At 42.3% G+C, this 115,343-nt stretch carries 83 protein-coding genes, 2 tRNA genes and 3 rRNA genes (1 of these 88 running past the window's edge); 37 read left to right on the forward strand and 51 right to left on the reverse strand.

Translation table 11 applies throughout. The annotated features are described in order from the left end of the window. The 5 genes from H8796_RS23435 to H8796_RS23455 form a co-directional block, all read right to left on the reverse strand. Positions 1-391, reverse strand: partial view of a GH32 C-terminal domain-containing protein gene (locus H8796_RS23435; protein WP_004311738.1) — the start only. It extends 1,436 nt beyond the left edge of the window; only the first 391 of its 1,827 coding nucleotides appear in the window; it begins with the start codon at positions 389-391; its stop codon lies off the left edge, out of view. Between the two features lie 125 nt (positions 392-516). Continuing rightward, the gene (locus H8796_RS23440) at positions 517-2,466 is read right to left on the reverse strand and encodes a DUF4960 domain-containing protein (protein ID WP_117935895.1); all 1,950 of its coding nucleotides are present in this window, start codon (positions 2,464-2,466) and stop codon (positions 517-519) included. A gap of 37 nt (positions 2,467-2,503) precedes the next feature. Further along, a complete protein-coding gene (locus H8796_RS23445; protein WP_117936013.1) occupies positions 2,504-3,634 on the reverse strand; it encodes a glycosyl hydrolase family 28-related protein in 1,131 nt (376 codons plus the stop codon). A 22-nt stretch (positions 3,635-3,656) separates the two neighbouring features. Further along, positions 3,657-5,414 carry a RagB/SusD family nutrient uptake outer membrane protein gene (locus H8796_RS23450; RefSeq protein ID WP_117935897.1) on the reverse strand — a complete coding sequence of 586 codons (1,758 nt, stop codon included), beginning with the start codon at positions 5,412-5,414 and terminating at the stop codon, positions 3,657-3,659. 24 nt (positions 5,415-5,438) lie between these two features. Further along, entirely contained in the window at positions 5,439-8,522 is a 3,084-nt protein-coding gene (locus H8796_RS23455; RefSeq protein ID WP_117935899.1) for a TonB-dependent receptor, read from the reverse strand. 277 nt (positions 8,523-8,799) lie between these two features. On the opposite strand from H8796_RS23455, the gene H8796_RS23460 reads away from it, so the two are divergent. Together H8796_RS23460 and H8796_RS23465 are read left to right on the forward strand one after the other, a co-directional pair. Beyond that, positions 8,800-9,651, forward strand: coding sequence for a Bro-N domain-containing protein (locus H8796_RS23460; protein WP_117935900.1), 852 nt, complete (start codon positions 8,800-8,802; stop codon positions 9,649-9,651). A 7-nt stretch (positions 9,652-9,658) separates the two neighbouring features. Then, positions 9,659-10,531: an aldose 1-epimerase family protein gene (locus H8796_RS23465; RefSeq protein WP_117936015.1), complete on the forward strand. Its 873-nt coding sequence runs from the start codon at positions 9,659-9,661 to the stop codon at positions 10,529-10,531. A gap of 72 nt (positions 10,532-10,603) precedes the next feature. Here the strand turns inward: H8796_RS23465 and H8796_RS23470 are convergent, their stop codons facing one another. Further along, positions 10,604-12,484: a DUF4980 domain-containing protein gene (locus H8796_RS23470; RefSeq protein ID WP_117935902.1), complete on the reverse strand. Its 1,881-nt coding sequence runs from the start codon at positions 12,482-12,484 to the stop codon at positions 10,604-10,606. Positions 12,485-12,716: 232 nt separating this feature from the next. On the opposite strand from H8796_RS23470, the gene H8796_RS23475 reads away from it, so the two are divergent. After that, the gene (locus H8796_RS23475; protein ID WP_117935904.1) at positions 12,717-13,739 is read left to right on the forward strand and encodes a YafY family protein; all 1,023 of its coding nucleotides are present in this window, start codon (positions 12,717-12,719) and stop codon (positions 13,737-13,739) included. Here H8796_RS23475 and H8796_RS23480 read toward each other — a convergent pair. Together H8796_RS23480 and H8796_RS23485 are read right to left on the reverse strand one after the other, a co-directional pair. Then, complete coding sequence (locus H8796_RS23480; RefSeq protein WP_117935906.1) at positions 13,731-14,576, reverse strand: patatin family protein; 846 nt, start codon at positions 14,574-14,576, stop codon at positions 13,731-13,733. The two genes, H8796_RS23475 and H8796_RS23480, sit on opposite strands and share 9 nt — an antisense overlap. Further along, positions 14,557-16,779, reverse strand: coding sequence for a cation:proton antiporter (locus tag H8796_RS23485; RefSeq protein WP_117935908.1), 2,223 nt, complete (start codon positions 16,777-16,779; stop codon positions 14,557-14,559). Before H8796_RS23485 ends, H8796_RS23480 begins: the two co-directional genes overlap by 20 nt. A gap of 184 nt (positions 16,780-16,963) precedes the next feature. On the opposite strand from H8796_RS23485, the gene H8796_RS23490 reads away from it, so the two are divergent. Further along, on the forward strand, positions 16,964-17,488 hold the full coding sequence (locus H8796_RS23490) for a hypothetical protein (protein WP_117935910.1): 525 nt from the start codon (positions 16,964-16,966) through the stop codon (positions 17,486-17,488). Between the two features lie 105 nt (positions 17,489-17,593). Here H8796_RS23490 and H8796_RS23495 read toward each other — a convergent pair whose 3' ends face one another. Next, complete coding sequence (locus H8796_RS23495; RefSeq protein WP_117935912.1) at positions 17,594-17,923, reverse strand: DUF4907 domain-containing protein; 330 nt, start codon at positions 17,921-17,923, stop codon at positions 17,594-17,596. Beyond that, positions 17,904-18,962: a kelch repeat-containing protein gene (locus H8796_RS23500; RefSeq protein WP_255502087.1), complete on the reverse strand. Its 1,059-nt coding sequence runs from the start codon at positions 18,960-18,962 to the stop codon at positions 17,904-17,906. Before H8796_RS23500 ends, H8796_RS23495 begins: the two co-directional genes overlap by 20 nt. 192 nt (positions 18,963-19,154) lie before the next feature. On the opposite strand from H8796_RS23500, the gene H8796_RS23505 reads away from it, so the two are divergent. The 3 genes from H8796_RS23505 to H8796_RS23515 all read left to right on the forward strand — a co-directional run bounded on the left by H8796_RS23505 (position 19,155) and on the right by H8796_RS23515 (position 23,001). Then, positions 19,155-20,480 carry a DUF4270 family protein gene (locus H8796_RS23505; protein WP_117935914.1) on the forward strand — a complete coding sequence of 442 codons (1,326 nt, stop codon included), beginning with the start codon at positions 19,155-19,157 and terminating at the stop codon, positions 20,478-20,480. Further along, complete coding sequence (locus tag H8796_RS23510; RefSeq protein WP_117935916.1) at positions 20,477-21,682, forward strand: hypothetical protein; 1,206 nt, start codon at positions 20,477-20,479, stop codon at positions 21,680-21,682. The genes H8796_RS23505 and H8796_RS23510 overlap by 4 nt, the downstream gene beginning before the upstream one ends. A gap of 134 nt (positions 21,683-21,816) precedes the next feature. After that, positions 21,817-23,001 (forward strand): aminopeptidase C, encoded by a 1,185-nt coding sequence (locus tag H8796_RS23515; protein ID WP_004301007.1) that lies wholly within the window; start codon positions 21,817-21,819, stop codon positions 22,999-23,001. Positions 23,002-23,005: 4 nt separating this feature from the next. Here H8796_RS23515 and H8796_RS23520 read toward each other — a convergent pair whose 3' ends face one another. From H8796_RS23520 to H8796_RS23530, 3 genes are all read right to left on the reverse strand, one after another. After that, a complete protein-coding gene (locus H8796_RS23520; protein ID WP_004301008.1) occupies positions 23,006-23,734 on the reverse strand; it encodes a LytTR family DNA-binding domain-containing protein in 729 nt (242 codons plus the stop codon). Continuing rightward, positions 23,731-24,945, reverse strand: coding sequence for a sensor histidine kinase (locus H8796_RS23525; protein ID WP_117935918.1), 1,215 nt, complete (start codon positions 24,943-24,945; stop codon positions 23,731-23,733). The genes H8796_RS23520 and H8796_RS23525 overlap by 4 nt, the downstream gene beginning before the upstream one ends. 695 nt (positions 24,946-25,640) lie before the next feature. After that, the gene (locus H8796_RS23530) at positions 25,641-26,492 is read right to left on the reverse strand and encodes an AraC family transcriptional regulator (RefSeq protein WP_117935922.1); all 852 of its coding nucleotides are present in this window, start codon (positions 26,490-26,492) and stop codon (positions 25,641-25,643) included. Between the two features lie 237 nt (positions 26,493-26,729). Here H8796_RS23530 and H8796_RS23535 point away from each other — a divergent pair, with 237 nt between their 5' ends. From H8796_RS23535 to H8796_RS23620, 18 genes are all read left to right on the forward strand, one after another. Further along, positions 26,730-28,094 (forward strand): DUF4925 domain-containing protein, encoded by a 1,365-nt coding sequence (locus tag H8796_RS23535; protein ID WP_117935924.1) that lies wholly within the window; start codon positions 26,730-26,732, stop codon positions 28,092-28,094. Between the two features lie 33 nt (positions 28,095-28,127). Beyond that, positions 28,128-29,504, forward strand: a complete 1,377-nt coding sequence (locus H8796_RS23540) for a DUF4925 domain-containing protein (protein ID WP_233530343.1) — start codon at positions 28,128-28,130, stop codon at positions 29,502-29,504. Positions 29,505-29,543: 39 nt separating this feature from the next. Beyond that, positions 29,544-32,390: a TonB-dependent receptor gene (locus tag H8796_RS23545; protein ID WP_117935928.1), complete on the forward strand. Its 2,847-nt coding sequence runs from the start codon at positions 29,544-29,546 to the stop codon at positions 32,388-32,390. Between the two features lie 296 nt (positions 32,391-32,686). Further along, positions 32,687-33,889, forward strand: a complete 1,203-nt coding sequence (locus H8796_RS23550; protein ID WP_117935930.1) for a DUF4925 domain-containing protein — start codon at positions 32,687-32,689, stop codon at positions 33,887-33,889. A gap of 30 nt (positions 33,890-33,919) precedes the next feature. Continuing rightward, the gene (locus H8796_RS23555; protein WP_117935932.1) at positions 33,920-35,179 is read left to right on the forward strand and encodes a DUF4925 domain-containing protein; all 1,260 of its coding nucleotides are present in this window, start codon (positions 33,920-33,922) and stop codon (positions 35,177-35,179) included. After that, positions 35,176-38,019 carry a TonB-dependent receptor gene (locus tag H8796_RS23560; RefSeq protein ID WP_117935934.1) on the forward strand — a complete coding sequence of 948 codons (2,844 nt, stop codon included), beginning with the start codon at positions 35,176-35,178 and terminating at the stop codon, positions 38,017-38,019. The genes H8796_RS23555 and H8796_RS23560 overlap by 4 nt, the downstream gene beginning before the upstream one ends. Before the next feature lie 136 nt (positions 38,020-38,155). Further along, a complete protein-coding gene (locus tag H8796_RS23565; RefSeq protein WP_117935936.1) occupies positions 38,156-38,836 on the forward strand; it encodes a hypothetical protein in 681 nt (226 codons plus the stop codon). 39 nt (positions 38,837-38,875) lie between these two features. Next, positions 38,876-40,750, forward strand: a complete 1,875-nt coding sequence (locus H8796_RS23570; RefSeq protein ID WP_117935938.1) for an alpha-L-fucosidase — start codon at positions 38,876-38,878, stop codon at positions 40,748-40,750. A gap of 102 nt (positions 40,751-40,852) precedes the next feature. Continuing rightward, positions 40,853-41,167: a nucleotidyltransferase domain-containing protein gene (locus tag H8796_RS23575; protein ID WP_117936018.1), complete on the forward strand. Its 315-nt coding sequence runs from the start codon at positions 40,853-40,855 to the stop codon at positions 41,165-41,167. Beyond that, positions 41,164-41,568 (forward strand): HEPN domain-containing protein, encoded by a 405-nt coding sequence (locus H8796_RS23580; RefSeq protein WP_117935940.1) that lies wholly within the window; start codon positions 41,164-41,166, stop codon positions 41,566-41,568. Before H8796_RS23575 ends, H8796_RS23580 begins: the two co-directional genes overlap by 4 nt. Before the next feature lie 98 nt (positions 41,569-41,666). Further along, complete coding sequence (locus tag H8796_RS23585) at positions 41,667-42,191, forward strand: GNAT family N-acetyltransferase (RefSeq protein ID WP_117935942.1); 525 nt, start codon at positions 41,667-41,669, stop codon at positions 42,189-42,191. 262 nt (positions 42,192-42,453) lie between these two features. Beyond that, a complete protein-coding gene (locus H8796_RS23590; RefSeq protein ID WP_004301028.1) occupies positions 42,454-43,326 on the forward strand; it encodes an electron transfer flavoprotein subunit beta/FixA family protein in 873 nt (290 codons plus the stop codon). 2 nt (positions 43,327-43,328) lie between these two features. Beyond that, positions 43,329-44,348 carry an electron transfer flavoprotein subunit alpha/FixB family protein gene (locus H8796_RS23595; RefSeq protein ID WP_004301029.1) on the forward strand — a complete coding sequence of 340 codons (1,020 nt, stop codon included), beginning with the start codon at positions 43,329-43,331 and terminating at the stop codon, positions 44,346-44,348. A gap of 6 nt (positions 44,349-44,354) precedes the next feature. Then, on the forward strand, positions 44,355-46,061 hold the full coding sequence (locus H8796_RS23600) for an acyl-CoA dehydrogenase family protein (RefSeq protein ID WP_117935944.1): 1,707 nt from the start codon (positions 44,355-44,357) through the stop codon (positions 46,059-46,061). Between the two features lie 153 nt (positions 46,062-46,214). Beyond that, positions 46,215-47,969 carry a rhomboid family intramembrane serine protease gene (locus H8796_RS23605; protein WP_117935946.1) on the forward strand — a complete coding sequence of 585 codons (1,755 nt, stop codon included), beginning with the start codon at positions 46,215-46,217 and terminating at the stop codon, positions 47,967-47,969. 7 nt (positions 47,970-47,976) lie between these two features. Then, positions 47,977-48,396 (forward strand): hypothetical protein, encoded by a 420-nt coding sequence (locus H8796_RS23610; protein ID WP_117935948.1) that lies wholly within the window; start codon positions 47,977-47,979, stop codon positions 48,394-48,396. 38 nt (positions 48,397-48,434) lie between these two features. Further along, on the forward strand, positions 48,435-53,495 hold the full coding sequence (locus tag H8796_RS23615; protein WP_117935950.1) for a DUF4132 domain-containing protein: 5,061 nt from the start codon (positions 48,435-48,437) through the stop codon (positions 53,493-53,495). A 7-nt stretch (positions 53,496-53,502) separates the two neighbouring features. Then, the gene (locus H8796_RS23620; RefSeq protein WP_004327073.1) at positions 53,503-53,976 is read left to right on the forward strand and encodes a GAF domain-containing protein; all 474 of its coding nucleotides are present in this window, start codon (positions 53,503-53,505) and stop codon (positions 53,974-53,976) included. Between the two features lie 109 nt (positions 53,977-54,085). Here the strand turns inward: H8796_RS23620 and H8796_RS23625 are convergent, their stop codons facing one another. From H8796_RS23625 to H8796_RS23650, 6 genes are all read right to left on the reverse strand, one after another. Further along, positions 54,086-54,400, reverse strand: a complete 315-nt coding sequence (locus H8796_RS23625; protein ID WP_004307142.1) for a chaperone modulator CbpM — start codon at positions 54,398-54,400, stop codon at positions 54,086-54,088. A 14-nt stretch (positions 54,401-54,414) separates the two neighbouring features. Next, on the reverse strand, positions 54,415-55,380 hold the full coding sequence (locus H8796_RS23630) for a DnaJ C-terminal domain-containing protein (RefSeq protein ID WP_117935952.1): 966 nt from the start codon (positions 55,378-55,380) through the stop codon (positions 54,415-54,417). A gap of 94 nt (positions 55,381-55,474) precedes the next feature. Continuing rightward, a complete protein-coding gene (locus tag H8796_RS23635) occupies positions 55,475-57,178 on the reverse strand; it encodes a phosphoethanolamine transferase (RefSeq protein WP_117935954.1) in 1,704 nt (567 codons plus the stop codon). After that, positions 57,165-58,364 carry a BamA/TamA family outer membrane protein gene (locus H8796_RS23640; RefSeq protein WP_187343887.1) on the reverse strand — a complete coding sequence of 400 codons (1,200 nt, stop codon included), beginning with the start codon at positions 58,362-58,364 and terminating at the stop codon, positions 57,165-57,167. Before H8796_RS23640 ends, H8796_RS23635 begins: the two co-directional genes overlap by 14 nt. An 89-nt stretch (positions 58,365-58,453) precedes the next feature. Then, positions 58,454-59,467, reverse strand: a complete 1,014-nt coding sequence (locus tag H8796_RS23645) for a low specificity L-threonine aldolase (protein WP_117935956.1) — start codon at positions 59,465-59,467, stop codon at positions 58,454-58,456. 171 nt (positions 59,468-59,638) lie between these two features. After that, the gene (locus H8796_RS23650; RefSeq protein WP_004301053.1) at positions 59,639-59,857 is read right to left on the reverse strand and encodes a winged helix-turn-helix domain-containing protein; all 219 of its coding nucleotides are present in this window, start codon (positions 59,855-59,857) and stop codon (positions 59,639-59,641) included. A gap of 236 nt (positions 59,858-60,093) precedes the next feature. Here H8796_RS23650 and H8796_RS23655 point away from each other — a divergent pair, with 236 nt between their 5' ends. The 4 genes from H8796_RS23655 to H8796_RS23670 all read left to right on the forward strand — a co-directional run bounded on the left by H8796_RS23655 (position 60,094) and on the right by H8796_RS23670 (position 64,345). Continuing rightward, positions 60,094-61,833, forward strand: coding sequence for a thiamine pyrophosphate-dependent enzyme (locus tag H8796_RS23655; RefSeq protein ID WP_032843878.1), 1,740 nt, complete (start codon positions 60,094-60,096; stop codon positions 61,831-61,833). A 155-nt stretch (positions 61,834-61,988) separates the two neighbouring features. Continuing rightward, entirely contained in the window at positions 61,989-62,906 is a 918-nt protein-coding gene (locus H8796_RS23660) for a DUF2157 domain-containing protein (RefSeq protein WP_117935958.1), read from the forward strand. Next, the gene (locus H8796_RS23665; RefSeq protein ID WP_117935960.1) at positions 62,890-63,861 is read left to right on the forward strand and encodes a DUF4401 domain-containing protein; all 972 of its coding nucleotides are present in this window, start codon (positions 62,890-62,892) and stop codon (positions 63,859-63,861) included. The genes H8796_RS23660 and H8796_RS23665 overlap by 17 nt, the downstream gene beginning before the upstream one ends. Next, positions 63,848-64,345 (forward strand): GDYXXLXY domain-containing protein, encoded by a 498-nt coding sequence (locus H8796_RS23670; protein WP_117935962.1) that lies wholly within the window; start codon positions 63,848-63,850, stop codon positions 64,343-64,345. The genes H8796_RS23665 and H8796_RS23670 overlap by 14 nt, the downstream gene beginning before the upstream one ends. Positions 64,346-64,624: 279 nt before the next feature. Here the strand turns inward: H8796_RS23670 and H8796_RS23675 are convergent, their stop codons facing one another. The 8 genes from H8796_RS23675 to H8796_RS23710 all read right to left on the reverse strand — a co-directional run bounded on the left by H8796_RS23675 (position 64,625) and on the right by H8796_RS23710 (position 77,314). Then, on the reverse strand, positions 64,625-67,522 hold the full coding sequence (locus H8796_RS23675; RefSeq protein ID WP_147340105.1) for a hypothetical protein: 2,898 nt from the start codon (positions 67,520-67,522) through the stop codon (positions 64,625-64,627). Between the two features lie 376 nt (positions 67,523-67,898). After that, positions 67,899-68,837, reverse strand: a complete 939-nt coding sequence (locus tag H8796_RS23680) for a site-specific integrase (protein WP_117935966.1) — start codon at positions 68,835-68,837, stop codon at positions 67,899-67,901. 446 nt (positions 68,838-69,283) lie between these two features. Next, complete coding sequence (locus tag H8796_RS23685) at positions 69,284-71,932, reverse strand: PL29 family lyase N-terminal domain-containing protein (RefSeq protein WP_117935968.1); 2,649 nt, start codon at positions 71,930-71,932, stop codon at positions 69,284-69,286. 373 nt (positions 71,933-72,305) lie between these two features. Next, the gene (locus H8796_RS23690; protein ID WP_117935970.1) at positions 72,306-73,244 is read right to left on the reverse strand and encodes a site-specific integrase; all 939 of its coding nucleotides are present in this window, start codon (positions 73,242-73,244) and stop codon (positions 72,306-72,308) included. Positions 73,245-73,435: 191 nt separating this feature from the next. Then, the gene (locus H8796_RS23695; protein WP_117935972.1) at positions 73,436-73,954 is read right to left on the reverse strand and encodes a hypothetical protein; all 519 of its coding nucleotides are present in this window, start codon (positions 73,952-73,954) and stop codon (positions 73,436-73,438) included. Next, complete coding sequence (locus H8796_RS23700; protein ID WP_147340104.1) at positions 73,938-75,221, reverse strand: AAA family ATPase; 1,284 nt, start codon at positions 75,219-75,221, stop codon at positions 73,938-73,940. Before H8796_RS23700 ends, H8796_RS23695 begins: the two co-directional genes overlap by 17 nt. 142 nt (positions 75,222-75,363) lie before the next feature. Continuing rightward, positions 75,364-77,001 (reverse strand): chaperonin GroEL, encoded by a 1,638-nt coding sequence (gene groL, locus H8796_RS23705; protein ID WP_117935976.1) that lies wholly within the window; start codon positions 76,999-77,001, stop codon positions 75,364-75,366. Positions 77,002-77,041: 40 nt separating this feature from the next. Next, positions 77,042-77,314 carry a co-chaperone GroES gene (locus H8796_RS23710; protein ID WP_004314007.1) on the reverse strand — a complete coding sequence of 91 codons (273 nt, stop codon included), beginning with the start codon at positions 77,312-77,314 and terminating at the stop codon, positions 77,042-77,044. A 244-nt stretch (positions 77,315-77,558) separates the two neighbouring features. On the opposite strand from H8796_RS23710, the gene H8796_RS23715 reads away from it, so the two are divergent. Further along, positions 77,559-78,605: a L,D-transpeptidase gene (locus H8796_RS23715; protein WP_117935978.1), complete on the forward strand. Its 1,047-nt coding sequence runs from the start codon at positions 77,559-77,561 to the stop codon at positions 78,603-78,605. Positions 78,606-79,017: 412 nt separating this feature from the next. Here the strand turns inward: H8796_RS23715 and H8796_RS23720 are convergent, their stop codons facing one another. From H8796_RS23720 to H8796_RS23730, 3 genes are all read right to left on the reverse strand, one after another. Further along, positions 79,018-79,725, reverse strand: coding sequence for a DUF5039 family protein (locus H8796_RS23720; RefSeq protein WP_117935980.1), 708 nt, complete (start codon positions 79,723-79,725; stop codon positions 79,018-79,020). Between the two features lie 59 nt (positions 79,726-79,784). Then, positions 79,785-80,333, reverse strand: a complete 549-nt coding sequence (locus H8796_RS23725; protein WP_022199825.1) for an NUDIX hydrolase — start codon at positions 80,331-80,333, stop codon at positions 79,785-79,787. Between the two features lie 70 nt (positions 80,334-80,403). Next, a complete protein-coding gene (locus H8796_RS23730; RefSeq protein ID WP_175486882.1) occupies positions 80,404-80,577 on the reverse strand; it encodes a hypothetical protein in 174 nt (57 codons plus the stop codon). A gap of 145 nt (positions 80,578-80,722) precedes the next feature. On the opposite strand from H8796_RS23730, the gene H8796_RS23735 reads away from it, so the two are divergent. The 4 genes from H8796_RS23735 (at position 80,723) to hydF (ending at position 85,988) form a co-directional block, all read left to right on the forward strand. Beyond that, positions 80,723-82,192, forward strand: a complete 1,470-nt coding sequence (locus H8796_RS23735) for a 4Fe-4S dicluster domain-containing protein (RefSeq protein WP_117935982.1) — start codon at positions 80,723-80,725, stop codon at positions 82,190-82,192. Next, positions 82,173-83,249, forward strand: coding sequence for a [FeFe] hydrogenase H-cluster radical SAM maturase HydE (gene hydE, locus H8796_RS23740; protein ID WP_117935984.1), 1,077 nt, complete (start codon positions 82,173-82,175; stop codon positions 83,247-83,249). The genes H8796_RS23735 and hydE overlap by 20 nt, the downstream gene beginning before the upstream one ends. 50 nt (positions 83,250-83,299) lie before the next feature. Then, the gene (gene hydG / locus H8796_RS23745; RefSeq protein ID WP_187343888.1) at positions 83,300-84,721 is read left to right on the forward strand and encodes a [FeFe] hydrogenase H-cluster radical SAM maturase HydG; all 1,422 of its coding nucleotides are present in this window, start codon (positions 83,300-83,302) and stop codon (positions 84,719-84,721) included. 76 nt (positions 84,722-84,797) lie between these two features. Continuing rightward, positions 84,798-85,988: a [FeFe] hydrogenase H-cluster maturation GTPase HydF gene (gene hydF / locus H8796_RS23750; RefSeq protein ID WP_117935986.1), complete on the forward strand. Its 1,191-nt coding sequence runs from the start codon at positions 84,798-84,800 to the stop codon at positions 85,986-85,988. Between the two features lie 119 nt (positions 85,989-86,107). Here the strand turns inward: hydF and hisS are convergent, their stop codons facing one another. From hisS to H8796_RS23790, 8 genes are all read right to left on the reverse strand, one after another. After that, positions 86,108-87,472, reverse strand: a complete 1,365-nt coding sequence (gene hisS, locus H8796_RS23755; protein ID WP_117935988.1) for a histidine--tRNA ligase — start codon at positions 87,470-87,472, stop codon at positions 86,108-86,110. A 165-nt stretch (positions 87,473-87,637) separates the two neighbouring features. Beyond that, complete coding sequence (locus tag H8796_RS23760) at positions 87,638-88,318, reverse strand: zinc metallopeptidase (RefSeq protein ID WP_004301089.1); 681 nt, start codon at positions 88,316-88,318, stop codon at positions 87,638-87,640. Between the two features lie 120 nt (positions 88,319-88,438). Next, positions 88,439-89,737, reverse strand: a complete 1,299-nt coding sequence (locus H8796_RS23765) for an alpha-L-fucosidase (protein WP_117935990.1) — start codon at positions 89,735-89,737, stop codon at positions 88,439-88,441. 109 nt (positions 89,738-89,846) lie between these two features. Beyond that, positions 89,847-91,118, reverse strand: coding sequence for an adenylosuccinate synthase (locus tag H8796_RS23770; RefSeq protein WP_117935992.1), 1,272 nt, complete (start codon positions 91,116-91,118; stop codon positions 89,847-89,849). Then, complete coding sequence (locus tag H8796_RS23775) at positions 91,115-91,603, reverse strand: Fur family transcriptional regulator (RefSeq protein WP_004327109.1); 489 nt, start codon at positions 91,601-91,603, stop codon at positions 91,115-91,117. The genes H8796_RS23770 and H8796_RS23775 overlap by 4 nt, the downstream gene beginning before the upstream one ends. Positions 91,604-91,685: 82 nt before the next feature. After that, positions 91,686-92,348 (reverse strand): DNA alkylation repair protein, encoded by a 663-nt coding sequence (locus H8796_RS23780; protein WP_004307185.1) that lies wholly within the window; start codon positions 92,346-92,348, stop codon positions 91,686-91,688. A 6-nt stretch (positions 92,349-92,354) separates the two neighbouring features. Continuing rightward, positions 92,355-94,403, reverse strand: coding sequence for a dihydrofolate reductase (locus H8796_RS23785; RefSeq protein ID WP_187343889.1), 2,049 nt, complete (start codon positions 94,401-94,403; stop codon positions 92,355-92,357). Between the two features lie 93 nt (positions 94,404-94,496). Next, positions 94,497-94,961: an AraC family transcriptional regulator gene (locus H8796_RS23790; protein ID WP_004301101.1), complete on the reverse strand. Its 465-nt coding sequence runs from the start codon at positions 94,959-94,961 to the stop codon at positions 94,497-94,499. 269 nt (positions 94,962-95,230) lie between these two features. On the opposite strand from H8796_RS23790, the gene recQ reads away from it, so the two are divergent. After that, the gene (gene recQ / locus H8796_RS23795) at positions 95,231-97,039 is read left to right on the forward strand and encodes a DNA helicase RecQ (protein WP_117935996.1); all 1,809 of its coding nucleotides are present in this window, start codon (positions 95,231-95,233) and stop codon (positions 97,037-97,039) included. A 7-nt stretch (positions 97,040-97,046) separates the two neighbouring features. On the opposite strand, the gene H8796_RS23800 is transcribed toward recQ, so the two are convergent. Both H8796_RS23800 and cysK read right to left on the reverse strand, forming a co-directional pair. Next, entirely contained in the window at positions 97,047-97,865 is an 819-nt protein-coding gene (locus H8796_RS23800; protein WP_004301105.1) for a lipopolysaccharide assembly protein LapB, read from the reverse strand. A 28-nt stretch (positions 97,866-97,893) separates the two neighbouring features. Beyond that, positions 97,894-98,844: a cysteine synthase A gene (gene cysK / locus H8796_RS23805; RefSeq protein ID WP_117935998.1), complete on the reverse strand. Its 951-nt coding sequence runs from the start codon at positions 98,842-98,844 to the stop codon at positions 97,894-97,896. 131 nt (positions 98,845-98,975) lie between these two features. Between cysK and H8796_RS23810 the strand changes: the two genes are divergently transcribed. Continuing rightward, a complete protein-coding gene (locus tag H8796_RS23810; RefSeq protein ID WP_187343890.1) occupies positions 98,976-100,811 on the forward strand; it encodes an LTA synthase family protein in 1,836 nt (611 codons plus the stop codon). 96 nt (positions 100,812-100,907) lie between these two features. Then, positions 100,908-101,597: a phosphatase PAP2 family protein gene (locus H8796_RS23815; RefSeq protein WP_117936000.1), complete on the forward strand. Its 690-nt coding sequence runs from the start codon at positions 100,908-100,910 to the stop codon at positions 101,595-101,597. Between the two features lie 85 nt (positions 101,598-101,682). Here the strand turns inward: H8796_RS23815 and leuB are convergent, their stop codons facing one another. From leuB to H8796_RS23870, 11 genes are all read right to left on the reverse strand, one after another. Then, positions 101,683-102,744, reverse strand: a complete 1,062-nt coding sequence (gene leuB, locus H8796_RS23820; RefSeq protein ID WP_008774841.1) for a 3-isopropylmalate dehydrogenase — start codon at positions 102,742-102,744, stop codon at positions 101,683-101,685. A gap of 60 nt (positions 102,745-102,804) precedes the next feature. Further along, positions 102,805-104,352 (reverse strand): alpha-isopropylmalate synthase regulatory domain-containing protein, encoded by a 1,548-nt coding sequence (locus tag H8796_RS23825; RefSeq protein ID WP_004301119.1) that lies wholly within the window; start codon positions 104,350-104,352, stop codon positions 102,805-102,807. Continuing rightward, on the reverse strand, positions 104,334-104,930 hold the full coding sequence (gene leuD, locus H8796_RS23830) for a 3-isopropylmalate dehydratase small subunit (RefSeq protein ID WP_004307192.1): 597 nt from the start codon (positions 104,928-104,930) through the stop codon (positions 104,334-104,336). Before leuD ends, H8796_RS23825 begins: the two co-directional genes overlap by 19 nt. A 41-nt stretch (positions 104,931-104,971) precedes the next feature. Continuing rightward, entirely contained in the window at positions 104,972-106,366 is a 1,395-nt protein-coding gene (leuC, locus tag H8796_RS23835; protein WP_117936002.1) for a 3-isopropylmalate dehydratase large subunit, read from the reverse strand. Positions 106,367-106,447: 81 nt separating this feature from the next. Continuing rightward, on the reverse strand, positions 106,448-107,944 hold the full coding sequence (locus H8796_RS23840; RefSeq protein WP_004301125.1) for a 2-isopropylmalate synthase: 1,497 nt from the start codon (positions 107,942-107,944) through the stop codon (positions 106,448-106,450). A gap of 403 nt (positions 107,945-108,347) precedes the next feature. Beyond that, positions 108,348-108,581: a hypothetical protein gene (locus H8796_RS23845; protein WP_004307193.1), complete on the reverse strand. Its 234-nt coding sequence runs from the start codon at positions 108,579-108,581 to the stop codon at positions 108,348-108,350. A 123-nt stretch (positions 108,582-108,704) separates the two neighbouring features. Beyond that, positions 108,705-108,815, reverse strand: a 5S ribosomal RNA gene (gene rrf, locus H8796_RS23850). A gap of 77 nt (positions 108,816-108,892) precedes the next feature. After that, positions 108,893-111,772 (reverse strand): 23S ribosomal RNA (locus tag H8796_RS23855). Positions 111,773-111,924: 152 nt separating this feature from the next. Then, a tRNA-Ala gene (locus H8796_RS23860) sits at positions 111,925-112,001 on the reverse strand. A gap of 58 nt (positions 112,002-112,059) precedes the next feature. Next, positions 112,060-112,136 (reverse strand) — tRNA-Ile (locus H8796_RS23865). Positions 112,137-112,322: 186 nt separating this feature from the next. Further along, a 16S ribosomal RNA gene (locus H8796_RS23870) occupies positions 112,323-113,847 on the reverse strand. The 16S, 23S and 5S rRNA genes sit together here with 2 tRNA genes alongside, the layout of an rRNA operon. Between the last annotated feature and the right edge of the window lie 1,496 nt (positions 113,848-115,343).

Below are 115,343 nucleotides of genomic sequence, written 5' to 3' on the forward strand. Positions count from 1 at the left end.
ATTTCATTTCTTTGCAGCAAACAGCGGAAAGTTTACCCCGTATCGGATCATTCGAACCTAATTTAAATTTCAATAATATGTTTTTACCTGCATAGTCCGAAAGATCCAATGGAACAAAATAGTCCACTCTGTTCACTGCCAGGCGAACATCCGCAACGTTCACCTCTTTATTATTAACGATCATGCTGACACGTACATCAGGCATAACCTCCTCTACGGGTAAAAGCAAATAGCGTTGATTTGTATTTATATGTACCAGGCAATGTCCTTCACCCAAATCTTTTATTAATAAAGAAGAAGTATCGGCTGAAGCATCCGAAAATGAGAAAATCATCATAACCAGAATTGTCAAAAAGGTCTGTACTTGTTTAAACGAGAATAATACATTCATGTCAGATGGTATTAGAGTTAATTATTAATATTCATTGTCTTCTATTTGTTACCATGCAAAGATAGGCGTAACGGATAGTTACACCTATCACTTTTGTTTCAGAAGATAGAAAAAATGTTACCTATCTATTTCTTAGCGCTTAGATAATGCAATATATTCTTCGTCATGAGCACAATATTATCTTGATAAACGTTAAGATTACTATTCTGATTCCATTCATAAGCAGCGAGCCCAAGGGCTATACATGTACCTTGATATTCCGCTGTCGAAGCAAATTCCACCATTCCGGCACAACAATAATCCGTCACGTGTCCCCACGTTGCTAAAACGGTAGCATTGTTTTCTTCTTCAAATGCCTTTACTATATTCCCTGCATTGGGATAAAGACCGGGGAAACCATAAGAATTCAAGTCCCACATACAATTATGGTCTTCACGTCGTCCGGGACCGATCAGCGGGAACGTTTCATGAGAGAATTGGTCGGAAGTAACCATACCGGCAAACACTGGATGACTCCGATGATCATACTCCATTCCGATGTTGGCATTAATCGTCCAAACGTCCGCGCCATCTCCTCCTTCACCATCTGCAAATATCCCTGGAGCCCGTTCGGTACGCCCCAATGGTACAACCAACTGAGTCGCATGATTACTCAAGAACAGATTCCCTCCATTCTTATAATACGTAGTCAAGGCAGCGATCGCATCAGTAGACAAAGGTAACTTATCCCATCCGGCTCCAATGCCTACACGGTCTATATGCACCCAAATAACATCGTAAACAGAAAGATCTTCACTAGTCAACATGGCAGGAGTGACAACTTTACCATTCACAAACTGTTTCTTGAACCATGCATAAGAGGCTTTTTCATCATCATCTTCTATCTCTTCGGGACTATTATACGTTATCACATAAGCTGCATTTGTCAAATCAAGCCCGGACGGTTTCACCTTAATATTTTCTTCCGTTACTCCGCAATCTATCACTTCGGATAATTCGCTGATATAAAATACTTGATTGCTGTTTTTATCTTCTATCGTACAATCTGCAAAACGATTATTTTCTCCTTCCGCAGCATTCACTGTAGTGGGATTTTCTATAACTTCACTCCAAGATACATTTATGGTGTTCGACGTGAAATGATTGTATTCACCTTTCACATGAATTACCCCATAGTCGGCTTCTTTGCCATTGAGTTGATTATCGCTCTGGTTTACCGTGAACAAGTTATCACTTAACAAGTTGTTTTGCCCGCTTAATTCAAAGAAAGTCATTTTGTTTCCGGTAAATTCATTATCCGAAATATTCACTCGGCTACAGCCAGTAAAGTTGGCACACCAATCGTCATTCGCCGTTAGTTTGTTGTGAGAGAAAATCAGATTGCTTTCTCCCGAAATACGTGCAGCCACACCGCCTTGCGATGAACCGAAAGCAGAATTGGTCACCATATTTTGTATGCCACCATTCATTTCAATGCCATTCACAACATCGGTTGCATCTATCCGGGCTAATGTAATGGCATCACATCCTTGGAGTTTAACGCCCTGATACATATTTTCCATCTTAATATTGAAGAAATGCAGGCGGTCATTGTCATGCTCTACATAGATTCCGGTTCCTTGGTGGTCGGCTTTCCCCACAAGGGTAAGTCCGCTTACCTCCACCCCGCTAATACGATTTTTACGTCCGCCTATATCGGCAACAGGAGCCACATGTAATGCATATTCGGCATTTCCAAGTATCAAACGACTGCCTTTAGCGTCAGCAACAGGAACAACCGTTTCATCATTCACACCTTTCAGTGTTACAAAATTGCGTGTAAGCTGAATGGGGCTATCCAGGCGAAAAGTTCCTTCGGGAATAAGTATCGTTCCTCCCTCGGGTGGGAGATCGGCTATAATAGCATTTATAAGATCTGCACAATCGGTAGATCCGTCAGTCGGAAGCCCGAATTGCGTTATATCTATTATCTTCTGACCTTTACATTCATCGCAAAGCGCATAAGTATCGTCATTACTGCAAGATGTGCCCAACATCAGGAACAATCCGCTTATCAAGAATTTATTTATTTTCATGGTGTTACTATATTAATAATGGTATAGGATGAGGAAATTATTCTATTATGCTCACCTTATCAGATGATACACAATTAGAGACTTCAGTTTCTGCGTTCACCAAGAATACCCGATAGCTCTCCAAATTATCTATAAAGCAGTTCTTGAACACGTTGCCTGTTCCTTGAGTGGCATTTACAGCTACAGCATCAGCATAAGCCCATTCACATGATAAACTGTTGGACGCAAACGTATTGTTGTCACCTTTTACATTGATTATACCAAAATCATCGCCATGGTCGAGCATTTGATTCTGAACTGCTCCTGTAAGCCAAAAGATGTTCTTATTTACCCGATTGTCATCGCCACTCAACACAAGAATACCATTATAGTAGCTTTTGAAATTATTACCTTCAATAACACTATTATTGCAATCATCAAGCACTAAATTTTCACGTCCATCAGGGTAGACCTGATTATTAAGGAATGACAGTTTGTTCACTCCCTGCGCTTTACAGGTTATGCCAGTGGGCTGTGCACCTAATTGACAATTCTTTATAATCATATTCTCACCACCAATCAGTTCGATACTATTAGGAAGTTCACATACCCAGCAGTTGACTATCTGCATATTTTTTGCCTGTTCTATCTTGATGCCGGTATGCAGATTTATGCCAATAATATTAGAAAGTATTCCATTATCGCTCGTGCCTGTAAAATGTATACCGATGTTCTTGGCTTCCGTCCCACCCGACACCATCAGATTCATAATCTTTAACCCCTTCACGTCTGTTTCTACTTTTATAGCTGCTTCGGCATTGCGGGCCACTAGTTTGCTTCCACCACCAGGTCCCAGCAGATCGTTGATTCCATTCACGTCAATATTGCTGCGCATACCGGGATTTAATCCCTTAATCGTCACATTGTGCTTATTAATTACAATGGGAGCATCAAGTACAAAATCACCTTCGGGAATAACCACCACTCCCCCTTCGGAAGGTAAGGAGGCAATTGCACTATTAATGGCTTTCGAACAATCTGTCTTTCCATCACCAATAGCTCCGAATGTGGTAACATCACCTTCGATTTCAGTATGAGTGCCATAACATAACAGGTTATCATCACCGTCGCAAGCTGTGAACAAGCACAGACAGAAAGTGCTAATTAAATATCTCTTTAGTTTCATCATATCTATATTTAAGGAATTCATATTAGTTAAACTTACCATATCCAGGGTTCTGCACATAATTACCTTCAGAGAAATTATATTGCGCATTGGGGATAGGCAAATATTCATCTCTGCCACGGACGAATCGAGCACCACGATAATAAACGCGTTTGTTTTGCTCCACACCAATGTAACTGTTCATAGTTTCCGCAGCAACACCCCAACGTACCAGGTCGAAGAAACGGTCTCCTTCCATAGCAAACTCCATGCGACGTTCCCAACGTAGTGCTTTGCGGGCTAATTCTTGATTCCAGCCTTCAGAAGGGTATTCACCAATCAGGTAATTAGCTGCATTCAGTTCTGAATCCTTAAAGTCTTTTACATAAGGACTATTCTTGGCACGCAGACGAATACGGTTAATGATTTTGCGGGCTTCCTCCAGTCCGGCAGCTTCACCTATTTCTATCAGCGCTTCAGCCTTCCACAACAACACGTCGGCATAACGGATAATCTGCCAATTGAGATGGGAAGCCCCCCAAGGCCAACCTTGGAACATCTCGTCACTCTCCGGAGAAATATAGAAGCGTTTGGTACAGTTGAAACCATATTCGCCACTGTTACGCACCCAATTTGCTTTACAAGGCTCGGCAGTATACGTTTTCCAAGTAATACCCGGACGACCGGTTACGAAATCCAAACGAGGATCTACAGTTGCGTCAACATTAGTGAGTTCACTTCCTTCATATATTCCATAGTCATCGGTGTTGAAGGTATCAAACAAAGGCAATCCATAGGTATCTGTCTTATAAGCATTGATTAAGTTTTGGCTGGGTAAGAAAAATCCGTCACCACCATAAGGACCTTTAGGGGCATTGAGCAGATTACTCCAGTTTATGTTTCCGGCACCATCGGTTTCATCATCCATCGAATATTGTACGGCAAACACAGACTCTACCCCATTCTCATATTCCAATTGATCGAGTTTCTGAAAATCATTCAAAAGATCATACGTCTTTCCTTGTGCACCCACCTTGTCGCAAAGAGTCACCACTTCAGCCAGCAACTGCTTGTCAATAGCAACCACTTGGTTATTGTCATCTTGTTGATAGGCCTGATAGAGTATGGCTTTAGCGGCATAGGCATAGGCTATGTTCTTTGTGATACGACCTACTTGAGATTGAGTATCAGGCAAATCGTCGGCAGCATCAAGAAATTCCTGTGCTATTTTGCCCAAAAGTTCTTCACGGGTATACTGGTTGTTGGGGATGTACTTATAGTCATCATTTTCCACATTTTCATCAAAATAAGGCACTTGCTTGAAAAGGCGAACCAGTTCGAAGAAGAAGTGTGCACGAATCACCTTCATTTCGGCTTTACGACTTTTAAGTATCGACAAAGAGTTCTCGTCAAGCGTGTTCATTACTCTTAATGCGCTGTTACAGCGTTGTAAACAGCAATAGAGTTGAAACCATTTTTCGTCGGCATTACTCCATGTAGCATCTATTTTAAAGGTTTCAAGCAGCGTGCAAAAGTCACCATCATTTACACCGCCACCGCCTTTGTAAGCATTGTCCGAACGTACTTCGCCATACGTCCAATTCGTCATTGGTACCCAATGCATCTCACGATTGGGACCTTTCAATCCGGCGTAAGCCGAAGTAACCAAAAGTTCTACACCGTCGGCCGATGACAACAAATCGTCATTGAGTGTACCCTGTGGTTTAATATCAAGAAAACGGCTCTCATTGCAACTTGCCAATAGTGCCATAACACCTGCTGCAAAGATATATTTCAATTTCATAATGTTCTGTATTTAGGATAAAAATTAAAAACCAAGTGATAGACCGAATGTATAAGTGCGAGGCTGAGGATATGGATAGCCCAGTCCTTCAGGGTCGGCACCCGTATAATTAGTCAGTGTGAAAACATTCTGTGCTTGCAGATACACACGCAAATTGGAAAGACGTGCTTTCTTAATCCACTTATCCGGGAAAGTGTAGCCCAGCGTTAAAGTTTTCAGTTTCACGTATGAACCATCTTCGATAAAGAAAGTAGAGCTGCGTGTTTCTACATTATTATCCACCACAGTCAGTGCAGGGATATCACAATTATAAACTCCGGTTTGCTCATAATCATTCCAAGCATGCATTGCATCCATCAGACGTACAGAGTGATTACCTGTCCAGCCTTGGAATAGGTCGGTATAAAACTTAGAGTTATTCCATGCATCGCGAATCATACCATTGAAGAATGCAGAAAGATCAAATCCTTTGTAAGATGCACCGATATTTAAACCACCGATAAATTTAGGTTGATCGCTACCTTGCCAATCCATATCGGCAGTATTGATGACGTTGTCACCGTTAAGGTCTTTGTAGCGAATACGTCCCACACCGGGAGCTCCAATCTGTACATCATATTTGCTTAGATATTCATATACCTCTTGCTTTGTTTTGAATACACCATCGGCTTTATATGACATCCATGAGCCATAAGGTTGTCCCACAATGGTTTTGTCCACACCGTTACCACCTCCCCAAGTATATTTGATAACATCCGGCAGTTCGGTAATTTCATTCTTATAATAAGAGATGTTGAACGAAATATCATACTTGAAATCCTTTATTTCATCTCGCCAAGTAAAGGTTGCTTCCACCCCGCTGTTATCCATACTGGCAGCATTATACCATTTATATCCACCTTCGCCAATCACACCTATATAAGGTTTTTGAATTAACATACCAGTGGTCTTCTTCTGAAAATAGTCCAAAGTCAAGCCCAAACGGTTATCGAAGAAAGCGGCATCAATACCAAAGTTCAGTTGCTTGGTCTCTTCCCACTTCAAGTCGTTGTTACCCGAACGATCTTTCTGTACACCGGGCACGACTGTTGCACCATCACCATTGAAGTTGTATGAACCATTGGACATGTTAGTGTAATAAAGGTTGTAAGTAGCATTGTTGTCAATCTGGTCATTACCATTAATTCCCCATGATGCACGTAATTTAAGGTCCGAAAGCCAGTTTTGCGTACGTTCCATAAATTTTTCGCGTGACATTCTCCAACCAGCTGATACAGAAGGGAAGATGGCTGAATTGTTCCCTTTACCAAAACGTGAAGAAGCATCACGACGCACTGTTCCTGATATGAGGTACTTATCATCGAACGCATAGTTCACCTTACCAAAGTAAGAAACCATAGCATAAGTAGAAGCATTGTTACCCACGCTTTTTCCTTCGGTCACGGTGTCCAGATAGCGATAGTCAAGGTCTTCTATCACCAATCCGCGACCATACCCCTGCAAATGCTCACCATTTTCTTTCTTAGCTTCGGTTCCTATCACAGCACTGATATTATTCTTCCCGAAATCTATGCTATAATTAGCCGTGTTCGACCATACCCATTGTACACTATTATCCTGTCGTACGGTCAGTTCATTTACATCTACCTTCCGATCGGCTTCGCTCCATTTTGGGACAAAGGTTGAGTTGAAACCGGTAGTATAATTCAAGCCAAATTGGCTCTTCAATACCAGATTTTTAATAGGCTCTACTTCCAAATAAACATTACCAAAGATACGCCAGCTTTTGTGACGATTATTGGCTTCGTTGTCCGTCAAGCGAATGGGATTCGGTTTATCTCCCAATATATCCACATAACCACCGGCGTACCCTCCGTTTTCATCGTACACAGGAATGGCCGGATGCTGCGCAATAACCAATTCTTCTATACCGGCAGGATTAAGATGTTCCAACCAATGGTTCACTGAGATGCTTTCCCCCACACGTACTTTACCATCCACAAAGCGGAAATTAGAAGCTAAACGCGAATTAAAGCGTTCGTAGTCTGTATTACGGCAAAGACCATCTTGATTCATATAGTTTAAGGTAAGAGCCACATTACCATCCTTAAATCCTTTAGAGAGGGAAAGGTTATAATTCTGCATCAAAGCCGTACCAAATATCTCCTTTGCCCAATCAGTATTGCCCGACTTTATCTTCACTCCATTCTGGTCGAAATAATATTCTTGCAGTTGGGCTTTTTCTCCATTTCCATAGACAACACTGTTTGGATAGGTTCCAAAAGTATTTTTATAGGCCTGCCAATAAACATCACCCCATTGATAAGCGTCAAGCATATCAATACCACCGGCAAAAGTCTGGGCAGTGAGCGACATATCAAAACTTACCTTTACATCGCCTTCCTTGGCACGTTTTGTGGTGATGATAATGACCCCGTTAGCAGCCTGAGCACCATAGATCGCGGCAGACGCTGCATCTTTCAACACCTGAATGGATTCGACATCATTGGAAGAGATGATAGAAGCTACATTGTCATGTGTCTGAACACCATCTATCACATAAAGAGGGGAAGAATTGTTAATGGTAGTAATACCACGTAATTTAGTATCCGTGTTTCCACCGCCGGGTTTACCATCAGTTGTCACGTTCATACCGGCTACACGCCCCTGCAAACCTGACATCACATTACCGGTAGGTATATCCGCTACCTCTTTCATCTTCACTACGGCTACCGAACCTGTCAGACTGGCTTTCTTTTCAGCCATATAACCTGTCACAACCACCTCATCAATCATCTTAGTATCTTCTTCCATCACTATCTTCAAGGAAGGTTTAGCGGCAATAATCACTTCCTTATATCCTATATAAGAAATAGCCAATGATGCATTTGCCGGTACACTAAGAGTAAAGTTTCCATCTAAATCGGTAATAGTTCCAGTTGATTTAGAATCATTTTGCACTACGGAAGCACCAATAATCGGTTGCCCATCAGTCTTTGAAGTAACGTTTCCCTTCACCGTTATGTTTTGTCCCCAAAGGACTGACATGAAAGTAAACAGGAAACAAACGCTGCAAAGAAGTTTTTTGTTCTTCATAATACTAAGCATTAGTTTGATGTTATTAAATTAAAAGTACGAATTTTATCTTTATCGATAATGCAAATTACGGTTGATTTACGTCAATCGACTAAAAAAAATGTTTCAAAGGCTGTAACATTTGTTGCATAGAACGCTATTTTATAAGGTTTTATACAGATTTCTTTTTAGTGCGACAATTATAGGACTTATATTCTGTTATAAGTATAGAAAATGCTACCTTTGTGTAGTAATATAAGCCCTACAAAAAGGACTTTTTTTCGATAAAAGATAACTAAAAACAAAATTCATGACTAAGCAACAAGCTTTAAAACTCTTCGAAGAAAAAAGGGTACGTACAGTATGGGATGATGAACAAGAGAAATGGTATTTTTCAATAGTAGATGTAGTAGCAATACTAACGGATAGTCCTAATCCCCGTAAATATTGGAGCGTACTAAAAACACGACTCAAAAAAGAAGGAAGTGAGTTGACTACAAATTGTAGTCAACTGAAAATGCAGGCTACTGATGGGAAAAAGTACCTTACCGACGTTGCCGATACCGAACAACTCCTCCGCCTTATTCAATCTATACCTTCTCCCAAGGCAGAACCTTTCAAACTATGGATGGCCAGAGTTGCCAGCGAACGTCTCAACCAAATACAAGACCCCGAATTATCCATCGATCAGGCTTTAATGGATTACAAACGGATGGGGTATTCTGACAACTGGATTAATCAACGTCTGAAATCAATAGAAATCCGCAAGGATTTAACTGATGAATGGAAAAAACACGGATTACAGGAGGGCGCTCAATTCGCTACACTCACGGATATTATTTACCAGACGTGGTCGGATATGACAGCAAAGGAGTATAAGCAGTTCAAAGGATTGAAAAAGGAAAATCTGCGGGACAATATGACTAACAAAGAGTTAATACTGAATATGCTTGCTGAACTTTCGACTAAAGAAATCTCCGAAGCCAATAATCCGGAAACGTTCAAAGAACATATAGATGTTGCCCATCAAGGTGGAGAAATAGCCTGCAATGCACGACTGGAACTTGAAACTAAAACGGGAAAGAAAGTAATCTCTCCCTTAAACGCAAAAAGTGGCATTCTCTTAAAAGACGAATCTAATGATAATCCAACAAATAAGTAAATACGATATGAAAACAATCTCCAACGAACAACTTACCATTCAAGTATCTCCGCACGGAGCTGAACTTTGCAGTATCTTCGCCAATGGAAAAGAATATCTGTGGCAAGCGGATCCTGCTTTTTGGAAACGTCACTCTCCTGTCCTATTCCCTATTGTCGGAAGCGTATGGGAAAATGAATATCGCAATGAAGGGATTCCTTATACACTTACCCAACATGGATTTGCCCGCGATATGGAATTTACGCTTGTTTCCGAAAAAGAAAATGAAGTATATTACCGTCTTATCAGTAGTGAAGAGACTTTGCAGAACTATCCGTTTCCATTCTGTCTGGAAATAGGTTATCGCATCCAAGGAAAGCAGATTGAGGTGATATGGAAAGTAAAGAATACCGGTGACAAAGAAATGCATTTTCAGATTGGGGCACATCCTGCTTTCTACTGGCCGGAGTTTGATGCGAACAGTTTAGAAAGAGGATTCTTCGAATTCGACAGGAAAGACGGTTTGAAGTATATTCTTATTTCTGAAAAGGGATGCGCTGATCCTTCTGTTGAGTATTCCTTAGAGTTGACAGACGGATTGTTACCATTGGATACTCATACGTTTGATAAAGATGCTTTGATCTTGGAAAATGAACAGGTTCGCAAAGTTACCATCTATAATAAGGAGAAACGGGCTTATTTAAGTTTACACTTTAATGCTCCGGTAGTCGGCCTTTGGTCGCCACCTGCAAAGAATGCTCCTTTTGTCTGCATCGAGCCTTGGTATGGACGCTGCGACCGCGCACATTATACTGGTGAATATAAAGATAAAGACTGGATGCAACACTTGCAACCAAGTGAGATATTCCAAGGAGGATACACGATTGAAATTAATGAGTAATCAACAAAAGTAGCTGCCAGATTTCACATCTGACAGCTACCAACACCTAATTCTAATCTACAAAAACCTAACTTATAAACCTAACCGATACACATTGAATGAATTGACATTAAACGTACCTCCCTTGCTATAAAAACACATACGGTTGTATGGTTCCGACGGAAAAATGAGATTAGTCATTGCTATCTTTCCTCCGTTCAGGAATATTTCTACAGAACATTTATCAACAAAAACATCCAAAGCATATTTATTTTCTTTCTTTATCGGTGCCCAGGTAGCTAATGCGAAATCATCAATATAATTGATAGAAGTCGTCTTTCTGCGGTCATGTGCTTCTATTTCATGAGGTACGCTGTTCTTTCCGAAATCTACGATACCGCTTTTCGTCCGATCCATTACCAGTTTCTTTTCCGGAAGATTGAAATAAATGTCCACCTTTTCACCTTTATCATTAAAGAGACTGAATCCCATAATCTCCGCTTCACCGGTAGTAATCTCCAATGCTAATTCATAAGCTCCGTCATTATCAGCCAATAAAGAATCAATATGATAATCATTGGTTATGGTGAAAGAAGGAATCTCCTTGTTTTCTTTCCGCAAAGTTTTCGTCTCCGCCACCGGAGCTGCCGAAAGATAGAGTTCGCCATCCTGTGTATAAAGCCCCAACTCACGCGGCAACGCATTGGCACTACGGAACTGTTTTGTCGGAACGATATTGCAATATTGCCAATTACTCATCCAAGGTACAGCAATCACACGATCACCGGTATTCGCGAAACAAACGGTGGCATAATGATCTTTGCCCCAATCCAACCATTTCGTGACATTTGGCTGATTGTCACAAATAAATTTCATTCCATCAAAGTCTCCTACAAAATATTGAGTTGCACTACCACCGAAATAGCACCCCGGATTTACATTCACTATCAACGCCCATTTCTTGCGGTTCGCATCTCCATTTACCGGAAGTTCCACCATGTCCGGACATTCAAACTGACAAGGTTGCATTCCATAGCCCTCACCGAAACTGCTCATATAATTCCAGTCTTTCAAATTCTTAGAATCATAGAAACGCATTTCTTTATCAGCAGAAACAATCATCACCCATTTATTCTCCGGTTCATATCGGAAAACTTTCGGGTCACGGAAATCTTTTAATCCATCCGAAGGACGCAGGACAGGATTATTTTCATATTTCGTAAAGGTGCGACCGTTGTCATTACTGTAGGCCAGACATTGAATCTGCCCATTCTTATCACTGGCAGAAGTGTAAAAAGCCAGGATAGAACCTTCTCCATAACCGGCTGTATTCTCTTGGTCGACAATAGAACTTCCGGAAAAGATATGTCCCAATGTATCGCGGGCAATGGCAGGAGCCAGATGCTCCCAATGCATCAGGTCTTTACTGATAGAATGTCCCCAATGCATATTTCCCCATTTGGAGCCATAAGGATTATATTGATAATATAAATGATATTCTCCATCTTTATACACCAATCCGTTAGCATCATTCATCCAGCCATAGAGGGGAGTATGGTGATAAACAGGACGAAACTTTTCCGTATTGGTTGTATCAAACGTATCGGATAACTTAATTTCTTTCCAGCAAAGTGCATCCTTTGATTTATTACGAATATGTACGGTAGCCGTTTTGACATCGGCAGGCAGAGCGAACGGAACAAAATAATCTACTTTATCCTGTGCCAGACGAATATCCATATCAGTATCGGCAGCATCTCCTGTGTTCAGGCAGACCTGACTTTCTTCGCTTTCTTCTTCTATCGGAAGTAGCAGATAATGGGTGGGATTTGTTATATGAATCACAGTCAGGCTATCACCTTTCTGTTCAAGGGCGAATGTACTTTTTGTTGTGTGGCAATAAGTTAGTCCATAAGAAACTGCCAGCGCAAATACTGCGCCTTTACATAGTTTTATCCAGGGGGTTGTTTTCATGGTAACAAAGTATTCCTAGTTTATACAAGCATTTAATTAAAAAGACACTGGCAAAGATAAGGGCTATCTTCGCCAGCGTCTATAAACTTTGTTTCAAAGGGTATCAAATTTGATACAAATCTCAAAAATATTCTTTCTATCAGGCAAGAAGAGTCGAATAAAGACAGATAACCTCTTTGTTTTCCTGAATTAATTTTTCTACTTTTGAAGCAAATCTTTATTCTTCTACTTTATGCCAGCAAATAGAAATGCCTTAATCCGCTATAAAACGATTGATAACTGTCTGCGTAATCCGTATCGACGCTGGACGTTGGAAGACTTGGTAGACGCCTGCTCGGATGCTCTTTATGAATATGAAGGTATTGATAAAGGGATAAGCAAACGGACGGTACAAATGGATATACAGATGATGCGTAGCGAAAAGTTAGGCTATAATGCTCCAATTGTGGTGTACGAGAATAAATACTATAAATATGAAGATCCCGAATACAGTATCACGCAAACCCCACTGAACGAACAAGACCTGAAAATGATGTCGGAAGCAGTGGAAGTGCTGCGACAATTTAAAGGTTTCTCCTATTTCACGGAAATGAGCGAGATAATCAACCGTTTGGAGGATCATGTTGCTTCTGCCCGGATGAAAACCACTCCTGTCATTGACTTTGAAAAGAATGAATCACTGAAAGGACTGGATTATCTGGATACCATCTATCATGCGATCGTCAACGAGCACCCGATACAACTCAAATATCGTTCGTTCAAAGCACGTTCGGCAAACAGCTTTATTTTCTATCCTTATCTATTAAAAGAATATCGCAACCGGTGGTTCGTTTATGGAGTCAGAGGAAACGGACGAATATTGCAAAATTTAGCTTTGGACAGAATACAATCATTAGAAGTTCTGCCACAAGAACACTATATCAAAAATACATTCTTCGATCCGAATACGTTCTTTGACGACCTGGTAGGTGTCACCAAAAACTCCGGAAGCGTAGCAGAGAAAGTTGGTTTCAAAGTAGCGGCAGCCGAAGCACCTTACATCATAACTAAGCCTATACATCGCAGTCAACAACTGGTGGAAAGACTACCCGACGGAAGCGTCATACTGGAAATTGAAGTTGTAATCAACCACGAGTTAGAACGGGTATTCTTCGGATATGTCGACGGAATAGAAATTCTTTATCCCAAGACATTGGTCGAATTAATGAGTCGAAAATTGGAAAAGGCTGCCAAGCAATATACAAAGTCAAAGTGAAAATAAAGCTTTCGCACATTCGTACCCTTCCTTATAAAACTCTGTCAGCTTTTGCACATCTTTCTCTATACGGTCTACAGCTACAGGTTTCAAAGGACGGATAACGACAATCTTTCCCTCATCCTCCATGCGTTCCACCATTTCCAACTGTTCATTATAAACAGCACACCGGCAACTTAACGCTTCACGCAACTTCGGATATTTCCGGTATACAAACGAAGGGATACGAATATCTTTCGAATCTTTCCGATATCCCCGGTTACGGGTAAGTACCACGACATTTCTCGTACAGCCATCCGCAATAGCTCTTTGCAGAGGTATGGAATCTACGATTCCCCCATCAAGCATAGGAACCTCATCCACATAAGTGATAGGACACACAAAAGGGAGACTGCTGGATGCACGGACAATATCGATCACCCTGCGCCTGTCTTTTTTCTCTTCGAAATAATTGGCTTCTCCCGTGATGCAATTAGTAGTCACCATCACGAAACGTTCCGGTGAAGCAAAATATGTTTCATAATCATAAGGAAGAATGTGTTCGGGGAACTCATTGAACAATAGATCGAAATCCAAAATATTACGCTTTTTGAGCAAATGTTTCAGACCGATATAATTGTACTTCTCCAACAAGTCGATATTGCTGTACTTGGCACGTCCCCGTTGCCGTGATGCATACGACAATCCGTTGCACGCACCGGCAGACACTCCTATCGCATAGGGAAACCGGATATCATGATCCATAAAATAATCAAGTACACCGCAGGTGAATACTCCACGCATTCCCCCGCCTTCCAATACTAATCCCGTAGATTCGTCAATTTTCAAGTCCTTCATTTTTATCTCCCGTATTCTTATTCCGGCGGATCACCAGCAGAGACGACAATTCTCGTATCACAGCCTCATCCTCGGATAATTTCGTATAAGAAAGATGACTCATTATCAATAGTCCGTCTTTCTCTTTAGTCACTAAATCTTCAACTCCCTCAAACCACACTATAATCGTTTGTCCCGGATAACGTGCCTGCAAATCATCAATACATCCGCGAAACTCCTCATCGTCCGTATCAAAGAGGAAAAGACGTATAGAATGTCCGTTCTGCAACATCTTCTCCAGATACGAAAAAAGAAATGCATCAATCATTCCACCAAGTACGAAACTGACCGCAGCACCTTCCCGATACTGACGATTGACAAACACAGCCACCGGACACTTCACCTGCTCCATAATATCATCAATCTTATCCCGGAAGAGCGTTAACCATAAAATAGCCCCCGGAGTTCCCGGTATATCCGTACGGTAATGACTTCCGGCCCCCAAAAGCAGCATATCAGGATGTTCTTTACGGACAAAGTGAATGATTTCCTGTACAAGTTTGTCCGTCACCCGATAATGGTTATCTACCTGAATATTCAATTTCGCCGCCTGTTGATTGAGCAAAGCAAAACTCTCGCTGGCATAATGCTCGGCATTCAACGGATTCAAATCCGTGCCTACTGTATAGTGTGCCGCAATCAAATGATTTTTCTTCAACTGCTTCCCAAATAACAAATGATAAATGGAAAGTAATACACGCCCAGATTCCGGACGTCCGAAGCAAAATATCAATTTGTGCTTCAAAGATAATTTTTCTTCCCGACGTACGAAAATATGTTCCACCAAATGAAGCAAAGGAGTAGTCATAAAGGTCGTAACTAGCGCCATAATGACCAAAATTACGAATATAGACGGAGGAAGAACTCCCATTTCATAACCTATATTCAGCGCTACAAGCTCCATCAATCCCCTCGTATTCATCAATGTTCCTATCGTCAAACTATCCTTCCATGATTCGCCTACCAGACGGGCAGCGATGGCACATCCACCCAGTTTGCCGGCAACAGCAACCGTCACCAACAGCAAACATACCATCCACAACTCCGGACTGTTTATCAAACCGATTTCCGTACGTAGCCCGGTGAAAGCAAAGAATAAAGGCAAAAAGAAGACTAAAGAAATATCTTCCACTTTTTCCATCATCACCTTCCGGAAACCCAAATTGGACGGCATCACCACCCCTGCCATAAAAGCTCCGAACAGGGCATGAATTCCGATAATCTCCGTCAGACAAGAGGAAATAATAAGAATAAGCAGAATAAATGCCACAAATGTTTTATTAATTGCTTCCCGGTTGGCATACACCTCTCCCACCTTCTTCAAAAACGGGCGAACTACCAGAAACATGACCGCAATATAAACTACTGCCAGCCCTACTGAATACAGTGCACTGGCAAAACTTCCCGCTTTGGAAATAGCGATAACCACTGCCAACAAACACCAAGCCGTCACATCGTCATTGGCAGCAGAAGCAATAGTCAGCGTGCCCAAAGGAGTCTTAGTCATATTCCGTTCCTGAATAATACGTGCCAATACCGGAAAGGCGGTGATACTCATCGAAATACCTATAAACAGAGCAAACGGGAGAAACGGAGTCTGGTCGGCGGCATATTCTTCGTACACCCAATAAGAAGACAAAATACCCAGGAAGAAAGGAACCAAAATTCCGGCATGACTAATCACAAGCGTTTCATTGATCTTATTTTTCAGTACACTGAAATCCAGCTCCATACCGATCACAAACATAAAAAGTATCAGTCCCACCTGACTCAATAATTCAAGATTGGTAAGCGAGTGGGCCGGAAAGAGAAAATGAAAAGCATCCGGAAAGAAAAAACCGAGCACGGAAGGTCCTAACACGATACCGGCAACAATCTCTCCAATCACTCCCGGTTGCCCGATCAGGCTAAATAAATAGCCAAAAAGACGCACCATCACCAATACGGCTATAATCTGAATCAACAAGGTGGAGAGCGGATGATGAATATTGTCCTGTATAAATTGAAGAAATAGGCTGAAAGGGTCCCCTTGTGCCACGTTATGCGCATTTATCGCATAGTGCGAAAACCGGTCACCCTCTTCAATAGCGACATAAATTAACCCTCCAAACAGGAGCAACATCAGTACATAAATGACGTAATTCTTCCGGGCCCTATTCCGCATAAACTCTATTTTTACGATTTGTGCATATTTATTATAAAAACAAACGAAAAAGGCAGATAGTTTGGCAAAAATAGCAAATTCTCAAATAAAATCTTGTTTTTTTGCTTCAATCTATGTAACTTTAGGCTAGCTTTATTGTTTAAGGAGGAAAAAATCAAAAAAGTCCTGCCCGCAGGCAAGCACCATGAGAATACAGTTTGAGATTAAAGAAAATTTGCCGGAAATTATCGAAGAAATCTTACACTCTGATAAATGGCAAACTTCCGTGAAGGAAGAACTTAGCGGTCGGACGACCGTTGTGATCCGTGACCAAGCGTATGGTTCAGAAGCTACCATTGAAATTTATGCTACATCTATTGAAATCAAAACTGCCTGGTCTAAGTACTCCTATCGTATATTTGTAACCAACGATATCGTATGGTGCGAATATAACGGTGCCTATCGTGGTCTGTTGGAACAAGTGCTCCTACCAACTATTACTCCCAAAGAAAATCTGCTCAATTCTGACGTGACTGAAAGTTCGCTTTATGGAAATGAGCATAAGAAACTGAGAGAATATGCAGAAGATAACCTGAAACTGAAACAATTCCGTCGGGAAAACTTCAATGAGCAAAGGAATGGGATTGCACCGTTCGACCATCCGAAGCGTGTGTATGATGAGTTTATCAAAGAAGATTATGTGGTAACACCCAAAGGAGAAAAGAAATAATTCACACTTAACGTTTTACCTTGTGCCATCGTATTGGCACAACAGTGCCACCATGTTGACACAGTCCTGCCAATACGGTGGCATGACTGTGCCAACATGGTGGTACTAATACACGATTCCCAAATTATCCAGGTCAGCCTTTGATATGGCAAATTCATTTCCGGCTTTAATCCGTTCCAGCACTAAATTTCCGATACATTGGGCATCCTGTACCGATTGAAAAGGCCTTTTCCCGGATACAACCGGGATAAAAGGCTGAACAATTATCAAACGCTCTCTCTCATAAATCTTATAACCGTATCCACTACCTTCAATCTGGGTTACTTCCAGCCGATATATGTTTATCGAATGCATATACCCATATATGATTCCCACTAAAAGCAGCAAGACAAAGCAACTAATACCTATTATTTTTTTATTTCTCTTCATATTCATAAGGCTTCAACTCCCAAGTATCATCATAATAATAAGTAGAAGCTCCTCCCGTAGCTATAACTCCTCGTTTTCCGGTAGAAAAGCATACGGCTTTCGAGCGTGTACTTCCTTCGAAATCTGTCAAATCTTCCCCATCCCAAAGGTCTGTCAGAGGGTCGTAAATCCAATAATTGGAACGATAACTACCACCGGCCGTCTGCCCCACAGCAATATATCCTTTTCCGTCGATCACGAAAGCGCAAGCATAACAACGGACGATAGAAGTGTAATCGTCGTCATAATCATCATCACTCTTATCATAAAGTTCGCGCAATTCTTTCCAAGTACCGGTCGATGGATTAAAACACCAGAAATCCGTCACATCTGAACCGTTATTCTCACCGCCACAGATATAAGCAATGTCATCTATGACGAAAGCCATACCGCCCATTCTCTTCTGTCCGCCAAATCCACTCATGGCCGTCCACTCTCCCTTATCTCCCACTGATGGGTCGAACTTCCAGAAATCCTTTTGATAGTTATCGTTGTAACCTGTACCCAGATATCCATACTGACCAATGCCGAAAGAAAGAGCATAACGTCGCTTACCATAAACATTGGTTCCAGCTTCTCCATCCGGGATGGAAGCCATTTCTTTCCACGAATTCGTTGCAGGATTATACTCCCAGCAGTCACTCAAATAATCGCTTTTAGTCGCATCATAACCGGTAGCAATATATCCCTTGGCACCTATTGTAAAACCAGTCGCCGCATTTCGGGCAGGAGCTGCATCGGGCATTGATGTACACTGTGTCCATGAATTAGTCTCAATGTCATACGACCAGCAATCTTTCAAGCGGTCTTTCGTACTCCCCCGGTATCCGGTGCAGAGGTACCCGATGTTACCAATCGTAAAACCAGCTGCGTCCGTACGCGCCACACCATCAAAATCAGAACGGCGATACCACACACCTGCCGTATATTCAGTATCATCCGTACATGCCGCCAATGAAAGCAGCACCACCATCATGCAAAGTAATTTATTCATTTTCGTATTCATAAATATGTCGTTGATTACAACCGCAAATGTAGGTGGCAACGGGCACGCATAAAAAAACTATCGACAAATAAAGGTATTCCATCTACCAACAAAATTCAGGTCGACAAATACAGAGATTTAGTCGATAGTTTTTTGGAGGGCTGTATAAAACCTCTTCTTTTGCCGCTACAAAACCAAATTTCATTTTATTACATGAAGTCAATCATACTACTTTTTTCACTCTTTATCTCTCTTTCTTTTTTCGCTTGCGTAGACGATTCATCGTCCATAGGAGCGAAATGGGTACAAAGTTCATTTCTCAACGAGCAGATGGACACCTGTACTGTATTACTTAGTACAGTATTAAGCGATTCCATAGCCACTTCGGGAGATACGGTCTGCCAGATAGGATATCGTGACGACAACTTATGGGGTAAACTCACCGCATCTTTCTATGCGGAATATGAAGTTCCGTCCTATTCTTTTAATGAAGATATTAAGTACGAATTCGATTCGATTACCATACGGCTGTACTCTTCTGGCAATTACTTAGGAGATACCTTAAAAACTCAACGCATTCATCTGCATGAGCTGACAAAGAATATTGAGCTGGACAATAAAGGTTATCTGTACAATACTACTACCTCCTACTACAACGAAACCCCATTGGTATCTTTCGACTTTCTTCCTACACCAGGTTCACCGGACAAAGAACTGGAAATACGATTGCCAGATGCATGGGGAAAAGAATGGTTTGACCTGATGTTGAGTGATAATCGGTGGGTTCAATCCCAGGATTTCTTCCATGAATATTTCAAGGGAATTGCTTTCATACCCGATGCAAACGACGCTTGTATCAGCGGATTCCAGGTCAATGACTCCAGTATGTGCATTACGGTCTACTATCACCAGATTACGGAAACACTGAATGAAAAGACATTGGTTTTCAACACAAGCAACACCTTGACTTACAATAAAATTGAAAATGACCGCTCGAATACACCAATAGCCAACCTGCAAAGTGGAGACGGAAATGAGTATTCTTCCAGTAAAAGTGAGCATCAGGTTTACCTGCAGGGAATGACCGGTATGTATGTCACCATCGACTTCCCACATTTAAATAATCTCTGCGAAAAAGGAGAGCTTGTGACTATCGAGAGCGCAACGTTACAGCTATATCCGGTGAAAGGGACTTATGACGGCATGTACCCGTTACCCAAAAGCCTGGCTCTCTACACCGCCAACAATGAAAATGTGACGCAAAGCGTAATCACCGACCTCACCGGGAGTTCCGTACAAAGCGGGAACCTGATAGTCGACGAGATGTCTTATGAGGAGACTTATTACTCTTTTGACATCACCTCTTTCCTGCAAACAAACCTGGGAACTACCGGATATGATCGTCAGAAACTACAATTATTTCTTCCGGACAACTTGTTCTATACCACACTTCAAGGCGTTATCTTCGGCGACGGAGAACATACCGCCAATAAAAAGAATACCAAACTTATCATACTTTACAAAACTTATCAACAATGAAAAAGATTTTGTTTTGCCTTCTGGCATTCTATACTCCTGTCTCTATAGTTATTGCGCAAAATACAACGAACTCCCCTACTTCCATGTTCGGACTGGGAGAGCTTTCTACCGGGGAAGGCGGGCAATATGCCGGACTGGGCGGTGCAGGCATTGCATTGCGAGGAAATAATTTCCTGAACAGTGCCAATCCGGCTTCACTCACAGAGTTGACCGAACAACGCTTCCAGATCGATGCCGGTATCATGGGAGCATACCAGATTTATTCGCAACGAGGAGCAAGCAACCGTTCTGTCACCGGGAATCTGAATAACCTAAGTATCGGCTGCCGGATTATTCCACGCTGGTATGGAGCTATTTTCATGGCTCCTGTCAGCAGTGTAGGATATGCCATCACGCTGGATGAAGAGGTGGCAGGCACCAATGGAGGTACCATCTCTTCTCTCTTTCAGGGTGAAGGAGGACTCTCCAAGATGGGTATCAGTACGGCTTACCTTTTCGGAAAAGGATTTTCTGTCGGCACCAATCTCTCTTATGTGACGGGGACCATCACACAAACGGAGACGCAAGGTACTGCCACAGAAGAAACCAGCTCCTACAAACATACTTTTTATGCGGATTTCGGCGTACAGTATAAATGGGCTATAGACCGCGAACGTTCTTTCGTTGCCGGTGCCGTATATGGTTACTCGCAGGATTTTAAACAGGATAATAACTTATACGTTAGTAGCAGTTCGGGAGGAGATGATATTGAAAAAAGCCTGAAACGCTATCGCCAATGTCTTCCTCAATTCTTTGGGCTCGGAGCTTCCTACAACACTCTACGTTGGATGGCAACCATCGACTACAAATATGTGGACTGGAGCCGGATGCAATCTTCCCAATCCAATGTCAGTTTTGAGAATCAACACCGGTTATCAATCGGTGGAAGATATACATTGGGCAATGTCTATCGTAATCCGGTCAGCATCCTATTGGGAACAGGTATTAATAATTCCTATATCGTCATTCAAAAGAAAAAGGCAACCGAATATTATGTCAGTACCGGACTTAACTTCGGATTACGCAATAATAATGTCCTTTCCCTCGGATTGAAATATAAAGGTCAGATGAAAATTCCTAACGGTATGCAGAAAGAAAACTGTTTTTCCCTGTTCCTGAATATTACTTTCTCCGAGCGAACTTACCGCGCCAAGATACAATAAAATGTCATTCAACGGAAGTCATTAAGATAGCTGTCCATTTGAAAAAAGAGAAAACTTTGTGAAACTCTGTGTTACTCTGTGGTGAAACTTTCCTATATTTGTAGCCAAAACAATTTAATATTAATTTCATAGGAATGAAAAAGACAATCCTTATTGCTGCTTTAGGCCTGTTCAGCCTAAGTGTTATGGCACAAGATGCAAAACCTGAAGAAGGTTTTGTTTTCACGACAGTGAAAGAAAATCCGATAACTTCTATCAAGAACCAAAATCGTTCGAGTACTTGCTGGAGTTTCTCAACTCTCGGATTTGTTGAATCAGAACTACTTCGTTTAGGTAAAGGTGAATACGACCTGTCTGAAATGTTTGTTGTACACAAAACGATGCAGGATCGCGGAGTAAACTATGTACGTTATCACGGTGACAGTTCTTTCTCTCCGGGTGGAAGTTTTTATGATGTAATGTATTGCATCAAGAATTATGGTATCGTTCCGCAAGAAGTGATGCCGGGTATTATGTATGGTGATACGCTGCCGGTACATAATGAGCTGGATGCTGTTGCTTCCGGTTATATCAATGCGATTGCAAAAGGTAAATTAAGCAAACTGACTCCGGTATGGAAAAACGGACTAAGTGCCATTTATGACACTTACCTGGGAGCATGTCCGGAGAAGTTCACCTACAAAGGCAAAGAATATACTCCGAAGACTTTTGCCGAATCACTGGGATTGAACTATAACGACTATGTATCACTGACTTCTTATACACACCATCCGTTCTATTCTCAATTCGCCATCGAAATTCAGGATAACTGGCGTAATGGTCTGTCTTACAACCTGCCTATCGAAGAACTGATGGCTGTTATGGACAATGCTGTAAAGAAAGGCTATACCTTTGCATGGGGTAGCGATGTCAGCGAACAAGGATTCTCACGTGACGGTATCGCCGTAATGCCGGATGCAGCCAAAGAATCTGAACTGTCCGGTTCAGACATGGCCCGTTGGACAGGATTGACTGCCGCCGACAAACGCAGAGAACTATTCACCAAACCTTTCCCTGAAAAGGATATTACCCAGGAAATGCGTCAAGTTGCTTTTGACAACTGGGAAACAACAGACGACCACGGAATGGTAATCTACGGTATCGCTAAAGACCAGAACGGAAAAGAATACTTCATGGTGAAAAACTCTTGGGGTAAATCAGGCAAATATGATGGTATCTGGTATGCTTCCAAAGCATTCGTTGCCTACAAGACAATGAATATCCTGGTGCATAAAGATGCACTTCCTAAAGAAATTGCCAAAAAACTGGGAATTAAATAATTATTTAAGAAAGGCTTAATTTCCCAATGTATTCCGTAAATTTCTCCTTATAATTATCACCGACAGGAATATAAGTATTCTTATCAAAGATAATACGAAGACGGGAAACTTCGGTAATCTTGCGAAGATTGACAATATAAGAACGGTGGACCCGCATGAAATGCGTGGGAAGCCGTTCTTCCATTTTCTGGAGGCTGGCAAGCGTTATTACAGGCTTATCCTCTCCTTCCACAAAAATACGCACATACTCACTCATCCCCTCAATATAGCGGATATTCTTCACATCAATGCGAACCACTCTGTAATCGCTCTTCACGAATAATGAATCTCCTTTTATCTGCGAAGCATTTCCTATTTCCCCCTGTTGTTCCAACAAACGATATTCAAATTGTCTGCGGGCTTTATCCGCCGCTTTCAATAAATCCTGGAACTCAAACGGTTTCAGCAGATAATCTACGGCATCCAGTTTGAAGCCCTCTACCGCATATTCAGAATAAGCAGTAGTGAAAATCACCAACGGACGGTTCACCAAAGAACGTATGAAATCCAATCCGTTCAAATCGGGCATATTAATATCCACAAAGATCAGATCAACCTCCTCTTCGGACAATATCTTCATTGCCTCGAACGCATCCTGGCATGACTTTACCAAAGACAAAAAAGGTACCTGGGATATATAATCCGACAACTGCGTCAATGCTAACGGCTCATCATCTATTGCTATACATTTCATTCTAATAAAGGTATAATAAGTAAGACATCAAATTTATGTTCCTCTTCGGTAATGGAAAGCGTATAATCATTGCCAAATAAAAGCCTCAACCGCTTACGGATATTCTCGAGTCCGATGCCGTGATGCTGTTCGTCAGCCGAACCATTATTGCTGTTGGAACAACGGAATGAAAGCCGATTGCCCTCATCCAACTGCATCAAAACATGAATAAAAGACTCGCTCCGATAACTGACTCCATGCTTAAAAGCGTTTTCCACAAAAGAAACAAAAAGCAAAGGAGGAATCTGCACTTCAGGCACTTCGGCCGGAAAATCCATCTTAATAGATACTTTGTTGGTATAGCGCAAACTCATCAGGGCAATATAATTTTTAAGAAACTGAACCTCACGTGAAAGCAAAATCGTTTTATTACTCGCTTCATAAAGCACATAACGCATCAGTTTAGAGAGTTCCACAATCGTACTTTTCGCTTTCCCCGTATCAATATCCACCAACGCATGAATATTATTGAGCGTATTCATGAAGAAATGAGGATTAATCTGATATTTCAAATATTGCAGTTCCGACTGCAAACGTTGATGTTCCAGTTCCTTCAGCATTTCTTCATCACGGAAAGATTTAAAGAAAAGTTTGATGGCGATATTGAATCCTACCATCAAAAAGGCAATGATGAAATGAATGAGATAACGGAGCACAAAAGGAGGATAAGGAAAAGGAGTCGGTTTTGGAAATCCTCCGGGGCCATTTGGTTCTCCCATTCCCCTAGGACGTTGTTCGGGATTGGACTCATTCCAATGTACATCCCCTTCCTCCCTCGCTTTTTCTCTCATCTTAATAATCTGGTCTCTCCGGTTCTCCTTCATACGAAGAGGCAACTCTCCTCGCTTGAAATCTTTGGGGAAATGATTGGCAGAAGGAAACGGAGAAAGCCAACAAATCATTCCTATTACAAAAATCAACGAAACAGTATATTGCCAGTACCTTTTCTTAAAAAGGAAATAGGGAACCAGCCCATAATTGTTTAACAGGAAAAGCACGAAAAAAGGAAGGATACTCAACCATGATTCTCGGATCACCATACGGGTTTCCTCCCGTTCAAGTCCTCCACTCATGGCAAAGTATCCGCCTATCAGCGGAAGAAGAAATATTACGATCCAGATAGCTCCGTAAATACTCTGCTCCAGCACGTGTTGTTTACGCAGTCTTTTCATGCCTCATTGCTTCTGATTATCGAAACAAAGATAAAACCGAACCTGCTTTATCACAAATAGAATCGACCAAAGAACGGATTTCGACGGTAAACTGCTGTTTACCATCCCCATCCACCAGGTCCATGTCCGCCGCCTCCACCACCGGGCCGACAATAGGATATTCTGTCCTATTTTTAAGATTCTATTATTCAGCAATGGCAATGAATCGAATCAAATAGAAAATAAAATGCATAATTTAGTGCAAAAATATGCACATCACACCTCTTATTATGCATAAATAAAGGATAAACAGACCGTTTTTCATTGTATGAAAACGTCCGTTCTTTTAATGAAAGGTATCCTTGGTCGGTGAGGAACGCCTCCTTGCTCACCGACCAAGCTACCGTTCATCGGTGAGCAAGGATTTGTAGATTGAAATAAGAGTCGTTTCCAAGCTATTCCACTTCTAACTTCGTTGATTGCTGATCTGTCAAATAGCTATACATCAGAAAAAGAGAGATTCATTTATTCCGATTCTGACGTAAGATTAGTGCAAAAAGAATGATTTATCAGCAAAGTGCTGCCTTTTCACATTCTTCAAACAAACATTTAAGCTCCTTTTGAATTACTGCCCTCACACCGGTTCTAATTAAAGCAGGGAAAATGTATAAAACATCCTGTTTTTATGTATAGCCCAATTTTAAGCAAACAAAGATTTATTTCTCGCGATATTCCAGCGGAGTCATCTTCACCTGTTTACGGAAGTATTTATTGAAAAAGGAATGATTGTTAAAGCCCAAAGAGAATGCTATTTCTTTTACCGGCAACCGGGTGGTTTTCAGTTGTGCTTTCGCGTTCATGATAATAATCTCCGTGATGATTGCCAACGGACTGTATCCGCTTGCTCTTCGGATTGCACTAGAGAAATGCGCTGCAGTAACTCCACACTTTTCTGCATAAAATGCCACTTCATGCTCACTGGTATAATGAGCCATCAGCAGCTGTATAAACTGCCTGTACAACTCCTGCTCTCTTCTCAAAGGTTCGTCAAGCTTCCTGCCATAGCGTTTATACAGTTCTTTCGTTCCCTGTAAAAAAATAGCCAGTATGGAGCGTATTATGTCTTTATTTTCCAATGAATGTGGAAGTGTATAAGCACGAATCAGCAAAAGATATACATTTCGATACAAGCCGGCAATATCGTCTTGCAGAGAAATGACGGGGCTATTTAAGATCATAGGCATAGAGTCCAGCAGGATTTCCACATAATTGCCGGAAAGCATGAAATCGGATGAGAAGCCGGCAAAAGAAATGCGGGTATCAGACGAAACTTCGTGTATCTGAATAAACGAATTAGGAAGGACAATTACAAAATCATTCTTACGAATGACAACCTCCAGCAAATTAATGGTAGCTTTCACCATCCCTTCGGTACAGAGCACAAAGACACCGGCCTTTATTTTGCATGGGAAATTACCGTAATAGTTTAAAATATCCCCAGTGATACTATCATCTGCTATAAAATCAATCGGAAGGTCAAATTTGGGAAAGGAATCGTTTATTATCATCGTTTAGTTTTTTAGTTTATCAAAAATATCCATTCCATCCGAATTCCAAACAACAAGTTCAAAAATGGTATATTATATATTACAAACAGAACATTGTTTTCTTCTTTATTAGGAATGTTATTAAGAAAATAGCAAAGATAGAACATTGAATCCCAAGAATGGAGCTTGACAGCAGTCACCTATTAACCGTACTTTGCACAGTTTTAAATAATACATTAAAATAAAACCTAAAAGAGAATGAGAACTTTGAAAAAACTTTTTTGTGTAGCTTGTGCAGCTTTCCTCCTTACATCTTGCGAGGAAACCTATAATGACAAGCTATTTTGGCCGGGAGAGCTCAACCAGGAATATGGCTCATACATCAAACCAGCCACTTTAGACCTGACCTACAGCGGAGAAAAACTTGTTGGAAAAACTGTCAATTTCAAAACAGACGACAGTGAAAAAGGAACCATCACACTCAACGACATTATTCCGGGAGAAAAAACAACTCCTATCCAAATCGATTTATGCGAACAGGGAGACTCCTATACATTTAGTGGAAAGAACATCACGATGAACGGAGCAACGGTGACATACAACGGAACCCTCACTCCGAAAACGATGAAACTGGATTTAAATGTAGCAATGCCACAAAGCAAATGGGGAAAAAGTTACGGTCTATCCGGCTTTACGAAAGGTAAGAAAATGATTGTCGGAACCAGTGGAGGGCAATACGTATGGAAAGAATCATCGAGTGAAATATTGACCGGAGCCTTCTATGTCCATCTGGACGATGTGGAATTAACCAAATCGGGCAGCACGCTGTTCATGAGAATGAAACTGGTTCAGAATGCGCTTTGCTATTTCATCCCGCAACTTCTTCAATCAGTCACCTTGCAACCCGACGGTAACGTGATCGCCAATTACACTACCAGTCCGGTATATATCGGCAGTATCCCTGTCAGTAACATAGATCCGGATAAAGATACGGGGACGATTGCCCTATTTGTCATGAAGTTCATGATTGGTACATTAAAAGAGAGCGACATTACCAGTGTGCTGACAGATCGCACATGGACGGCTTCTCCCATCAATCTGATTACCTGGGCAGCAAACAACGGACAGATTAAGATGAACCTCAATCTGCCGGCCATCATCAGTCTGGCTACCCAAGACGGTGAAACTCCCATAGATCCGGGATTGGTTTCAGGCATTACGGAAGCTCTTGCCAAGTCGAACCCTATTCAATTGAAAAAGTTGCTTGGAACTTTAAATGCCATACTCGACAATCAGTTCCTCGGCATCATAGCCAACATGGACGATGCTAGTTTCCGGCAAGTATTCTACTTGCTCACCGAGGGTATTGTCTTTAACATAATGGAAGAAGAGAACGGGCATACCAATCTTTACCTGACCAAAGAATCGACCACTGCTTTCATTCAGTTATTACCCGGATTGCAGCCGGTAGTGGAAGGATTGCTTCCGGAAAACATGGCGAGCAATGCGACTTTCAAGAATCTACTCGGATACCTCATGGCAAATGACGAGAATGGATTGCCTTACCTATGGAATTCAGCCAATACGATCGACTTAGGATTAGGTCTTTTGCCTCTGAAATAAACATCAACCATGAATATGAAAGAAATAAAGAATATGAAGAAATTATCTATACTATTTATAAGCAGCCTCATCGGAACGGCAGGTTTGATGACTTCGTGTAGTGAAGACTATCCGGGACCCGACCCGGTGGACGTAACAGCGAATTACTCGAATAAATACTTGAGCAAATCCAACCTGACATTAACTTATGATGGGGATGAAATGACCGGCAAAGCAGTCGACTTCAGTACAGTGAAAGGAGAAACGGCTAATGTTACTTTTTATAATGTATTTCCCGGAGAAGAAACACTCAAACTGACTGATATACCTATTTCCGGAGATGCTAACGGTTACTCTTTTTCCGGCAACGGCACGGGAAACTTAACCGGCAGTACCTTTAATTATAGCGGACGTGTAGAAAACGGCCAGTTGACAGTGAACCTGACCAATATAAAGATGGTGAACAGCGCACAAATGGCCAACACTTATGCACTTAGCGACATCATATACGGCAGAGGAAAGGATATGATCCGCAATTCGGATACCGGACTGTACGAATGGGGGGAATCCGATGGTAAAATGATTGCCGCACCTCTTTATGTAGACATGGATATTGAACTAAGCAGTGATGGCAGTTTCCTTTATGCGGTCATGACAGGACTGGTGAAAGGAATGGGTGGTTATCTTCTGGCACAGCTTCTTGATGACGTCACCTTACAACCTAACGGATACATCACAGCCAATTATACAACGGATGAAATGATGCTGGGAGAGCAGAAGTTCAGTGAAATAAACATGGAAGATCCCGAATCTATGAATAAAGTCGCTACATTCGTTATGTATAAGTTATTCTTGCCTTATCCGATGGGAGGTTTCCAGCAACAGGATATTATCAATGCCACGGAGGGGGTAAACCGGATTTATGCTCCATCTCCCAAAGGACTGGCCTACTGGTATATGAAGAACGATCATTTCTATCTGAAACTGGATCTTCCGGCAATTATCACTCAAGTCATGAAATCGCAGGGGAAAAGTATCGATCAGAATCTGATGGCTTTATTGACAGACGCTATCCTGAATTCAGATCCGGTTCAACTCAAGAATATATTAAGTACTATCAGCGGTCAACTGGATAATTCCATATTATCCATGCTGGCAGGTCTGGATAACGCCACTTTCCAAATGCTGTTCGGCTGGATAAAAGAGGGAATCCCCATGCAAATGGAAAAGAAAGACGGACACACTTATCTGTACGTAACCAAAGATGCATTGACTCCGTTCATTCCTTTCCTCCCCAGTCTGGAACCTTTGATGGCAGGTATTCCCAATTTTGGTCCGATGCTGTTCGACAGTTATATCATGCCGCTTTATAAGGGTTGGTCTACCATCACCAAACTGCATATAGGTATAGACCTTACAGTCAACAACTAATAAGAAGTACCTTTCTATAAATAAGAAAATACAAGAACAATGAAGAAAATATATATTCTAACTTTGCTACTATGCTTCATCAGCCTTGGGAACAGTTTTGCTCAAACGCTGAAAGGACATATATATGACGCTAAAACCAATGAGCCATTAGTGGGAGCAGCCGTTACGTACAAATTACAAGGTAATCAGGGAGTCGTGTCGGACATCAACGGGGCTTATGAAATCAAGCTGCCCGAGGGTGGAGTCGATCTGGTCTTCAGTTATGTGGGCTACGAAGATGTGTTGATGCCTATTGTGATCGACAGACGTGAAATAGTGACCAAAGACGTTTACATGAGAGAAAGCACCAAACTACTGGAAGAAGTAGTGGTCAGTGCCGGACGTTTTGAACAGAAACTCAGTAACGTTACCGTTTCTATGGATGTAGTGAAAGCCGGTGATATTGCCCGTCAGGCACCAACGGACATTTCTTCCACACTCCGTACATTGCCCGGCGTAGACATTGTAGACAAACAACCGTCTATACGTGGCGGCAGCGGATGGACTTACGGAGTGGGTGCACGCAGCCAGATTCTGGTGGATGGAATGAGTACGCTAAATCCCAAAACAGGAGAAATCAACTGGAACACCGTGCCTTTGGAGAATATCGAGCAGATTGAAGTTATCAAAGGAGCTTCCTCCGTACTGTATGGTTCGTCGGCTCTGAACGGTATTATCAATATCCGTACCGCACGTCCGGGATTGACTCCGAAAACACGTTTCAGCGCATACGTAGGTATCTATGGTGATGCGGAAAATGACGAATACCAATGGAGTGACAAGAGTTTCTGGAAAGAGGATAAATATTCGGTCAAACCTATTTTACGCGGAAGTCTTCTTAGTGGTGTCCGAAACCCAATTTACGAAGGATTCGATCTCTCCCACTCCCGTCGTATCGGTAATTTTGATGTCAGCGGGAGCATGAATCTTTTCACCGATGAAGGATACCGTCAGCAGGGATACAACAAGCGTTTCCGTATGGGAGGCAACCTTACCTATCATCAACCGGACATGGGAATGAAACTGTTGAACTATGGTTTCAATATCGATTTCCTTTCCAATCAATATGGAGACTTCTTTATCTGGCGTTCGCCGACAGAAGTGTACAAGCCCTCTCCTTTTACCAATATGGGACGGGAGGACAACAACTTCCATATCGATCCGTTTATCAACTACGTAAATCCGGAGAATGGTACGTCACATAAGATTAAAGGCCGTTTCTATTATAGTGCCGACAATATCGTGCGCCCCAGCCAGGGAGCATCCATCGGTGATATTCTGGGAAATATGGGAACAGATGCCCAGACTATTCAGAATATTGCAGGCGGTGATTACAGTTCGCTCTATCCGGCCTTGGTCGGTATCGGTTCGGGACTTATCAACGGCAATCTGGAAGATGCCATGAATGGAGTATTTACCTCATTGGGCAATATTTTCCCGAATGCAACAACTGCCGATTATTGCGATCTGATCTCCTGGGTGATGGACAACGGAGTACCCGGTGATTTGGGAGGACTTGCGAACGGACAGTTGCCGAGTGATCTGATCCCCTGGGTATCCGGTGTGCTCAACCCAACACGAAACACTCCGAAAACGCAGACTGACAAAAGTACGAACTACTATCTCGACTATCAGTTCAACAAGAAATGGGACAGTGGTGCGCAAATCACTACGGGAGCCACTTATGAGCATGTGCGTTATGATTCCGCCATCATGGACGAGGTCTATAAAAGCGATAACATAGCTGCTTTCTTCCAGTACGACCAGCGTTTCTGGGATCGCTTGAGTGTATCTGCCGGTGTACGTGCCGAATATTATCGGGTGAACAATCATCATCGTGAAGCGGAAACAAAGATCTTCGGAACCAAGGTTCCGTTCCGTCCGGTGTTTCGTGCAGGGTTAAATTATCAGTTGGCCGATTACAGTTTTATCCGTGCCAGCTTCGGTCAAGGTTACCGTAATCCGTCCATCAATGAAAAATACCTGCGCAAGGATATCGGTGGAGTCGGTGTTTATCCGAATCTGGAGATTAAGCCGGAAAAAGGATTTAATGCGGAATTGGGGATTAAGCAAGGATACAAAATCGGTAATTTCCAGGGATTTGTAGATGTTGCCGGATTCTATACACAATATAAAGATATGGTTGAATTCCAGTTCGGCCTCTTCAATAATGCCGATTATACGATGATTAACAGTATCGGCGATGCTGTCCGAATGTTAACTGACGGTCAAGGTTTCGGTATTGGAGCACAGTTCCATAACGTATCGAAAGCCCAGATCTACGGAGTGGAAATCTCGACAAACGGTGTTTATAACTTTAATAAGAACACGAAGTTGTTCTATAATTTAGGATATGTATATACTGAACCACGCGATGCTGATTATCAGGAGCGCAATGCGGTAGAAGGACTTTATACCGATCCTCTTCAGATGAAAGAGAAATCGAACACAGGTAAGTATCTCAAATATCGTCCGAAGCATAGTTTCAAAGCCACGGTAGATTTCCTGTGGAAACGTATCAATCTGGGTGCCAACGTTGCCTGGAAGAGCAAAATCCTCGCTGTGGACTACCTGATGATGGATGAACGTCCGAAAACACAACTTGACCTGATGGATTATGTTCGTGGCATTGCTTTCGGCTATTCCAAAGGAGAAAGTCTGGCGAGCTACTGGAAAAAGCACAATACGGACTATGCCACCGTTGACATGCGTCTTGGAGTAAAAGCCACGAAAGAGGTTGCTTTCCAATTTATGGTAAACAACTTGCTGAATAAGGAATATAGCTATCGCCCGATGGCAGTTGCCGCTCCACGTACTTTTGTTGTAAAGATGGATATTACATTCTAAACTTTCCGCAAGAGTCGGAAATAGAGAAGAAAAAAACGAATGGTTTCTCACCTGTGAAAAACAGGTGGGAAACCGTTTGCTTTTTTAGAGCTCTCTTCATTCTCTTTTTACAGCCATTCTTAAAAGAAGAACAATCAATATTAAAAATAGAACACATTTATTTTCTCAATTTAAGCACTTTCGCCATACACTATTAAAAATAGAACATTAAAATAAAAAACAGACCTTGACAATAAAGAATTGTTAGTCGAACTTTGCAAAGTTTTATTAAATACGCAATAAAAACAAAAAGCAAAATGAGAAACTTACGAAAACTATTTTATGTAACTTGCGCGGTATTTTTCTTTACATCATGCGAAGAGACTTACAATGACAAGCTATTTTGGCCGGGAGAAATTAGTCAGGAATATGGCTCGTATATTAAACCATATACGCTAGACCTAACTTACAGTGGAGAAAAACTCGTTGGAAAAACTGTCAGTTTCAAGACAGAAGATAGTGAAACGGGAACACTGACACTGAATGATGTGATTCCCGGAGAAAAGGAAACTCCTATCAGTCATATCCAACTGTATGAGAATGAAGAGAAAGGGTATTACACTTTCAGCGGAACAAATATCACGATGGGAGGAGCTACGGTGAAATATGAAGGAATAATAACTCCCCAAAATATGCAATTATCACTGAACGTAACAATGGCTTATGCCAATTCCATTGCAAATGCATATGTATTTTCTGCATATTCCCACACAATAGACGGAGAAAATATCACCCGTAATAGTGGAGCCAGCTACGTGAATATTACTGCTAAAGCAGGAGGAGAATCCCTCCAGTCGGTCATTCTACCCATACAGCAAATGGCAACTAATATATTGGATGTGATTTTTCCTTATGTATTAAAAGACATTACATTTGAGAAAAATGGAATGGTCACAGCCAACTATACCACGAGCCCTGTAGACCTGAATGAAATCATAGAAGTTGCCAACTCGGGCAAAACAGATGCCGAATTCAAAAGTCTGATTAACAAACGTACTTATGAGTCATCTCCCAAAGGATTAGCCTACTGGAATCAGACAGGCTACAAAGCATTTGTCGTACAACTCAATATCCCTGCCATTGTATCCCTCATAGCACAAAACAACGGAAAGCAAATTGACTCCCAGCTTATCACAGGAATCAGCGAAGCTCTCCTTAAATCCGACCCGACACGTTTAAAATTAGCATTAAGTACCATCAATATGATTTTAAACAATGAAATAATCACCTACATTCTTCAATTGGATGATGATACTTTTGCAACGCTGCTCGCATGGATGAAAAACGGAATACCGATGGGAATCAACCAAACAAAAGAGCATACCTATATCTACTTCAATAAAGAAACTCTCATGCCGTTTATCAGCATCATCGGCAGTCTGCTGGAAACAGATTTCACTGAAGTTGCAGCCCTTTTCGATAAAATGGAAATCGGCATTGACCTCACTACTAAGAAATAATTCATTTTAACTATCTAACATAAAAGAACAATGAAAAAAATATCTATTCTATTAATAAGCTGCCTTACTGGAGTATCTGTATTTTTAACATCTTGTAGCGAAGATCACTACGGACCGGAACCGGTAGATGTAACAGCCAGTTATTCAAATAAACTATCGAACCCTAATCCGAATCTAAACCTTACCTATAGTGGTGAAACAATGATCGGAAAATCAGTAGACTTTAGCACTGTCATAGGAGAAACTGCCAATATTACCCTTTATAACATCATTCCGGGTGATGAAGCATTAAAGATGACCAATATACCCATCTCCGGAGATAAAACCGGATATTCTTTCACCGGAAATGCAACAGGAACATTAGGAACGAGTTTCAAATATGCCGGAAGAATAGAAGTAGGTCAATTCACACTGGAAATTACTGATATACAGCTGGCAGCCAATGCTATAACAACCCAAAGACAATGGTACACCATCCCCTATACCGGAGAGGGAGAAGATGAAACAGATCCTTCAACTGGTATAGAATATACCAATGCTACCTACGGTGTACATTTTCATTCTGACAATGAAAATGTTTCATCTTTAGCAGGAATTGTTGAAGCGGTTGCCGGCAATATCTTAGGTTCAGTCTTACGTAGCATAAACTTTTGTGAAGATGGCAATATTACGGCCCGTTATGCTTCCATGCCCCAAGTTGAAGGTGGCATCTTTGGATATTTTATGCCATTACCGATCCGCCCCGAAAGTGACTACAACCTATCTCCCATAAACCTGGCAACTTATTATATCAAAGGAAATTCTTTGTATGTAATTCCTAATATTGAAATGATTTTCAAACAATTGCAAAGTAATAAGACTCGTGCTATTTCAGTAACTGACATGAAAGAAATTCTTGAATTAATAGACAGATGGCTTACTACCGGTATTCGTTTCAATATCGTCAGTGAAATTAAACCGGAGTCGCTATTCAATGATGGCTCATATATCAAACATACTGGCGACATGATGTTATATGTCGATAAGAGTGAAGTTGGCATACTCTTTAATCTATTACCTCTATTGAAAGACGTTATTCCTGATAGTGACATGAAAGAAACACTGGTACAGTTACTTGATATGCTAGTTCCTGAATTAATAGCATCCAAGGTCTTTGAGCTGGGCATTGTCCTTCAAAAGGAATATTCCGCAGAAATTCCAGAAACAACAGAAACACCAGCCTTATTGCGTTCTAATAGTAGAACTTATCAGAAAAACATGGAACTATTAAATAAAGTATTGAAAAAATGAGAAAAACAGTAGCAATAATCACCTTTCTATTATACTTGGGTTGCAATAGTTTTGCCCAAACCTTGAAAGGACATATATACGACGCCAGAACCAATGAGCCATTGGTAGGCGCAGCCGTCACATACAAACTCCATGGCAATCAGGGAGCAGTGTCCAACATCAATGGAGAATATGAAATCAAACTGCCCGAGGGAGGAGTCGATCTTGTATTCAGTTATGTAGGCTATGAAGATGTATTGATGCCAATTGTTATCAATAAGCGTGAAGTCATCACGAAAGACGTTTATATGAAAGAAAGCACAAAGCTACTGGAAGAAGTGGTGGTTAGTGCCGGACGCTTCGAACAGAAGTTGAGTGACGTTACTGTTTCCATGGATGTGGTGAAAGCCGGAGATATTGCTCGTCAGGCACCGACAGATATTTCTTCCACACTCCGTACATTGCCCGGTGTAGACATTGTAGACAAACAGCCCTCTATGCGTGGTGGCAGCGGATGGACTTACGGTGTAGGTGCACGCAGCCAGATTCTGATAGACGGCATGAGTACCCTGAATCCAAAAACCGGTGAAATCAATTGGAACACCATACCTTTGGAAAATGTAGAACAGGTGGAAGTTATTAAAGGAGCTTCCTCCGTGTTGTACGGGTCATCAGCCTTGAACGGCATTATCAACATCCGTACTGCACGTCCGGGACTGACTCCGAAAACACGTTTCAGTGCTTATGTGGGAGTATATGGTAATGCGGAAAACGACGAATACCAATGGAGCGACAAGAGTTTCTGGAAAGATGATAAATATTCTGTTAAACCAATCTTGCGCGGAAGTCTTCTTAGCGGTATACGGAATCCTATTTACGAAGGATTCGACCTCTCCCACTCCCGTCGTATCGGCAATTTCGATGTCAGCGGAGGAATCAATCTTTTCACTGACGAAGGATACCGCCAACAGGGATACAACAAACGTTTCCGTATGGGAGGGAGCCTCACTTATCATCAGCCCGATATGGGAATGAAACTGTTGAACTATGGTTTCAATGTCGATTTCCTTTCCAATCAATATGGTGACTTCTTTATCTGGCGTTCACCAACGGAAGTGTACAAACCGTCTCCTTTCACCAACATGGGACGTGAAGAGAATAATTTCCATATCGATCCGTTCATCAACTATGTGAATCCGGAAAACGGTACGTCACATAAGATTAAAGGACGTTTCTATTACAGTGCCGATAATATCGTACGCCCTACCCAAGGAACTTCCATCACTGATATTCTGGGAAATATGGGAACTGATGCCAAAACGATACAGAATATAGCCGGTGGCGATTACAGTTCACTTTATCCTGCATTGGTAGGTATAGGTTCCGGACTTGTCAACGGCAATCTGGAAGATGCCATGAACGGAGTGTTCACCTCATTAGGCAATATTTTCCCAAATGCGACGACTGCCGATTATTGCGATCTGATCTCCTGGGTAATGGACAACGGAGTGCCGAGTGACTTAGGGGGACTTGCGAACGGACAGTTACCGAGTGATCTGATTCCGTGGTTATCAAATGTTATCAATCCGTCACGAAACACTCCAAAAACACAGACTGATAAGAACTTCGATTACTACCTCGACTACCAGTTCAATAAGAAATGGGAAGGCGGTGCACAAATCACTACCGGAGTAACCCTGGAACATATCCGCTATGACTCCGCTGTAATGGATGAGGTATACAAAAGTGATAATATAGCTGCTTTCTTCCAATACGATCAGCGCTTCTGGGATCGTTTGAGTGTATCTGCCGGTATACGTGCCGAATATTATCGGGTGAATAATCATCACCGTGAAGCCGAAACTAAAATCTTCGGAACCAAAGTTCCGTTCCGTCCGGTCTTCCGTGCAGGGTTAAATTATCAGTTGGCTGATTACAGCTTTATCCGTGCCAGCTTCGGACAGGGTTACCGTAATCCGTCTATCAATGAAAAATACCTGCGCAAGGATATTGGTGGAGTTGGCGTTTATCCTAATCTGGACATCAAACCGGAGAAAGGATTTAATGCGGAATTAGGAATTAAGCAAGGATATAAAGTTGGTAATTTCCAGGGTTTTGTGGATGTTGCAGGATTCTATACACAATATAAAGACATGGTTGAATTCCAGTTCGGGCTGTTCAACAATGCCAATTACACGATGATTAATAGCATAGGCGATGCATTCCAGATGCTGACAGATGGTAAAGGGTTCGGTATCGGAGCCCAGTTCCACAATGTATCGAAAGCCCAGATTTACGGAGTAGAAATCTCAACGAACGGCGTGTACAATTTCAATAAGAACACGAAGTTGTTCTATAACTTGGGATATGTATACACAGAGCCACGCGATGCAGACTATCAGGAACGTAATGCAGTAGAGGGGCTTTATACCGATCCTCTTCAGATGAAAGAGAAATCGAACACAGGTAAGTACCTTAAATATCGCCCGAAGCACAGTTTTAAAGCTACGGTAGATTTCCAGTGGAAACGTATCAATGTCGGTGCCAATGTAGCATGGAAGAGCAAAATTCTGGCAGTTGACTATCTGATGTTGGACGAACGCGAGAAACAGCAGAAAGACCTGATGGATTATGTACGTGGCATCCTTTTCGGTTATTCAAAAGGAGAGACACTGGCTACTTACTGGAAAAAACATAATACGGACTATGCCACTGTTGACGTGCGCTTCGGAGTAAAAGCCACAAAAGAAGTAGCTTTCCAGTTTATGGTGAACAACCTGTTGAATAAAGAATACAGCTACCGCCCAATGGCAGTTGCCGCTCCACGTACTTTCGTACTGAAAATGGACGTCACTTTCTAACTAACTTTCAAGATTCACAATTACTTAAGAAACGGCTGCTCAATGCAGCCGTTTTCTTTTTTCTCCTCATCTGTCATCATTTATCTATATATTGCGTATCTTTACCCCCCGAAAACGAGAAGAAATAACCGATAAAATGAAAAAACAAATCCTACTTATTGCCATCCTGTTTTGTACGGCCTTTGCACAGGCACAAGAAGTTTTTGTAACTGCTGATTTTGTAAGCAGTTATATCTGGCGCGGTATGGATAGCGGCAATGCAAGTGTGCAGCCTTCACTCGGCCTCAACTGGAAAGGACTGACCGTTTACGCATGGGGTTCTACCGAATTTCGCGAAAAGAACAATGAAATAGATTTATCACTAGAGTACGAATACAAAAACCTGACTCTTTACGCCAATAACTATTTTACCCAGACAGAAGAGGAACCTTTTAAATACTTCAATTACAGTTCGCACTCTACCGGGCACACTTTCGAGGTAGGAGCCGGCTATATGCTTAGCGAAAAGTTCCCATTGTCAGTAAGCTGGTACACTACCTTTGCCGGAAACGATTACCGGGAAAACGGGAAACGTGCCTGGTCCAGTTACTGCGAGTTGAGTTACCCGTTCAGCGTGAAAAATGTAAATATGAATATCGAAGCTGGTTTCACTCCTTGGGAGAGTATGTACTCCGACAAATTCAATGTAGTCAATATCGGATTATCTGCAACAAAAGATATTAAAATAACGTCCAATTTCTCTTTACCCATCTTCGGAAAGCTAATAGCCAACCCTTATGAAGAGCAACTTTATTTTGTAGTTGGAATTACATTGTAGATGATTCTTACATTCAATTATTAACTAATAAACACCCCCATGAAAAAACACTTTCTTATCTTCGCAACAGGTCTTTTTCTACTAAGTGCCTGTAATTCGGTAAAAGCACCGGAAGCTATCTTACCCATTCCCGAAGCCAAACAGGTGGAATGGCAAAAAATGGAAACGTATGCGTTTGTACACTTCGGACTTAACACATTCAACGACCGTGAATGGGGATATGGAGACTCCGATCCTAAAACATTCAACCCTACCCGTCTGGACTGTGAGCAATGGGTACAGACATTTGTCAAATCTGGCATGAAAGGAGTGATCCTGACAGCGAAACATCACGATGGATTCTGTCTGTGGCCTACGCAACTAACAGAATACTGTATCCGCAATACTCCGTACAAAGACGGAAAAGGAGACATTGTCCGCGAACTGTCGGATGCCTGCAAAAAGTATGGCATTAAATTCGCAGTCTATCTCTCGCCCTGGGACAGGCATCAGGCCAATTATGGCTCTCCCGAATATGTAGAATACTTCTATAAACAACTCAACGAACTACTGACCAACTACGGTGATGTATTTGAAATCTGGTTTGACGGTGCCAACGGTGGAGACGGCTGGTATGGCGGAGCAAAAGACAGCCGTACAATCGACCGCAAGACTTATTATAACTATCCGCGAGCTTACAAGATGATTGATGAGTTACAGCCACAAGCTGTCATCTTCTCGGATGGAGGTCCGGGCTGTCGTTGGGTAGGCAACGAACACGGATTTGCCGGAGCTACTAACTGGTCTTTTCTTCGTGCAGGAGAAGTTTATCCGGGCTATCCCAAGTATCGTGAACTGCAATATGGTCATGCCGATGGTAACCAATGGGTAGCTGCCGAGTGTGATGTTTCCATCCGTCCGGGATGGTTTTACCATCCGGAAGAAGACGACCGTGTGAAAACAGTAGACGAACTGACTGATTTATATTACCGCAGCGTAGGACATAACGCAACGCTATTATTAAACTTCCCGGTAGACCGTGACGGATTGATTCATCCTACTGACTCTGCCAATGCCGTAAACTTCCACCAGAATGTACAAAAACAACTGGCACACAATCTGCTGGCAGGACTCTCTCCCAAAGCATCGGACGAACGCGGAAGAACATTCTCCGCCAAAGCCGTGACCGACGGTGATTATGATACTTATTGGGCTACCAATGACGATGTCATTTCAGCCACTATTGAATTCGATTTACCTCAGGCAGAAAAGATCAACCGTATGATGTTGCAGGAATATATTCCTCTCGGACAACGTGTTAAATCATTCGTTGTAGAATACAACCAGGCAGGCGAATGGATCCCTGTAAAGCTCAATGAGGAGACTACCACTATCGGATATAAACGGCTCCTTCGTTTCGAAACAATCACTACGGATAAGATTCGTGTCCGCTTCACGGATTCACGGGCTTGTCTCTGTATTAATAACATTGAAGCATATTATGCAGGAGAGACTTCGGATACATACACAGCGAAAGCTGCAGAACTGAAAAGTTACCCGTTCACTCTTGTTGGAGTAGATGTAGAGGAAGCACAGAAAGGCATGGATAAAAACGACCAGACCACCTGTTTCATCAATGGAAATACACTATTGATTGACTTGGGAGAAGAACGCACGATTACCTCATTCCACTATCTCCCCGACCAAAGTGAATATAATAAGGGGTTAATCGCGGCCTACGAAATATCTGTAGGTATGGATAGCAATACGGTTAACCAGATAGTAGCCAAAGATGAATTTTCCAATATAAAGAGCAATCCGATTTTGCAATCGGTTTACTTTACTCCGGTCAAGGCTCGCTATATTCAGTTGAAAGCAACACGGATGATACATGACGGTGAACCGATGGGGTTAGCTGAAATTGGGATACAATAAAATAAGTAACTGACATATAACGTTTGAAGAGAATTAGTAATGATATCTCTTGACTTTTCGGATAATTTATATAACTTTGTTCGTGAACAAAAAGCAATAAATATGAAACGTCCACAAATTGTAGAACGAATACGCAAGGCCTTGGCACAGGTAGCACCGGAAGCGCAAGCAATCCTGTATGGTAGCGAAGCGCGCGGGGATGCCCGTCCCGATAGTGATATTGATTTATTGATATTGGTTGATGGAAATAAATTAACCATCAAAGATGAAGACCGCATTATTACCCCGCTTTACGATATAGAAATTGAAACGGGAGTGCAAATAAACGCACGTGTCCTACTGAAGAAGATCTGGGAAAATCGCCCTTTTCAGACACCTTTTGGCATAAATGTAATGAAAGAAGGGATTGTGTTATGAAAGAGCAATTGAACCGAGAGAATATTGAAGCACTGTCTGCTTACCGTTTTCTACGTGCTGAAGAAACGTTAAAAGAAATACCTTATTTGAAACAACAAGGATACTATAATACAGCGGTCAACCGCCTTTATTATGCCTGCTATTATGCAGCAGTCGCCCTGCTTATTAAACACGAGATAAATCCTGGTACTCATGCAGGTGTCAAACAAATGTTAGGATTACACTTCGTCGCTACCGGTCGTCTGTCACGCGAATTGGGACGCTGTTTCTCCCTGCTTTTCGAACGTCGCCACAGCAGTGATTATGATGATTTTGCCTATTCAAGTGAGGAAGAAATAGACGAATTGATACCCAAAGCAACAGCTTTTATTGAAGCTGTCGGAATTCTATTAAAGGAGTAAAAGAGCATTATAGTTATAATTTACATTGCTATCCCGTCATTTTAAACTGCACTGAATGGCGGGATATTTTGCTATTAAAAATACAATAAAGACTATAAATGAAAAAAGATATCATACAAGAAAAAGAAAACTATACTCTCCGTACCTGGCAAACCGAAGATGCAGCATCATTAGCCCAATATCTCAATAACAAGAATATTTGGGATAACTGCCGTGACGGTCTCCCCCATCCTTATAGTCAGGAAGATGCTAACGTTTTTCTCGCTATGGTACAAGCGAAAGAAAACATTCAAGATTTCTGCATTGAGGTAAACGGAGAAGCAGTCGGAAGTATCGGTTTTGTACCCGCTACGAATGTAGAACGTTTTAGTGCAGAAGTAGGCTACTGGATTGGAGAACCTTTTTGGAACCAGGGAATCGTTACTGACGCCCTGAAAGAAGCTATCAACTATTATTTCGAACACACTGATAAGGTACGTGTATTCGCAGTCGTATTTGAGCATAACTCCCCATCCATGCGGGTATTAGAGAAAGTGGGATTCACGAAAGTAGGAATTATGCAAAAGGCTATTTTCAAGAATGATAATTTCACGAACGCACATTATTACGAACTTATCAAATAATCCGGAATTCATCAACAGTCTGCCGGACAATCCGGCAGACTGCCCATAAACGCCTTGTCAACCCTGAATTAAATCTATAAAAACCCTCCTCTTTTGCTCAAAAATCTTAAACCTGTGCATTTTTTACTCGGATTTCTTGTCAGAACCAAGCGTTTGAGTAAATTTGCACGCTGATAGTTAACCGGATAGTTTGGATAGCAAGAGATTACTACTTGACTACTGGCTGCTAACTTGTAGAAATACTAATACTAAAATTTATAGCATGAGTTTGAAAATTGTTGTATTGGCAAAACAAGTTCCTGACACACGTAATGTTGGGAAAGATGCCATGAAAGCCGACGGGACGATTAACCGCGCGGCACTTCCCGCTATCTTCAACCCCGAAGACCTGAATGCTCTCGAGCAAGCTCTTCGACTGAAAGATGCTCATCCAGGCTCTACCGTAACCATCCTGACCATGGGACCGGGACGGGCAGCCGACATTATTCGTGAAGGACTTTTCCGTGGTGCAGATAACGGTTACTTGCTGACCGACCGTGCTTTCGCTGGTGCAGATACACTGGCTACGTCTTACGCACTGGCTACTGCCATCCGCAAAATCGGTGATTGCGACATTATCATTGGTGGTCGTCAGGCTATTGACGGTGACACGGCGCAAGTAGGTCCGCAGGTAGCAGAGAAACTGGGATTGACGCAAATCACATACGCAGAAGAAATTCTGGAAGTGGGCGATGGCAAAATCAAGGTGAAACGCCATATCGACGGTGGTGTAGAAACTGTAGAGGGTCCGCTGCCTATCGTGATTACCGTAAACGGTTCTGCCGCTCCTTGCCGTCCGCGCAATGCGAAACTGGTTCAGAAATACAAACACGCCAAAACAGTTACCGAAAAACAACAAGGTAACCTTGATTATACCGATTTGTATGACAAGCGTGATTATTTGAATCTGGTAGAATGGAGTGTAGCCGACGTAAACGGTGACCTTGCACAATGCGGTCTGTCCGGTTCGCCGACAAAAGTGAAAGCCATCCAGAACATCGTGTTCCAGGCTAAAGAGAGCAAAACCATCAGCGGCAGCGACCGTGACGTGGAAGACCTGATTGTTGAACTATTAGCTAACCACACCATCGGATAATCATGAATAACTTATTTGTATATTGCGAAATAGAAGAAGGTAACGTTGCAGACGTTAGCCTCGAACTTCTGACCAAAGGTCGTTCGTTAGCCAACCAGTTAAACTGTCAGCTCGAAGCTGTAGTTGCCGGAAGCGGCCTCAAAGATATTGAAAAACAAATCCTTCCTTACGGAGTAGATAAACTTCACGTTTTCGACGGTGAAGGACTTTACCCTTATACATCACTTCCTCACACAGCTATCCTGGTGAACCTCTTCAAAGAAGAGCAACCGCAAATCTGTTTGATGGGTGCTACCGTTATCGGTCGTGACCTCGGTCCACGCGTTTCTTCTGCTCTGACCAGCGGATTGACTGCCGACTGTACTTCACTTGAAATCGGTGACCACGAAGACAAAAAAGAAGGTAAGACTTACAAGAACCTGTTGTACCAAATCCGTCCGGCATTCGGCGGTAACATCGTTGCTACGATTGTGAACCCGGAACACCGCCCGCAGATGGCAACCGTTCGCGAAGGTGTGATGAAGAAAGAAATCCTCTCTCCGACTTATCAGGGAGAAGTAATCCGTCACGACGTGAAAAAGTATGTAGCCGACACGGACTATGTAGTGAAAGTCATCGAACGCCATGTAGAAAAGGCAAAGAACAACCTGAAAGGTTCTCCGATCATCATAGCCGGTGGTTACGGTGTAGGTTCGAAGGAAAACTTCAACCTATTGTTCGACCTCGCTAAAGAGCTTCACGCAGAAGTAGGTGCCAGCCGTGCTGCTGTTGACGCTGGTTTCGCAGACCATGATCGTCAGATCGGTCAGACTGGTGTTACGGTTCGTCCGAAACTCTACATCGCTTGCGGTATCTCCGGACAGATTCAGCATATCGCCGGTATGCAGGAAAGTGGTATCATCATCTCCATCAACAACGATCCGGATGCTCCGATCAATACGATTGCCGATTACGTAATCAACGGAAGTATCGAAGAAGTTGTGCCGAAGATGATTAAGTATTATAAACAAAATAGCAAGTAAGGAAAGATGGCTAATTATTATACAGACATACCGGAACTCAAGTTTCAATTGAACAATCCGATGATGAAACGTATTTGCGAACTCAAAGAACGCAATTACAGAGATAAAGATGAATTCGACTACGCTCCGTTGGACTTCGAAGATGCTGTAGACTCTTACGACAAAGTATTGGAGATTACAGGAGAAATCACAGGAGAAATCATTGCTGCTAACGCAGAAGGTGTAGACGAAGAAGGTCCTCACTGTGCTAACGGTCGCGTAGAATATGCTTCCGGAACCAAACAGAACCTGGACGCTATGGTGAAAGCCGGCCTGAACGGTATGACCATGCCACGCAGATTCGGCGGTTTGAACTTCCCGATCACTCCGTACACCATGTGTGCAGAAATCGTGGCTGCTGCCGACGCCGGTTTCGGAAATATCTGGTCTTTGCAGGACTGTATTGAAACACTGTACGAATTCGGTAACGCTGACCAACACAGCCGTTTCATTCCTCGCGTATGCCAAGGTGAAACGATGTCTATGGACTTGACCGAACCGGATGCAGGTTCCGACTTACAGGCAGTTATGCTGAAAGCAACTTATAGCGAAAAAGACGGTTGCTGGTTGCTGAACGGTGTAAAACGTTTTATTACAAACGGTGATGCTAATCTTCACTTGGTATTGGCTCGTTCGGAAGAAGGTACAAGAGACGGTCGTGGTCTTTCTATGTTCATCTATGACAAGAATGAGGGTGGTGTGAACGTACGTCGTATCGAAAACAAACTCGGTATCCACGGTTCTCCTACTTGCGAACTGGTGTACAAGAATGCTAAAGCTGAACTTTGCGGTGACCGCAAACTCGGTTTGATTAAATACGTTATGGCTTTGATGAACGGTGCCCGTCTGGGTATTGCTGCACAGTCCGTAGGATTGAGCCAGGCTGCTTACAATGAGGGATTGGCTTATGCTAAAGACCGTAAGCAATTCGGTAAAGCAATCATCGAATTCCCGGCAGTATACGATATGCTGGCTATCATGAAAGGTAAGTTGGATGCCGGACGTGCTTTGCTGTATCAAACAGCTCGCTACGTAGACATCTACAAAGCATTGGATGATATTTCCCGCGAACGTAAACTGACTCCGGAAGAACGTCAGGAACAGAAAAAATACGCCAAACTAGCTGACAGCTTTACTCCGCTAGCTAAGGGTATGAACTCTGAATATGCTAACCAGAACGCTTATGACTGTATCCAGATTCATGGTGGTTCAGGATTCATGATGGAATATGCTTGCCAACGCATCTATCGCGACGCACGTATCACCAGCATCTACGAAGGAACTACCCAGTTGCAGACTGTAGCCGCTATCCGTTACGTGACTAATGGTTCTTACCTCGCTACTATCCGCGAGTTTGAGGCCATTCCTTGTTCACCGGAAATGGAACCGCTGATGTCTCGCCTGAAGAAAATGGCTGACAAATTTGAAGCAAGCGCCAACGCTGTGAAAGAAGTACAGGACCAGGAATTGCTTGACTTCACCGCTCGCAAACTGGTGGAAATGGCTGCTGATATTATCATGTGTCACTTACTGATTCAAGATGCCAGCAAGTCTTCCGAACTGTTCTCCAAATCTGCACACGTATATTTGAACTATGCAGAAGCGGAAGTGGAAAAGCATACAAACTTCATCGAAAACTTCGACAAAGAAGATTTGGCGTTCTACAAAAAGTAACAAATAATCGACTAAATCTCATAAAAGCATCCTTTCTTACGAAATGGATGCTTTTTTTATTTGTCATATTCTATTATTTTCCATTATTATTCTATACATTTGTCAGTGAGATAAGTAATTTTTTAATTGACGAATGTAGATAAAGATAGAAATATGGCACTCAAACCTTCCTATAATGACAAACTGTATTTGCCAGATTTATCAAACACAGAAATCCTCATATTGGCTCTTGAAGCCTCTCAAAAACTTGAGTGGAATATCGAGCAGGTGACTTTGGAAGAAATCCGGTTTGAAGTTCCGTTCAATATGTATTCCCATGGAGAAGCAATAACCTTTACCATAGAAAAGGGAAGTGTCGGGGAAGTATCCGTTCGCAGTCAGTCTTCTTCCGTACAATTTGTTGATTATGGAAAGAACAGAAAAAATATCCAGAAGTTACGGGAAACAATGGAAGAAATAAAAGCCTCACTCACTCCGGAAGAACTAGCCCAAAGGGCCAAAGATTTCGAAGAAGAGTTCAACCGCCCGCTCACAGAAGAAGAAAAAGCCTACATAGAGGAAGAAAAGAAGAGGAACTCTTTCCTGTCTTTCTTCATTCCCCGCAAAGGATTTATAGCAACTCCCATCCTGATAGACATCAATATTCTTGTATTCATTGTAATGATTGCTTCCGGAGTGGGTATTATGTCTCCTTCCACTCTGTCACTACTGAAATGGGGAGCCGACTTCGGACCGCTGACTCTGACCGGTGACTGGTGGCGCACAGTGACTTGCAACTTCATACATATCGGAGCTTTCCATCTCCTGATGAACATGTATGCTTTCATGTATGTAGGACTTCTGTTGGAAGAACTGATAGGAGGACGCCGTATGTTCGTTTCATACCTGCTAACCGGATTATGTTCGGCTGCATTCAGCCTGTATATGCACGGTGAGACAATCAGCGCCGGAGCTTCCGGATCTATCTTCGGACTTTACGGTATATTCCTTGCATTCCTCCTCTTTCATCGCATCGCCAAAGAACAACGAAAGGCATTGTTAACCAGCATCCTCATTTTTGTGGGGTATAATCTGGTTTACGGGATGAAAGCCGGCATTGATAATGCCGCCCATATTGGCGGGTTGTTAAGCGGGTTTGTTCTGGGAATTATATATGTGGTCGGCTACAAGTTCGAGAAACCCGATGCACAGCGGACTGTCTCCATCATCGGGGAGCTTGGTATATTCTGTATATTCCTGTTCAGCTTCATGATCCTGTGCAAAAACGTTCCTCCTCTTTACCCGGAGATACGCAATGAATGGGAAAGCGGCATTGTGGAAGCCTATCTGAATGGTGAACTGGAAGAGGAAAACGAGAACAGTAATCATTCCGCTGTGAATGCTACGGACAATCTTTCCAGCAGGAAAGTTCCGGCATATACGCCTGTCGGCAATGACGATACGTGGCTATCTTATTATGATGCAGCCACCAAATTCAGTTGCCAGTATCCTACCAACTGGATAAAAATAGCAGGAGCAAAAGGAATTATTGATGGTGCGGAACCTCCATTACTCATGCTGGTCAACGGAGGGAATCAATTAACGATTACCGCCCTCACCTACGACACGCAGAAGGAGTTTGAACACATGAAAGAGTTATCACTCACTCTCCCAAGAAATGCACAAGGGGAACCGTCAGAAGATTACCAACTAAGCAATGTCAACATCAACGGACTCCCCATGACAAAGATCACGAATCCCCTGCACATCGGGGCTCCTGATGAACCGGGAGAGGATGTAAAACAAATAGCGTTGCATTACTTTCAAGAGAGCAAGAAACGATCTTTTGCTATTGTCATGCTTGTCTATGACGAAGAAGCTGAAACCGATCTGAATGCCATTACATCAAGTATCCAGATCACCCAATAAAGAGAATATGAGAGTATATATCCAAATCAAACAGTTAGGAAAGCGAAAGTGCAGTATCGAAAAGATTCCTATCGATTTTCCTGTTCCGCCTGTCAATGTACAGGGGTTGATCGAAGCCATCGTCAGTTGGCAAGTCTGCGAATACAATGAACGCTTGCAACAGAGCGAAGTGCTGAAATACCTCACACAGGAAGAAGTGGAAAATAAAACAGCTTCCGGCAAAGTAGGGTTTGCAGTAAACTATAATGGCAAACCTGCCGCAGAAGTCGAAGCCATCACCAATGCTTTGCAATCCTATGAGGACGGAATTTTCCGTATCTTCATGGATGATACGGAAACCGGAGACCTATCCTCTCCCATCCAACTTAAAGAAGAATCTACCTTAACCTTCATCCGGCTCACTATGCTGTCGGGAAGATTATGGTAATCATTATCCTATAAAACACATTTAAAACGAAAAGAATCATGAGACTGATTTATAATGACGCATTAAATAAACGGATTGCTCCGTACCTGGAAAGGTTAACGAAAAAGAGAACCAGTTTAGACAAAGAGACAATGGCACTGTTGGATGTATTTATGCAATACTTCAACATGGATACCCGGTATGGTGCATACAGCGATAAATTAGAGCCTTGCATCATCTATATTATCCAAGAAGAGAAGATTAAAAGCGTTGCCAATCTTTTCGATGGTAAATTGAACAAGCTACTCCGCTATCTATTGGGAGACGAGTACGCCCACCTGTTCCACACCTATCTGAAGCTCAAAGCACGGTGCCCGTACACTCACGGATACTCGCGCCGGTCACAACGGTCGGCAAATCCTCTTCTGCATATCGGCCACGTTATAGATGCACTGACCCAGTTTCTGAAACTGCGCGCCACCGGATTTACGGATCAAGCCATACTGAACGGAGGAAACACTCCGGAAGAAATAGAAGCATACAAGGATTCGATGAACTGCCAAAACTGGATGGCCGCCCAAATAGCAGAAGGCAACCAGACTGTCATTGAATACCTCAACAATGTGCTGACCAGTGAGAATAACGCCAACCGCCTCAACCAGGGACATCTCCAGGCTATCGCAGTAAGTGGATACCGCCCCTTGCTGGAACTGGAAGGGAAGTTACTTCTGGCAGCCAAGTTACAGGAGGGTCTCCGCCAAGCTATCGTGGAAACGATGGACGAAGGTTGTCCCGAAAGTTATCTCCATCTTTTCTCGGTCATCTGCGACAACGGCCTGCAACGATTTGCTTCCGTGAAACGCGGTATTGCAGTCAGTACGGGTATCGGAGAACAAGACAGCAGCGAACGTATCACCAATAAATATGTAGAACTGATCCATCGTTTTCTGAACGACCGGAAACAAGCACACAGTGCTCTTCAAAGCAAAGATACAGTCGAACTCTATCTGGCTTTATGGAGCATCGGATTCTATAATACGGAAGAGATTCAGACGCTCGTACCGGAAATTATCAAGAAAGGTGCTAAATACCAGGTACAGACATTACTTTATTTCTTACGCTGTACGCAATACTCCGGCATGAACCACCGCATCAGTAAAAATGCCTTTGAAAGATGGTATAAGGAACCATCGGTGGTGGCGGCTATCTTACCGTTGTATCTGTCCGGTCTCTATCTTAGCCGGTACGGAGGGCACAAAGACGCCCCGTCACTCCACGACTATTTTGATAGCAAAGAAGAGGCGGTCCGCCATTATGAATATCTGAAGCAAATCTATCAGTCCATCTCTGCCAAAGAGATTTATTCTCCTTATGTATTCCCTTGGGAAAGCACAGAACTCACCCGTTCGGAAATCGTTCTCAAAATGGCATATATCACCTGGATGACTAATAATTCTGCATTGAAAGACGATCTTTGCAGCTATCTGCCCTCTCTGGATACTTATATGCGGGCAGGCTATATCGGTGTTGTATTAGCTCCACCGACCAGTCCGCTACAGGAAGAATATGTACTGCAATCACTGGGCGACCGTTCGCAAGATGTGCGTGAAGAAGCATATAAAGCATTGTCCGAGATGACCTTGTCGCCCGAACAAAACCAGAAAGTAGAAGAGTTACTGCGCTTCAAATACAGCGAAATGCGTATCCATGCTATCAATCTGCTGATGAAACAGCCCAAAGAACAGCTAGCCGGCAGCATCCGCCGCTTGCTAACAGACAAGGTTGCCGAACGCCGCCTGGCAGGATTGGACATGATGAAGACCATACACAACGTAGAATTCCTGCAAGATATCTATCAGGAATTGATCCCGACAGTTAAAGAGATTCAGAAGCCGAACCCGAAAGAAAAAGTATTGATAGAATCTCTGATTGGCGATGGAACAGAAGAGAGCGTCACACAACATTATACCAAAGATAACGGTTTCGGTCTGTACGATCCGTCTCTTGAAGTCAGTCTGCCGGAAATTACCCAGGACAAAGGATTCAACGTTAAAAAAGCATTCGAATTCATCTGCTTCGGAAGGGCCAAACTCGTTTTCAAAAAACTAAGCAAATACATCGAAACCTACAAGAATGAAGAATTCAAAAATGGTTACGGAGAAGCACGTCTGGTAGGTAACAGTGTCCTGATAAACTGGAGCAACTACGGAGGATTGAGCGGACTAGGATTCCCGGAATTGTGGAAAGCCTTCTACGAAGAAGAAATAGGAAGCTACGACAAATTGCTGATGATGAGTTTCATGCTTGCATCGACAGGTACCGCTAAAGACGAAGACGACTCCAACGAGGAAGATGAAGAAGACATCAAGGCAGACCAGAAATCAAGTAATACTTTTGAGCCGTTTGTCAACCGGATGTATGCCGGCATCACTTACCGCGGATTGCAGAAAGACCTCCGCAAGATGCCGTACTATGAACAGATGAGTGACATCATCGAAGCACTGGCATACGAGTACAAAGATGAAGCCGTCTATCAACGACTGGCCGTCAATATGCTACTCCAACTATTGCCTTTGCTAAATACCAAAAACATCTTCCGCCAGTACACCAGTAAACATGCATGGCTCCGGGACAAACTGGAATACGGAGAAAAACAGGTCGTTTATCCGATACATAACAACAAATTCGTGAACTTCTGGCTCGAAATGCCTCAAAAGCCCATGAATGATGATCTCTTTATCCGCTATTTTACAGTGCGCTATCAGCTTTATAAGCTCACCAACTACATGGAGCACACACCCGAACTGGAAGAAACGGACTCTTATCTCCATGCCACGGACTTCGCCCGTGCCTGGATGCTGGGAATCATCCCGACAGAGGAAGTATACCGTGAAATGATGGGACGCATCAGCTCTCCCAGCCAGATCAAAGCAATCACCATGGTATTGAACGACAACGTTCGTTTCAACAAGGAAAAAGAAAGATACGCCGATATCAAAAACATCGACTTCTCCCTCTTCCGTTCCCTCGCCCAAAAGGTGGTAGACCGGATTCTTGAAATTGAATTAAAACGTGGAGACTCCGAGACACAAGTCACCTCCCTTGCAGAAGAACTAAGCTACGTCTATGGAGCTGAAACATTTATCCGTATTCTGCAAGCATTTGGCAAAGATACTTTCATACGTGACAGTTACAACTGGGGCAGCACCAAACGGGGTGTATTGAGCAGTCTGCTCCATGCTTGCCATCCCCTGCCTACGGACACCAGCGAGAATCTGAAGAAACTGGCGAAGCAGGCCGAAATCAGCGACGAGCGACTGGTAGAAGCCGCCATGTTCGCCCCACAATGGATTGAACTGACCGAAAAGGCAATAGGCTGGAAAGGACTGACAAGTGCAGCCTATTATTTCCACGCCCACACCAATGAAACGTGTGACGACAAGAAGAAAGCGATTATCGCCCGCTACACCCCCATCGACGTGGATGACCTGCGGGAAGGTGCTTTTGACATCGACTGGTTCAAAGATGCATTTAAGACAATTGGCAAGCAACGCTTCGAAGTGGTCTACAATGCCGCCAAATATATTTCATGCAGCAACAGCCATACCCGTGCCCGTAAGTTTGCCGATGCTACCAACGGTGCAGTGAAGGCGGCAGATATAAAGAAAGAAATAATAGCCAAGCGCAACAAAGACTTATTGATGAGCTACGGCCTCATCCCATTGGGACGGAAGCCAGATAAAGAACTGCTGGATCGTTATCAATACCTGCAAAAGTTCCTGAAAGAGAGCAAGGAATTCGGTGCTCAAAGACAGGAAAGCGAAAAGAAAGCGGTAAACATCGCCCTGCAAAACCTGGCACGCAACTCCGGTTACGGAGACGTTACGCGCCTGACCTGGAGCATGGAAACCGAACTGATTAAAGAACTTCTTCCCTACCTGTCCCCCAAAGAGATAGACGGCGTAGAAGTGTATGTACAAATCAACGAGGAAGGCAAATCGGAGATTAAGCAAATCAAAGACGGCAAAGAGCTCAACAGCATGCCTGCCAAGCTGAAAAAGCATCCGTATATAGAAGAACTGAAAGCGGTACACAAAAAGCTGAAAGACCAATACACCCGTTCGCGCATCATGCTGGAACAGGCGATGGAAGACTGCACCCGTTTTGAAGAAAACGAATTGCGCAAGCTGATGCAGAATCCTGTTATCTGGCCATTACTGAAACATCTCGTCTTCATCTGCAACGGACAGACGGGCTTCTACACCGATGGATTGCTGATTACAGTAAATGCCGTTTGCCTCCCGTTAAAACCGAAAGACGAGTTACGTATCGCGCACCCCACAGACCTGTATATAAGCGGAGACTGGCATGCTTATCAAAAATTCCTGTTCGATAAATCAATCCGCCAACCTTTCAAACAGGTATTCCGCGAACTTTACGTTCCGACTCCGGAAGAAATAGAAGCCACTCAATCCCGCCGCTATGCCGGTAATCAGATTCAACCGCAGAAAACGGTTGCCGTACTGAAAGGGCGCCGTTGGGTAGCCGATTATGAAGACGGCCTTCAAAAGATATATTACAAAGAGAATATCATCGCCACCATCTATGCCATGGCAGACTGGTTCTCTCCTGCCGATATCGAAGCTCCGACATTGGAATATGTCTGCTTCCATAGCCGCAAAGACTACAAGTTGATGAAAATCTCGGAGATTCCTCCTGTCATCTTCTCCGAAGTAATGAGAGACGTAGACCTGGCAGTAAGTGTAGCCCATGCCGGAAGCGTTGACCCGGAAACCAGCCACTCTACCATCGAGATGCGCAGCGTACTGGTGGAACTGACGATGCCGTTGTTTCATTTTAAGAACGTGACAATAAAAGGAAGTTTTGCTCACATCGAAGGTAAACTGGGTAAGTACAATATTCATCTGGGCAGCGGTGTGATCCATCAGGAAGGTGGTGCACAGATAGCCGTTCTTCCGGTACATTCGCAAAATCGCGGACGCCTGTTCCTGCCTTTCGTAGATGAAGATCCGAAGACTGCCGAGATACTGACTAAGATTATCTTCTTTGCAGAAGACGATAAGATAAAAGACCCAAGCATCCTGAACCAAATCAAATAGTAAAGAGATGGCAGAAAATTTAATCATCCACACAGGAAGCAAGGAAGAAAAGTATCGGGAGTTACTTCCGCAACTGCATGCTTTGGTAAGCACGGAGGCGGATCTTATTGCCAATCTTGCCAACATGGCAGCAGCCTTAAAACAGACCTTCGGTTTCTTCTGGGTAGGCTTTTACCTTGTGAAAGAGGAAGAACTCGTACTGGGTCCGTTTCAAGGCCCCATTGCCTGCACTCGCATCCGCTTTGGCAGAGGAGTTTGCGGAACCGCCTGGAAAGAAGCCCGTACACTGATTGTTCCTGATGTAGAGCAGTTTCCCGGACACATAGCCTGTAGTTCGGACTCGAAATCGGAAATAGTAGTACCGATCCTCAAGCAGGGGAAAGTTGTCGGGGTGCTGGATATCGACAGTGATACATTGGATAGCTTCGACACTATCGACGCACGCTATCTGGAAGAGATTTGCACATATATTGTATTATAAAATAACGGCATAAACATCCTGAAAAAACGGAGGCTCTGATTGAATGAATCAGAGCCTCCATTTACTATAAATAGAGCCTCTGTTCGAATCAAACAGAAGCTCTATTTTTTTACCAGTCCATATCTTCTATTTCCCGTTCCCGGTACAGCAAAAGTTGTTTGCGAAGCGAACGCATTTCGTGCCTCATATCTTCCATCCTTTCCAGCAAATGATGAATGGCATCGATACCTTCCATGTTGATGGATAAGTCATAGTACATTCTGCTATAACGTTCGACGTTCGGGAGTTCCGACAAAAGCAGATAATGTTCACCGCCTTCGGTATGCACGTTAATCAAACCGCCCTCTTCCAACATTTCGATGAATGAAGGCTCAATATGACATTTGTGACAGTATTCACTGACAATTATTAATTCGGTCTGCATAGTACTCATTCATTTTAGTTCATACTCTGTAATTGACGGAACAACTCTTTCTGTTTGTCGGTCAAGTTCGTAGGAATCTTGACAGAATAGGTCACAATCAAGTCACCGAATTGTCCTTCCTTCTTATAAACCGGGAATCCTTTACCTTTCAGACGGACTTTCGTACCGTTCTGCGTTTCCGGTTTTATCTTCAGTTTCACTTTACCGTCCAGCGTGTCGACTACTTTCTCGCCTCCCAATACGGCAGAGTAAAGGTCTACCTCCACATCTACGTACAGATCGTCGCCCAGGCGTTTGAACACCGGGTCTTCGGCTATAACGAACGTAATGTACAAGTCGCCCGCAGGTCCTCCGTTGACACCTTCGGCTCCGTAGCCTTTCAGTTTAATAACCTGTCCGTCGGCTACACCGGCAGGGATAGTGATACGTACCTGTTTACCATTTACAGTCAATATCTGCTTATGCGTTTGAGCAGCATCACGAAGGGAAAGATGAAGTTCGGCATTAAAGTCCTGTCCGCGGAATCCCGCAGAGCCTTGTCCTCTTCCTCCCCGATGTCCGAACATTGATTCGAAGAAATCGGAAAATCCACTAGCGTTGCCACCGGAAAATCCTTCTCCATCGGAACTATACCAATAGGTTCCGTTACCGTCGGAGAAACCCTGACCCGTACCGCCGAATCCGCCGAAACCTCCTGCACCGCCAAAGCCTCCGGCTTGTTGCTGTGCACGTTTCTGCGCTTCGAATTCATCGGCATGCTTCCAATGTTCTCCGTACTCATCATACTTTTTACGTTTCTCGGGGTCACTCAGTACTTCATTGGCTTCGTTGATTTCCTGAAATTTATCCTTTGCACTAGGGTCATTAGGATTCAAATCAGGGTGATATTTCCGGGCCAACTTACGAAAAGCCTTTTTGATATCGTCCTGAGAAGCACTTTTGTCTACTCCAAGAATCTTGTAATAATCTATATAGGCCATGTTTTATGAATTTAATCGTTCATACATCATACGGCAAATAACACGCCAATCCCATTTTTGGATGCAAAAATTAACAAGGATTAATACCTAATATTTAATACTTGATATTCCTCTTTTCCAGCATCTGGAAGTCTTGCTTCTTCATGCCCAAATCATCCAACGGACGAGGATCATTGTGATCGTTCAGATAAACCCTCGGTTTCAGGACGTAGTGCGGAGCCGTCACAGCCTGCGAATCATCCCGGTAAGGAGTTTCTATTCCTCCTAAAGACAGCATAGTCGGGAAGAAAGAGCTGCTGGAAGAAACATTCTTATCCTTATTTTCAATAGCGGTATTCCAACGTTCGGGATACGTTTCGCGGTAGTCATCGGACATCCAAATCAGGAATGGCACATGAAGCTGATAATAAGAAGGTACGGGAGAAGCGTGGAGGAACAGATGACGGGAATCGTCGAAAATGTCCTCTCCATGATCGGAAGTGTAGAGCATGGCGGCATCTACCTGCTGTTTTTCCAACATACGGATAAGTCGTGACAGAAAATCATCCGTGTAACGGATAGAGTTATCATAGGCATTCACCAGGTTATCCCGGTATTTTCTCTCTGCTTCCATCGGATAATCGGGCGTAAAGAAAGCATCTTCCGACGGGTAACGTTCGCGATAGTTAAAGTGGGAACCGTAGGTGTGAAGTACGATGAATTGTTTCGTTGCACCTTTCGCCAGTTCCTGCTCCACCAATTTCAGAAGTTCATCGTCAGAAGGATTGTAGGTAGAGCTGACCGAATCTTCTTTTATAAAATCATACGTATCGGCTTCCATTCCGAAGAAGTCGATAAATGAATGGTTGTAACGTTGGTTGGAGAAAAAAGCCGTCCGGAATCCTGCCTCTTTGAAAGCGGTGATGATTCCTTTTTGATGGTAGATAGAATCGTAGTTGCAGGCGGTAGCGTCCGACATCAGCATGGGGACACTTTTATGTGTCGTATTCGACTCTGTCAACACTTTTGGGAAAGCAATCAGACCCGTTTGCCGGGATAAGAGCGGGTTCGTTTCACGTTCGTAACCATACAATTGCCAGTTTAGGGCACGAGAGGTTTCTCCTATGACCATTACATATACTTCCCGTTTTCCCTCCGGATGAGTAGGCCGGGCATGGAAAGTAAAGTCTTTGGATGTACGGTGGTAATCCTGTGTCAGAGCTGTTCTTTGAAAGGCAAGACCTACATTATAACATACGTTTAGCGGGTATAAATCAGATTTCAACTCATATCCCGAATCCTGCACATAGGCTCCGACAAGACTAAGAAGGGAGATGCCAAAGACCAGGAAGGCTCTCTTCCGTTCCCTGCGAATGAACTCTACCGTGAGTTTCCGTTTACGTATAATTGAAATCGTCCCTAATATCAGGGCAGGTACATAGAGTATGATTACAGCAATAATGGCAGGTGTGAGATTATCGAGCAGTTCCAATGCCTCACTCGAATTGGTGGTGACCAGATTCAGAAACATATCGACAGCGATAATGGACTGGCCGAATAAATAAAGCAACACGATCTGAAAGGCTCCGAAGAACAGGAACAGGAATAAAATCCACAGCATCTTGCCGCAATTCCTCGACAAAGTCATCAACAGGTAATAGCAACCGAAAGGTAACAACACATTGGCGACTTTTGCCATAAATGGTAAAGGTTCTGTAAAACAGAGTACCATATTAGGTACTATCAAGATAAACAGGAACAGATAAAACAGATGTTCCTGATTTTCCAACCAATTCTTTATATTCTTAAAAAGCTTCATTGATGTTAAAAATAAATCCGGTCTGGTGTTTGCCAAACCCTAAATCTAAACGTACATTTACTCTCTTCTTAAACTCCCAACGATAACCGAAACCATAGTTAGGCAGAATGTGTTTCGGGGTGAACTCGGAAAGTCGTGGAAAAATCGTTCCCGCGCCTGCCCATACAGCCACTCCATTCCGCTTCCAGACGTGTTGGCGGAGTTCTATCTGTGCATCCATAGCACACTTGTCCCGATAGCGTCCTTCGTAATATCCGCGCATGGAGTAGGAACTTCCCAGCGTTGCCATCAAGCCCCAGGGGGTATCTCCATAAGTAAGCAATGTGTGGAATTGCCCTGCCAGTACTCCGCCCTTCCATACCGGTTGATAATAGCTGGTAGTGAGTTCTGTGCTGCTAAACGCATATTTATTACCGAGAAAAGCCGGACTGAACCTTTGGTCTATCCGCAAGTAATAGCCATGGTATGCATTGGTCAGGAAGTCACGAGAATCATAAAGGAGGGAAAGTCCCAGGCTGGTATTGGTAGTTCGCGCGGCCATTCCTTCCCATAGTTCCGGTTTCTCAAAGTTCCGTCCGTCGATATAATCGAATACGACCATCGGTCCGATGTAGAAGTTCTTTGCCAGCCGGAACATAAAATCGACTTTCACCTGTGCCTGAAAACGTTTATAATCACTTTCGTTATCAGAGTTCGCTCCATTGTCATATCCCCGACCCCAATACAGGCTGGGGAAAGAATAGAAATACAGATTGTAATTCAACCGGTATTTATCTTGCGGGAACAGATGGTTTCCACGAACTCCCAACAGATAGAAGCCGACCGTCGACACATCTCCGTAAAGAGAGACATTGGAAGGAGGAAGAAGCGAATCAATCCGATCGGTGCGATATAATCCGGCTGCCACCAGTCCGAGTCCGAACTTGGTATCACTGGAATAGTGAGGGCCGCCTATCACACTGAAATCAAACTTTTTATTCTTTTTTTCCTTATTGGCGTCATTGAAGTAATCAAGAAACTTCTTAAAGAAGCTGCGCTTCGCCGGAACAGAATCTTCAAAGGTTACAGGTATAGAATCCTCCGGCAGTTCAATTTTTGTAGAATGCAGCTGCGCGCCCAATGGGGTTTGTGTCAATAACAAAATCGCGAATATGATTAGCCTGTTCTGTCTAGTATTCATAATCATAAGAAGTAGAAAACTTTGCGGACAAAGTTAGTTTCAAACTTCTTATAAAAACAGATATTCAGGCGCTTTTGTTGTTCCGGATTTCCTTTTTAACGTTTTAAAAGTCTTATAAACTCGTCTACATCCTCCTCTGTGGTATCAAAAGAAGTTACCAGACGGATTTCATTCTTCTCTTCGTTCCAAAAATAAAAGAAGTAAGACTCCAGCATCCGGTCGATAACCGGGCGGGGCATGGTGAGGAATAACTGGTTACTTTCTGCTTTTTGAGTGAAAGTTACTTCGGGTAGTTTCTTCAATTCAGTGTAAAGTTTGGTAGCCATTGCATTGGCATGGTTGGCATTCTTCAGCCAGAGGTTGTCTGTGAGGTATGCCGTAAACTGGCAAGAGAGGTAACGCATCTTCGACGCTAGTTGGGCGGATTGTTTACGGATGAAGCGGGCTTCCGATTGCAAGTCTTTATTAAATACAATCACGCACTCTCCCATCATCAGTCCGTTCTTCGTTCCGCCAAAACTAAGAATATCGACTCCGCAGTCTACTGTCAGTTCTTTTAAGGAAAGATTCAAAGCGGCACAGGCGTTGGCTATTCTGGCTCCGTCCATGTGTACATACATACCATTCAGATGGGCAAAGTCTGTCAGACGTTTCAATTCTTCGGGAGTATAGATGGTGCCAAGTTCGGTACATTGGGAGATGTAGAGGGCTCTGGGTTGTGAATGGTGCTGATCGCCGAAACCATGCAGATAAGGTTGCATCAATTCCGGGGTAAGTTTACCGTCAGGAGTGGCAATCGGGCGAATCTGACAACCTGTCATTTTCACAGGAGAGCCGCATTCATCTACATAGATATGAGCCGTTTCCGCACAAAAGATGGAATGATACGGACGGGTCATCAGCTGCAATGCTACCACGTTGCTACCCGTTCCGTTAAATACAAACAAGGGGACACAGTTGGGCGTAAAGGTTTCCTTTATCTTCGCTACGGCTTCTTCTGTCCATTTATCATCGCCATATCCTAAAGAATGGTCTATATTAGCCCGGTTCAATGCTTCCATTACCAACGGATGCACACCGGAATTATTGTCGGAGGCAAAACTTCTCATTGTTTCTTACATTTTAATTCGTGATGCAAAGTAACAGAATTATTTCCGGAAATCCATTGAAAGGAAGATACATAAAGCAGAAAAAGGATAAAAAACGAGAATCTCCGAAGTGCTGACTATGCTGTCATTCCTCCGGAGATTCTTCTGTTCTCGTTAAAGTGTCAAACTCTTTTAGCCAATATAAACATTCACACAGAGATATACATAAAGTTCTTCATCGCACTGATCGAACTCTATTTTGCTCTCTCTTGACAACCACCCCAAAGCGGCACCCAGCTCTTTATCTTTCAGCCCGGATTTTCTCTTCAAAAGTCCATAGCTCCACTTCTCATTATTGCTAAGCAGTTGCCAAACCTTACCGGCATTCACACCGATTTCATTTCTGTTCATTTTTCTAGAGTAATTAAGAGGTTTAATACATTAGGTTAAGATTTCGCCTATAAAGATAACAAAAGGATATTGCAATTGTTTATACATCTTTACTAAAAAGTTGTTACAGAATTAATTTTAACATAAAAGCGGTGATGTGTCCCGACACAAAGGCGTTATTAGCATATGTTAAATTAGAACTTTTCTTTGCAGCCATCTGTTATTACATAAAAATCAATCCTAAACCAATTACAGCTATGGCAAAAAAAATAGCAGAACAGTTGATAGATACTCTGGTAAAATCCGGAGTTGAACGTATCTACGCCGTAACAGGCGACAGTCTGAATGAAGTAAACGAAGCAGTCAGAAAAAACGATCAAATAAAATGGATACATGTGCGCCACGAAGAAACAGGGGCGTATGCCGCTGCGGCAGAAGCACAACTGACCGGTCGCCCGGGATGCTGCGCGGGAAGTAGCGGGCCGGGACATGTTCATCTGATTAACGGCTTGTATGACGCACACCGATCCGGCGCACCGGTAATCGCCATCGCCTCTACAATTCCTACCGGAGAGTTCGGTACGGAATATTTTCAAGAGACGAATACCATCAAACTTTTTAACGATTGCAGTTATTATAATGAAGTAGCCACTACTCCCACACAATTTCCACGTATGCTCCAGTCGGCCATACAAACGGCTGTCACCCGCAAAGGGGTGTCCGTTATCGGACTTCCGGGGGACTTGGCAAAGGCTTCTGCCGTTGCTGTCGACTCGTCGGTTATCAACTATCCTGCCCCACCGGAAGTTTGTCCGTCGGAAGAAGATCTGGCTCAATTAGCTGACATGTTAAACAAACATACACGTATCACTCTTTTCTGCGGCATCGGTTGCCGGGGAGCTCACGAGGAAGTGATTGCGCTTTCCGAGAAGCTGAACGCTCCGGTTGTATATACTTTCAAAGGAAAGATGGAGGTGCAATATGAAAATCCGTATGAAGTGGGTATGACCGGATTGCTGGGAATGCCGTCGGGCTATTACAGCATGCATGAAGCCGAAGTGCTTCTCATGCTCGGCACTGACTTTCCATATTCCGCTTTCTTGCCGGATGACATCAAGATAGCACAGATTGACATAAAGCCCGAACGTCTGGGACGTCGTGCAAAGGTGGATATCGGACTTTGCGGTGATGTTAAACTTAGCATCCAAAGTTTATTGCGTATGCTGAATCCGAAGACGGATGATTCGTTCCTGTTGAAACAACTCAAAAGATATGAAGGAGTAAAGAAGGATCTGGCTGCTTACACGGAAGATAAAGGCGATGTAAATAAGATTCATCCCGAATATGTGATGTCCGAAATAGACAAACTAAGTTCGGACGATGCTGTGTTCACAGTAGATACGGGAATGACTTGTGTGTGGGGAGCACGTTATCTGCAAGCGACAGGCAAACGCCACATGCTGGGTTCTTTCAATCATGGTTCTATGGCAAATGCTTTGCCGCAAGCCATCGGTGCCGCACTAGCTTATCCGGATCGCCAGGTAGTGGCGCTTTGCGGAGATGGTGGCTTGTCTATGACTTTAGGAGACTTGGAAACCGTTGTACAATATAAGTTACCAATTAAAATTATCGTATTCAACAACCGTTCATTGGGAATGGTGAAGTTGGAAATGGAAGTGGACGGATTGCCGGACTGGCAGACAAATATGTTGAATCCAGACTTTGCTCAAGTGGCCGAAGCAATGGGAATGACCGGATTTAATGTCAGTGATCCGGAAGAAGTGTTGACTACCTTACTGAATGCATTTGAGTTGGACGGTCCGGTACTTGTTAATATCATGACTGATCCGAACGCACTGGCCATGCCTCCCAAAATTGAATTCGGTCAAATGGTGGGCTTTGCACAATCAATGTATAAGTTGTTAATCAACGGTCGTTCACAAGAAGTAATTGATACGATCAATTCTAACTTTAAGCATATACGGGAGGTATTTTAAGTTATTCTCTTTTTAAGTTCTTCAATACCTCTCCCAAGGTATGACTTACTATTATTGCTAATCGCAATAAGGTAAGTCATACCTTTTTATAGTCTATCTTGAAGTGGAAATCATTTTATTTTCTTATGTTTGCAATTATCAAAAAGTAAAAACACATGGAAAAGCCCGACTTTTCGCCTTTATCCCGACAAGCTCTACATGCAGATAAAAAACAGTGGAATCAATTCCTTTCTATTTTTTTATTGGCAGTGGGTGTTGGCTTTACAGTGGCAGGCATCGTCTTCTTTTTTGCCTATAACTGGGATGAACTACCTAAATTTGCAAAATTAGGAATGGTAGAAGTATTATTGGTAGCCTCTGTCCTACTCGCTACATTTACCCGTTGGAGTAAGCTCGTCAAACAAATTCTCCTCACCGGAGCTACGTTTCTGATAGGTACGCTTTTCGCTGTCTTCGGACAAATTTACCAAACAGGGGCCGATGCTTACGATCTCTTTCTGGGATGGACTCTTTTCACCATTCTCTGGGCGATTGCTATCCGCTTCGCTCCGTTATGGCTGACGTTCATCGGATTACTTTGTACTACGATATGGCTGTATAATATACAAATTGCCGGCTATGGCTCTTGGGAAATAACTCTATTGGGCAATGCAGTAACCTGGATATGTGCCGTGGCAACTATTATTACGGAATGGATGAGTGCAAAAGGTCATTTGAACAGAAACAATCGTTGGTTTGTCAGTCTTCTTTCGTTGGCTACCATTCTACACACCAGCTTTCTGTTAATGGCGGCCATCTGTGATGATTATACCATATTATCTGTTCCTCTCATAACTACTGTCCTTCTATTCGCAGCGGGACTTTGGTACGGATGGAGAGAAAAGAGTCTGTTCTATCTGGCTATCATTCCTTTTGCCACATTAATGATTTTATTGACTACATTCATATCTAAAAGTGATCTTAGGCATGTTCAGATATTTTTCTATGGAGGAATCATTGTCATCAGCGGAACAACTTTACTCATTTACATCATTCTTCATCTAAAAAAGCAATGGTATGGCACAGAAGCATAACCTCACTATTCTAGTCGTATCCATTATCGGGGGAATCCTGACGGCTATTTTCTTTCTGGGATTTCTGGCACTTGCCAGAATCATTCAATCCGATATTTCCAGTCTGATTATAGGAACTTTGTTAATCATTACTACGTTAATAATCAGCCGCGTCGTTATCCGGCCTTTTCTGGATGCAATGAACATCACTTTATATATAGCAGGATGCGTATTGGCAGGCTTTGGCATGAGTGCTAATATTCATGCCCTCTTCTTTATACTTATAATAATCAGTATACTCACTTTCTTTTTATCGAGAGGATTCATTCTCCCCTTTCTTTCAGTCATTCTGTTTAATATATCTTTATTTGGAGAAGTTGCCTATGTCTTTTCTTCATTTTATCCCCTTCAAATAGCAGTAATCCCTATCCTCGGAGCATTTCTATTTATCAATGCTTTCGAAAAGCTGTTTGAGGGTACAGAGACGGAAAATTATTTTTCCAAATACAGACCATTTCATGCCGGTTTATTTGTATCCAGTATCGTATCACTGGGAGGATTATCAATCAGCTACCTGGTATCGGAAACAAATAGCTGGCTCGTATCGGGCATATTGTCCGTTTATATATGGGTAGGACTTCTCATCATGATTCAACAAATCATACAGGTCATGAAAGGGGATAATCCTGTGAATCAGGTTGGTATCTATATTCTTTGTATTATCATTTGTCTGCCTACCGTATTTGCTCCTTATTTATCCGGTAGTTTGCTACTGATTTTAATATGTTTTCATTATGGTTATAGAGCAGAGTGTGCCGCTGCACTCCTTCTCTTTATCTATGCCGTTTCCAAATACTATTATGATTTGAATTTGAGCCTGCTCACCAAATCCATTACGCTTTTCTTCATCGGAATTGCATGTATTACAGCCTGGTATTTCTTCACTCAAAAAAGAACAAGACATGAAAAAATATAGCCGAATATTGATTATCGTAAACCTGATACTGTTACTAGGGTATTTCAACTGGTCGGTTTATAAGAAAGAGCAGATCTTGAAAGACGGACGGTTGGTTTTGTTACAGTTAGTTCCTGTCGATCCCCGCTCTCTTATGCAAGGAGACTATATGAGACTTAACTACCAGGAAGCCTCATCAGCTCCGGTAGACGACCAAACTGCCAAACGCGGTTATGCCGTACTTCGAACTGACAGTAATCAGGTAGGAGAAATAGTGCGACTGCAAAACGCTTTAGAACCTGTAAACAGTGATGAACTGGTCATCAAATATAAAATAGTACATTACCGGCTCTTCCTCGGTGCCGAATCTTTCTTCTTCGAAGAAGGACAGGATACTCTTTATCAAAAAGCCATGTATGGCGGACTGAAAGTGAATGATAAAGGACAAAGCCTGCTCGTAGGACTGTATGACGAGAACTTCCATTATATTCAATCCAATAAATAAATAATAATGAAAAAGCCCGGACTTTCGCAAGCCCGGACTTTCTATATTCTCAAAACATCTCCTTAATCTATAGGGAAATAAGGGACTAGCAAATTGGTTTCTAGTGCAAATAAGGAGATGTTATGAAATAAAGAAAAGGGATACCTGTGGGAAATAAGGGAGGTATCCCTTTCTATAAGAAGAACAGAATTGGAAGGATTGACTTTCACAAGCCAAATCCTTCACTCTATTTCTTCTCGGTGTATTCTTCACACAAAGTGAAGAAGGGTTTTATCTGTTTTACTTCACATTAGCAGGTATAGTTACTGTTATTACATTATTATTTGCATAATTAGTAATTGTACCCCATTGTGAGCTAGCAACAATCATTACGTAAGCGGTATAATCAGTTTGGAAATTATATCCTTTACCAGTAGTTGTAAATGACAACTTACCATCATTACCAACTGTTAAGTATGGACAAGTTGTATCTTTGCCTTTAGCATCTACAAATTTGAATGAAGGAGCAGTCAGACCATAAATAGCGAGTGGAGTAGCTGTGCCAAACTCAACTTGGTCATCTACCTGACTACCATCTTTCCACATAGCTTTACCTCTCATATCATTCCAACTAAATCCATCGGCCAAAGGATAAACACCAGCCTTGCTATTCAGTTCTACTGCTTTCTTACCAGCAACCCAAGAACCACTAATATCATTGATATTTACATCAGCTGTTAATTTCTGAAGAGGTGTAGTCGTACCCGCTAAAGACACTGTAGCAACGATTTGTACTTTCGCATCTTTTCCGTCTGTAGTCTTACCTGTATATTCATCCTTCTTAAATGTCAATGTCGGTTCACTATAGCTAATACCTTTAATCTTATTCCAATTAGGAACATCAATTTTCAAAGTAGCACCTGTAACACCAGTAACAGCTGCCTGCACAGCAGAATAGTTAGTAAACAGCTTGGATAAGTCATAGCTCAAAGTAATAGAAGATGGTTTTTCTTCCTGATCCAGTGTTGGAGTAAATCCAACTTTACCAGCTGTTGCTGTTCCACCCCAAAGATATTTATCTACTGCCAACTCTGCAATTTCAGGGTTTTGTACTGTAATAGTAGCAGTAACTATAATTTCTCTACCATCAGAAGTAAATTTAGCCTTAATAGGATAAACACCGGCAGGAGTTTGTGCTGCAATGACAGCTGTTAATTCATTTTTAGAAGAAGGATCTGTAGAAATAGCAAAATAAACTTTATCATTTGCTTCTTTCACTACTTCACCTGTCAAAGCTTGGAATTCAGTAAGAGTCAACTTCACGTCTTCAGCATCATAAATCTTATTCAATGGGAATTTCGAAGCTGCAACAGTTTGTGCGTCATTACTCCAAGTTGCAGGTTCAATCTTACCATAATCAATAGTAGCTTTTTTAGTTGTCTTAGTAACAGTCACTGTACCAATCTTCTTATCAGCAGCAGGAGTATAGAAGCCTGCAGCAGTCACTTTCGCATTAACATCTGTAACTTGGCCAATATAACTTGGAGTCTCATAGGCATTCAGCATTACAGCAGTGCCACTAACCTTGAAGTAAGTGTCATTAACCACACTAAATGTCGTAGTCAAAGATTTTGGATCAAAGCCCGGATATTCAGACAATTCAACCTCTGACGGAGTAGTTCCATCTGCACTATTGGATACAGACAATACAACACGACCTTTACCGTTATATTCTGCCTTGCCATCTTTAACATCATAAGGAAGTTCCATATCTACATCAGCACCAGAATTTGCTTTATAATATGCATCTACCAAATACTTCTTTCCAACAATAGCTGCGAAATAATCAGAAGTAATATCTGTTTTACCTAATGTTTCTACTTTATCTTCTTTAGTAACTACGTGCATACACACAGCAAAGCTCTTTGTAGCATTAGACTTAATTGTATAAGTTACTAAGCCACCATCTACAACTGGCTTATCAACTACCACAAACTGATCTACCTGCACAGCTCTCGTCATTTCTCTATCTGCACTGAAAGTCACATCATAATTGTCTACAAATGATTCAGCAGCATCAGCAGGAGAAATACGGAACATAACTTCTTGAGTAGAAGCACCATCAAGAGTAATTGTTCCATAATTGGCATCTGCCGCTTTTGATTTAGCATACAACGTAGTAAAGTTTACTATTCTATCGGATGTCTTAGGAACAAATGATACGCTTTGCACCATCTTCTTGATAGCATTGATCTCATCTTGAAGTTCTTTCTTTAAGCTAGCAAGTGACGAATCTTCTTCTTTTAATTGTGCTTTTATTATAGCCTCAATTGCTTCTGTTAGATTTTTACTACCTGCAGGAAGACTCAACGCAGTCAAAGCCTGTCTGGATGCTTCAATTTGGTTTAGAATATCAGCATACTTCTCGTAATTATCATTCTCTTTAATGAAAGCATCTACAGCTTCTTGCAACTTTTCCAGTTCTGTCAATCTAGCCAGAATACCATCTTCTTTATCATATAAAAGAGTATAGCAATCTGTAATAAATGCTTCCATGGATTTCCAAACACCACCTGTCAAAGTAGAAACTTCATTATTGATAGCTTTAAAATCAGCTAAAGTAGCTTTCTGTACTACACCTTGAACATATGCAGCAATATCACCCTCTTTCTCTATTGCCTCTTTAATGCTATTATTGATTAATGCATCGAAGCTTGTGTTGTCAAATCCACTTAAATCGCCTGATTCTTTATATTTTTGCTCTGCTTTTACCAAAGCATCCAAAGTTGATGATACTTTATTTAAAGCATCAATATCCGTTTTTAATTTAGCAATGGTTTCATCAGTCTTAAGATTTTCCCATGTCAACAAATTAGTCTTGTCTGCCAACTGTTTTGCAAGATCTGCCAATAAAGCTTCATCTCCCCCTTTAGCTAAGGCATCTTTCAAATCTTGAATTTCTTTTTCCAAAGCTGTAATATCAGCTTTCTTGTTCAACAGTTCTGTCAATTCACTTTTAGCTTTATCAACAGCCGCTTTCAATTCTTCCGAGCTGACCGGACTTGTAGATGTAATCTTATCAATTTGCTCCTGCAAATTTTTAACATCATCATCGTAGTCCTTGCAACTTGTCACTGCTGTGCTAACTGCAAGTGCCAACGCCCCGAAGAACATCACTTTTACAAATTTTCTTTTCATAACTACTTAAAAATTACATTAATAATATATTATTAAACACTAAGTTTCAATAATAGCACAACCCGTTACTCTGTAGGTAACAGAGAAACCTTTGTGCCTGCTCTTCTGGAGTAGTCAATACTGAAAAATGATACCAAATGTGATGAAACTTTTTTACCCCTGCTTCTGAAAGGCAGTAGAGGGGAAGGAAATCTTTTGCAAAATTTAGAAGTTAACAAAGCCCTAATACAAAGAATCCGCGTGTTTTATTTGTTCTAGTTCTACTTTTGAATGCTTTATTAGAAAAAATGTGTGATTTCGTTTGGTTGTTTTAAGAAATATGCTCATATTTGCACCGATATTCATTCCCGTTACCTACAGAGTAACAGAATAATTTTCAAGCACTTACACCTGTCACTGAACGCTTCACAAAATCAAGAACTTGCTTATTTGCTTCATCAATTTTCTTATTCCTGAAAGGTTTCAGATACGTCTCCGTTACAGTGATAGACGAATGTCCCATCGCTTCAGAAATAATACCCGGATGGATTTCACAATAATAAGCCGTCGTAGCCCAGGTATGACGGGCGGTGTACGAACTAAGTTTATCTCCCAATCCGAGCAATTCACCCAATAACATCAGCTGCTGATTAAAGCTACGTAATGCAAGCTGATATTCGCGATAAGCCTCTTTGGTTCCTTCACGACTTCTCAACAACGGAAATAAATAAGGAGAAGAAGAATCACGATTCATGTATTTCTTTACCAAAGCCATTGCTTCCGGAGTCAACGTCACCGACAATGGTCGCCCGGTTTTACGTCTACGATACGTTATTACATTATCGCGCAAATCACTCTTACGCAAATAAGCAAGATCGACAAACGGCATACCACGAAGCGAAAACATCAGGATGAATAGCTCCTGCGCCTGATATACCGCTAATGGTACACCCGATGCACGAGATAATTTAGTAAACACCTTCTTCATATCCTCATCACCCAACGCACGTTTATGGTCAGCTCGCGTCCCGGTATAAACCGAACGAAACAAATGAGGAACATAAGGAGCCTTCTGAAGATCGACCGCACGATTGTAAACCGCACGAAAGGTCCGTAAATAGGTGGAAACGGTGTTCCAACTACATCCACGACTACGAAGATATACTTCGAACCCTTTCAACCACTCCGAAGTCACTTCACTAAAAACAAAATCTTTTTTCCCACGATAAGCAATGATGGCATTCAGACTACTACGATAAACATGTGCAGTCCCAAAGTTTCCCTCCATCTGTAACCCAGTGGCTACCTGCTTCATAAATGCTAGTACTTTCAACATCTCATAATTTATTAATAATTTAGACGATAAATATACGAGTATTATCCCATCAATGGAAATACCTCGCATGAACAAACAAAGGAAATGGCTAAGATGTTCCAAAGACAAAAGAGTGCAAAAAGCCCGGACTTTCGCAAGCCCGGGCTTTCTATACTCTCAAAACATCTCCTTAATCTATAGGGAAATAAGGGACTAGTAAATTGGTTCTAGTGCAAATAAGAAGATGTAATGAGGCAAAAAGAGGGATACCTGTGGGAAATAAGGGAGGCATCCCTTTCAAGAGACAAACATTTGAGAACATACTTTCACAAGCATAATTTTCAGTCTATCTCTCTGTATATTTCTTTTTAAAGGATTTATTATCCTATATTACAACTTGTAAAGAGAAGGCATCTTCAGTCTATGAAGAATCAAGATGCCCCCAATTACCAATCCTTTAATCTAGATTACTTATTTACTTTTACGTAGATGGATACAGATTTCGTTCTATTCCACTTATCAAGAATGTTGACATTCACTTTACAAGTAGGAGGAGTTTGGATTACTGCACCCTCTTTCTTAGATATAATAACTTTCTTTGGATCACTAGCAAGACTACCATTATCCTTCGCCAAATAAGTTTTAGCGTTATCATCTGCTAATACAACTGAAACAGACTCTATTCTGCTATCGTTGAAATCATAGGCATTAGCACGAGCATCTATTCTCTTGAAATCCTTAGCTAATATTTCCACTGAATTTCCTTCGATTATAAACGGATTTGCTTCTGTTCCTATAATTTTCTTATCTACCTCTTTGGTATATTCAAAAGTACCTTCAAAGATTTCTGACAGTATTGTCAAATTGAATCTATCAGTAATAGCGTTCAAACGAGAATTTCCGAATGGTGCGTAAGACGCAGTGATATAACGACCAGTATAAGCACCACCCCAATTTGCATCAGTTGCCGGCTTAGAAGTATAAGGGAAAACTTTAATATTTGAATCCTTTGTTGGTACATTGCCAGCCTCTTCCTTCAACCATGCAGGAGCGAACACTTTCTTATTACCGTCTCCTCTAGAAGGCTTCTCTTCCGTAAACGTAATATAGCCCTTATCCGTCTTAGATATAGAACCCTCTTTATATAAGGTATAGAGATCGAAGCTAATCTTGTTATCAGCAACTGCAAAAGTAGTAGTAGCAGCAGTCGGTACTGTACCATAAGCCTTAGCATTACCATCCTTATCAAAGTAAGCATCTGCACGCTTAAATGTGAATAATTTGCTATTCTGTTGATCTACAGTAATCTTAAATGTAGTTTCATACAAGAATTCATTGCCCAATCCAAAGTCTTCTGGCTTATATTTCTTATTCTTGAATTTAACGGTTGCAGTATGAGGTACAGCAGCAACTTTTTTATAATCAAATTTAGCTTGGATTACATACTTAGTAATATTCTTATCCGACAAGTCAGTTATGACATCACCTTTTGCATTCAGACCTACCAAAGATAATTCAATACTCTTCTTTGTATCGTCGTTATCTGAATATGCCAAGTCTTTCACTCCATTGATTGTCACCTTACCATCAGTATAAGCAATATCAGCCTCTATACCATTGATATTTTCTCTAATTACATCTACTGAAGGACCCAATATTTCGGAAGTAGCCGTAGTTTTTGTACCATCCACAACCCAAGTCATATCTGCAACCTGAGCAGTCTCTGCCTTATACTTGAATGTCAAATTCAATTTAGCACCGTCAGCATCTTTATATACTTCTCCAGCGGTAGTAAGATAATTAACGGTAACGGTCAATGTACCTTCTTTATTTGCAATAATTGTTTTGTGGTCTTTATCAAATGTGGCGTTGATTTTTTTAAGTTCATCGTTATTCACAGTATAATAATAATCTACCACATTATCCAATTGATTATCTTTTTCATTGACTAAATCATCCAAATTATAAGAAACTTTGAAATCTACAGTCTTAGTAACTTCTTCAAGTTTCCTTTCTGTCTGATTATCAGCCTTAACTTTCACACCATACTGAGAAATGATTTCATTGCCCCATGCATCTTTTGTTGTAAATGCATAAGCAATATTTTTATCCAAATTGCCTAATTCTTTCGAATCTACTCCACTTGCAAATTTAAGAGTCAAATCGTAGATTCCCTTATTTGCAGTGGCTACAGGTTCTTCTGTTGCACGAGTCAGAGGTGTTTTACTATAATTATCTTCAATATTAGCAACAACAAAGTTAGTATTGCCTTTAGAATCTGTCAATCCTATCTCATAAGCTTGAATATCCGCTGCTTTCAAATTAACAGGATTAATCAATGCATGAATCATGCTACCACCTCTAGCAATAAGCAAATCTCCTTTTTTCTTGTAAGTCTTATTTCCATTAAAATCAATGTCATTTTTTGCTACGCCATAATATAAAGTAGCTTCAGCCTCATTGAGGCTAACATCAACAGAACCATCATCTTTTACACCAAGCACACTTATACTAGTGATACGAGCTGACTTCGGCATAGAAACAGTTTCCCATTTTTTAGTCTCCTTATTGAAAATATTCAATACCCAAACCAATGGATTACTAGCATCAGCAGTTACATACATATCAGTAGCAGCTTTAACATCTGTCTCTACAGGCTTTTTGGCTTCAGCATCCCAAACAATCCAGTTTCCATTTTCAGAAATTTGAGGTGCATATCCAGCTTCACCGTCCTTACCCGGTTCACCTTTACCCGGTTCACCGTCAGCTCCTTTCTTTCCTTCAGCACATACACCGAGGTCATTACCATTAACAATCCAGTTCTTCGTTACCGGATCAATCTTAATAGTCGTAGGTGCAGCATCCTTACCATTTGTGATAGAATAACTTTTATTATCATTAAAAGTTATCTTAAATCCATCGGTAATTTGTTCAACATTGGTTACCCATTTACCCTCTTTAACGAATGCTTGCAACTCGGCGATACTAGCTTTGTTTGCGTCAATCTGCGTTTGCAGATTATCGATGTCATCATCGTAGTCCTTACAACCTACATAGGTGACAGTAGAAAGTGCTAGCGCCCCGAAGAACATCACTTTTACAAATTTTCTTTTCATAACTACTTAAAAATTACATTAATAATATATTATTAAACACTAAGTTCCAATAATAACCGCCCGTTACTTCGTAGGTAACGGATAAACCTTTGTGCCTGCTCTTCTGGAGTAGTCAATACTGAAAAATGATACGATATGCAATGAAACATTTTTACCCCTGCTTCTGAAAGGCAGTAGAGGGAAGGAAATCTTTTGCAAAATTTAGAAGTTAACAAAGCCCTAATACAAAGAATCCATCTGTTTTATTTAGTGTTGTTCCTCTTTTGAATAGTTTATTAGAAAAAATGTGTGATTTCGTTTGGTTGTTTTAAGAAATATGCTCATATTGGCAGCGGAAATTATCCCCGTTACCTACGAAGTAACAGAGTTGTTTTCAGGTATTTACGCCACCTACAGTACATTTTACAAATTCAAGTACTTGTTTGTTGGCTTCATCTATTTTCTTATCCTGAAAAGGTTTCAAATATGTTTCAGTCACGGTGATAGACGAATGTCCCATCGCTTCAGAAATAATCCCCGGATGGATTTCACAATAATAAGCCGTCGTAGCCCAAGTGTGCCGGGCAGTATACGAGCTCAATTTGTCTCCCAATCCAATTAATTCACCCAATAGCATCAACCGTTGGTTAAAGCTGCGCAATGCTAACTGATATTCACGATATGCTTCTTTTGTCCCTTCACTGCCTTTCAGAAACGAAAACAAATAAGGCGAAGAAGGATCACGGTTCATGTATTTCTTTATCAGAATCATTGCCTCTGAAGTTAATGTTACTGACAAAGAACGTCCCGTTTTACGCCTACGATATGTTATCACATTATCACGTAAATCACTCTTGCGCAGATAAGCAAGATCAACAAACGGCATACCACGAAGCAAAAACATCAGAATGAATAACTCTTGAGCCTGACGCACAGGTAATGATACGCCCGGCTTCCTGGACAAATTAACAAATACCTTCTTCATGTCATCATCACTTAAAGCACGTTTATGTTCGCCACGCGTCCCAGTGTAAACGGAACGAAATAGATACGGAACATAAGGAGCCTTCCGAAGATCAACCGCGCGATTGTAAACAGCACGAAAGGTACGCATATAGGTGGAAACCGTATTCCAACTACATCCACGGTTACGAAGATGGACTTCGAACCCTTTCAACCACTCCGAAGTCACTTCACTAAAGACAAAGTCGCTTTTCCCACGATAAGCAATGATGGCATTCAGACTGCTACGATAGACATGCGCAGTACCAAAGTTTCCCTCCATCTGTAACCCGTTGGCTACCTGCTTCATAAATGTTAATACTTTCAACATCTCACTTTTTATTAATAAATTTGAATCTAAATATACGAAGTATTCTCATAACTAAGAATACGTTGAATAAACAAAATATAAAGCAAAGATGTTTTGAAAAGATCAATTTACAGGAGATAGATTAATAGCAAAAGAACCGTCTTTCCCAATGGAAAAACGATTCTTACATTTATGCTTTCAAGCATTTATTTTCAGATAATATACTTTTCATAAAAATATGCAATATCCATCACTTCAATATTAGATTTATTATTCATCAATCGCCTTATTCTATTTCTACATTGTTCTACCTTCTTGGTTTGAAACAATAAAATGACCTTCTCATGAATAGGCAAATGAGTATAAAACAAAGGCTTTGTATAAACCAACTTAGCTTTTATATCTTGAATGAAGGATGAATTAAGTTCATTTGTTTCTACCCTGAATTTAGCATCAACCAGAAGCATCCTTTTATTGCTGAGTAACGCAACAAAATCCATCTTACTATTCAGACAACGATGTTGTCTTCTCGCTTGTGCTATCTCCCATCGGTCAACGTCAACCACTAAAATTGTTCTTTTACACTCTGGGATTTTTTTAGGAGCTCCTTCCCGAATAAGCAATTCATCTAAACTAACATAAAATGCAGAATACAGCTTTACAAATTCTTCAGAAAAACAATAAGAGTCTATCGAAAGGCACTTACATTGCAACTTATTCGCAGGCTCCATACTCATCAATTTTATCTAAGGATTTATTAAATGATTTAAAAATGGGATCTATGTCAAGACCTAAATCACGATATGTATATTCATAAGGAGTGTCTTCCGAATCCTCGGCTAAATAAAAGTTTAATTTGTCTTGCACTTCCTCTTTCGCGGCAATATATCGAATAGCACTTATCATATCTGTACTATGACTGGCTACAAAAAACTTTACTCCAATCTCTTTATGGAGCAAGACAATCATCCGTGCATATTCCACGATCCATTGAGGGTGTAAATGAGCTTCCGGCTCATCAATAATAAGTAGTGTGTCTTTTTGAAGAAAACCATTCTTCAACAGCAGTTGTAAAATAGAAAATGATTTTATTCCTGTGGCACAATCTTTCAAATCGAATATTTTTCCATCGTCTCTTTTATAAGACAATTTTGGGTTACGAATATCGTCTTTTTCTATAAGAGGCTCACCTTTCATTATTTGAGTAAGATTCTTATATAAAGGAACTTTTTCGCCTATTTGAGAATGATCATTCAATAAAGTTGATAACTTCATCCAATAATCTTTACCACCAGTCAATTGACTCCCTACTATCATCGGAGTATCAATATAGGCAACTCTTTTTATATAATGAAGTAAAGGAACCGACTTCGTCTCTCCACCTGCAAAAGAAACCCCATATTCTCGAATCACCCATTTTTGAGGATACACACCTTTCAAATAAAAATCCAGATAATCGTGTAGTAAGAAATATCGTCGCTTTTCTTTATCTCTCGATGCGCCATCAAACAATGCTTCTATTTCTTCATAAAATAGACCTAACAACTTATCCAAATCATCTAGCGAATCATCAAACATGTTCTTGATAATTCGCACAATGCGTTTACAAGAATTTATTATATCCTCATCTTTCTGATTGTATACAAAATCTCTGTAAGATAGAAAACGAGTAAACAATTCCTCTACATATTGCAAATACTTCATTTTATCTGCAACAGAAACAGGACGTAAAATAATTGAATTGACAGATGTGAGACCGTTTACTTCCCTCTCTATTTGCCTTAAAACTTCAACATAACGAAGCAATTCATCATTTAAAGCAGAATCTATTATTTCATTAAAATGATTCGCATAATAAAATGAATAATACAACAGTTGTGACAAACTACTCTTTCCACAACCATTAATACCGGATACAACCGTTATTCCATTCAAAGCGATATCTGCCTTCTTTACAGCCTTAAAATTCTCAACCGACAGTTCTACTATTTTATCCATACAGATATATTCTATAATATAGATGATATGCAAAGATAAGAAACAAAAAGAGATTCTTTTAAGTTTCAGAACAGTTTATAACAAAAAAGTCGCTTTCGGTAAACCGAAAGCGACTTCTATATTCATTCAAAGGAAACCGGAATTACATCATTCCGCCCATGCCTCCCATTCCGGGAGCACCCATCGGCATTTCTGGCTTATCTTCCTTCTTTTCTACGATTACACATTCAGTAGTCAGGAACATACCAGCGATAGAAGCCGCATTTTCCAAAGCTACACGAGCAACCTTAGCAGGGTCTACTACACCGGCAGCGTGCAAGTTTTCGTAAATATCCAGACGAGCGTTATAACCAAAGTCACCTTTGCCTTCACGTACTTTCTGAACAACTACCGCACCTTCTTTACCAGCGTTAGCAACGATCTGACGAAGCGGCTCTTCGATGGCACGTTTGATGATTTCAACACCAGTTGTTTCGTCGGCATTATCACCCTTCATATTTTCGATAGCGTCAATTGCACGGATGTAAGCTACGCCACCACCCGGGATGATACCTTCTTCGATAGCAGCACGAGTTGCACGCAAAGCATCGTCCACACGGTCTTTCTTTTCTTTCATTTCTACTTCAGAAGCAGCACCTACATAGAGAACAGCCACACCACCTGACAATTTAGCCAGACGTTCCTGCAATTTCTCACGGTCATAGTCAGACTTAGTTGCCACAATCTGTGCTTTGATCTGTTCGCAACGTTCCTTGATGCTGTCTTTGTTACCTGCACCGTTTACAACAGTTGTATAGTCTTTAGTAACTGTAACTTTGTCAGCAGTACCCAACATTTCGATGGTAGCTTGTTCCAGTTTCAAACCTTTTTCTTCGCTGATAACAACACCACCTGTCAGGATAGCGATATCTTCCAGCATTTCTTTACGACGGTCACCGAAGCCCGGAGCTTTCACAGCACAGATCTTCAATTGAGAACGCAGACGGTTTACTACCAGTGTAGTCAATGCTTCGCTATCTACATCTTCTGCAATTACCAACAGAGGACGACCAGTCTGTACAGCCGGTTCGAGGATAGGCAAGAAATCTTTCAGGTTAGAAATCTTCTTGTCATAGATCAGGATGTAAGGTTTCTCCATCTCACATTCCATCTTTTCCGTATTTGTCACGAAGTAAGCTGACAAATAACCACGGTCGAACTGCATACCTTCTACTACACCGATAGTAGTATCTGTTCCTTTTGCTTCTTCGATAGTGATAACACCGTCTTTAGAAACTTTACGCATAGCATCAGCAATCAATTTACCGATTACCGGATCATTGTTTGCAGATACAGTGGCAACCTGTTCGATCTTGTCATAGTTATCACCTACAGTTTCAGCCTGATCCTTAATTGATTCTACCACTTTGGCAACAGCCTTGTCGATACCACGTTTGATATCCATCGGGCTAGCACCGGCAGTTACGTTCTTCAAACCTTCAGCTACGATAGCCTGTGCAAGAACAGTTGCAGTAGTTGTACCGTCACCGGCATCGTCACCTGTTTTAGAAGCAACTTCTTTTACCAACTGTGCACCAGTATTCTGGTAAGCATCTGACAATTCGATTTCTTTTGCTACTGTCACACCATCTTTTGTGATGTGCGGAGCACCGAATTTCTTCTCGATGATAACGTTACGTCCTTTCGGGCCCAGAGTTACTTTTACTGCATTTGCCAAAGCATCGACACCTTTTTTCAATTGGTCACGGGCATCGATATTGAATAATATTTCTTTTGCCATTTCTCTATTTACTATTTAAAGTTTTACATCCTATTATTAATTAACCCAAAACAGCGAGAACATCGCTCTGACGCATAATCAGATATTTAGTACCTTCAACGTCAAGTTCTGTTCCGGCATATTTACCATAAAGAACTGTATCGCCTACTTTCAATACCATTTCTTCGTCTTTCGTACCGTGACCTACTGCCACAACTTCACCCTTCAAAGGTTTTTCTTTTGCTGTATCAGGGATAATGATACCACCAATTGTTTTTTCTTCTGCAGGTGCAGGGAGGATAAGCACTCTGTCTGCTAATGGTTTAATGTTCATAGTTACTTGTTATATTTTAGTTATACATTTAATAGTAGATGTTACCCGCCATTTTTCAGGCGGAACGCTAAAGTCATTGCGAAAAGTGTGCCAAAGTAAATAAATGATTCTTTGTCAGAAATTGACTGACAAAATGACTGACAACTTGCATTGTATGGCAAAAAAGTATATTTGTCTCCCACTTTTTAAACAAAACAAAAGGATTATTCCTTATAATGACGTATATTCGTAAACGAACCATCAAATGCACTGTATAAATAATATGAATAGAATAGCATCCGGCCTCATCATCGCCTCTTGCGTTTTCTACTCCTGCACTTCGCGTTCAGGAGAGATTCCTCCTGTACACGAACAACAGACAGACTCGCTGGCACAGGATACGCTCACCCAACCCGAAGTTAAACCAGTTGATAAAAAACTCACAGCAGAGCAGATACAAATCACCAAAGATTTATTGTACGATCAATATACATTGGATGATATCTATCCTTATAAAGACACTACCCGGCAGTTTCAATGGGATAAAATCAAAGAACAACTGGCCTTGCTCGAAAATATACAGTTGCAACCTTCCACTTGGGCTATTCTCCAGAATTACAAAAACAGGAATGGAGAAGCACCACTTGTGAGGAGTTTCAAAAGAAATGCTTATGGACGAGTGGCAGATACGCTCGGCATAGAACGTTATCAATCCGTCCCACTTTATCTGCTGACTGACACATTGGTACCCGAACGTTACGGCCAGGATGGAGAACTGACCCGTTTCATCGAAGATGGAGAAAAATTTATTAAAGCAGAACCGATGTTTACCGGAGATGAGTGGATGATTCCTAAAAAATATGTCAAAGTAATCGGAGATACGATCGTGTTTAACAAAGCGGTTTTTGTAGACCGTCACAATCAGAATATCGCTTCTCTCGAACGTAGCGGAGAAGGTCAATGGCTGGTTCGCAGTATGAATCCTTCCACTACGGGACGTCATTTGCCACCGTATGCACAGGAAACTCCGTTAGGTATGTTTGTATTACAGGAAAAGAAAGTGAAGATGGTATTCTTAAAAGACGGTTCGAAAGAAACAGGAGGTTATGCACCTTATGCCAGCCGTTTCACAGATGGGGCCTATATCCACGGAGTACCGGTCAATGCTCCCCGCAAGACGCAGATAGAATATAGTCCGTCGTTGGGTACGACACCGCGTTCACACATGTGTGTACGAAATGCGACTTCACATGCCAAGTTTATCTATGACTGGGCACCCGTAAATGAAACTATTATTTTTGTTTTGGAATAGCGCTGAACAAACCTGTATCGCCATTTCTTGATTCTTATTATCTATTTTACGGAATATGGTTAGAAAACTTATTCTCTATAAGGAGAAAACTTGCTTTCCTCTTGAAGAAAAGTTACTTTCCCTTTACTTCAATCTATAAACGCAAGTTGCATTTATAAAAACAAAGCTTGCAATTATAAAAATGGAACCTTCATTTATATAATCAAAAGTTGCAATTATAGTTTGCCCTATAACCTTACTAAGTTTTCTTCCCATGCAAAAGAAGTTTGCATAGGACGAAAAGAAACTTTTCTATACGTACTTGAGAGGCCAAATAAAAAAGGTCCGAACTCTTCAGTCCAGACCTCCTAATTAGAAAAAGGGATTTATTCATCCCGTATTATCTCATATCAGTTATATGTGAAACTCACTTTTATTTTTCCCTGGTCTCACTCAACCCATACTTTGCCCTTGTTATATTCTGAATGATCTCTCTCTGTACACTTTCCAAGGCACTTATTTCTTTTTGTAATAACTCCAAGGCAGAACCTTTCTGCAATAAATAAGACCGTTCAGTATATTTTATATAAGAAGTCGGAATCTCCTGCTTCTTTTCTTTATAATAGGCAATCGCATATCGCAAAGCTTCCGATCTATATTTGCAGACAGCCTTTCGTTCGGCATAGTACAAATCTTTATAAGCATTCTCTTCACTTCTCAACTTTTTCCAGAATGCAGAAAAGGCTGTGGATACAGCATCTTTCTCTTCCTTGGTTACCGCCTCTTTCTGCTTCTTCACCAGATCTTTATATTCCTTGTATGTATTTAAAAACTTATCCAGTTCCTCTTTACTGGCTTTATGTTCCAGACGATAAGTCTCCAAAGAAGCAGGATGCTCATATTCGACAACCTGTTGCAGATAAGGCAAATCGTTCCAACTTATATATTTATTGTTTGCTTCACAGTAATCTGCATAAGCTGCTGCAAGCTGCCAACTATATTCTTTTGTCTTTTGACTCAATTCCTCGTTGATGGCGGACAAATTCTTTTCCATCTCTTTCAAGTCCTGTGCCGATGCCGTTTGCATACTCCCCCATCCGGAGAGAAACAAACAAAAAATACTCCATAAAACCGTTTTCATAATAAAATGATTTAAATTTCCTCCAAAGTTATTATTTCTCTACAGAATTCCAAACACTATTACAGATTTGCGATATATTTCCATAATGGAGCAGCATTCAGCGCTTGCATAATTTCGTTCTTATCGAGCAGGCTTCTCACTTCTTCCAATGTGAGCAGATGTACAGTGATATCTTCAGTAGCTTCCAGATGCTGATGGTCTATCAGTTCCACGTCTGTGGCAAGAAAACAGTAAGTCAGATTGGTATGAGTGCTCGGATTAGCGGAAATCACCATATACTCTTGCCAGTTTCCTTTTCCGTAGCCCGTTTCTTCCCACAATTCACGCTGGGCGGACACCAACGGCGAAGCATCTTCCTTCTCGCAAACACCGGCACACAGTTCATAACAAGTTCGTTCGATTCCCGGACGGTACTGGCGGACAAAAACGAATTTACCATCTTTGGTAATAGCAATGGTATTTACCCAGTCGGGATACTCAAGGATATAATATTCGGGGATATGGTTACCATTGGGAAGTAGCATATCTTCGCAGCGCACAGTCAGCCATGGACGGCGAAATAGATATTTGCTACTCACCGTTTTCCAGGCTTTATTCTTTTCTTCCATAAGGTCTAATTTTTCTTCCGGCAAAAATACGAATTTCCCCCGGATTATCCTACCTTTCGGTTGCTTGTTTTCATTCGTCTGCGTCGATGCAAGTGATCTCTATCTCATGTATCTGCTGCAGGTATTTTTTGGTAGAACTTACCAAAGAACTTCCCATGTAGAATAAAAACATCAGGCTGATAATAACCATCAATGCACCAATCATAGCAAAACGACTGCGCTGTTCAAAAATACTGCTATTCATAACTCTGCCTCCTCTTATTTTTTGTCCACTACAAAGATAACACGCGAAGGCTACAAAAAAGTGACAAGAATGTTTCAAAAAACTTAAATATTGAAATTCTGTTCGTATCTTTGCACCAACTAACTAACAACCTTTTTATTACAATATGGCATTTACGAATAATATTATGATTGTCCGGCATAAATTGCTGGCGGACCTTGTTAGACTCTGGAAAAACGACGAATTAGTGGAAAAGATAGACCGGCTTCCGATTGAGTTGAGTCCACGAAAATCGAAACCCCTAGGACGGTGTTGCGTACATAAAGAACGCGCAGTGTGGAGATACAAGACTTTTCCACTGATGGGACTGGATATGACTGACGAACACGACGAAGTTACCCCGCTTTCCGAATATGCACGATTGGCATTGAGCCGCCCCGAACCGGAGAAGGAAAATATCATGTGCGTCATCGACGAGGCCTGTTCTTCCTGCGTACAGATTAATTATGAAATAACCAACCTTTGTCGCGGATGTGTGGCACGTAGCTGCTACATGAACTGCCCGAAGGATGCAATACGTTTCAAGAAAAACGGCCAGGCAATGATTGACCATGATGCGTGTGTCAGTTGTGGTATTTGTCACAAAAGTTGTCCTTACCACGCTATTGTATACATTCCCGTGCCTTGTGAAGAATCTTGTCCGGTAAAGGCTATTAGCAAAGATGAACACGGCATAGAGCACATTGATGAAAGCAAATGTATCTATTGCGGAAAATGCATGAATGCTTGTCCGTTCGGTGCTATCTTCGAAATTTCGCAAACATTCGATGTATTGCAACGGATCAAGAAAGGAGAAAAGATGGTTGCCATCATTGCTCCGTCTATTTTGGGACAGTTTAAGACTTCTATCGGACAAGTGTACGGTGCTTTCAAGGAAATAGGATTTGCCGATGTGATCGAAGTGGCCGAAGGTGCCATGTCAACCACTAGCAATGAAGCCCACGAATTATTGGAAAAGCTGGAAGAGGGACAGAAGTTTATGACTACTTCCTGTTGTCCTTCTTATATCGAATTGGTAGAGAAACATATTCCGGATATGAAACCTTATGTTTCTACCACCGGATCACCGATGTACTACGCTGCACGGATTGCCAAAGAGAAGCATCCGGATGCTAAGATTGTATTTGTCGGTCCTTGTGTGGCAAAACGAAAAGAAGTACGCCGCGATGAAGCTGTGGATTATATCCTGACGTTCGAAGAAATCGGTTCGATTCTCGACGGGTTGGGTATTCAGCTGGAACAAATGCAGGAGTTCTCCGTATTGCATACTTCCGTTCGCGAAGCACACGGATTTGCACAGGCAGGTGGTGTGATGGGAGCTGTCAAAGCTTATTTGAAAGAAGAAGCGGAGAAAATCAATGCGATACAAGTGTCGGACATCAATAAAAAGAATATCGCTCTGCTGCGTGCCTGCGCCAAAACAGGAAAGGCTGCCGGACAATTTATTGAAGTGATGGCATGCGAAGGAGGATGTATCACCGGACCGAGTACGCATAACGACATTGTTTCGGGACGTCGCCAACTGGCACAAGAGCTGCTCAAACGGAAAGAGAGCTATGAAACAATGGATCGATAAACTACGACAGGAAAGAACACTGACACCGGAAGAGTTCCGGCAACTGTTGACCGGATGTGACGCAGAAATTCTGCGTTACATCAATAAACAGGCGCAGGAAGTCGCACTCCTCCACTTCGGAAATAAGATTTATATCCGCGGACTGATTGAAATCAGTAACTGCTGCCGGAACAACTGTTATTACTGTGGTATCCGAAAAGGGAATCCGAATATCGAACGTTACCGGTTAAGCCGGGAGAGTATACTGAACTGTTGCAAACAGGGTTATGAACTGGGATTCCGCACCTTTGTATTACAAGGAGGAGAAGATCCTGCACTAACAGACGATCAGATAGAAATGACTGTTGCCCGTATCAGACAGGAGTATCCGGATTGTGCTATTACACTGTCGCTCGGTGAAAAATCACGTGAGGCATACGAACGTTTCTTCCGTGCCGGAGCCAACCGTTATCTGTTACGTCACGAAACTTATAATGAGCCGCATTACCGGCAACTGCATCCGGCGGAAATGTCCGGCAAACAACGTCTGCAATGTTTAGCAGATTTGAAAGAGATCGGTTATCAGACAGGAACTGGAATTATGGTCGGCAGTCCGGGACAAACAGTAGAGCATATTATTGAGGATCTATTGTTTATAGAAAAGCTCCGCCCGGAAATGATTGGCATCGGACCTTTCCTGCCGCATCATGACACACCTTTTGCGGGACATCCCAACGGAACGGTGGAACAGACCATTCTTCTATTATCCATCTTCCGCCTGATGCATCCGGCCGCATTGATTCCGGCAACAACAGCTCTTGCCACTCTCATTCCTGATGGCAGGGAACGAGGTATTTTAGCAGGTGCGAATGTGGTTATGCCTAACTTGTCTCCTCGGGAGGAACGGAAAAAATATGAATTATATAATGACAAAGCTTCACTCGGAGCGGAATCTGCCGAAGGGCTGGCTGCCTTACAAAAACAGTTGAATGCCATCGGCTACGAGATTTCCACTGAAAGAGGCGACTTTAAGTGCACCACAGACTGCACAGATTCACAAAGATTTATTTCGGATTAAATCTTAATCTGTGATATTTGTGCAACCCGTGGTGAAAAAACAGAGAATATATGATATACCAAAAAGATTCATCAAAAGCAGAAGAGTTTATCCATCATGAAGAGATTCTGGATACACTGGAATACGCGCAGAACAATAAGGATAACCGTGTCCTGATTGAACAACTGATTGAAAAAGCTGCTCTGTGCAAGGGACTAACGCACCGGGAAGCGGCTATTCTGCTGGAATGTAACCAACCTGACCTGATAGAACGTATCTTTCATCTCGCCAAAGAAATCAAACAGAAGTTTTATGGCAACCGTATCGTCATGTTCGCACCGCTTTATTTGTCGAACTATTGCGTAAATGGTTGCGTATATTGTCCGTATCATGCTAAAAATAAGACGATTGCACGCAAGAAACTGACGCAGGAGGAAATTCGCCGGGAAGTGATTGCTTTGCAGGACATGGGACATAAGCGGCTCGCTCTTGAAGCAGGGGAGCATCCGTCACTAAATCCGATAGAATATATTCTGGAATCTATTCAGACGATTTACAGTATCAAACATAAAAACGGAGCTATCCGCCGCGTAAACGTAAATATCGCAGCCACTACAGTAGAAAATTATCGCCGATTAAAAGAGGCAGGTATCGGTACGTATATCTTATTCCAGGAGACTTATCACAAGGACAACTACGAAGCGCTTCATCCCACCGGCCCGAAAAGTAATTACGCCTATCACACCGAAGCGATGGACCGTGCCATGGAAGGGGGAATCGATGATGTAGGTATTGGTGTGCTTTTCGGTTTGAATACTTATCGGTATGATTTTATCGGATTGTTAATGCATGCCGAACATCTGGAAGCCAAATTTGGTGTAGGTCCTCATACAATCAGTGTGCCGCGTATCTGTTCGGCGGATGATATTAATGCGGGAGATTTTCCGAATTCAATCTCTGATGAGATATTCAGTAAGATTGTAGCTGTTATCCGAATTGCCGTTCCTTATACGGGAATGATTATTTCCACACGTGAATCACAAGAATCACGTAAAAAGGTGCTCGAATTGGGTATCTCACAAATCAGCGGCGGCTCACGTACCAGTGTAGGCGGATATGCTGAAACGGAATTACCCAATCATAATTCCGCACAATTTGACGTAAGCGATACCCGGACATTGGACGAGGTGGTCAATTGGTTGCTAGAACTCGGATATATTCCCAGCTTCTGTACTGCCTGTTACCGGGAAGGACGGACAGGTGACCGTTTCATGTCATTAGTGAAATCCGGTCAGATAGCTAACTGTTGCGGCCCCAATGCACTGATGACCCTGAAAGAGTATCTGGAAGATTATGCTTCCGAAGATACCCGTCAGAAAGGATTGAAATTGATTCTAAAAGAGACAGACCGAATCCCCAACCCCAAAATCAGGGAAATAGCTATCCGAAACCTCAAATCCATAGCCGCAGGGCAAAGAGATTTTAGATTTTAAATAATACGCCAATGTGCTGATATGTCGATGCGCCAATTGGCTGTACATGAATTAACAGATTGATAAATTAGTAATTATGAGCTTAACAGATACTCCAAATGCAAGCAGACTTCATATAGCCCTTTTCGGTAGACGAAACAGTGGTAAATCTTCTCTTATCAATGCATTGACAGGACAAGATACCGCCCTCGTTTCAGATACTCCGGGAACGACTACCGACCTTGTATCCAAAGCTATGGAAATTCAAGGTATTGGTCCGTGTTTGCTTATAGATACTCCGGGGTTCGATGATGAGGGAGAACTGGGAGAGCTGCGTATCAGCCGGACTTTAAAAGCTATTGAGAAAACGGATATTGCATTGCTACTATGTGGAGATACTACCTTTTCTCATGAAAAAGAGATGCTGGCACTATTGAAAGAGAAGAACATCCCTGTCATTCCGGTATTGAATAAAATAGATATAAGAGAGAACAGCGATAGCTTAGCTACATACATTGAGGAAGAATGTAAAATACGCCCATTACTTATCAGCGCCAAAGAAAAGACAGGAATTGAACAGATCCGGCAAGCCATTCTCGAAAAGCTGCCTTCGGATTTCGGTCAACAGAGTATCACTGGAGAGCTTGTTACAGAAAACGACCTTGTACTTCTGGTTATGCCACAGGATATTCAGGCTCCCAAAGGCAGACTAATTCTGCCCCAAGTGCAGACTATCCGTGAATTGTTGGACAAGAAATGTCTCGTAGTGACTTGTACTACTGACAAGTTTCCGGCAACCCTGCAAGCTCTTGCCCGTCCTCCAAAATTAATCATCACCGATTCACAGGTCTTCAAAACGATTTATGAACAGAAGCCAGAGGAAAGTGAACTAACCTCTTTCTCTGTGCTTTTCGCAGGATATAAGGGTGATATTCATTATTATGTAGAAAGTGCAGCTGCCATTGAAAGACTGACGGAATCGTCACGTGTACTAATAGCGGAAGCTTGTACGCACGCTCCCCTTTCCGAAGATATAGGAAGAGTGAAACTTCCCCATTTGTTACGGAAACGAATTGGAGAGAATCTGCAAATTGATATGGTAGCCGGAACCGACTTTCCACAAGACCTGACTCCTTATTCGCTGGTAATCCATTGCGGAGCATGTATGTTCAATCGTAAATACGTACTTAGCCGCATCGAACGTGTGCGGGAGCAACACATTCCTATGACGAATTATGGAGTAGCGATTGCTTTCCTCAATGGAATACTAGATCAAATAAAGTATTAAATCCCGGTCAAAAAGAAAGAGTCCGGTGCAATACCGAACTCTCGCAATATACAGTAAATTATTAACTGCTCAACTTTTGGGATGCAGTTAATAATTTTATAATTTCAATTCATCGCTGCTTATTTCTTCACAGTAGCAATCAGCTCCTCTGCTGAAACAAGATTCTGTTCTCCTGTCTCCATATTCTTCAGCATTGCTTTGCCTTCGTTCATTTCATTCTCACCGACAATAGCTACAAACGGAATATTCTTTGCATTAGCATAGCTCATCTGTTTCTTCATCTTGGCTGCATCCGGGAAAATCTCTGCACGGATACCGGCAGCACGCACTTTCGATAAAATACCCATAGAGAATGCAGCTTCCTTTTCACCGAAGTTGATAAACAGAACTTCTGTTCCATTCACAGCTTCTTTCGGATAAAGTTCGAGCTGGTTCAATACGTCGAAGATACGGTCTGCACCGAAAGAGATACCTACTCCCGACACTCCTGCCATACCAAATACTCCGGTCAGATTATCATAGCGACCACCACCTGTGATACTGCCAATCTGTACATCCAACGCTTTCACTTCAAAGATAGCACCTGTATAGTAATTCAGTCCGCGAGCCAATGTCAGGTCAAGCTCGATTTCATTCTTCAAGCCCATTGTTTCCAATGTATTCAGGATAAATTCGCTCTCTTCCACTCCCTTCAATCCTACTTCACTGGCTGATAATACATTTTTCAATGTTGCCAACTTTTCCGTATTCGTGCCGCTAAGGAGAATAATCGGCTGCAACTTAGCAATAGCCTCATCACTGATTCCCTTCTCTTTCAGTTCGGCATTTACATTATCCAAACCTATTTTGTCCAGCTTGTCAATCGCTACGGTAATATCGACAATCTTATCCGATTCGCCTATAATTTCAGCGATACCGGAAAGAATCTTACGGTTGTTAATCTTAATACATACACGAATATTGAAACGACTGAAAACAGTATCAACAATCTGCATCAATTCCACTTCGTTCAATAACGAATCACTTCCTACAACATCGGCATCACATTGATAAAACTCACGATAGCGTCCCTTCTGCGGACGGTCGGCACGCCATACTGGTTGAATCTGATAACGTTTGAACGGGAAAGTGATCTCATCACGATGCATCACCACATAACGAGCAAAAGGTACTGTCAAGTCATAACGCAAACCTTTCTCACAGAATTTGCTTGCCAGTTTGGCAGCATTACGGCTTAACAATTCTTCGTCAGTAATCCCGGAAAAGTAATCTCCTGAATTCTGAATCTTAAAGAGTAGTTTATCCCCTTCATCGCCGTACTTTCCCATCAGTGTAGAAAGCATCTCCATCGAAGGAGTCTCTATCTGCTGGAATCCATACAAATGATATACGTCACGAATCGTATTGAATATATAATTACGCTTCGCCATTTCTACCGGCGAAAAGTCACGAGTTCCTTTAGGAATACTTGGTTTTGCTGCCATAATATTACTGTTTATAATTTTAATTGTGCAAATTTACTGCAAATTTCCGAGCAATGCTTACATATATTTGAAAAAATCCTCCATAGTCTTCGGAAAGACTGCGGAGGATCTCTTTTTATTTTATAGAAAGAAGCTGGCAAACCTGCCTTTTCCCTTTTTCATTTCTTAGTCTCTTCTACCCATGAAGATCATGATGTAGTAAACCAATGTAGCCAATGAACCTAATGCAGCAACGACATACGTATAAGCAGCAGAACGAAGAGCATCTTCAGCCTGTGCATGATTGTACGAATTAGTAATGCCGGATGAGCTCAACCATACCAATGCACGTTTACTTGCATTGATTTCCACCGGCAGCGTGATAAAGCTGAACAGTGTAGTCATAGCAAACAGGATAATACCTGCCAACAATAACTGCGGGAAAGAGTTTATCAGCAAGATACCACCCAACAATACCCACGTCATAATGGAAGAAGCAAAGTTCACCACCGGAACCAGCGCACTACGCATCTTCAACGGGGCATACATACGTGCATGCTGCACAGCGTGTCCACACTCATGGGCTGCTACGGCAGCCGCCATAATGCTATTACTTTCATACACCCCCTCACTCAAATTCACTGTTTTGTTAGTAGGATTGTAGTGGTCGGTCAATCGTCCCGGCGTATGTGTAACCTGCACATCATAAATTCCATTGTCATGCAACATCTTCAAAGCAACGTCGCGTCCTGTCATTCCGTTTCCTGTAGGAATCTTAGAGTACTTCTTGAATTTGTTTTGCAAATTCATCTGTACCAACCAACTGACAACAGCGATTCCTATAAATAATACCCAATAAGACATCATATACTTTTCAATTTTAATTATTACTCTATATCTCTATAAACAAATTGTTTGCCAAAAATAAGGGGAAACGTTCAATGTCAGAATAGTTTCCCCTTGCTTTTATGAAGAATTAGCTAAAAATTAGTCAATTGTCAGTTCCACTACATAGTCAATATCTTTCGGAACCTCGGCAAATTCGAGCAAAACACCAGCTTTCGTCTTAGTGAAACGAACCGAAGACTGATCTTTAAACAAGACTGCTTTCTTAACCTTCTTACCTGTCAATGGCAGAAACAAAGCTGCATCTTTCAGGTCAAGGATATGTACATAGAGTTTATTTCCTTTTTGTGTTGTCACTCCCCAATCATGCGGAGCAACTACACCATTTCGTGTTCCATAGATCGTTTCGCCATATTGTTTCATCCACTCTCCCATCTCTGCCAAGCGTTGCACAGCTACCGCAGGAAGTTCCCCATCGGGTTGAGGACCGATATTCATCAAAAGGTTGGCATTCTTACCGGCTGCCTTCACCAGATAATGAATCAATGTCTTTGTAGATTTATAATTCTGGTCGGTAATCTTATATCCCCACATACCATTCATTGTTTCGCAAGTTTCCAACGGCAGGTGACTCACTTCCTGCCCGGACAGTCCCGAAGCATTCTCACCCGGCAGATCACGTTCGAAAATCTGAATATCTTCCCCGTCGAAAGGTGTCTGATGATGATTGTTACCCACCAGACAACCCGGCTGGAGCTTATGAATCAAAGCATACTGCTCCGGTAATTCCCAGTTAAAAGATTTAGGTTGATCCCACCATCCGTCAAACCAGATGGCACCTATCGGACCGTAATTCGTCAGTAACTCCGTCAACTGATTATTCATGAATTGATAATAACTTTTCCAATCCCCTTTCGAATTCGAACGTCCCGTTCCCTGTCCTGTACGTCCCCAGGGATAGTCCTCACGCGCCCAGTCAAGATGTGAATAATAAAAATGAAGCTTGATACCCTGCTTGGCACAGGCTGCTGCCAGTTCTTTCACAATATCTCTTTTAAAAGGGGTGGCTTTGACTACGTTATAATCCGAATACTTAGTATCAAACATAGAAAAACCTTCGTGATGACGGCTAGTGAAACAGATATATTTGGCTCCCGAAGCTTTAATAGCCTCCACCCATTTATCCGCATCAAACTTGGAAGGATAAAATCCACCTGCCAGTTTGGCATACTCTTTATAATTCAGATTATTATTTGTCATAGTCCACTCACCGGAAGCGAGCATAGCGTATAGCCCCCAGTGAAGAAAAATGCCAAACTTATTGTCTTGAAATTCCTGTCGTGCTTTCAGATTCTCTTCGGCAGGCTGATAAGAAGATTGGGCAAATACTCCCAAGTTCATGACGAACAACAAAAGGAAAGTAATAAAACGTGTTTTCATAAGGCATACATTATTTTTCTGTGTGTTTAGAATAGACTACAAAGGCTTAAATAAGAAAGGCGGAGTTTTTCTTCAATCTCCGCCTTTCCTCCATATAATAAATCAATAGTTATTCTTCTGTATAACGTTCGATCGTCTGTGCTCTGTCCGGTCCTACGGAAACAATCTTGATTTCTACACCAAGCTGCTCTTCCAGGAAAGTCAGATAAGCGTTGAACTCTTCCGGGAATTCATCTTCGCTCTGCATCTTAGTCATATCTGTTTGCCAACCCGGAAGCTCTGCATAAACAGGTTCTACCCCTTCTGTGATGTCATACGGGAAATAATCGATTTCTTCACCGTTCACTTTGTAGGCAACACAAGCTTTGATTGTTTCGAAAGTATCGAGTACATCGCTCTTCATCATAATCAATTTGGTAACCCCGTTTATCATAACGGAATACTTCAGCGCTACCAGGTCGATCCATCCGCAACGACGTTTACGTCCGGTGACAGAGCCGAATTCATGTCCCAAAGTACACATCTTGTCACCTGTTTCATCAAACAGTTCTGATGGGAACGGACCTGCTCCTACACGAGTACAGTATGCTTTGAAGATACCATATACTTCACCGATACGGTTAGGCGCCACTCCCAGTCCGGTGCAGGCTCCCGCACAAACGGTATTGGAAGAAGTCACGAATGGATATGAACCGAAATCAATATCAAGCATAGTACCCTGCGCTCCTTCACAAAGAACGCTCTTACCATCTTTCAACAGATTATTCACTTCATGTTCGCTATCTACAAAATGGAATTGTTTCAGGTATTCGATACCTTCCAACCAAGCTTTTTCCATTTCTGTGAGGTCATATTCATAATTCAGACCCTTCAGGATTTGTTCGTGACGAGCTTTTGCAGCAGCATACTTCTCATCGAAGTTATGAAGAATGTCACCCACACGAACACCGTTACGGCTCACTTTATCCGTATAAGTAGGGCCGATACCCTTGCCGGTAGTTCCTACTTTGGCATCTCCTTTGGCTGCTTCATAGGCAGCATCCAGAATGCGGTGTGTCGGAAGAATCAGATGAGCTTTCTTTGAAATGTGCAAACGTTCTTTCAGCGGATGACCTGATGCTTCAAGTGCTTCTGCCTCTGCCTTAAACAATGCCGGATCAAGTACCACACCGTTACCGATGATGTTTACCTTGTTTCCCTGGAAAATACCGGAAGGAATAGAGCGGAGCACATATTTCTGTCCTTCGAACTCAAGCGTGTGACCGGCATTCGGGCCGCCCTGAAAACGAGCAACCACATCATACTTAGGTGTTAAAACGTCGACTACTTTTCCTTTACCTTCGTCGCCCCATTGTAATCCTAATAGAACATCTACTTTCATTTTTCTTTTTTATTGTTGTTATTTACTTTTTTCCGTTTGTTAGCTCTGTCGCACTTACTACATACTCCATATATATATAAGGAGTAATGCGAAAGCTGGAAGCGGCTCAATTTCGTATTTTCAATGGCATGCTGCAATTCCTCGTTCTGAAACTCGGTCACTCTACCACATTGAGTACATATCTGATGATGATGTGTCTCGCGATTATATGATTTTTCGTATTGGGAAGAAGTGCCAAACTGATGCTTAATGACCAGTCGTGCATTGATAAGAAGGATAATGGTGTTGTAGAGAGTTGCACGGCTCACCCGGAAATTCTCCTGGTCCATCATCCGTGAATAAAGCATGTCAATATCGAAATGACCGTCGATAGAATAAATAGTATCGAGTATGGCGTAGCGTTCAGGAGTCTTACGATGCCCGTTCGCCGTGAGATATTCCGTGAATATCTGCCTTACTGTATCTTTCACGTTTTGAGTTTCCATCATCAGCCAAAATTAGCGCGAACAAAGTTAAGCCTTTTTTGCGGAAAGCAAAAGAAATTCCTAGAAATAAGTAATGGGTTAATTATTCTTCAGTCTCTTCTTTCACCATGTTGTAGAGCATCTGCTCCCCTTCCAAGGTAGAATCAGCCATTCCTTCCACCAGACGGCATACTTGAAAGGCATGTTCTTCACTATGCTGCATATATTTGCGGATAACCAATAAAGCAGCGTTACGAACATGATAACTGTCGGAATGTACGGCACAGATTGCCTGATCGAGTAATTCGCCGGAGGCGCGTTCAGTCATATCCCCTTTCTTCATCAAAAGACGGGCGGCAGTCAGAAAACCGCAAGTCTGTATATACTCTTGCTCATCTGCAATCCAGTGAAAAGATTTGGCCGGAGCATACGGCAAATGCTGGAAGAGATTCATGCAAGTCAGCTCGGCTATTTCGATATTCCGGATATTTTCTACCCAAATGTCGGCTATCTCGGGATAAAACGTTTCAATCGGTTGAAGCATCCCCGCCAGAATTTTACATTCGCGAATGTCCTCTTTCCACAGAGCCTGTGCCAAGTCATGATTCTTCTCATAACTTTCGGCAATCATCTTGATACGGGGCAGTTCCACTCCGAAATTGAGTTTATAAACCAGCCCCTTCTCACGCATACTTTGGGACACAGCCCCGTTCATAGAGAGACGGAGCTGTGTCTTGATATCTTTTAATTGTTCTTTTATATCCATTTCAAATCAGTTGTTTATTGAAGGTAGCGGAGAATAATCAGTGCTGTAACGCAGCATTTGTTCTACATAACCTTCATCATAGGAAACTGTGACATCTGTAACAGTTCCGTTTTCATCTGTCACCAGTTCGTATTTCGGATTCACAAAACCTTTGTAAGGAGCCAGATTCAGCTTCTTATAGCGTTCCAGAACTTCTGCATGCAGAGCCGGATCCACTTTTACCGCATAGTTTTCTACCAATGTACGGGCTCCTTCAAAATCACCAGTCGACTTGATGCGCTGGATTTCAGCTAATAATTCGCCGAAAAGCTGACGTACCTTCTGATAGTCATTGATAACCACATAAGTCTTTCCGTCTTTCTTCACCAGTTCCACCGCTTTATCGGCAGCTCCTTTTTCAAATACCCAGCGGGCTATCAGCTGGCGATTGCGCATGTGAGCTTCTTCAACACTATTTCCCGGTTCGATACGTACCAGTTGTGTCATCAGCCCATTCATCAGATAAGTATAGTATTGAGCCTTATAAGCATCGGGAGAAGAGAGCAATCCCAGTTCCACCAGCTTCGGATCGGCTACATAATACAATCCGAATAAATCGGCACGTGCCTCTTCGATGGTAGAGCCATAAGCCTTCAACGCATCCGGATCTACACCCGGAAGCAACTTACCGGAACCGTGTCCCAGACATTCATGTAAATCTGTATGAAGCTCATCCGTCAAGTCAGAGTAAGCATCGATCAACTGTATTTCCGCATCACTATAAACAAATTCTTCATTGAATCCGTTTCCATGAGCAGCTTTATTATAAGCATCCGTAATGTTTCCGATAGTCACTGATTTGGAGCCATGATGAGCACGAATCCAGTTAGCATTCGGCAGATTGATACCGATAGCAGTTGCCGGATAAAGATCACCCGCAAGGATAGCAGCAGTAATCACTTTAGCCGATACCCCTTTCACCTTTTCTTTCTTGAAAGATTTATCAACCGGAGAATGATCTTCAAACCATTGCGCGTTACTGCTGATAATCTCCGTACGATGTGTCGATTCCAGATCTTTGAAGTTCACCAAAGATTCCCAACTCGCTTTCATCCCCAGCGGGTCGCCATAACTTTCAGTAAATCCGTTCACAAAGTCGATTCGTGAATTAAGGTCCTTCACCCAAAGAATCGAATATTCATCGAAATCTTTCAGATCACCGGTTTCATAAAATTGAATCAGCTTGGTGATAACAGCTTTTTGTGCTTCATTTTCTGCCACACCTTCCGCTTTCTTCAGCCAATAAACAATCTTCTCAATTGCCTGTGTATAGAGTCCGCCTACTTTCCAAACCTTCTCTGTCAACTTCCCGTTTTCTTTTACCAAACGACTGTTCAGTCCATAAGAAACCGGTGTTTCATCTTTCGGATCTTTCAGCACGCTATAGAAACTTTCCGCCTCTTTCTGCGTCACTCCATCATAATAGTTACAAGCAGAGGTCAACACAAGATCTTCGCCATCCGCCTGATTTACCCGCTTCGACATAACCGCCGGGTCGAAAATCACAGGGAACAGTTCGGCACAAAGTTGATCGGCAGTCTGCCCTTTCTCCAGCGGAAGCAACTTGGCATCCAGACCGAGTACGGCCTGTTTCAAGAATTCCTGTGAGAAGTTCGGCACAAATTTCTCCGTACCATAGTGGTGATGAATACCATTGGAGAACCATACCCTTTTCAAGTACACCTCCATGTTTTTAAAATCAGGCGTTGTTTTATCTCCCTGATAGTTGGTATATACTGCTTCGAGCATCCTGCGGATTCTCAAATTATATTTTCCATTCTGGTCAAACAGAATATCCCTTCCTTCCAGAGCAGCCTCTGTCAGGTAATAAATCAGTTCCTTCTGTTTCAGCGTCAGTTCCTCAAATCCGGGAACCTTATAACGCAATATTTGTAAATCAGCAAATTGTTCCACTGTATAATCAAATTTTTCTGCTTCTGCAGTTGTTGTTTTACTTCCTCCGCACGATGTTAAGAGCGTAGCAGCCACTGTCATTAAAATCAGATGTTTTCTCATAATGCTAGCATTGATTAATTAAAATGAGAAAAGGAATTATCTCCAAAATTTCATTTAGAGGTAATTCCTTTTGATTAGTTTCGGAACGCGCAATTACTTTTTATTCTCCAAATGTTTCTTGCGATATCCGTTAGGAGTTTCACCTACGTTTTTGTAAAATGCAGCGTAAAAAGATTGACGATTTGCAAAGCCAACCATGGCACTAATTTCTTCCACATTTTTGTCGGCATAACGTTTGTCAGTCAATAAATGCAAAGCATCTTTTACTCTGTACTCATTCAACAGGCAAGAATAGTTCATGCCAAAGCGTGAGTTTACTACTGCAGAAAGGTAACGAGTATTCGTTTTCAATTCTTTCGCCAAGTCCTTAGCTGAATAATCAGGATCCTTGTACTTCTTCTGTACAACGATGATATTCAGGATCTTGTCATACAACTCGTCTGCCAATTCCGGTCTAATCAAAGACCTGTATGCAGCCTTTTTTTCTTTCTTTTCCCTCAAATTGTAGGGACGTTTTTTCGGAGTTTCTTCCGTTTTTTTGTTCTCTAAATCACTCATTGAATTAACTGGTTAGGGTTTGTTCATTTGTTAATTATTGCTCATTTGCAACATAACATGTTACAAATGTCTTACTTTTTTTTTAAACACACAATTATTTTGTGCATTTTTTTTCTAAATAAACAATCAAAAACCTTGAAAAAGAGGGAATAGGGTTGAATAATAAGAAACTTTAACTTATTTATAATTCATATCAGAAACTGAAATCTACACATAATGAAAATTGCCAAAGAAAAATGTACCTTTGCAGCATGGATAAATCAGCATCAATGAGAGAAACTCTAAAGACATATTTCGGATACGATAGTTTCCGTCCTCTGCAAGAAGAAATCATCCGCCACATCCTGAACAAACAGGATGCATTGGTATTAATGCCTACTGGTGGGGGAAAATCAATCTGCTACCAACTCCCTGCATTGCTTTGCGAAGGTACTGCCGTTGTCGTTTCCCCACTTATCTCATTGATGAAAGATCAGGTAGAAGCATTGCTGGCAAATGGCATCGCTGCCGGAGCACTGAACAGCAGTAATGACGAAACGGAAAACGTCCAACTGCGTCGCGCATGTGTTGAAGGACACCTGAAGCTGCTTTACATTTCACCGGAAAAACTTTTAGCAGAAAAGGATTATTTGTTGCGGGATATGAACATCTCTCTGTTTGCTATTGATGAAGCGCATTGTATTTCACAATGGGGACATGACTTCCGTCCGGAATACACACAAATGGGAGTGCTTCACCAACAATTTCCGCAAATACCGATTGTCGCACTAACTGCTACTGCGGATAAAATCACGCGCGAAGACATTGTACGGCAATTAAATCTCAACCATCCCCGTATCTTTATCTCATCTTTCGACCGTCCCAACATTAGCCTGACTGTGAAACGTGGTTTTCAAGCGAAAGAGAAGAACAAGGCTATCTTAGAATTTATTCACCGCCACGGGGGAGAAAGCGGGATTATTTATTGCATGAGCCGAAATAAGACAGAAACCGTCGCACAGATGTTGCAAAAGCAGGGTATTCGCTGCGGTGTCTATCATGCCGGATTATCCACCCAACACCGGGACGAAACACAGAATGATTTTATTAACGACCGCATACAGGTAGTATGTGCCACCATTGCTTTTGGAATGGGGATTGATAAATCAAATGTCCGCTGGGTCATACATTATAACCTGCCTAAAAGTATAGAAAGTTTTTATCAGGAAATAGGACGTGCCGGACGGGATGGACTGCCCAGCAGTACTGTCCTGTTTTATTCATTAGGAGATTTAATATTACTTACCAAATTCGCTTCGGAAAGTAATCAGCAAAACATCAATCTGGAAAAGCTTCAACGTATGCAGCAATATGCAGAGGCTGACATTTGCCGGCGTAGAATCTTATTAAGTTACTTCGGAGAGACAACAACAGAGGATTGCGGTAACTGCGATGTTTGTAAAAATCCACCTCAACGATTTGACGGTACGGTCATCGTGCAAAAAGCATTAAGTGCCATCGCACGTACGGAACAGCAAATCAGCATAGGACTGTTGATTGATATTCTCCGTGGAAACTATTCTGCTGAAGTTACCGGAAAAGGTTATCAGGAACTTAAAACGTTCGGTGCCGGACGCGATATTCCTCCTCGTGACTGGCAAGACTATCTGCTTCAGATGTTGCAACTCGGCTACTTTGAAATAGCTTATAATGAGAACAATCATCTTAAGATAACGTCAAGCGGAAGCAATGTTCTCTTCGGAAGGACACAAGCGGCATTGGTAGTTATCCAACATGAGGAAGCAGTTACCCGAAAAGGAAAAAAGAAAAAAGTGGTTATCGCCAAAGAACTCCCCTTCGGTGCAGCAGGCGGCGAAAGCCAAGATTTGTTCGAAGCATTGCGAGGATTAAGAAAACAGCTTGCCGATCAGGAAGCTTTGCCTGCCTATATCGTCTTGTCAGATAAAGTTTTGCATCTGCTTTGCATCTCACGTCCCACCACTATCGAAGAGTTTGGAGAAATCAGCGGTATCGGAGAATACAAGAAGAAAAAATACGGAAAAGACTTCGTTAATCTGATTAGGCAGTTTGTAGAATAATCATACGTCACTTGCACTGCTTAAGCTGTTCGTGCAGATCAGCCGGAGGCACTCCCAATGAAATGGCTTTCTCAAAGTCAGCTTTGGCAAGTCCTTTCTTTTTCTGTGCCAGATAGATATTCCCACGCAGCAGATAAGCATCAGCCGAGGCAGCATCCAACCGGATCGCTTCCTCCAAATCAACCAATGCCAGATCTTCATGCTTCATTTCACGTTCCACGTCGGCACGGGCAATATAAAGTGTCGCATCGTCAGGAGTAGCCGTAATCATCTTATTCAGAATTTCAAGAGATTCCCGGAATTTTCCTTCTTTCTGCTCCAGAGTAGCCAATCCCAGACGACCGCTATAACTCTGCGGATCCAGTTCCAGCAAACGATTATAATCGATTCTCGCAGCCGGATAATCCCGGCGGAGCACATAAATATAGGCACGCATCAACAAAGCTTCCTTGTTCTGTTTATCCTCATCAAGCACCTGACAATAATCGGTATAAGCACGGTCTGTTTTTCCCATTTCCATATAAATAGCGGCACGGTCGAGTAAAATAGGAACTGCCAAAGGAGCAAAATTCAGTGCAAAAGAATAAGACTCCAGCGCTTTATCAAACTCACCCAAGCGACGCTGTACCAATCCCAGGTTAGAAAAAAGCAACGCATTTTTGGCGTTCTTCGGTTCCAGCTTCAAAGCCTGAAGCAAAAGTTCCTCTGCTTTGGGAAGACTGTCTTTCTCAATACATTCAATGGCTCTCTCGGACAATTGCTGATAAGTTTGTGCAAAGGCAACAGCCGGAAAACAAAAAAGCAAAGCTATAATTATTCTTACCATGGTTCAGGTCTTTTTTATAATGAATGAATTAATCCAATGGATATGCGTCAAAAGCAAACAGTTCGGTCGACAAATAACGCTCTCCCGTATCAGGTAACAACGCTACTATTTTTTTGTTCTTAAATTCCGGACGCAGTGACAGTTGACGGGCAGCATACACAGCTGCTCCCGAAGAAATTCCCACCAGCAGACCTTCCGTCGACGCTAACTCACGTCCCGCACGAATCGCTTCATCATCGGGTACACCCATCACCTCATCTACCACAGAAGCATCATAAAGTTTGGGAATAAAATTTGCCCCGATACCCTGAATACGATGCGGAGCCGCCTCTCCTCCTGCCAATACAGGAGACGACGCCGGTTCTACCGCCACAATATAAATATCCGGATTATGTTTCTTTAAAGCACGGGCTACACCGCAAACCGTTCCTCCGGTACCCACTCCGGCCACAAAAACAGCCACTTCACCGTCTGTATCCCGCCAGATCTCTTCACCTGTCGTCCGCTCATGAACAGCCGCATTAGCCGGATTCTCAAATTGTTGTAAGATCACCGAACCGGGAATACTATCACGCAACTCCTGCGCCTTGGCAATAGAAGCTGCCATCCCTCCTAACCCGTCTGTCAATACAATCTGCGCACCCAGCGCTTTCAACAGATTCCGCCGTTCCAGGCTCATTGTTTCAGGCATGGTCAATATCAAATGATACCCTTTAATAGTGGCTACCATTGCCAACCCGACACCTGTATTTCCGCTTGTCGGCTCAATAATCGTCGCACCGGGTTTCAATAATCCCCGAACTTCGGCATCTTCAATCATCGAAAGAGCCACCCTGTCTTTTACACTTCCCGCCGGATTAAAAGCCTCCAGTTTGGCAATAATATTTTGTTCCAGACCGTACTTTCCGCTATAACCGGAAAGTTCCATCAAAGGGGTATTCCCCACTAAATCTGTTAGTTTCCTTGCAATCTTTGCCATCTTATTACTTTATTTTTGTCACAGACACGACAAAGATATGGAAAAAAAGGTATGTTTTATATCACTTCATGAGAAAGATAAGGAAAAGTATAGTAACTTTGTATCCGTTCAATCTTTTTAAGTTTACAGATATGAAAAAGAGAATCATACAATTTCTCACGACCTATTTTTTATTTGTTCTTTTATTCGTTCTTCAGAAACCAATCTTCATGGTTTACTACCATGACTTATATACCAATGTATCTTTAGGTGACTACTTCCGCGTCATGTGGCACGGATTGCCTCTGGATTTATCTCTTGCAGGCTACCTGACCGCTATCCCCGGCTTACTGCTCATCGCCTCCGCTTGGACCAATTCATCCATACTCCGCCGCATCCGGCAAGGATACTTCGGGGTAATCGCCTTTGTCATGGCTTGCATTTTTATCATCGACCTGGGATTATACGGCTTTTGGGGATTCCGTCTGGATGCCACCCCCGTTTTCTATTTCTTCTCTTCCCCCAAAGATGCTATGGCAAGCGTCAGCTTTTGGTTTGTACTATTGGGAATCTTATCTATGCTGATCTATGCAGCAATTTTATACTTCATTTTCTATTACGTCCTTATCCGGGAAAAAAAGCCCCTGAAAATACCTTATCGACGTCAGAATGTCTCGCTTGCGCTCCTTTTGCTGACAGCGGCACTCTTCATCCCTATCCGGGGCGGATTCAGCGTATCCACCATGAATTTGAGCAAGGTATATTTCAGTCAGGACCAACGCATGAATCATGCAGCCATCAATCCGGCATTCAGCTTCATGTATTCCGCCACCCACCAGAATAATTTCGATAAGCAATATCGCTTCATGGACCCGAAAATAGCCGACGAATTATTTGCAGAGATGGTAGACAAACCTGTCGCAGCAACAGACAGCATCCCCCAATTATTGAATACACAACGTCCGAACATTATTTTTATTATCCTTGAGAGTTTCTCCACACACTTGATGGAAACTTTCGGAGGACAACCCAATGTGGCTGTCAATATGGATAAATTCGCTAAAGAAGGCGTATTATTCAGCAACTTCTACGGCAGCAGTTTCCGCACAGACCGCGGACTGGCATCCATCATCAGCGGATATCCCGGCCAGCCAAGCACCAGCATCATGAAATATCCCGAAAAGACGGACAAACTTCCTTCTATCCCGCGCAGCCTGAAAAATGCCGGATACAACCTGGAATATTACTATGGCGGAGATGCCGATTTCACAAATATGCGCTCTTATCTGGTATCTTCCGGCATCGAGAAGATTATTTCCGATAAAGATTTTCCTCTGTCCGAACGTACAGGAAAATGGGGAGCACAGGATCACGTCTTATTCCAACGCCTGATGAAAGACCTGAAAGAAGAAAAACAAGAAGAACCGTTCCTGAAACTCGTACAGACATCAAGCAGCCACGAACCATTCGAAGTCCCGTTCCACAGGCTGGATGATAAAATCCTCAATTCTTTTGCGTATGCCGATAGTTGCGTGGGAGATTTCGTGAAACAGTATCAAGAAACACCGCTATGGAAAAATACACTGTTTGTACTCGTTCCCGATCATCAGGGTGCATATCCGTATCCAATAGAAAATCCGCTGGACGGCCAAACCATTCCGCTGATTTTAATCGGAGGTGCAATCAAACAACCTCTTGTGGTAGATACCTATGCTTCACAGATTGACATTGCCGCCACCTTGCTTGCCCAATTAGGATTGCCGCATGATGAATTTACTTTCAGCAAGAATATCATGAATCCGGCCTCTCCTCATTTTGCATACTTTACCCGCCCGAACTATTTCGGAATGATTACCGCTGATAACCAATTAGTGTACAATCTGGACGCAAATACTGTGCAACTGGACGAAGGTACCGCCAAAGGAGCCAATCTGGAAAAGGGAAAAGCGTTCCTGCAGAAGCTCTACGACGACCTGGCGAAACGCTAGGAAATGAGTTATATTGAATATTTATAAAGTAATATAGGACAATTTTCTATTCTTTATTGTATATTTGCGACATTAAAAATAGATCAATAAAGCCTGATGATACACACCGGAATTGTCCAATATCTTTCGGAGATAGATACAAATATCTTCCTGTATTTCAATGGCATACATTCCCCTTTCTGGGATTATTTCATGAGTTCTTTCACGGGTAAATTCATCTGGATTCCCATGTATGCCACTATATTGTATATTTTATTAAAAAACTTCCACTGGAAAGTAGTACTGTGCTACGTGGCTGCCATTGCACTGACTATCACCTTTGCCGACCAGATGTGCAGCAGCATCATTCGTCCGGTAGTAGCACGTCTGCGTCCCGCCAATCCGGAGAACCCGATTGTAGATCTAGTATATATCGTAAATGGTTACCGCGGAGGAAGCTACGGTTTCCCATCGTGCCATGCAGCCAATTCATTAGGTCTTGCCATGTTTGTCATATTCCTGTTCCGTAAACGTTGGCTAAGCATTTTCATCCTGACCTGGGCAATACTCAACTGCTACACACGTATATATCTGGGTGTACATTATCCCGGTGATTTACTCGTAGGAGGTATTATCGGAGGATTCGGCGGTTGGTTGTTCTGCACTATCGCCCACAAAGCAGCCATCTATCTGGAACCTTCCACCCGCACGAAGAGAAAAGAAATAAAACAATGGTCAGTCACTATTTATGTAGGATTACTGACTATACTCGGTATCATTCTATACTCCACTATTAAAAGTTGGTAGAACATAACAACACTATTTCGAACTAAAAAGTAAAAGCCTGACACCGTTATCCGATGCCAGGCTTTTACTTTTTTATCCGGGTTTATCAAGCTTTCCTGATATAATCAACAATCCACTGTCCTACTTCTTTTGTTCCGTACTTAGCACCGTCAGCCACCTGGATTTCCGGCGTACGTACATTCTCATCCAAAGAAGCATCTACGGCTTTACGAATCAATGCACCCTCTTCTTTAAGGTCGAAATACTCGAACAACATAGCTACAGAAAGAATCTGTGCCAACGGATTAGCAATGTTCAATCCCTTAGCCTGCGGCCATGAACCGTGAATCGGTTCAAATACCGGAGTACTTTCACCTGTAGAAGCAGAAGGAAGCAAGCCCATAGAACCACTGATTACAGAACCTTCGTCAGTCAGGATGTCACCGAATGTATTTTCCGTTACCATCACATCGAAGAAAGCAGGTTCCTGAATCATCTTCATTGCAGCATTATCCACAAACATATAATCAGTTGTCACTTCCGGATAGTTCGGAGCCATTTCCTGTGCAATCTGACGCCACAGACGGGAAGAAGCCAACACATTTGCCTTATCTACCACAGTCAGATGTTTTCTGCGCTTCATCGCATATTCGAAAGCCACCTTCAAAATACGTTCGATTTCCGGACGAGTATAATAGTTTGTATCATACGCCTTATCATTATCCTGGTACTTTTCACCGAAATACATACCTCCGGTCAGCTCACGGATACAGATAAAATCGGCATTCTCTACCAACTCCGCACGCAACGGAGATTTGTGGATCAGGCATTTGAATGTCTGTACCGGACGGATATTAGCGAAAAGACCCAGTTTCTTACGCATAGCCAGCAAACCTTGCTCCGGACGTACCTTGGCAGTAGGATCATTGTCAAATTTCGGATCACCTACGGCAGAGAACAAAACAGCATCCGCCTCTTTACAAACCTGATAAGTTGCTTCCGGAAACGGATCGCCTACTTTATCAATCGCATCAGCTCCACAGATTGCATATTCGTAACTTACTTTGTGACCAAACTTCTCGCAAACGGCACTCATCACATCTACACCTTGCACAGAGATCTCCGGTCCGATGCCGTCGCCTGCTAATACAGCAATTTTAAAATCCATAATCGTTTATTCTTCTATTTATATATTCTTATAAAAAACATTCTTCGGGCAAGTTGTTTCTCACTTGCTCTTCTCGTATTCATCTTCGATGAGGTTCAACATCTTCATAGTAGCCTTGATGGCAGCCTCTGTCTGGTCGGCATCGAGTCCGCGGGTACGGAACACCTGCTCATCATAACTCCACGTGATAACTGTCTGCACAAATGCATCCGTACGTCCACCGGGAGGAATGGTTACCGCATAATTGGTCAACATCGGGAATTTACGTCCTAATGTCACCTTATATATCTTACGCAGCGCACGAACAAAAGCATCATACTGACCATCGCCGCCTGAACTCTCTTCATACTCTTTTCCGTTGATTTCTATCTTCAACGTTGCCATCGGTTTCAACCCATGAGCCAGATTCACAAAATAGCTCTTCAGTTTAACCTTCTCACCCACTGCTCCATGTTTCAACACATCCGAAACAATGTACGGCAAATCTTCCTGTGTAACCAGTTCTTTCTTGTCGCCCAACTCGATGATGCGTTCCGTTACCTTGCGCATAGCATCTTCGTCCAGCTCCAATCCGAGATCTTCGAGGTTCTTACGGATATTTGCTTTACCGCTTGTCTTACCCAATGCATATTCGCGCTTGCGGCCAAAACGTTCGGGAAGCAAATCATTGCAGTAGAGATTATTCTTGTTATCCCCGTCGGCATGCACCCCGGCCACTTGCGTAAAGACATTCTCACCTACAATCGGTTTATTGGCAGGTATCACAATTCCCGAATAAGACTCCACTACCCGGCTGACATCATTCAAACGGCTTTCGTCGATATTGGTCACCGCATTGAAATGGTCTTTCAGGATAGCCTGCACACTTGCGAGAGGAGCATTTCCTGCCCGTTCACCCAGTCCGTTGATGGTTGTATGCAATCCTTTGACACCGCTTAATACCGCGGCAAGGACATTACTCACAGCCAAATCATAATCATTGTGCGCATGGAAATCGAGATGAGTATTCGGATAACGTTTCTTCATCTTCCGCATATACTCTATCACTTGCAAAGGATTCAAGATACCCAACGTATCAGGCAACATAAAACGCTTGACACTCGTCTCTTTCAATCCATCCATCAACTGAAATACATATTCGGGAGAATCTTTGATACCGTTGCTCCAATCTTCCAGATAAACATTGACGGTTATATCCTGTTCGTCGGCATAATGCACCACACTTATGATATCCGCCAGATGTTCTTCCGGTGTCTTTTTCAGTTGTTGCGTACAATGCTTCAGTGAACCTTTACAAAGAAGATTAATCACACGGCATCCGGTACGCTGAATCCAATCGACAGAAGTATGCCCGTCGACAAAGCCGAGCACTTCCACTTTATGGAGCAGACTACGACGGGCCGCCCAGTCGCAAATCATCTTCACGGCTTCAAACTCACCGTCCGACACACGCGCCGAAGCAACCTCCACCCGGTCTACCTTTAAATCTTCTAACAGTAAACGGGCGATCATTAGTTTCTCATGAGGCACGAAAGATACTCCGCTGGTTTGTTCACCATCACGGAGCGTTGTGTCCATGATTTCTATTTTCACGCCTTCTTTTCCCATTCTTCTATTTTATCTTTATTGCTCAACAAGAAATCGATATCGTCCAATCCGTTCATCAAACAAAGTTTCTTGTAAGCATTGATTTCGAAATGTTCACTTTTACCTGTCGCCTTGTTGGTGATGGTCTGTTCGGGAAGGTTCACTTCCACTTCCATCTTCGGGTCCGCTTCTATCGAATCGAACAACTCCTGCAGAAACTCCTCGGTAACAACCACCGGCAGCACAAAGTTGTTCAACTCATTATTCTTATGAATATCGGCAAAGAAACTGGATACCACCACGCGGAAACCATATCCTGCAATAGCCCAGGCAGCGTGTTCACGGCTGGAACCCGAACCGAAGTTTTTTCCTGCCACCAATATCTGTCCGCTATAAGTAGGATTGTTCAACACAAAATCCTTGTTCAGGGAACCGTCAGCATTATAACGCCAGTCACGGAAAAGATTATCACCAAAGAATTTTTCTTCACGAGTGGTTGCTTTCAGGAAACGTGCCGGAATGATCTGGTCAGTATCTACGTTTTCTAAAGGAAGAGGTACACAAGTACTTGTTATTATATTAAATTTTGTCTTAGCCATCGTCTTATTTACAATTTAATGATTTACGAATTACGGTTGAATTACATCAGCTCTCTCGGATCGGTAATCACACCTGTCACCGCAGCAGCGGCAGCTACCAGCGGACTAGCCAGCAAAGTGCGTGCACCGGGTCCCTGACGTCCTTCGAAATTACGGTTGCTGGTAGATACCGAATACTTTCCGGCAGGAATCTTATCATCGTTCATTGCCAGACAAGCAGAACATCCCGGCTGACGGATAGCAAATCCGGCTTCCGTCAATATCTTGTCGATTCCTTCCTTACGGATCTGTGCGTCTACCATCCATGAACCCGGAACCAGCCATGCAATTACATTCTCCGCTTTCTTACGACCTTTCACGATGGAAGCAAATGCACGGAAATCTTCAATACGACCGTTTGTACAAGCACCAAGAAATACATAACCAATCTTCTTACCCAACAAAGATTCACCCGGTTGGAATCCCATATACTCCATTGATTTCTTGAACGAAACCTGTGCAGCTTCACTCATTCCTTCCATAGTAGGAATATGCTGTGTGATTCCCATACCCATACCCGGATTCGTTCCGTAGGTAATCATCGGTTCAATATCAGCCGCTTCGAAACGGACTTCTTTATCAAACACGGCATCATCATCACTCTTCAATGTTTTCCAATAAGCCAAAGCCTTGTCCCATGCTTCGCCTTGCGGAGCACTTTCACGTCCTTTGATATATTCAAAAGTCACTTCATCCGGAGCAACCATACCACCACGCGCACCCATTTCAATAGAAAGGTTGCAAAGGGTAAGACGTCCCTCCATTGTCAGATTGCGGATAGCCGAACCTGCATATTCCACGAAGTAACCCGTAGCACCACTGGTAGTCATCTTAGACATCATATACAGAGCCACATCCTTTGCAGTCACCCCTTTGCCCAGTTCACCGTCTACAGTGATACGCATTGTTTTCGGTCTCGACTGGAGAATACATTGTGAAGCCAGCACCATTTCCACCTCGCTCGTTCCGATACCGAAAGCAATCGCTCCCATTGCACCGTGAGTAGAAGTGTGAGAGTCACCGCAAACAATCGTCATTCCCGGCAAGGTCAAACCACGTTCGGGACCTACCACATGAATAATACCATTCTTCGGATGCATCATGCCGTAGTGTGTCAGACCAAAATCCTTCGCATTCTGCGTCAGCGTGTCCACCTGCGTTTTAGAAATCGGATCTTCAATCTCCTTATCCTGATCGTGTGTCGGTGTATTATGGTCGGGCATACAAAATACCTTTTCAGGACGCAATACTCCGATTCCACGTTCACGCAATCCCGCAAAAGCCTGCGGACTAGTCACTTCGTGACAATATAACCGATCAATATAAAGCTGTGTAGGGCCATCTTCCACAGTAGTCACCACGTGGGCATCCCATATCTTATCAAATAATGTATTCATCTGTTTATTTACTATTTTACTAATTACTATTTACTCTTTCAATCAATCTCTGTAATACCAAACCGACTGTCAATCTCTTTTTTACGATTTGAATTTGTTAATACAGTCGATGTAGGCTTCTACCGAAGCAGCAATAATATCTGTATTGGCACCAAAACCATAATAAATCTGGTTATCGTATTCTACCTGCATGTGCACTTTACCTACATCATCACTTCCCTTACTGATAGCCTGAATAGTAAACTCTTTCAGAGTCATGTGGCGTTCTACAATCTTTTTCAATGCTTTGATGGCAGCATCTACCGGACCATTACCACTGGCACAAGCTTCAAACTTCTCACCGGCAATATTCAATCCCAAACTAGCTACCGAACGAACACCGACACCACTCGTCACCTGCAAGTAATCCAGTTTGATACGATGGTTCTGGCTACGGTCTGCACCTGCCAATACTAAAATATCATCATCATTAATATCTTTCTTCTTATCAGCCAACTTCAGGAACTCATCATATACCTTATCCAGTTTTTCCTGATCCAGATTCACTCCCAATATAGAAAGACGATTTTTCAATGCAGCACGCCCGCTGCGGGCAGTCAATACGATAGAGTTATCATCAATACCCACATCATGCGGATCGATAATCTCATACGTCTGTACATTTTTCAATACGCCATCCTGATGGATACCTGAAGAGTGTGCAAAAGCGTTACGTCCAACGATTGCTTTATTGGGTTGTACCGGCATATTCATCAGGCTGGATACCATACGGCTGGTCGGATAAATCTTCTGCGTATTGATATTGGTTTGAATATCTATTTCGTGATGGCTCTTAATAATCATGGCGATTTCTTCGAGAGCAGTATTTCCTGCACGTTCGCCAATACCATTGATGGTAACTTCCACCTGACGCGCACCGTTCAAAACACCGGCTATCGTATTGGCAGTAGCCATACCCAAGTCATTATGACAGTGAGTAGAAAGTATGGCATTATCAATGCCGTCTACATGGTCAACCAGGTATTTTATCTTGGCGCCATATTCTGAAGGCAAGCAGTAACCTGTTGTATCAGGGATATTCACTACGGTAGCTCCCGCTTTGATAACAGCTTCTACCACACGTGCCAGATATTCGTTATCCGTACGGCCTGCGTCTTCTGCATAAAATTCCACATCGTCTACAAAACGGCGGGCATATTTCACAGCAGCTACTGCACGTTCGATAATCTCTTCACGATTCGAATTGAATTTATATTTAATGTGCGAATCAGAAGTACCGATACCGGTGTGAATACGTTTATGTTTAGCAAATTTCAGTGCATCTACGGCTACATCAATATCTTTTTGAACTGCGCGGGTCAAAGCACAGATAGTAGGCCAAGTCACCGCTTTTGAAATCTCAATTACTGAATTAAAATCCCCCGGGCTCGAAATGGGGAATCCGGCTTCAATCACGTCTACTCCCAACGCTTCCAATGCCTTTGCTACCTGAATCTTTTCTACTGTATTCAACTGGCATCCCGGAACCTGTTCACCATCTCTAAGAGTGGTATCAAAAATAAATAACCTATTGTCCATATTCTTATGTATATTATATAATTATTAGCATTAAAAAAAGCCTTTCACACTTGGAAGTGAGAAAGGCTTTCGTATATTTTCATTTATACACATTTACGCGCAGCACTCACTTCCACTAACCTTTGATAGTAGAATAATAATACCGCATAGTAGAATATGTATAAACATCTGATTCATTTCTTGTCTCTTTTATTAGTTTGACGGTGCAAAGGTATGGATTATTTCTTTACCACCAAATAATACGTTACTTTTTTATCGAAAAAAATATCATTTCATAAGTTAAAGCCGATTATTAGCAAAAATGTATCACGAATAAAGCGATATGTTTATTAAAACAGAAAGAGGGAGTAGAATGTTTGAACCATTCTCTCCCTCTCCTTCTTTATTGTTCTAAATCAATAGATTACTTCTTATCGCAACATTCTTTCTTTTCTGCGCAATCAGCTTTTTTGTCGCAAGCAGTAGCACAAGAGTCCTTAGCCTGGCAGCAAGAATCAGTTTCAACAACAGCTTCCACTGTTTCTACAGTTGTCTCTTCACCTTCAGAAGCAGCGTTAGTAGTTTTGTTACCAGTACAAGACATCATTGCAAAAGAAAATGTTACTGCTACAGCAGCCAAAAATAATTTAGTTTTCATACCTTTTAAATTTGCTTTAAACGTTTAATAAAATAATTGTCGGTCGCAAATATAGCACTTTTTTCGCAAAGTACCAAATGACAGAAAGCCCCTTGATTCATTTTGAATCAAGGGGCTTCTTAAAAACGGCGGCTACCTACTCTCCCACTGTTACGCAGTACCATCGGCGTGACGAGGCTTAACTTCTCTGTTCGGAATGGGAAGAGGTGGAACCCTCGTGCTATAACCACCTGAATAAGGTTATGACATGATGAAAAGTAAAATCCTAGTGTCTAGAAAGCTAAACGTATATACCCAACCGGTACATGTTCGAAAGAAAGTGAACGGGCAATTAGTAATGCTCGGCTTTGATGTTACCACCTTTACACCTGCATCCTATCAACGTCATCGTCTTTGACGACCCTAAGAAATCTAATCTTGTGGCTGGCTTCGTACTTAGATGCTTTCAGCACTTATCCAATCCCGACTTAGATACCCAGCAATGCACCTGGCGGCACAACTGGTAAACCAGCGGTCAGTCCAACACGGTCCTCTCGTACTAGTGTCAGAGCCACGCAAATTTCATACGCCCACGATAGATAGAGACCGAACTGTCTCACGACGTTCTGAACCCAGCTCGCGTGCCACTTTAATGGGCGAACAGCCCAACCCTTGGGACCTTCTCCAGCCCCAGGATGTGACGAGCCGACATCGAGGTGCCAAACCCCTCCGTCGATATGAGCTCTTGGGAGGGATCAGCCTGTTATCCCCGGAGTACCTTTTATCCTTTGAGCGATGTCCCTTCCATACGGAAACACCGGATCACTATGCTCTAGTTTCCTACCTGATCGACTTGTCTGTCTCCCAGTCAAGCGCCCTTATGCCATTACACTCTACGGACGGTTACCAATCGTCCTGAGGGCACCTTTAGAAGCCTCCGTTACACTTTTGGAGGCGACCACCCCAGTCAAACTACCCACCAAACAGTGTCCTCGTTTCTACGAGTTAGAACTCAAATAATCAAAGGGCCGTATTTCAACAGCGACTCCACAAATACTGGCGTACCTGCTTCAAAGTCTCCGGCCTATCCTACACATCAATTACCCAAATTCAATGTTAAGCTATAGTAAAGGTTCACGGGGTCTTTTCGTCCCATCGCGGGTAATCGGCATCTTCACCGATACTACAATTTCACTGAGCTCACGGTTGAGACAGTGTCCAGATCATTACACCATTCGTGCAGGTCGGAACTTACCCGACAAGGAATTTCGCTACCTTAGGACCGTTATAGTTACGGCCGCCGTTTACTGGGGCTTCAATTCAATGCTTCTCTTGCGATGACATCTCCTCTTAACCTTCCAGCACCGGGCAGGTGTCAGGCTGTATACGTAATCTTTCAATTTGGCACAGCCCTGTGTTTTTGTTAAACAGTTGCCTGGACCTATTCTCTGCGCCCAACTCTCGTTGGGACCCTTTATCCCGAAGTTACAGGGTCAATTTGCCTAGTTCCTTAACCGTGAATCACTCAAGCGCCTTAGTATATTCAACCCGACTACGTGTGTCCGTTTACGGTACGGGTACCTTAAAGATTAAGTTTAGCGGATTTTCTTGGGAGTATGTTTACACGCACTATTACCTTGTTCCGAAGAACGCGGTATACTATCAGGTTCGACTCTTATCCTGGATTTGCCTGGGATAATCAACATCTACACCCTTCAACGGACTATTCCGTCAGTCCGCGGCGCTGTCACTCCTCCGTCTCCACGTCACTCTTTAAGGTAGTACAGGAATATTAACCTGTTCTGCCATCGGCCTCACCGTTCGGCTGAGCCTTAGGACCCGACTAACCCTGATCCGATTAGCGTTGATCAGGAAACCTTAGTCTTTCGGCGAGGGGGTTTCTCACCCCCTTTATCGTTACTTATACCTACATTTGCTTTTCCACACGCTCCAGCAAAGCTCACGCTTCACCTTCGACGCAGAGTGGAATGCTCCCCTACCGATCCTTACGGATCCCATAGCTTCGGTAAATTGCTTGATGCCCGATTATTATCCACGCCAAACTCCTCGACTAGTGAGCTGTTACGCACTCTTTAAATGAATGGCTGCTTCCAAGCCAACATCCTAGCTGTCTTAGCAATCTGACTTCGTTAGTTCAACTTAGCAATTATTTGGGGACCTTAGCTGATGGTCTGGATTCTTCTCCTTTAGGACATGGACCTTAGCACCCATGCCCTCACTCCTGGGATCGAACTACTGCGCATTCGGAGTTTATCAAGACTTGATAGGCGGTGAAGCCCTCGCATCTTATCAGTCGCTCTACCTCACAGTAGTAATTCCCAAGGCTGCACCTAAATGCATTTCGGGGAGTACGAGCTATCTCCAAGTTTGATTAGCCTTTCACCCCCACCCTCAGTTCATCCGGAAGCTTTTCAACGCTTATCGGTTCGGTCCTCCAGTTAGTGTTACCTAACCTTCAACCTGACCAAGGGTAGATCACTTGGTTTCGCGTCTACTCCTTCCGACTAATCGCCCTGTTCAGACTCGCTTTCGCTTCGGCTTCATGTCTTAAGACACTTAACCTTGCCGGAAAAAGTAACTCGTAGGTTCATTATGCAAAAGGCACGCCGTCACTTCTTACAAAGCTCCGACCGCTTGTAGGCGCACGGTTTCAGGGACTATTTCACTCTTCTATTCGAAGTGCTTTTCACCTTTCCTTCACAGTACTGGTTCGCTATCGGTCTCTCGGGAGTATTTAGCCTTACCGGATGGTCCCGGCAGATTCACGCAAGATTCCTCGTGTCCCGCGCTACTCAGGATACCACTACGCTTCGTTTAGCTTCGAATACCGGACTATCACCGTCTATGGTCCCATTTTCCAAAGGGTTCTTCTCACTAAACTTCTTGCGATGTCGTGGTCCTACAACCCCAATATTGCCGTAACAACATTGGTTTGGGCTAATCCCCGTTCGCTCGCCACTACTAGGGGAATCATTATTATTTTCTTTTCCTACAGGTACTAAGATGTTTCAGTTCCCTGTGTTAGCCTCTTGCTATGCAAGATGTCATTCCTTCAGAATGACGGGTTGTCCCATTCGGAAATCTTCGGATCAAAGGTTATTTGCACCTTCCCGAAGCTTATCGCAGCTTATCACGTCCTTCATCGCCTCCGAGAGCCAAGGCATCCGCCATGCGCCCTTGCTTACTTTCTTTCAAACTTCTTAAATTGAAAATTGAGAATTGAGAATTAAAAAATAATACTCAATGACAATATCAATCACGTACGGTTTGATATATACTTTTAGCTCTTACTAAAATTTTACTTTTTGTACATCATGTCAAAGATCGTTTCTCTTTTCAGAGATGGTGGAGAATAACGGATTCGAACCGTTGACCCTCTGCGTGCAAGGCAGATGCTCTAGCCAGCTGAGCTAATCCCCCAAGAGGTTATCAAGAATTGCTGCATTCCGCTTACGCGTCATTCCTTCGTTCTTGAGCTTGGTAGTCCCAGGCAGAGTTGAACTGCCGACCTCTACATTATCAGTGTAGCGCTCTAACCAACTGAGCTATAGGACTAGTTCAACCTTGTCTACCTGTATGTTAGACTCGGCTTCTTTTTTCTCTTGTTTATCTCTATCTATACTTCTATAGATGGTTGATCTATATATTATAAATAAACAAGTACCAGTAGTACAAAAAACAGAACCTTTAAAGTCTATAAGTGGCTGTCACGTTTAGGTGACAGTTACGACATCGCTCCAGAAAGGAGGTGTTCCAGCCGCACCTTCCGGTACGGCTACCTTGTTACGACTTAGCCCCAATTACCAGTTTTACCCTAGGACGCTCCTTGCGGTTACGTACTTCAGGTACCCCCGGCTTTCATGGCTTGACGGGCGGTGTGTACAAGGCCCGGGAACGTATTCACCGCGCCATGGCTGATGCGCGATTACTAGCGAATCCAGCTTCACGAAGTCGGGTTGCAGACTTCGATCCGAACTGAGAGAGGTTTTTGGGATTAGCATCACGTCGCCGTGTAGCTGCCTTCTGTACCCCCCATTGTAACACGTGTGTAGCCCCGGACGTAAGGGCCGTGCTGATTTGACGTCATCCCCACCTTCCTCACATCTTACGACGGCAGTCTCTCTAGAGTCCTCAGCATGACCTGTTAGTAACTAAAGATAAGGGTTGCGCTCGTTATGGCACTTAAGCCGACACCTCACGGCACGAGCTGACGACAACCATGCAGCACCTTCACAAATGCCTTGCGGCTATATAGTTTCCTACATATTCATTTGCAATTTAAGCCCGGGTAAGGTTCCTCGCGTATCATCGAATTAAACCACATGTTCCTCCGCTTGTGCGGGCCCCCGTCAATTCCTTTGAGTTTCACCGTTGCCGGCGTACTCCCCAGGTGGAATACTTAATGCTTTCGCTTGGCCGCTTACTGTATATCGCAAACAGCGAGTATTCATCGTTTACTGTGTGGACTACCAGGGTATCTAATCCTGTTTGATACCCACACTTTCGAGCATCAGTGTCAGTAACAGTCTAGTGAGCTGCCTTCGCAATCGGAGTTCTTCGTGATATCTAAGCATTTCACCGCTACACCACGAATTCCGCCCACCTCTACTGTACTCAAGACTGCCAGTTTCAACTGCAATTTTACGGTTGAGCCGCAAACTTTCACAACTGACTTAACAATCCACCTACGCTCCCTTTAAACCCAATAAATCCGGATAACGCTCGGATCCTCCGTATTACCGCGGCTGCTGGCACGGAGTTAGCCGATCCTTATTCATATGGTACATACAAAATTCCACACGTGGAAAACTTTATTCCCATATAAAAGAAGTTTACGACCCATAGAGCCTTCATCCTTCACGCTACTTGGCTGGTTCAGGCCTGCGCCCATTGACCAATATTCCTCACTGCTGCCTCCCGTAGGAGTTTGGACCGTGTCTCAGTTCCAATGTGGGGGACCTTCCTCTCAGAACCCCTATCCATCGTAGTCTTGGTGGGCCGTTACCCCGCCAACAAACTAATGGAACGCATCCCCATCGATAACCGAAATTCTTTAATAAAAATATCATGCGATATTCGTATACTATCCGGTATTAATCTTTCTTTCGAAAGGCTATTCCAGAGTTATCGGTAGGTTGGATACGTGTTACTCACCCGTGCGCCGGTCGCCATCTCTTCTATTGCTAGAAGAATGCTGCCCCTCGACTTGCATGTGTTAAGCCTGTAGCTAGCGTTCATCCTGAGCCAGGATCAAACTCTTCATTGTAAAAGTATTTTTTATCATCGGTTAAGATGACTTTTTTGCTCTGTTCAGGACGCCGTAAATTTATTGACCTTATTCAAATACCTATTAGTCTTAACTGTATCGCTACTGAATAAGACAAGTATTGACGGTTCTATTTTTTTACTTGTACTACTTGTATTGTTTATCAATATTTCAAAGAACTTGTTGCTTTCGTTTTAAAAGCGGGTGCAAAGGTAAGGGCTTTATTTTTAACCACCAAACTTTTTCGGAAGTTTTTTTTAGTTTTTCTTTTTACTCAATTTCTCTGGCTCTCTATGCGAAAGGGAAAGAATGTATGAAAGAATAACTCTTGCCAATTTTCTTTGCGAATCGGACTGCAAAGATAAGAACTTTATTTATTATAATCCAAACTTTTTCGGAAGTTTTTTGTTCTTTTCTTTAAGTGGGATTCCGCTTTTCACTAAGTCAATTTTTCAAGGCTTTCTTCTCTTGGAAAGCGGGTGCAAAAGTACGCCCTTTTGGTATACACTCCAAATATATCAAACTATTTTTTCTAATTATTTTTGAATACATTTGCTAAAGTGCTGATGCATAACGATGTTGTAGAACATATTTTTTAAGTATGGGGAAATTGTGTGCGGAAACGACGAGAGGGATACACATTATTATATCACACGCGGGCGCGTAGGTGTGCCGGGAATCAGTTTGCATTAGGGAGCAATTAAAGAATCAGTTCATAAAAATAAGAGGAAAGAAAGATAGATATAAGGATAGTGGTTTTATAGTGGATTCCATTCCTTAGTTTGATTCATTAATATGATACTTGTATGAGAATGATACGTAGAATCTTCACTTTACTGAAAAGGATTTTTCTTTTTCATTTCTCATGTTCTCATAATATACATAATAATCAGCTGTAAATCAAACAGATAATACTATGAGAAATAAAACACAAAAAGGCATTTCTCATAGCTGTTCCGTGATTTAGTCCGTAAAATAGAGCATTTCTCATAGGTTTTAAGCCATTTCTCATCTTATTCTCATACTCCGTCTATACATTTTACTCATTTCTCATACAGTATAATTGTAGTTTTTCCGGACTTTTGCCGGATTTACGATTACCCCTTTCCTTCTTCGGTTTTATTAAGCAACTTCTTGCTATTTACTGCTTTCCTGTATGTTATTCACCTTATACCTTTATGTTTTTCCCTAATCATTGTTATTTCTTCCTACCACTATTCGTATCGTTGCACTCTAGTGAACAGATCGTTGCACTGGAGTGAACGGTTCTATCCACTCTAGTGAACAGACCTTTCCACTCTAGTGGAACGATTCAGATACCGGTAGGAAAACATGAGAATATCTACTCCATACACTTTCATAAACGCTTTATAATATATTATTAATGCATAACTGAATATGTAGCATTGAATCTATTACAATTAATTAGCCTCTTTACCCTACGAAAGATTATGAGAAATGCCTTAAAAAGCTATGAGAAATACTTTGTTTTGTGG

Origin of the sequence: Bacteroides sp. M10 (genome assembly GCF_014334015.1) — a bacterium.
GTDB lineage: Bacteria > Bacteroidota > Bacteroidia > Bacteroidales > Bacteroidaceae > Bacteroides > Bacteroides intestinigallinarum.

Bases quoted from the DNA above. Each gene is read 5' to 3' on its own strand.
- H8796_RS23440 (WP_117935895.1), bottom strand. From the start codon at position 2,466: ATGAAAATAAATAAATTCTTGATAAGCGGATTGTTCCTGATGTTGGGC.
- H8796_RS23445 (WP_117936013.1), bottom strand. From the start codon at position 3,634: ATGATGAAACTAAAGAGATATTTAATTAGCACTTTCTGTCTGTGCTTG.
- H8796_RS23450 (WP_117935897.1), bottom strand. From the start codon at position 5,414: ATGAAATTGAAATATATCTTTGCAGCAGGTGTTATGGCACTATTGGCA.
- H8796_RS23455 (WP_117935899.1), bottom strand. From the start codon at position 8,522: ATGCTTAGTATTATGAAGAACAAAAAACTTCTTTGCAGCGTTTGTTTC.
- H8796_RS23460 (WP_117935900.1), top strand. From the start codon at position 8,800: ATGACTAAGCAACAAGCTTTAAAACTCTTCGAAGAAAAAAGGGTACGT.
- H8796_RS23465 (WP_117936015.1), top strand. From the start codon at position 9,659: ATGAAAACAATCTCCAACGAACAACTTACCATTCAAGTATCTCCGCAC.
- H8796_RS23470 (WP_117935902.1), bottom strand. From the start codon at position 12,484: ATGAAAACAACCCCCTGGATAAAACTATGTAAAGGCGCAGTATTTGCG.
- H8796_RS23475 (WP_117935904.1), top strand. From the start codon at position 12,717: ATGCCAGCAAATAGAAATGCCTTAATCCGCTATAAAACGATTGATAAC.
- H8796_RS23480 (WP_117935906.1), bottom strand. From the start codon at position 14,576: ATGAAGGACTTGAAAATTGACGAATCTACGGGATTAGTATTGGAAGGC.
- H8796_RS23485 (WP_117935908.1), bottom strand. From the start codon at position 16,779: ATGCGGAATAGGGCCCGGAAGAATTACGTCATTTATGTACTGATGTTG.
- H8796_RS23490 (WP_117935910.1), top strand. From the start codon at position 16,964: ATGAGAATACAGTTTGAGATTAAAGAAAATTTGCCGGAAATTATCGAA.
- H8796_RS23495 (WP_117935912.1), bottom strand. From the start codon at position 17,923: ATGAATATGAAGAGAAATAAAAAAATAATAGGTATTAGTTGCTTTGTC.
- H8796_RS23500 (WP_255502087.1), bottom strand. From the start codon at position 18,962: ATGAATACGAAAATGAATAAATTACTTTGCATGATGGTGGTGCTGCTT.
- H8796_RS23505 (WP_117935914.1), top strand. From the start codon at position 19,155: ATGAAGTCAATCATACTACTTTTTTCACTCTTTATCTCTCTTTCTTTT.
- H8796_RS23510 (WP_117935916.1), top strand. From the start codon at position 20,477: ATGAAAAAGATTTTGTTTTGCCTTCTGGCATTCTATACTCCTGTCTCT.
- H8796_RS23515 (WP_004301007.1), top strand. From the start codon at position 21,817: ATGAAAAAGACAATCCTTATTGCTGCTTTAGGCCTGTTCAGCCTAAGT.
- H8796_RS23520 (WP_004301008.1), bottom strand. From the start codon at position 23,734: ATGAAATGTATAGCAATAGATGATGAGCCGTTAGCATTGACGCAGTTG.
- H8796_RS23525 (WP_117935918.1), bottom strand. From the start codon at position 24,945: ATGAAAAGACTGCGTAAACAACACGTGCTGGAGCAGAGTATTTACGGA.
- H8796_RS23530 (WP_117935922.1), bottom strand. From the start codon at position 26,492: ATGATAATAAACGATTCCTTTCCCAAATTTGACCTTCCGATTGATTTT.
- H8796_RS23535 (WP_117935924.1), top strand. From the start codon at position 26,730: ATGAGAACTTTGAAAAAACTTTTTTGTGTAGCTTGTGCAGCTTTCCTC.
- H8796_RS23540 (WP_233530343.1), top strand. From the start codon at position 28,128: ATGAAGAAATTATCTATACTATTTATAAGCAGCCTCATCGGAACGGCA.
- H8796_RS23545 (WP_117935928.1), top strand. From the start codon at position 29,544: ATGAAGAAAATATATATTCTAACTTTGCTACTATGCTTCATCAGCCTT.
- H8796_RS23550 (WP_117935930.1), top strand. From the start codon at position 32,687: ATGAGAAACTTACGAAAACTATTTTATGTAACTTGCGCGGTATTTTTC.
- H8796_RS23555 (WP_117935932.1), top strand. From the start codon at position 33,920: ATGAAAAAAATATCTATTCTATTAATAAGCTGCCTTACTGGAGTATCT.
- H8796_RS23560 (WP_117935934.1), top strand. From the start codon at position 35,176: ATGAGAAAAACAGTAGCAATAATCACCTTTCTATTATACTTGGGTTGC.
- H8796_RS23565 (WP_117935936.1), top strand. From the start codon at position 38,156: ATGAAAAAACAAATCCTACTTATTGCCATCCTGTTTTGTACGGCCTTT.
- H8796_RS23570 (WP_117935938.1), top strand. From the start codon at position 38,876: ATGAAAAAACACTTTCTTATCTTCGCAACAGGTCTTTTTCTACTAAGT.
- H8796_RS23575 (WP_117936018.1), top strand. From the start codon at position 40,853: ATGAAACGTCCACAAATTGTAGAACGAATACGCAAGGCCTTGGCACAG.
- H8796_RS23580 (WP_117935940.1), top strand. From the start codon at position 41,164: ATGAAAGAGCAATTGAACCGAGAGAATATTGAAGCACTGTCTGCTTAC.
- H8796_RS23585 (WP_117935942.1), top strand. From the start codon at position 41,667: ATGAAAAAAGATATCATACAAGAAAAAGAAAACTATACTCTCCGTACC.
- H8796_RS23590 (WP_004301028.1), top strand. From the start codon at position 42,454: ATGAGTTTGAAAATTGTTGTATTGGCAAAACAAGTTCCTGACACACGT.
- H8796_RS23595 (WP_004301029.1), top strand. From the start codon at position 43,329: ATGAATAACTTATTTGTATATTGCGAAATAGAAGAAGGTAACGTTGCA.
- H8796_RS23600 (WP_117935944.1), top strand. From the start codon at position 44,355: ATGGCTAATTATTATACAGACATACCGGAACTCAAGTTTCAATTGAAC.
- H8796_RS23605 (WP_117935946.1), top strand. From the start codon at position 46,215: ATGGCACTCAAACCTTCCTATAATGACAAACTGTATTTGCCAGATTTA.
- H8796_RS23610 (WP_117935948.1), top strand. From the start codon at position 47,977: ATGAGAGTATATATCCAAATCAAACAGTTAGGAAAGCGAAAGTGCAGT.
- H8796_RS23615 (WP_117935950.1), top strand. From the start codon at position 48,435: ATGAGACTGATTTATAATGACGCATTAAATAAACGGATTGCTCCGTAC.
- H8796_RS23620 (WP_004327073.1), top strand. From the start codon at position 53,503: ATGGCAGAAAATTTAATCATCCACACAGGAAGCAAGGAAGAAAAGTAT.
- H8796_RS23625 (WP_004307142.1), bottom strand. From the start codon at position 54,400: ATGCAGACCGAATTAATAATTGTCAGTGAATACTGTCACAAATGTCAT.
- H8796_RS23630 (WP_117935952.1), bottom strand. From the start codon at position 55,380: ATGGCCTATATAGATTATTACAAGATTCTTGGAGTAGACAAAAGTGCT.
- H8796_RS23635 (WP_117935954.1), bottom strand. From the start codon at position 57,178: ATGAAGCTTTTTAAGAATATAAAGAATTGGTTGGAAAATCAGGAACAT.
- H8796_RS23640 (WP_187343887.1), bottom strand. From the start codon at position 58,364: ATGATTATGAATACTAGACAGAACAGGCTAATCATATTCGCGATTTTG.
- H8796_RS23645 (WP_117935956.1), bottom strand. From the start codon at position 59,467: ATGAGAAGTTTTGCCTCCGACAATAATTCCGGTGTGCATCCGTTGGTA.
- H8796_RS23650 (WP_004301053.1), bottom strand. From the start codon at position 59,857: ATGAACAGAAATGAAATCGGTGTGAATGCCGGTAAGGTTTGGCAACTG.
- H8796_RS23655 (WP_032843878.1), top strand. From the start codon at position 60,094: ATGGCAAAAAAAATAGCAGAACAGTTGATAGATACTCTGGTAAAATCC.
- H8796_RS23660 (WP_117935958.1), top strand. From the start codon at position 61,989: ATGGAAAAGCCCGACTTTTCGCCTTTATCCCGACAAGCTCTACATGCA.
- H8796_RS23665 (WP_117935960.1), top strand. From the start codon at position 62,890: ATGGCACAGAAGCATAACCTCACTATTCTAGTCGTATCCATTATCGGG.
- H8796_RS23670 (WP_117935962.1), top strand. From the start codon at position 63,848: ATGAAAAAATATAGCCGAATATTGATTATCGTAAACCTGATACTGTTA.
- H8796_RS23675 (WP_147340105.1), bottom strand. From the start codon at position 67,522: ATGAAAAGAAAATTTGTAAAAGTGATGTTCTTCGGGGCGTTGGCACTT.
- H8796_RS23680 (WP_117935966.1), bottom strand. From the start codon at position 68,837: ATGTTGAAAGTACTAGCATTTATGAAGCAGGTAGCCACTGGGTTACAG.
- H8796_RS23685 (WP_117935968.1), bottom strand. From the start codon at position 71,932: ATGAAAAGAAAATTTGTAAAAGTGATGTTCTTCGGGGCGCTAGCACTT.
- H8796_RS23690 (WP_117935970.1), bottom strand. From the start codon at position 73,244: ATGTTGAAAGTATTAACATTTATGAAGCAGGTAGCCAACGGGTTACAG.
- H8796_RS23695 (WP_117935972.1), bottom strand. From the start codon at position 73,954: ATGGAGCCTGCGAATAAGTTGCAATGTAAGTGCCTTTCGATAGACTCT.
- H8796_RS23700 (WP_147340104.1), bottom strand. From the start codon at position 75,221: ATGGATAAAATAGTAGAACTGTCGGTTGAGAATTTTAAGGCTGTAAAG.
- groL (WP_117935976.1), bottom strand. From the start codon at position 77,001: ATGGCAAAAGAAATATTATTCAATATCGATGCCCGTGACCAATTGAAA.
- H8796_RS23710 (WP_004314007.1), bottom strand. From the start codon at position 77,314: ATGAACATTAAACCATTAGCAGACAGAGTGCTTATCCTCCCTGCACCT.
- H8796_RS23715 (WP_117935978.1), top strand. From the start codon at position 77,559: ATGCACTGTATAAATAATATGAATAGAATAGCATCCGGCCTCATCATC.
- H8796_RS23720 (WP_117935980.1), bottom strand. From the start codon at position 79,725: ATGAAAACGGTTTTATGGAGTATTTTTTGTTTGTTTCTCTCCGGATGG.
- H8796_RS23725 (WP_022199825.1), bottom strand. From the start codon at position 80,333: ATGGAAGAAAAGAATAAAGCCTGGAAAACGGTGAGTAGCAAATATCTA.
- H8796_RS23730 (WP_175486882.1), bottom strand. From the start codon at position 80,577: ATGAATAGCAGTATTTTTGAACAGCGCAGTCGTTTTGCTATGATTGGT.
- H8796_RS23735 (WP_117935982.1), top strand. From the start codon at position 80,723: ATGGCATTTACGAATAATATTATGATTGTCCGGCATAAATTGCTGGCG.
- hydE (WP_117935984.1), top strand. From the start codon at position 82,173: ATGAAACAATGGATCGATAAACTACGACAGGAAAGAACACTGACACCG.
- hydG (WP_187343888.1), top strand. From the start codon at position 83,300: ATGATATACCAAAAAGATTCATCAAAAGCAGAAGAGTTTATCCATCAT.
- hydF (WP_117935986.1), top strand. From the start codon at position 84,798: ATGAGCTTAACAGATACTCCAAATGCAAGCAGACTTCATATAGCCCTT.
- hisS (WP_117935988.1), bottom strand. From the start codon at position 87,472: ATGGCAGCAAAACCAAGTATTCCTAAAGGAACTCGTGACTTTTCGCCG.
- H8796_RS23760 (WP_004301089.1), bottom strand. From the start codon at position 88,318: ATGATGTCTTATTGGGTATTATTTATAGGAATCGCTGTTGTCAGTTGG.
- H8796_RS23765 (WP_117935990.1), bottom strand. From the start codon at position 89,737: ATGAAAACACGTTTTATTACTTTCCTTTTGTTGTTCGTCATGAACTTG.
- H8796_RS23770 (WP_117935992.1), bottom strand. From the start codon at position 91,118: ATGAAAGTAGATGTTCTATTAGGATTACAATGGGGCGACGAAGGTAAA.
- H8796_RS23775 (WP_004327109.1), bottom strand. From the start codon at position 91,603: ATGGAAACTCAAAACGTGAAAGATACAGTAAGGCAGATATTCACGGAA.
- H8796_RS23780 (WP_004307185.1), bottom strand. From the start codon at position 92,348: ATGGATATAAAAGAACAATTAAAAGATATCAAGACACAGCTCCGTCTC.
- H8796_RS23785 (WP_187343889.1), bottom strand. From the start codon at position 94,403: ATGAGAAAACATCTGATTTTAATGACAGTGGCTGCTACGCTCTTAACA.
- H8796_RS23790 (WP_004301101.1), bottom strand. From the start codon at position 94,961: ATGAGTGATTTAGAGAACAAAAAAACGGAAGAAACTCCGAAAAAACGT.
- recQ (WP_117935996.1), top strand. From the start codon at position 95,231: ATGAGAGAAACTCTAAAGACATATTTCGGATACGATAGTTTCCGTCCT.
- H8796_RS23800 (WP_004301105.1), bottom strand. From the start codon at position 97,865: ATGGTAAGAATAATTATAGCTTTGCTTTTTTGTTTTCCGGCTGTTGCC.
- cysK (WP_117935998.1), bottom strand. From the start codon at position 98,844: ATGGCAAAGATTGCAAGGAAACTAACAGATTTAGTGGGGAATACCCCT.
- H8796_RS23810 (WP_187343890.1), top strand. From the start codon at position 98,976: ATGAAAAAGAGAATCATACAATTTCTCACGACCTATTTTTTATTTGTT.
- H8796_RS23815 (WP_117936000.1), top strand. From the start codon at position 100,908: ATGATACACACCGGAATTGTCCAATATCTTTCGGAGATAGATACAAAT.
- leuB (WP_008774841.1), bottom strand. From the start codon at position 102,744: ATGGATTTTAAAATTGCTGTATTAGCAGGCGACGGCATCGGACCGGAG.
- H8796_RS23825 (WP_004301119.1), bottom strand. From the start codon at position 104,352: ATGGGAAAAGAAGGCGTGAAAATAGAAATCATGGACACAACGCTCCGT.
- leuD (WP_004307192.1), bottom strand. From the start codon at position 104,930: ATGGCTAAGACAAAATTTAATATAATAACAAGTACTTGTGTACCTCTT.
- leuC (WP_117936002.1), bottom strand. From the start codon at position 106,366: ATGAATACATTATTTGATAAGATATGGGATGCCCACGTGGTGACTACT.
- H8796_RS23840 (WP_004301125.1), bottom strand. From the start codon at position 107,944: ATGGACAATAGGTTATTTATTTTTGATACCACTCTTAGAGATGGTGAA.
- H8796_RS23845 (WP_004307193.1), bottom strand. From the start codon at position 108,581: ATGAAAACTAAATTATTTTTGGCTGCTGTAGCAGTAACATTTTCTTTT.